At 60.3% G+C, this 101,292-nt stretch carries 96 protein-coding genes, 1 tRNA gene and 1 riboswitch (1 of these 98 only partly in view); of the genes, 44 read left to right on the forward strand and 53 right to left on the reverse strand.

Features of this window, described 5'->3' with window-relative positions; genetic code table 11:
- A protein-coding gene (locus tag ACR0D8_RS10620; RefSeq protein ID WP_480646175.1) for a LysR family transcriptional regulator crosses the window boundary here: on the reverse strand, positions 1 to 7 show its 5' portion. Its footprint begins 914 nt before the window's first position; only the first 7 of its 921 coding nucleotides appear in the window; it begins with the start codon at positions 5 to 7; its stop codon lies off the left edge, out of view.
- 96 nt (positions 8 to 103) lie between these two features.
- Here ACR0D8_RS10620 and ACR0D8_RS10625 point away from each other — a divergent pair, with 96 nt between their 5' ends.
- The 3 genes from ACR0D8_RS10625 to ACR0D8_RS10635 all read left to right on the forward strand — a co-directional run bounded on the left by ACR0D8_RS10625 (position 104) and on the right by ACR0D8_RS10635 (position 7,362).
- On the forward strand, positions 104 to 1,327 hold the full coding sequence (locus ACR0D8_RS10625; protein WP_480646177.1) for a urate hydroxylase PuuD: 1,224 nt from the start codon (positions 104 to 106) through the stop codon (positions 1,325 to 1,327).
- A gap of 153 nt (positions 1,328 to 1,480) precedes the next feature.
- Complete coding sequence (locus ACR0D8_RS10630; RefSeq protein ID WP_475162681.1) at positions 1,481 to 3,286, forward strand: autotransporter assembly complex protein TamA; 1,806 nt, start codon at positions 1,481 to 1,483, stop codon at positions 3,284 to 3,286.
- Complete coding sequence (locus ACR0D8_RS10635; RefSeq protein ID WP_480646179.1) at positions 3,283 to 7,362, forward strand: translocation/assembly module TamB domain-containing protein; 4,080 nt, start codon at positions 3,283 to 3,285, stop codon at positions 7,360 to 7,362. Before ACR0D8_RS10630 ends, ACR0D8_RS10635 begins: the two co-directional genes overlap by 4 nt.
- A gap of 8 nt (positions 7,363 to 7,370) precedes the next feature.
- On the opposite strand, the gene ACR0D8_RS10640 is transcribed toward ACR0D8_RS10635, so the two are convergent.
- From ACR0D8_RS10640 to ACR0D8_RS10660, 5 genes are all read right to left on the reverse strand, one after another.
- On the reverse strand, positions 7,371 to 7,883 hold the full coding sequence (locus tag ACR0D8_RS10640) for a thioesterase family protein (RefSeq protein ID WP_480646181.1): 513 nt from the start codon (positions 7,881 to 7,883) through the stop codon (positions 7,371 to 7,373).
- Positions 7,876 to 8,673 carry a cyclase family protein gene (locus tag ACR0D8_RS10645; protein ID WP_480646183.1) on the reverse strand — a complete coding sequence of 266 codons (798 nt, stop codon included), beginning with the start codon at positions 8,671 to 8,673 and terminating at the stop codon, positions 7,876 to 7,878. The genes ACR0D8_RS10640 and ACR0D8_RS10645 overlap by 8 nt, the downstream gene beginning before the upstream one ends.
- A gap of 111 nt (positions 8,674 to 8,784) precedes the next feature.
- Positions 8,785 to 11,568: a formate dehydrogenase subunit alpha gene (gene fdhF, locus ACR0D8_RS10650; protein ID WP_480646185.1), complete on the reverse strand. Its 2,784-nt coding sequence runs from the start codon at positions 11,566 to 11,568 to the stop codon at positions 8,785 to 8,787.
- 13 nt (positions 11,569 to 11,581) lie between these two features.
- Complete coding sequence (locus ACR0D8_RS10655) at positions 11,582 to 13,285, reverse strand: NAD(P)H-dependent oxidoreductase subunit E (protein WP_480646187.1); 1,704 nt, start codon at positions 13,283 to 13,285, stop codon at positions 11,582 to 11,584.
- Positions 13,286 to 13,370: 85 nt separating this feature from the next.
- Positions 13,371 to 14,252, reverse strand: a complete 882-nt coding sequence (locus ACR0D8_RS10660) for a LysR family transcriptional regulator (protein WP_475162694.1) — start codon at positions 14,250 to 14,252, stop codon at positions 13,371 to 13,373.
- A gap of 155 nt (positions 14,253 to 14,407) precedes the next feature.
- Here ACR0D8_RS10660 and ACR0D8_RS10665 point away from each other — a divergent pair, with 155 nt between their 5' ends.
- Entirely contained in the window at positions 14,408 to 14,845 is a 438-nt protein-coding gene (locus ACR0D8_RS10665) for a GNAT family N-acetyltransferase (protein WP_480646189.1), read from the forward strand.
- Positions 14,846 to 14,903: 58 nt separating this feature from the next.
- On the opposite strand, the gene ychF is transcribed toward ACR0D8_RS10665, so the two are convergent.
- Positions 14,904 to 16,001 carry a redox-regulated ATPase YchF gene (ychF, locus tag ACR0D8_RS10670; RefSeq protein ID WP_480646191.1) on the reverse strand — a complete coding sequence of 366 codons (1,098 nt, stop codon included), beginning with the start codon at positions 15,999 to 16,001 and terminating at the stop codon, positions 14,904 to 14,906.
- A gap of 195 nt (positions 16,002 to 16,196) precedes the next feature.
- On the opposite strand from ychF, the gene ACR0D8_RS10675 reads away from it, so the two are divergent.
- From ACR0D8_RS10675 to ACR0D8_RS10705, 7 genes are all read left to right on the forward strand, one after another.
- Positions 16,197 to 16,682, forward strand: coding sequence for an acyloxyacyl hydrolase (locus ACR0D8_RS10675; protein ID WP_480646193.1), 486 nt, complete (start codon positions 16,197 to 16,199; stop codon positions 16,680 to 16,682).
- Positions 16,683 to 16,760: 78 nt separating this feature from the next.
- Positions 16,761 to 17,552 (forward strand): tryptophan synthase subunit alpha, encoded by a 792-nt coding sequence (gene trpA / locus ACR0D8_RS10680; RefSeq protein WP_480646194.1) that lies wholly within the window; start codon positions 16,761 to 16,763, stop codon positions 17,550 to 17,552.
- Between the two features lie 141 nt (positions 17,553 to 17,693).
- A complete protein-coding gene (locus ACR0D8_RS10685; protein ID WP_480646196.1) occupies positions 17,694 to 18,860 on the forward strand; it encodes an alpha-hydroxy acid oxidase in 1,167 nt (388 codons plus the stop codon).
- Between the two features lie 123 nt (positions 18,861 to 18,983).
- Positions 18,984 to 19,643: a 50S ribosomal protein L25/general stress protein Ctc gene (locus ACR0D8_RS10690; RefSeq protein WP_480646198.1), complete on the forward strand. Its 660-nt coding sequence runs from the start codon at positions 18,984 to 18,986 to the stop codon at positions 19,641 to 19,643.
- 140 nt (positions 19,644 to 19,783) lie between these two features.
- Positions 19,784 to 20,464 carry an aminoacyl-tRNA hydrolase gene (gene pth, locus ACR0D8_RS10695; protein WP_480646200.1) on the forward strand — a complete coding sequence of 227 codons (681 nt, stop codon included), beginning with the start codon at positions 19,784 to 19,786 and terminating at the stop codon, positions 20,462 to 20,464.
- Positions 20,465 to 20,546: 82 nt separating this feature from the next.
- Positions 20,547 to 21,710, forward strand: coding sequence for a serine hydrolase domain-containing protein (locus ACR0D8_RS10700; protein WP_480646202.1), 1,164 nt, complete (start codon positions 20,547 to 20,549; stop codon positions 21,708 to 21,710).
- 9 nt (positions 21,711 to 21,719) lie between these two features.
- Complete coding sequence (locus ACR0D8_RS10705; RefSeq protein WP_480646204.1) at positions 21,720 to 22,094, forward strand: DUF2237 family protein; 375 nt, start codon at positions 21,720 to 21,722, stop codon at positions 22,092 to 22,094.
- Positions 22,095 to 22,136: 42 nt separating this feature from the next.
- On the opposite strand, the gene ACR0D8_RS10710 is transcribed toward ACR0D8_RS10705, so the two are convergent.
- From ACR0D8_RS10710 to rpsA, 7 genes are all read right to left on the reverse strand, one after another.
- A complete protein-coding gene (locus tag ACR0D8_RS10710) occupies positions 22,137 to 23,282 on the reverse strand; it encodes a slipin family protein (protein WP_480646206.1) in 1,146 nt (381 codons plus the stop codon).
- Between the two features lie 400 nt (positions 23,283 to 23,682).
- Positions 23,683 to 23,757 (reverse strand) — tRNA-Arg (locus ACR0D8_RS10715).
- Positions 23,758 to 24,121: 364 nt separating this feature from the next.
- Entirely contained in the window at positions 24,122 to 25,369 is a 1,248-nt protein-coding gene (gene trpB / locus ACR0D8_RS10720) for a tryptophan synthase subunit beta (protein ID WP_480646208.1), read from the reverse strand.
- A gap of 79 nt (positions 25,370 to 25,448) precedes the next feature.
- Complete coding sequence (locus ACR0D8_RS10725) at positions 25,449 to 26,093, reverse strand: phosphoribosylanthranilate isomerase (protein WP_480646210.1); 645 nt, start codon at positions 26,091 to 26,093, stop codon at positions 25,449 to 25,451.
- A gap of 9 nt (positions 26,094 to 26,102) precedes the next feature.
- The gene (locus tag ACR0D8_RS10730; protein WP_480646410.1) at positions 26,103 to 26,453 is read right to left on the reverse strand and encodes a lipopolysaccharide assembly protein LapA domain-containing protein; all 351 of its coding nucleotides are present in this window, start codon (positions 26,451 to 26,453) and stop codon (positions 26,103 to 26,105) included.
- 6 nt (positions 26,454 to 26,459) lie between these two features.
- Positions 26,460 to 26,744: an integration host factor subunit beta gene (gene ihfB / locus ACR0D8_RS10735; protein WP_037310872.1), complete on the reverse strand. Its 285-nt coding sequence runs from the start codon at positions 26,742 to 26,744 to the stop codon at positions 26,460 to 26,462.
- A 272-nt stretch (positions 26,745 to 27,016) separates the two neighbouring features.
- Complete coding sequence (gene rpsA / locus ACR0D8_RS10740) at positions 27,017 to 28,693, reverse strand: 30S ribosomal protein S1 (protein ID WP_475162729.1); 1,677 nt, start codon at positions 28,691 to 28,693, stop codon at positions 27,017 to 27,019.
- A 352-nt stretch (positions 28,694 to 29,045) separates the two neighbouring features.
- Between rpsA and ACR0D8_RS10745 the strand changes: the two genes are divergently transcribed.
- The gene (locus ACR0D8_RS10745; protein WP_480646212.1) at positions 29,046 to 29,453 is read left to right on the forward strand and encodes a hypothetical protein; all 408 of its coding nucleotides are present in this window, start codon (positions 29,046 to 29,048) and stop codon (positions 29,451 to 29,453) included.
- 15 nt (positions 29,454 to 29,468) lie between these two features.
- On the opposite strand, the gene ACR0D8_RS10750 is transcribed toward ACR0D8_RS10745, so the two are convergent.
- Positions 29,469 to 29,984 carry a hypothetical protein gene (locus ACR0D8_RS10750; protein WP_475162733.1) on the reverse strand — a complete coding sequence of 172 codons (516 nt, stop codon included), beginning with the start codon at positions 29,982 to 29,984 and terminating at the stop codon, positions 29,469 to 29,471.
- 218 nt (positions 29,985 to 30,202) lie between these two features.
- On the opposite strand from ACR0D8_RS10750, the gene ACR0D8_RS10755 reads away from it, so the two are divergent.
- A complete protein-coding gene (locus ACR0D8_RS10755; RefSeq protein ID WP_480646213.1) occupies positions 30,203 to 30,682 on the forward strand; it encodes a YHS domain-containing (seleno)protein in 480 nt (159 codons plus the stop codon).
- Between the two features lie 17 nt (positions 30,683 to 30,699).
- Here the strand turns inward: ACR0D8_RS10755 and ACR0D8_RS10760 are convergent, their stop codons facing one another.
- Together ACR0D8_RS10760 and aroA are read right to left on the reverse strand one after the other, a co-directional pair.
- A complete protein-coding gene (locus ACR0D8_RS10760; RefSeq protein WP_480646215.1) occupies positions 30,700 to 31,317 on the reverse strand; it encodes a (d)CMP kinase in 618 nt (205 codons plus the stop codon).
- Entirely contained in the window at positions 31,314 to 32,660 is a 1,347-nt protein-coding gene (gene aroA, locus ACR0D8_RS10765) for a 3-phosphoshikimate 1-carboxyvinyltransferase (RefSeq protein WP_480646217.1), read from the reverse strand. The genes ACR0D8_RS10760 and aroA overlap by 4 nt, the downstream gene beginning before the upstream one ends.
- Before the next feature lie 195 nt (positions 32,661 to 32,855).
- On the opposite strand from aroA, the gene ACR0D8_RS10770 reads away from it, so the two are divergent.
- Positions 32,856 to 33,662, forward strand: a complete 807-nt coding sequence (locus tag ACR0D8_RS10770) for a hypothetical protein (protein ID WP_480646219.1) — start codon at positions 32,856 to 32,858, stop codon at positions 33,660 to 33,662.
- Here the strand turns inward: ACR0D8_RS10770 and trmB are convergent.
- The 8 genes from trmB to miaB all read right to left on the reverse strand — a co-directional run bounded on the left by trmB (position 33,659) and on the right by miaB (position 42,141).
- Positions 33,659 to 34,369 carry a tRNA (guanine(46)-N(7))-methyltransferase TrmB gene (trmB, locus tag ACR0D8_RS10775; protein ID WP_480646221.1) on the reverse strand — a complete coding sequence of 237 codons (711 nt, stop codon included), beginning with the start codon at positions 34,367 to 34,369 and terminating at the stop codon, positions 33,659 to 33,661. The two genes, ACR0D8_RS10770 and trmB, sit on opposite strands and share 4 nt — an antisense overlap.
- A gap of 93 nt (positions 34,370 to 34,462) precedes the next feature.
- The gene (metK, locus tag ACR0D8_RS10780; RefSeq protein WP_480646223.1) at positions 34,463 to 35,644 is read right to left on the reverse strand and encodes a methionine adenosyltransferase; all 1,182 of its coding nucleotides are present in this window, start codon (positions 35,642 to 35,644) and stop codon (positions 34,463 to 34,465) included.
- A 5-nt stretch (positions 35,645 to 35,649) separates the two neighbouring features.
- Positions 35,650 to 35,698: riboswitch (SAM-SAH riboswitch) on the reverse strand.
- Positions 35,699 to 35,740: 42 nt separating this feature from the next.
- Positions 35,741 to 37,237 carry an apolipoprotein N-acyltransferase gene (lnt, locus tag ACR0D8_RS10785; RefSeq protein WP_480646225.1) on the reverse strand — a complete coding sequence of 499 codons (1,497 nt, stop codon included), beginning with the start codon at positions 37,235 to 37,237 and terminating at the stop codon, positions 35,741 to 35,743.
- Positions 37,234 to 38,121, reverse strand: coding sequence for a hemolysin family protein (locus ACR0D8_RS10790; RefSeq protein ID WP_475162748.1), 888 nt, complete (start codon positions 38,119 to 38,121; stop codon positions 37,234 to 37,236). The genes lnt and ACR0D8_RS10790 overlap by 4 nt, the downstream gene beginning before the upstream one ends.
- 36 nt (positions 38,122 to 38,157) lie before the next feature.
- The gene (ybeY, locus tag ACR0D8_RS10795) at positions 38,158 to 38,652 is read right to left on the reverse strand and encodes an rRNA maturation RNase YbeY (protein ID WP_480646227.1); all 495 of its coding nucleotides are present in this window, start codon (positions 38,650 to 38,652) and stop codon (positions 38,158 to 38,160) included.
- A gap of 38 nt (positions 38,653 to 38,690) precedes the next feature.
- Positions 38,691 to 39,713, reverse strand: a complete 1,023-nt coding sequence (locus tag ACR0D8_RS10800) for a PhoH family protein (protein WP_475162756.1) — start codon at positions 39,711 to 39,713, stop codon at positions 38,691 to 38,693.
- Positions 39,714 to 39,877: 164 nt separating this feature from the next.
- Positions 39,878 to 40,642 carry an outer membrane protein gene (locus ACR0D8_RS10805; RefSeq protein ID WP_480646230.1) on the reverse strand — a complete coding sequence of 255 codons (765 nt, stop codon included), beginning with the start codon at positions 40,640 to 40,642 and terminating at the stop codon, positions 39,878 to 39,880.
- Between the two features lie 179 nt (positions 40,643 to 40,821).
- Positions 40,822 to 42,141 carry a tRNA (N6-isopentenyl adenosine(37)-C2)-methylthiotransferase MiaB gene (gene miaB / locus ACR0D8_RS10810; protein WP_480646232.1) on the reverse strand — a complete coding sequence of 440 codons (1,320 nt, stop codon included), beginning with the start codon at positions 42,139 to 42,141 and terminating at the stop codon, positions 40,822 to 40,824.
- Positions 42,142 to 42,261: 120 nt separating this feature from the next.
- On the opposite strand from miaB, the gene ACR0D8_RS10815 reads away from it, so the two are divergent.
- The gene (locus tag ACR0D8_RS10815) at positions 42,262 to 43,125 is read left to right on the forward strand and encodes a hypothetical protein (protein ID WP_480646234.1); all 864 of its coding nucleotides are present in this window, start codon (positions 42,262 to 42,264) and stop codon (positions 43,123 to 43,125) included.
- An 11-nt stretch (positions 43,126 to 43,136) separates the two neighbouring features.
- Here ACR0D8_RS10815 and ACR0D8_RS10820 read toward each other — a convergent pair whose 3' ends face one another.
- Positions 43,137 to 43,934: a phytanoyl-CoA dioxygenase family protein gene (locus ACR0D8_RS10820; protein ID WP_480646236.1), complete on the reverse strand. Its 798-nt coding sequence runs from the start codon at positions 43,932 to 43,934 to the stop codon at positions 43,137 to 43,139.
- 86 nt (positions 43,935 to 44,020) lie between these two features.
- Here ACR0D8_RS10820 and ACR0D8_RS10825 point away from each other — a divergent pair, with 86 nt between their 5' ends.
- Positions 44,021 to 44,911 (forward strand): LysR family transcriptional regulator, encoded by an 891-nt coding sequence (locus ACR0D8_RS10825; RefSeq protein WP_480646238.1) that lies wholly within the window; start codon positions 44,021 to 44,023, stop codon positions 44,909 to 44,911.
- A gap of 2 nt (positions 44,912 to 44,913) precedes the next feature.
- On the opposite strand, the gene irrA is transcribed toward ACR0D8_RS10825, so the two are convergent.
- On the reverse strand, positions 44,914 to 45,330 hold the full coding sequence (gene irrA / locus ACR0D8_RS10830) for an iron response transcriptional regulator IrrA (protein ID WP_475162770.1): 417 nt from the start codon (positions 45,328 to 45,330) through the stop codon (positions 44,914 to 44,916).
- Between the two features lie 188 nt (positions 45,331 to 45,518).
- Here irrA and fabA point away from each other — a divergent pair, with 188 nt between their 5' ends.
- From fabA to ACR0D8_RS10850, 4 genes are read left to right on the forward strand one after another with little or no spacing between them, the layout of a single operon-like run.
- Positions 45,519 to 46,028, forward strand: coding sequence for a bifunctional 3-hydroxydecanoyl-ACP dehydratase/trans-2-decenoyl-ACP isomerase (fabA, locus tag ACR0D8_RS10835; RefSeq protein WP_475162773.1), 510 nt, complete (start codon positions 45,519 to 45,521; stop codon positions 46,026 to 46,028).
- Between the two features lie 31 nt (positions 46,029 to 46,059).
- Positions 46,060 to 47,289 (forward strand): beta-ketoacyl-ACP synthase I, encoded by a 1,230-nt coding sequence (gene fabB, locus ACR0D8_RS10840; RefSeq protein ID WP_480646240.1) that lies wholly within the window; start codon positions 46,060 to 46,062, stop codon positions 47,287 to 47,289.
- Positions 47,290 to 47,294: 5 nt separating this feature from the next.
- On the forward strand, positions 47,295 to 48,086 hold the full coding sequence (locus ACR0D8_RS10845) for an enoyl-ACP reductase FabI (protein WP_480646242.1): 792 nt from the start codon (positions 47,295 to 47,297) through the stop codon (positions 48,084 to 48,086).
- Positions 48,087 to 48,145: 59 nt separating this feature from the next.
- Positions 48,146 to 48,337, forward strand: a complete 192-nt coding sequence (locus ACR0D8_RS10850; RefSeq protein WP_480646244.1) for a hypothetical protein — start codon at positions 48,146 to 48,148, stop codon at positions 48,335 to 48,337.
- A gap of 24 nt (positions 48,338 to 48,361) precedes the next feature.
- On the opposite strand, the gene ACR0D8_RS10855 is transcribed toward ACR0D8_RS10850, so the two are convergent.
- Positions 48,362 to 48,790 (reverse strand): FKBP-type peptidyl-prolyl cis-trans isomerase, encoded by a 429-nt coding sequence (locus ACR0D8_RS10855; RefSeq protein WP_480646246.1) that lies wholly within the window; start codon positions 48,788 to 48,790, stop codon positions 48,362 to 48,364.
- A gap of 127 nt (positions 48,791 to 48,917) precedes the next feature.
- Between ACR0D8_RS10855 and ACR0D8_RS10860 the strand changes: the two genes are divergently transcribed.
- From ACR0D8_RS10860 to ACR0D8_RS10895, 8 genes are all read left to right on the forward strand, one after another.
- Positions 48,918 to 49,604 carry a haloacid dehalogenase type II gene (locus ACR0D8_RS10860; protein ID WP_480646248.1) on the forward strand — a complete coding sequence of 229 codons (687 nt, stop codon included), beginning with the start codon at positions 48,918 to 48,920 and terminating at the stop codon, positions 49,602 to 49,604.
- Positions 49,604 to 50,431: an alpha/beta fold hydrolase gene (locus ACR0D8_RS10865; RefSeq protein ID WP_480646250.1), complete on the forward strand. Its 828-nt coding sequence runs from the start codon at positions 49,604 to 49,606 to the stop codon at positions 50,429 to 50,431. The genes ACR0D8_RS10860 and ACR0D8_RS10865 overlap by 1 nt, the downstream gene beginning before the upstream one ends.
- Positions 50,428 to 51,402 carry a threonine ammonia-lyase gene (locus ACR0D8_RS10870; protein WP_480646252.1) on the forward strand — a complete coding sequence of 325 codons (975 nt, stop codon included), beginning with the start codon at positions 50,428 to 50,430 and terminating at the stop codon, positions 51,400 to 51,402. Before ACR0D8_RS10865 ends, ACR0D8_RS10870 begins: the two co-directional genes overlap by 4 nt.
- Positions 51,403 to 51,461: 59 nt before the next feature.
- Entirely contained in the window at positions 51,462 to 52,250 is a 789-nt protein-coding gene (gene pcaD, locus ACR0D8_RS10875) for a 3-oxoadipate enol-lactonase (protein WP_480646254.1), read from the forward strand.
- Between the two features lie 12 nt (positions 52,251 to 52,262).
- Complete coding sequence (locus ACR0D8_RS10880) at positions 52,263 to 52,985, forward strand: alpha/beta fold hydrolase (protein WP_480646256.1); 723 nt, start codon at positions 52,263 to 52,265, stop codon at positions 52,983 to 52,985.
- A 70-nt stretch (positions 52,986 to 53,055) separates the two neighbouring features.
- Positions 53,056 to 54,255, forward strand: a complete 1,200-nt coding sequence (locus tag ACR0D8_RS10885) for a TCR/Tet family MFS transporter (protein WP_480646258.1) — start codon at positions 53,056 to 53,058, stop codon at positions 54,253 to 54,255.
- An 81-nt stretch (positions 54,256 to 54,336) separates the two neighbouring features.
- Positions 54,337 to 55,431, forward strand: a complete 1,095-nt coding sequence (locus ACR0D8_RS10890; RefSeq protein WP_480646260.1) for an alcohol dehydrogenase catalytic domain-containing protein — start codon at positions 54,337 to 54,339, stop codon at positions 55,429 to 55,431.
- A gap of 24 nt (positions 55,432 to 55,455) precedes the next feature.
- On the forward strand, positions 55,456 to 56,688 hold the full coding sequence (locus ACR0D8_RS10895; RefSeq protein ID WP_480646262.1) for a mandelate racemase/muconate lactonizing enzyme family protein: 1,233 nt from the start codon (positions 55,456 to 55,458) through the stop codon (positions 56,686 to 56,688).
- Between the two features lie 192 nt (positions 56,689 to 56,880).
- On the opposite strand, the gene ACR0D8_RS10900 is transcribed toward ACR0D8_RS10895, so the two are convergent.
- On the reverse strand, positions 56,881 to 59,877 hold the full coding sequence (locus ACR0D8_RS10900; protein ID WP_480646412.1) for an ABC transporter transmembrane domain-containing protein: 2,997 nt from the start codon (positions 59,875 to 59,877) through the stop codon (positions 56,881 to 56,883).
- 244 nt (positions 59,878 to 60,121) lie between these two features.
- On the opposite strand from ACR0D8_RS10900, the gene ACR0D8_RS10905 reads away from it, so the two are divergent.
- Positions 60,122 to 60,481 carry a DUF3307 domain-containing protein gene (locus ACR0D8_RS10905; RefSeq protein ID WP_475162804.1) on the forward strand — a complete coding sequence of 120 codons (360 nt, stop codon included), beginning with the start codon at positions 60,122 to 60,124 and terminating at the stop codon, positions 60,479 to 60,481.
- 13 nt (positions 60,482 to 60,494) lie between these two features.
- Here ACR0D8_RS10905 and ACR0D8_RS10910 read toward each other — a convergent pair whose 3' ends face one another.
- The 7 genes from ACR0D8_RS10910 to ACR0D8_RS10940 all read right to left on the reverse strand — a co-directional run bounded on the left by ACR0D8_RS10910 (position 60,495) and on the right by ACR0D8_RS10940 (position 68,475).
- Positions 60,495 to 61,226, reverse strand: coding sequence for a hypothetical protein (locus ACR0D8_RS10910; protein WP_480646264.1), 732 nt, complete (start codon positions 61,224 to 61,226; stop codon positions 60,495 to 60,497).
- Between the two features lie 56 nt (positions 61,227 to 61,282).
- On the reverse strand, positions 61,283 to 62,587 hold the full coding sequence (locus ACR0D8_RS10915) for an NAD(P)/FAD-dependent oxidoreductase (protein WP_480646266.1): 1,305 nt from the start codon (positions 62,585 to 62,587) through the stop codon (positions 61,283 to 61,285).
- Complete coding sequence (locus ACR0D8_RS10920) at positions 62,584 to 63,258, reverse strand: TetR/AcrR family transcriptional regulator (protein ID WP_480646268.1); 675 nt, start codon at positions 63,256 to 63,258, stop codon at positions 62,584 to 62,586. Before ACR0D8_RS10920 ends, ACR0D8_RS10915 begins: the two co-directional genes overlap by 4 nt.
- Entirely contained in the window at positions 63,259 to 64,809 is a 1,551-nt protein-coding gene (locus tag ACR0D8_RS10925; RefSeq protein ID WP_480646270.1) for a trimethylamine methyltransferase family protein, read from the reverse strand.
- 2 nt (positions 64,810 to 64,811) lie between these two features.
- Positions 64,812 to 67,214, reverse strand: coding sequence for a GcvT family protein (locus ACR0D8_RS10930; RefSeq protein WP_480646272.1), 2,403 nt, complete (start codon positions 67,212 to 67,214; stop codon positions 64,812 to 64,814).
- Positions 67,215 to 67,325: 111 nt separating this feature from the next.
- Positions 67,326 to 67,955 carry a glutathione S-transferase family protein gene (locus ACR0D8_RS10935; protein ID WP_480646274.1) on the reverse strand — a complete coding sequence of 210 codons (630 nt, stop codon included), beginning with the start codon at positions 67,953 to 67,955 and terminating at the stop codon, positions 67,326 to 67,328.
- Between the two features lie 22 nt (positions 67,956 to 67,977).
- Positions 67,978 to 68,475, reverse strand: coding sequence for a class I SAM-dependent methyltransferase (locus tag ACR0D8_RS10940; RefSeq protein ID WP_480646276.1), 498 nt, complete (start codon positions 68,473 to 68,475; stop codon positions 67,978 to 67,980).
- 233 nt (positions 68,476 to 68,708) lie between these two features.
- Here ACR0D8_RS10940 and ACR0D8_RS10945 point away from each other — a divergent pair, with 233 nt between their 5' ends.
- The 5 genes from ACR0D8_RS10945 to ACR0D8_RS10965 are packed head-to-tail and all read left to right on the forward strand — an operon-like array spanning position 68,709 to position 75,929.
- Positions 68,709 to 70,481: an ABC transporter ATP-binding protein gene (locus ACR0D8_RS10945; RefSeq protein ID WP_480646277.1), complete on the forward strand. Its 1,773-nt coding sequence runs from the start codon at positions 68,709 to 68,711 to the stop codon at positions 70,479 to 70,481.
- Positions 70,474 to 72,384 carry an ABC transporter substrate-binding protein gene (locus tag ACR0D8_RS10950; protein WP_480646279.1) on the forward strand — a complete coding sequence of 637 codons (1,911 nt, stop codon included), beginning with the start codon at positions 70,474 to 70,476 and terminating at the stop codon, positions 72,382 to 72,384. Before ACR0D8_RS10945 ends, ACR0D8_RS10950 begins: the two co-directional genes overlap by 8 nt.
- Positions 72,385 to 72,397: 13 nt before the next feature.
- The gene (locus ACR0D8_RS10955) at positions 72,398 to 73,426 is read left to right on the forward strand and encodes an ABC transporter permease (RefSeq protein ID WP_475162830.1); all 1,029 of its coding nucleotides are present in this window, start codon (positions 72,398 to 72,400) and stop codon (positions 73,424 to 73,426) included.
- The gene (locus ACR0D8_RS10960) at positions 73,423 to 74,577 is read left to right on the forward strand and encodes an ABC transporter permease (RefSeq protein WP_475162833.1); all 1,155 of its coding nucleotides are present in this window, start codon (positions 73,423 to 73,425) and stop codon (positions 74,575 to 74,577) included. The genes ACR0D8_RS10955 and ACR0D8_RS10960 overlap by 4 nt, the downstream gene beginning before the upstream one ends.
- Complete coding sequence (locus ACR0D8_RS10965) at positions 74,574 to 75,929, forward strand: CoA transferase (protein WP_480646281.1); 1,356 nt, start codon at positions 74,574 to 74,576, stop codon at positions 75,927 to 75,929. The genes ACR0D8_RS10960 and ACR0D8_RS10965 overlap by 4 nt, the downstream gene beginning before the upstream one ends.
- A gap of 88 nt (positions 75,930 to 76,017) precedes the next feature.
- Here the strand turns inward: ACR0D8_RS10965 and ACR0D8_RS10970 are convergent, their stop codons facing one another.
- On the reverse strand, positions 76,018 to 78,402 hold the full coding sequence (locus ACR0D8_RS10970; RefSeq protein WP_480646283.1) for a mechanosensitive ion channel domain-containing protein: 2,385 nt from the start codon (positions 78,400 to 78,402) through the stop codon (positions 76,018 to 76,020).
- A gap of 369 nt (positions 78,403 to 78,771) precedes the next feature.
- On the opposite strand from ACR0D8_RS10970, the gene ACR0D8_RS10975 reads away from it, so the two are divergent.
- From ACR0D8_RS10975 to ACR0D8_RS11005, 7 genes are read left to right on the forward strand one after another with little or no spacing between them, the layout of a single operon-like run.
- The gene (locus ACR0D8_RS10975; protein WP_480646285.1) at positions 78,772 to 79,986 is read left to right on the forward strand and encodes a glycosyltransferase family protein; all 1,215 of its coding nucleotides are present in this window, start codon (positions 78,772 to 78,774) and stop codon (positions 79,984 to 79,986) included.
- Positions 79,983 to 81,230 (forward strand): glycosyltransferase family 4 protein, encoded by a 1,248-nt coding sequence (locus tag ACR0D8_RS10980; protein WP_480646287.1) that lies wholly within the window; start codon positions 79,983 to 79,985, stop codon positions 81,228 to 81,230. The genes ACR0D8_RS10975 and ACR0D8_RS10980 overlap by 4 nt, the downstream gene beginning before the upstream one ends.
- Positions 81,230 to 82,306 (forward strand): glycosyltransferase family 4 protein, encoded by a 1,077-nt coding sequence (locus ACR0D8_RS10985; RefSeq protein ID WP_480646289.1) that lies wholly within the window; start codon positions 81,230 to 81,232, stop codon positions 82,304 to 82,306. The genes ACR0D8_RS10980 and ACR0D8_RS10985 overlap by 1 nt, the downstream gene beginning before the upstream one ends.
- Positions 82,303 to 82,887: a histidine phosphatase family protein gene (locus ACR0D8_RS10990; RefSeq protein WP_480646291.1), complete on the forward strand. Its 585-nt coding sequence runs from the start codon at positions 82,303 to 82,305 to the stop codon at positions 82,885 to 82,887. The genes ACR0D8_RS10985 and ACR0D8_RS10990 overlap by 4 nt, the downstream gene beginning before the upstream one ends.
- Positions 82,884 to 84,023, forward strand: a complete 1,140-nt coding sequence (locus ACR0D8_RS10995) for a glycosyltransferase family protein (RefSeq protein WP_480646293.1) — start codon at positions 82,884 to 82,886, stop codon at positions 84,021 to 84,023. Before ACR0D8_RS10990 ends, ACR0D8_RS10995 begins: the two co-directional genes overlap by 4 nt.
- Positions 84,020 to 84,793: a polysaccharide deacetylase family protein gene (locus ACR0D8_RS11000; RefSeq protein WP_480646294.1), complete on the forward strand. Its 774-nt coding sequence runs from the start codon at positions 84,020 to 84,022 to the stop codon at positions 84,791 to 84,793. The genes ACR0D8_RS10995 and ACR0D8_RS11000 overlap by 4 nt, the downstream gene beginning before the upstream one ends.
- The gene (locus tag ACR0D8_RS11005) at positions 84,790 to 85,266 is read left to right on the forward strand and encodes a class I SAM-dependent methyltransferase (protein ID WP_480646296.1); all 477 of its coding nucleotides are present in this window, start codon (positions 84,790 to 84,792) and stop codon (positions 85,264 to 85,266) included. The genes ACR0D8_RS11000 and ACR0D8_RS11005 overlap by 4 nt, the downstream gene beginning before the upstream one ends.
- On the opposite strand, the gene ACR0D8_RS11010 is transcribed toward ACR0D8_RS11005, so the two are convergent.
- The gene (locus ACR0D8_RS11010; protein WP_480646298.1) at positions 85,267 to 86,409 is read right to left on the reverse strand and encodes an alpha-D-ribose 1-methylphosphonate 5-triphosphate diphosphatase; all 1,143 of its coding nucleotides are present in this window, start codon (positions 86,407 to 86,409) and stop codon (positions 85,267 to 85,269) included.
- Between the two features lie 52 nt (positions 86,410 to 86,461).
- On the opposite strand from ACR0D8_RS11010, the gene ACR0D8_RS11015 reads away from it, so the two are divergent.
- Positions 86,462 to 87,145 (forward strand): DUF1045 domain-containing protein, encoded by a 684-nt coding sequence (locus ACR0D8_RS11015; protein ID WP_480646300.1) that lies wholly within the window; start codon positions 86,462 to 86,464, stop codon positions 87,143 to 87,145.
- Here the strand turns inward: ACR0D8_RS11015 and ACR0D8_RS11020 are convergent.
- From ACR0D8_RS11020 to phnG, 8 genes are read right to left on the reverse strand one after another with little or no spacing between them, the layout of a single operon-like run.
- The gene (locus ACR0D8_RS11020) at positions 87,127 to 87,675 is read right to left on the reverse strand and encodes a phosphonate metabolism protein/1,5-bisphosphokinase (PRPP-forming) PhnN (protein WP_480646302.1); all 549 of its coding nucleotides are present in this window, start codon (positions 87,673 to 87,675) and stop codon (positions 87,127 to 87,129) included. The two genes, ACR0D8_RS11015 and ACR0D8_RS11020, sit on opposite strands and share 19 nt — an antisense overlap.
- Positions 87,672 to 88,355, reverse strand: coding sequence for a phosphonate C-P lyase system protein PhnL (gene phnL / locus ACR0D8_RS11025; RefSeq protein ID WP_480646303.1), 684 nt, complete (start codon positions 88,353 to 88,355; stop codon positions 87,672 to 87,674). Before phnL ends, ACR0D8_RS11020 begins: the two co-directional genes overlap by 4 nt.
- Positions 88,356 to 88,366: 11 nt before the next feature.
- Positions 88,367 to 89,137, reverse strand: a complete 771-nt coding sequence (gene phnK / locus ACR0D8_RS11030) for a phosphonate C-P lyase system protein PhnK (protein WP_480646305.1) — start codon at positions 89,135 to 89,137, stop codon at positions 88,367 to 88,369.
- Positions 89,134 to 89,994 carry an alpha-D-ribose 1-methylphosphonate 5-phosphate C-P-lyase PhnJ gene (locus ACR0D8_RS11035; protein WP_480646306.1) on the reverse strand — a complete coding sequence of 287 codons (861 nt, stop codon included), beginning with the start codon at positions 89,992 to 89,994 and terminating at the stop codon, positions 89,134 to 89,136. The genes phnK and ACR0D8_RS11035 overlap by 4 nt, the downstream gene beginning before the upstream one ends.
- Positions 89,987 to 90,247: a hypothetical protein gene (locus tag ACR0D8_RS11040; protein ID WP_480646308.1), complete on the reverse strand. Its 261-nt coding sequence runs from the start codon at positions 90,245 to 90,247 to the stop codon at positions 89,987 to 89,989. The genes ACR0D8_RS11035 and ACR0D8_RS11040 overlap by 8 nt, the downstream gene beginning before the upstream one ends.
- The gene (locus tag ACR0D8_RS11045; RefSeq protein ID WP_480646310.1) at positions 90,244 to 91,335 is read right to left on the reverse strand and encodes a carbon-phosphorus lyase complex subunit; all 1,092 of its coding nucleotides are present in this window, start codon (positions 91,333 to 91,335) and stop codon (positions 90,244 to 90,246) included. Before ACR0D8_RS11045 ends, ACR0D8_RS11040 begins: the two co-directional genes overlap by 4 nt.
- A gap of 4 nt (positions 91,336 to 91,339) precedes the next feature.
- Positions 91,340 to 91,915, reverse strand: a complete 576-nt coding sequence (gene phnH / locus ACR0D8_RS11050; RefSeq protein ID WP_480646312.1) for a phosphonate C-P lyase system protein PhnH — start codon at positions 91,913 to 91,915, stop codon at positions 91,340 to 91,342.
- Positions 91,915 to 92,373, reverse strand: a complete 459-nt coding sequence (gene phnG, locus ACR0D8_RS11055; RefSeq protein WP_480646314.1) for a phosphonate C-P lyase system protein PhnG — start codon at positions 92,371 to 92,373, stop codon at positions 91,915 to 91,917. Before phnG ends, phnH begins: the two co-directional genes overlap by 1 nt.
- Positions 92,374 to 92,476: 103 nt before the next feature.
- Here phnG and phnF point away from each other — a divergent pair, with 103 nt between their 5' ends.
- Positions 92,477 to 93,187, forward strand: coding sequence for a phosphonate metabolism transcriptional regulator PhnF (gene phnF / locus ACR0D8_RS11060; protein WP_480646315.1), 711 nt, complete (start codon positions 92,477 to 92,479; stop codon positions 93,185 to 93,187).
- Positions 93,188 to 93,211: 24 nt separating this feature from the next.
- On the opposite strand, the gene ACR0D8_RS11065 is transcribed toward phnF, so the two are convergent.
- From ACR0D8_RS11065 to phnC, 5 genes are all read right to left on the reverse strand, one after another.
- Positions 93,212 to 93,826 carry an LbetaH domain-containing protein gene (locus tag ACR0D8_RS11065; RefSeq protein ID WP_480646317.1) on the reverse strand — a complete coding sequence of 205 codons (615 nt, stop codon included), beginning with the start codon at positions 93,824 to 93,826 and terminating at the stop codon, positions 93,212 to 93,214.
- A gap of 26 nt (positions 93,827 to 93,852) precedes the next feature.
- Entirely contained in the window at positions 93,853 to 95,208 is a 1,356-nt protein-coding gene (gene phnE / locus ACR0D8_RS11070; RefSeq protein WP_480646319.1) for a phosphonate ABC transporter, permease protein PhnE, read from the reverse strand.
- The gene (phnE, locus tag ACR0D8_RS11075) at positions 95,205 to 96,086 is read right to left on the reverse strand and encodes a phosphonate ABC transporter, permease protein PhnE (RefSeq protein ID WP_480646321.1); all 882 of its coding nucleotides are present in this window, start codon (positions 96,084 to 96,086) and stop codon (positions 95,205 to 95,207) included. Before phnE (ACR0D8_RS11075) ends, phnE (ACR0D8_RS11070) begins: the two co-directional genes overlap by 4 nt.
- 67 nt (positions 96,087 to 96,153) lie before the next feature.
- On the reverse strand, positions 96,154 to 97,056 hold the full coding sequence (gene phnD, locus ACR0D8_RS11080; RefSeq protein WP_475162886.1) for a phosphonate ABC transporter substrate-binding protein: 903 nt from the start codon (positions 97,054 to 97,056) through the stop codon (positions 96,154 to 96,156).
- Between the two features lie 64 nt (positions 97,057 to 97,120).
- The gene (gene phnC, locus ACR0D8_RS11085; protein ID WP_475162890.1) at positions 97,121 to 97,942 is read right to left on the reverse strand and encodes a phosphonate ABC transporter ATP-binding protein; all 822 of its coding nucleotides are present in this window, start codon (positions 97,940 to 97,942) and stop codon (positions 97,121 to 97,123) included.
- 167 nt (positions 97,943 to 98,109) lie between these two features.
- Between phnC and rpe the strand changes: the two genes are divergently transcribed.
- Positions 98,110 to 98,799 carry a ribulose-phosphate 3-epimerase gene (gene rpe / locus ACR0D8_RS11090; RefSeq protein WP_480646323.1) on the forward strand — a complete coding sequence of 230 codons (690 nt, stop codon included), beginning with the start codon at positions 98,110 to 98,112 and terminating at the stop codon, positions 98,797 to 98,799.
- Between the two features lie 41 nt (positions 98,800 to 98,840).
- Here rpe and ACR0D8_RS11095 read toward each other — a convergent pair whose 3' ends face one another.
- A complete protein-coding gene (locus ACR0D8_RS11095; protein WP_480646325.1) occupies positions 98,841 to 100,202 on the reverse strand; it encodes a tetratricopeptide repeat protein in 1,362 nt (453 codons plus the stop codon).
- Positions 100,203 to 100,471: 269 nt separating this feature from the next.
- On the reverse strand, positions 100,472 to 101,292 hold an 821-nt coding region (locus ACR0D8_RS11100), incomplete at its 5' end, for an elongation factor Tu (protein ID WP_480646327.1).

A 101,292-nucleotide genomic window follows, 5' to 3' on the forward strand; every position in this document is an offset into this window, starting at 1 on the left:
AGGACATCTTATCGTTTTTTTTGATACAGTTTGACAATATACGGGAATACCGAAGAAAAGCGCGTTTGCCTAGTGTGGCCGCAACCAATCGGAGAGACCTTTCATGTACGACTTCGCCGTGTTCTGGGACTGGATGGCCTTTGCCGTGCGCTGGCTGCACGTTATCACCGCCATCGCCTGGATCGGATCATCGTTTTATTTCATCGCGCTTGACCTTGGCCTGAACCGCGACATCCCCGGCCCTGCGGATGGCGAGGAATGGCAGGTGCATGGCGGCGGCTTTTACCACATCCAGAAATATCTGGTGGCGCCCGAGCGGATGCCGGACCATCTGACCTGGTTCAAATGGGAAAGCTACGCGACCTGGCTCAGCGGGGCCGCGCTGTTGATGATCGTCTACTGGGTGGGTGGCGAGTTGTACCTGATTGACGCGCAGAAGGCCGATCTGGCGCTGTGGCAAGGGATTCTGATCTCGGCTGCGTCGCTGACGGTGGGCTGGCTGATCTATGACTTCCTGTGCAAATCCGGACTGGGTGAACGTCCCACCCTGCTGATGGTGCTGCTGTTTGTTCTGCTTGTGGTGATGGGCTGGGGGTACAACCAGATCTTCACCGGCCGTGCGATGATGCTGCATCTGGGTGCGTTTACCGCCACCATCATGACGGCGAACGTATTCTTCATCATCATGCCGAACCAGCGCATCGTGGTGGACGACCTGAAAAACGGCCGCACCCCCGACCCCAAATACGGCAAGATCGCCAAGCTGCGTTCGACCCATAACAACTACCTGACGCTGCCGGTGGTGTTTCTGATGCTGTCGAACCACTACCCGCTGGCCTTTGCGACCGAATACAACTGGATTATCGCCGCGCTGGTGTTCCTGATGGGCGTCACGATCCGCCATTATTTCAACACCCGTCACGCCCGTGCTGGTGACCCGACCTGGACCTGGCTTGTCACGGCGCTGCTGTTCATCGCGATCATGTGGCTGTCCACCTCGCCCATGTACAAACCGCTGGAAGAGGCCGAAGCCCAGCCCCTTACGCCGTACGAGCAGAAATTCGCGTCCGCCGACGGGTTTGAAGAGGCGCATGACATCGTGCTGGGGCGTTGTTCGATGTGTCATGCCCGCGAACCGGTGTGGGAAGGTATCCTTTGGGCACCCAAAGGCGTTCTGCTGGAAACCGAAGGCGACATAGCCCGCAATGCCTCGCAAATCTACCTGCAGGCCGGCGTCAGCCACGCGATGCCCCCGGCCAATGTCACCTATATGGAACCGGAAGACCGCGACGCCATCATCCGGTGGTTCCGCAACGCCGGATCCTGACCCCGATTCCGGGCCCATTCGGGCGGCGAAATCATCGAACCCATCAAAAAATCTTTCCCTGCGCCGGAACTGATGCTCTAGTGAGTGTAATCAGCCGTTGTCACACAAAAGGCGGCGAAATTGATTTCGACTTGAGGCAGTTGGAGCCATTCGATGCAGAGGAACTGGCCGCGCGCTATTGTGAGATACTGCCTGATTGGCGTGATCGCATCCGCTCTGCCAAACCCTCTGGCCGCGCTGGAAACCACCCTGACCGCGCCGGGCGCGCCGAAAGCGCTTATCAAACGGCTGGAAGAAACTTCATCTGTCGCAACCGCCGAGTCCCGCGGATTGGACACGCCGCTGGAGATTCTGTCAGCCGCTTTGTCGGATTACCGCACGATCGTTCAGATCCTCTATGACGAAGGGTATTTCAGCCCGGTTGTCAGCATCAAACTGGACGGCCGCGAGGCGGCGGACCTGAATTCGCTCAATATTCCGGCGCAGATCAACCGGGCTGTCATCACCGTCAACACCGGACCGACCTTCACGTTCGGTACAGCCATCGTTCAGCCCGTGGCGCCAGACACCGTGTTGCCGGAAGAATTCGCGCCCGGAAAGCTGGCGACCACCGGGGCCATTCAACAGGCCGCCTCGGCCGGGGTTCAGGGCTGGCGCGACACAGGCCATGCCAAAGCCGAAGTCGAGGATCAGGAAGTCATCGCCCGTCATGCGCAGAAACAGCTAGACGCGCGGATCGACCTGGCCCCCGGCCCCCGGTTGACCTTTGGCAAAATGATCATCTCGGGCGACACCGACGTACGTCACAGGTCGATTGAAAAGATCGCAGGCTTCCCTTCGGGCGAGGTCTATTCGCCGGAAAAAATACAGAAGGTCGGAACCAGACTGCGGCGCACCGGAACGTTCAACGTCGTCTCGATCGAAGAGCGTGATACCCCCAACCCGGACGGGACGCTGGATTTCGACGCTTATTTCGAGGACCTGCCCAAGCGCCGCCTGACCTTCGGGTTCGAGGTCGCCTCGCGCGCCGGTATCGACCTGACCGCCACCTGGACCCACCGCAACGTCTTTCGCCGTGCCGAGCGGCTGCGGTTCGAGGCCGCGTTGCGGAATATCGGCGGGTCCGAGGATCTGGACGGGCGGATCGGGCTGCGTCTGGATCAGCCCGACAGGCTGGGTCCAGATGACAACACATTCTGGAGCGCCCTGCTGGAACGTCGCAATACAGACAATTACAACGTCGCGGTTGCGTCGCTGGCGTATGGCGCGCGCCGCACCTTCTCGGACCGGCTGTACGCCGAAGCTTCAGCCGGGTTCCAGTGGTCGGACGCGGATGACGCCTATGGCAGCAGGCGCAAGTTCCGGTATTTCATTGTTCCGTTCCGGTCGGAATGGGACGAACGCGACAGCAAGGTCAGTGCCACGCGCGGGTATTACCTGGATTCTCAGGTTATGCCCTTTTTCGGCCTGTCCGAAACGGATACCGGCATTCGGCTGTTTTTCGACGGGCGCGCTTATACCAGTCTGAACACTGGGGGCCGGCTGGTGCTGGCGGGCCGGGTGCAGCTGGGATCAGTTATCGGCCCGCCCCCGGACGACGTGACCCCAGACTTTCTGTTTTTCTCGGGCGGGGCCGGAACTGTCCGCGGGCAGCCCTTCGAAAGCCTCGGCATACCGGTCAACGGCGGCGTGGCCGGGGGCAAGTCGTTTCTTGGCCTGTCCGGGGAAATCCGCGGCAAAGTCACGGACACGATTTCGCTGGTAGGGTTTTACGACTATGGTGTCGTGGACACCTCGTCCTTCATCGGCAGTGGAGCCGAATACCACTCTGGCGCGGGTCTCGGGGTCAGGTATGATCTGGGCGGCTTCGGTCCCCTTCGCCTTGATCTGGCCGTACCGGTGCAAGGCGACACCGGCAACGGCCTTCAGTTCTATATCGGGATCGGACAGGCATTTTGATACGGCGTTACGCATATCCTGCCCTGACGGCGGCGCTTATCCTGACCGCGCCACCTTTGGCCGCGCAGGAGGACAGCGGCGGCAGCATGCTTGAACGGTTTCTGCAGGACACGCTGTCAGGCGACAACCAGAACGTGACGGTCAAGGGGCTGCAAGGGGCGCTGAGTGCGCGTGCGACAATCGAGGAAGTCACCGTTTCCGACGATGAAGGCGTCTGGCTGACCATCAAGGATGCCGAGCTGGACTGGAACCGGCTGGCGCTGATCCGTGGGCGGTTCTCGGTCAATGCGCTGACAGCACGCGAGATCGACATCGCCCGCGCGCCCGGGACCACAACAAAAGACACGCCAACGCCATCTGCCGAAACCCAGCCGTTTCAGTTGCCAGAGTTGCCGGTATCCATAGAAATCGGTGAAATCAGGGTGGATGAGCTGTCGCTGGCCAGGCCCTTGATCGGTGTCGCGGCCGATCTGTCCGTCACCGGGAATCTGTCGCTGGCCGACGGGACGCTGGACACCAATCTGGACATAACCCGGCTGGATCGCGCCGGTGATGAAATCACGCTTGCCGCCGGGTTTCAGAATTCCAGCCGCCAGATCAATCTGGACTTGCGGGTGAACGAGGCGTCTGGCGGGCTGATCTCAACCGCGCTGAAGATCCCCGACAGCCCCCCGATCGGCCTGTCAGCCAAGGGTACAGGGCCGTTGACCGACTTCACGGCCGATATTGCTCTGAGCAGCGACAAGCAGCCACGGGTGACAGGGCAGGTCGAACTGCGCGCGGCCGAGACCGGCGCCGCAGACGGGATTGCCTTTACCGCTGACCTTGGCGGCGACCTCACACCATTTCTGGCCGACGACCTTGACCCGTTTTTCGGAGCCAAGACGCGCCTCTTTGTGGATGGTCAAACCCAACCGCAGGGCGCGCTTGACGTATCGGATCTGGAACTGTCCACGCAGGCGCTGGACCTCAATGGTGAGCTTCGCTTGGCCACCGGCGGAACCCTGCAACTGGCGGCCCTGCAAGGCAGAATAACCCCGCCAGACGGAAACAGCGTCGTGCTGCCGGTCGCGGGCGGAGATACCTCCATCGAAGCCGCGCAGATATCGGCGCTGTTTGACAGGCAAAACGGCGACCTATGGGATCTAAGCCTGACCGCGGACGCCTTCCAGTCGCCCCGGGCGCGGCTGGACAGCGCCCGGATCACGGCGCAGGGCACATTGGAACAAGGTGACACCGTCAATGTTCAGGGTGATCTTCAGGCCGCTGTCGACGGGCTGGATCTGAGCGACCCGGCACTGAACAGGGCGGTGGGCGCGCGCATTACGCTGGACGGCCTCTTTGACTACGGCAGTGACCAGTCGCTGAACCTGTCAGGGTTCGAGGTGGTCGGGACGGACTACACGCTCGCTCTGGACGCGCTCATTGACGGGGTGAACAGCGGCTTGTCCGTCGACGGATCGGCTACGCTTGAAGCGTCTGACCTGGCCCGCTTTTCCGATCTTGCGGGGTTGGATCTGGGTGGGCAGGCCACTGCCCGGGTCGATGGCACAGGATCGCCGCTGGAAGGCAGTTTTGACGGCAAGCTGATCGTTGAGGGCAGCGACCTGTCGACCGGGCGTGACGATATCGACCCGGTGATCAAAGGTGAAACCACGATCACGCTGGACGCCGCTCGCGGCGCAGACGGTATCACCATCCGAGAATTTGACCTGAACAGCCAAGCGGCGCAGATACAGGCCAGCGGCGCGGTCACAACGCCCGATGGCAACCTGACCCTTGACGGTCAGGCCAGCGTGAACGCGCCGGACCTGACCGTGTTTTCCGGCCTGGCCAGGCGGGATCTTGGCGGATCGCTGCAGGCGGAGATGAACGGCACCGGTACGGTTCAGACGCTGGAATTCGACGGCACGGCCAGTGCGACCGGGCAGGATATCAGGACAGGAATGTCTGAAATCGACCCGTTACTGAAAGGCCGCACGACGATCACATGGGACGGTGCCAGAACGGCTGACCGGATCGAGATACGGAACGCTACCGTGAATGGCAGCGCCCTGACTGCGCAGGTCGCGGCGACAATAGACGACCCGACCGGCGCGTTGTCTGCAGATGGGCAGGCCCGCATGAACGCGCCCGATCTGTCCCTGTTTTCTGCGCTGGCCGGGCGCGACCTTGGCGGGTCGGTCGAGGCGGATGTGCAGGGCAACGGAAATCTCGCCAGCCGGTTCTTCGACATTCAGGGCGATCTGAATGCCAGTGACATTCAAACCGGCATCAACCTTGTCGATAAGCTGGTTCAGGGCAAAACCACGCTTGTGGTGGATGCCGAGAACGGCGATCAGGGTCTGAACGTGCGGACTTTCCGCCTGAACGGCACCGCGCTGAGTGCCAATGCGTCCGGCAAGGTCGATGGTGAAAACGGGCGATTGAATTACTCGGTCGAGCTTGACGATCTGTCCCGGATCGCCAGTACACTTTCGGGACCATTGACACTGGATGGCAGTGTGGCCCCGACGGCGTCCGGGCTGGAAGGCACCGCAAACCTGCGCGGGCCGGACAGTTCCTATGCCAGCCTGACCGGAGAAGTGGACCGCGACGGTGCCGCGGACTTCGACTTCGACGCGAAGCTGAACAGAATTGAACGTTTCGCCCCTGATTTCCCCGGAACAATCGCGGCGACAGGAACCGCGAAACGCGACAACGGCGTCTGGACCATAGACAGCGCGGCCCAGGGACCGGCCCAGATCAGCAGCGATATCTCCGGCACGTTCGACGAAAGCAGCGCCGAGGCTGACCTGCGGGCGCAGGGCGGGGTCAATATCGGCATCGCCAATATCTTTATCTCGCCCAATCAGATCAACGGAACCGCGCGATACGATCTGCGTCTGAAGGGCAAGCCTGCCCTGAGTTCGCTCAGCGGTTCGATCACGACCTCAGGAACGTCGCTGGCCATCCCGGAGGCGGGTCAGACCATCACCGGTATCAACGGGACGGTTGATCTGGCGCAAAGCCGGGCCACGATCTCACTGAACGGGGGCACACGTGCCGGCGGCAACTTTACCGTTGCCGGGCCGGTGGACCTGACCCCGCCGTTTAACGCCCAGATCGTCACCACGCTCAACAGCCTGGTGCTGACGGATCAGCTTTTGTACGAGACGATCCTGAGCGGCCAGATCACCATGGCCGGGGCGCTCGCCGGCAACAGTTCGGTTTCCGGGCAGATCACATTTGAAGAGACCAATATCAACCTGGCTGCCGCTGCAGGCGCCGTGGGTGCCGCTCCGATCCCGGATATCGTGCATATCGGCGAAAGCTCGGCAGTGTATGTCACACGGCAGCGCGCCCGACTAGTGGCCGAAGACGATGCATCCAAAAGCGAATCCCGGATCGCGCTGGACGTCAGCCTGCTGGCCCCGAAGGCAGTCTTTGTGCGCGGCCGGGGCGTGAATGCGGAACTTGGGGGGCGATTGACCATCGGCGGCACGACAACATCGGTTGTGCCCTCGGGTCAGATAGAATTGATCCGGGGAACCTTTGACATTCTGGGGCGCAGGCTGGCCCTGACCAAGGGGCTTGTGACATTGCAGGGCGATTTGACGCCGTATATCGAGTTTGAATCCTCGACCAGCACATCGGACGGGTCCGCGACCATTGAAATCGCCGGCCCGCTGGATGCGCCCGAGGTCGATGTATTCTCGGACCCCGAGCGCCCCGCCGAAGAGGCGTTGGCCATGCTGCTGTTCGGCAACCGTTTTTCGGAACTGTCGCCGTTTGTGATCGCACAGATGGCGGCCTCGCTGGCGCAACTCAGCGGTGCGGGCGGTGATACGACCAAGGGTCTACGGGATACCACCGGCGTCGATTCGGTCGATATCGGCGCCTCGGAAGGCGGCGGCGGACGTCTGGGGGCCGGCGCCTATCTGAGCGATAATCTGTACACCGATTTCACCGTGAATACGGAAGGCGATACCGAGGTGAACCTTAACCTCGACGTCACCGACAACTTCACGGTGCGCGGTACTGTCGACGGGCGCGGCGAAACCGGTGTCGGTGTATTTTTCGAGCGCGACTACTGAAGGCACGCTCAGGTCCGCCGTATGCCTATCGGTTGCCCCACCTGAGGTTCTGATTTCAGTGCCGCGTGGTCCCGGGCCATCTGTTGCAGACGCGCGGTCGCCCAATCCGGATAGGGCACCGACCGCCCTGTTTCATGGCTGACATTCATGAACAGTGCCTCTTGCGTGGCGCAGAGGGCATTACCGTCTTCGGCCAACATCTGTGCAAAATAGTGGCCGCGCTTCTGATCGGCATCCAGCATGCGAAATCGGAAATAGAACCGCGCGTCCTGCTGTACTTCGTGTAGGAAATTCATGTGCGATTGCAGGATGTACGGCCCCTGCCCCAGGGCACTGACCTGGACTTCGCCCAGGCCAAGATGGTCAACCATCAGCTTTTCCAGCGCCATGTCAAACGCAACGCCGTAAAACCCCACATTCATGTGGCCGTTATAGTCGATCCATTCGGGCAATACCGAAAACCCGCGAATTTCGACCGGAGCGTCATAAGGGCCGTCATGTCCGCTCAAAGGTCTACTCATCCGCTTCGCCCCCTTCGGTGTCAAAGATCGCGACGGCCCGGACAAAACCCGCCGAGGCCCCTTTGATCTTGAACGGAAAGCAAGAGATTTCGAACCCCGTCGGCGGCAGGTCTTCGAGGTTGGTCAGCTTTTCCATATGGCAATATCCGATGTCGATCGAGGCGCGGTGGCCTTCCCATATGATCGAAGGGTCCTGCGTTTCGGCGTATTCCTGCGCTGTCAGCGCAAAGGGCGCATCCCAGCTCCAGGCATCCGTTCCGGTCACGCGCACGCCGCGTTCCGTCAGGAACAACGTGGCCTCGCGCCCCATGCCGCAGCCTTTCATCAGGTAGTCAGCCTGCCCGTACCGCGTGCCGGCAGAGGTGTTCACGACAACGATGTCCAGCGGCTGCAGGTTGTGACCAATGCGTTTCAGTTCCGCCTCAACGTCGGCGGCGGTTGCGACATACCCATCGTCGAAGTGACGGAAATCCAGTTTCACGCCGGGGTTCATGCACCATTCCAGCGGTACTTCGTCGATGGTAATCGCCCGCTCGCCGTTGTTCATCGTTGAATGGTGGTGGTAGGGCGCGTCCAGATGGGTGCCGTTATGCGTGGCGATCTGCAGGCGTTCGACGGCCCATCCCTCGCCGCCCGGAAGGTCGTCTTTCTTCAGTCCCGGAAAGAACGACATGATCTGTTCCGCGGTCTGGTCATGGGTCAGATATTCGACCTGCGGCAACATGATCGGCGGGTCGGAAACGATCCCGGTTTCCAGGGGAACGGATAAATCGACGAACCGACGGGCCATGTGCACCTCCTCGATCAATGGCGGTGACAGGGTTGGCCGCGAGTAACCCGCTGTCAAGGCAAGAAAAAGGCGACCCGATGGGCCGCCTTTCCAGGTTGATGATCCGTTTTTCTATTCCGCCGCGATGGCGTCTTCGGTCTTCTCGACGCGAATGGCCGAGAATTTGAACTCGGGGATCTTGCCATAGGGGTCGATGGCCGAGTTGGTCAGGATGTTGGCCGCCGCTTCGACATAGGCAAACGGGATGAACACCATATCCTCGGCAATGGCCCGATCAGCGCGTACCATGATCTCGATCGAGCCGCGACGGGTGGTCAGGCGGATCATCTCGCCCGGCTCTATGCCCATCAGTTTGAGCGTGCGCGGATTCATCGAACAATTAGCCTCGGGCTCAACCGCATCCAGCACCTTGGCGCGACGGGTCATCGACCCTGTGTGCCAATGCTCCAGCTGGCGGCCGGTGGTGGCGATCATCGGATATTCCTCATCCGGGGCCTCATCCGGCGGGATGACGCTGGCCGGGGTGAATTTCGCCTTGCCGCCCGCGCGCGGGAAGCCATCACCGAATACGATGGACTGCCCCGGATCGGTCTCGGACAGCGACGGGTAGGTGATCGTCTCGGTCTCCAGACGCTCCCACGTGATGTTGTCGAGCGACTCCATGGTCAGTTTCATCTCATTGAAGACCTGGCTTACGTCGGTGTAATCCCAGTTCAACCCGATCCGCTGCGCCAGTTCGACGGTGATCTTCCAATCCTCGCGCGCTTCACCCGGAGGCGATACTGCGGGACGCACCCGCTGTACCTGACGGTTGGTGTTCGACACCGTGCCGTTCTTTTCATAGAGCGCCGAAGCCGGCAGGATGATGTCGGCATAATTCGCCGTTTCGGTCAGGAAGATGTCCTGAACGATCATCAGATCCAGCTTGGCCAGCGCGTCCCGCGCGTGGTTTACGTCGGGGTCGGACATGGCCGGGTTTTCGCCCAGAATGTACATACCCTTGATATTGCTGGCATAGATTTGGTCGATGATCTCGGTCACGGTCAGGCCCTTCTCGTTCGAGAAATCGTCCGAGCCCCAAACCTCGGTAAACTGGGCCCGGATGTTGTCATCGGTGACCGTCTTGTAGTCGGGCAGGAACATCGGGATCAGACCGGCGTCCGAGGCCCCCTGCACGTTGTTCTGGCCCCGCAGCGGGTGCAGACCCGCGCCGGGTTTACCGACGTTTCCGGTCATCAAGGCCAACGAGATCAGGCAGCGCGAATTATCGGTGCCGTGGATATGCTGGCTGACGCCCATACCCCAGAAGATCAGACCGGCCTTGGCCTGCGCAAAGGTGCGGGCCACACGGCGCAGCTGATCGGGTTCGATGCCACAGATCGGGGCCATCGCTTCGGGCGTAAACTGGCGCAGATGCTCTTTCTCGGCCTCCCAGTTCTCGGTCCAGCGGTGGATGTATTGGCTGTCATACAGTTCCTCTTCGACGATCACATTCATGATCGCGTTGAGCATCGAGACATCCGCCCCCGGACGGAATTGCAGCATTTCATCAGCGAACTTGCGCATGCCGACGCCGCGCGGGTCCATCACGATCAGCTTGCCGCCACGCTTGGTGAACTGCTTGAAATAAGTCGCCGCAACCGGGTGGTTTTCAATCGGGTTCGCCCCGATGATGATCGCCACATCCGCGTTCTCGATCTCGTTGAAGGTCGCGGTCACGGCGCCCGAGCCCACGTTCTCGATCAGCGCCGCAACAGACGACGCATGGCACAAACGGGTGCAGTGGTCGACATTGTTGTGCTTGAACCCCTGACGGATGAACTTTTGGAACAGATAGGCTTCTTCGTTGGTGCATTTGGCCGAGCCAAAGCCCGCGACGCTGCGCGGATCTTCGTCGCGCAAGGTCATCAGCCTGGTGGCCGCCAAGTCCATCGCCTCTTCCCAGGTCGCTTCGCGGAAATGGGTCGAGAGGTTGCCCGGATCAACGTTCAGCCCCTTCTCAGGCGCATCCTCGCGCCGGATCAGCGGTTTGGTCAGACGGTGCGGGTGGTGGATGTAATCGAACCCAAACCGGCCTTTGACACACAGGCGACCTTCGTTGGCGGGGCCGTTGATGCCCTCGACATATTTGACCTTGCCGTCCTTGACCTTCAGCGAGACTTTACAGCCCACGCCGCAGAACGGGCAGACGCTTTCGGTCTCGGAATCATAGTCCTTGCTGTCACCCTGTTGCTTGTCGTCCAAAACGGTTGCAGGCATCAGTGCCCCGGTTGGGCAGGACTGAACGCATTCACCGCAGGCCACACAGGTCGACGCCCCCATCGGGTCGTTCTGGTCGAACACCACCTGCGCGGTGTGGCCACGACCGGCCATGCCGATCACATCGTTGACCTGCACGTCGCGGCAGGCGCGAACGCAGAGGTTGCAGTTGATGCAGGCGTCCAGATTGACGCGCATCGCAACGTGACTGTCATCCAGCAGCGGGATTTTCTGGGCCTCTTTCGCCGGGAAACGGCTGTCGCTGACATCGTTCAGCTTGGCCATGTCCCAGAAGTGGCTGGACACGTCATGCGGCTGCTCGGGCTGGTCGGCCACCAGCAATTCCATCACCATCGCGCGCGACTTCTCGGCGCGGTCGGTGTCGGTCTTGACCACCATCCCATCCGCCGCCGGGCGGATGCACGAGGCTACCAGCGTGCGCTCCCCTTCCACCTCGACCATACAGGCCCGGCAGTTGCCGTCGGGTGTATAGCCGGGCGCGGGCTTGTGGCACAGATGCGGGATCACCAGTCCACGGCCATTGGCCGCGTCCCAGATCGTGGTGCCCTCGGGCACGGTGACGTCATCGCCGTTCAGGTTGAAGGTGACGGTCTTGTTTGGGCTTGCATCAAGCATGGCTCTGTCTCCCTCAGATTTCGTCAGCGAAGTGTTTCATGACCAGACGGATCGGGTTCGGGGCCGCCTGCCCCAGACCGCAGATCGAAGCATCGCCCATGACCTGACACAGATCTTCCAACAGATCGGTGTCCCACTTGTCGGCTTGCATCAGTTTCACCGCCTTTTCGCAGCCCGCCCGGCAGGGGGTGCACTGGCCACAGCTTTCATCCTCGAAGAACCGCAGCATGTTCAGCGCCGCATCGCGGGCCGCATCCTGATCGGACAAGACAACTACGGCGGCGGAACCAATGAAGGTGCCCAGCGGTTGCAACGTGTCAAAGTCTAGCGGGACGTCGTCGATGCTGGAGGGGAGAAGACCCGACGACGGCCCGCCCGGTTGATACGCCTTGAACGCATGACCCTCGGCCATGCCGCCGGCGGCATCAATCACGTCAAGAATGGTTGACCCCGCAGGCAGCAGATAAACGCCCGGCTTCGCAACCCGGCCCGAGACCGAAAAGCTGCGCAGACCCTTGCGGCCATTCTTTTCGGTGCCGTTGAGGCACTCCGGCCCCTCACGACAGACCTTCGTGACCCAATAGAGGGTCTCGACGTTGTGCACCAAGGTCGGGCGGTTAAAGACCCCAACCTGCGCCACGAACGGAGGACGGTGACGCGGAAGGCCCTTTTTGCCCTCAATCGACTCGATCATCGCGGATTCTTCGCCGCAGATATAGGCACCGGCACCCCGGCGTAGGTCGATATAGCCCGGCTCGACAATGCCCGCGGCTTCCAGCGCGGCGATCTCGCGGCGCAGAATTTCCAGCACCGCCGGGTATTCGTCGCGCATGTAGATAAAGCAGGTCTCTGCCTCGACCGCCCATGCGGCGATCAGCATGCCCTCCAGGAAGACATGTGGCGTGCGTTCCAGATAGTAACGGTCCTTGAAGGTGCCGGGTTCGCCTTCGTCGCCATTTACGGCCAAATAACGCGGGCCTTCGTTCATGCGTACGAAACCCCATTTCTTGCCGGATGGGAAGCCCGCGCCACCCAAGCCGCGCAGGCCGGAGGCCAGAATGTCCTCCTGCACCTTTTCCCAATCGCCGCCGACGCGCAGTTCTTTCAGCTTGGCGTAGCCGCCGTTGGCCTCATAAGTGGCAAAGGTTTCGTAATCGGGCAAATGGGCATGTGTGTCACCGGCTGCAATCGCAGCCTGCACCTTTTCGGGGGTCGCGTGGTCGATGTGGTTGTGGCCGATCTCCAGCGCCGGGGCGGTGTCGCAGCGGCCCATACACGGCGCGCGGACTACGCGGACCTCGGACGGGTCCAACCCATCCTCCAGCGCCTTTTGCAGACGTTGGGAACCGGCCATCTCGCAGGACAGGGAATCGCATACACGGATCGTCAGAGCGGGCGGTGGGGCCTCATCCTCTTTCACCACATCGAAATGGGCGTAGAACGTCGCGGTCTCGTAGATCTCGGCCTGCCCGACCCGCATCTCAACCGCCAGAGCAGCGATGTGGTCAGCGCTGATATGACCGTGAGCGTCCTGAATCAAATGCAGAAATTCGACCAGCAGATCGCGGCGGCGCGGGCGATCGCCCAGCAGGCGTGCAATTTCAGCCTGTGCCTCATCCGTGAACTGACGGCCCTTGGGCGTGTGCCGCCCTTTGCCTTTACCTGACTTCCAGACGCCCTTGGGTGCGCCTGATGGCTTGGTGTCTAATGGTGCCATGATGCCCTCCGATTGAGGCTCCGTGTCTCATCAGAATAGCATATCGTCAAATCGCATATCGCTATCGCACGATAACGACACCTTATCACCGCAATGAGGTCACCACGCTCCGCAACGCCTCGACCGTTGGCAATTCCGGCGCGCGCGTCAGGGTCGCCAGGCAAATCGGTTTGCTGACCACGGGATCGACCAGCGGCAAAACCTTTGTCCCTTTCAGATCGCCCAGCGCCCGCACCAGCACGCGTGGCACGACCGTGGCCGCCAGCCCTTCGCGTGCCATGACCATCGAGGCGGTGAAGCCGCTGGTTTCCGCAACCACCTGCGGGTGCAGACCCTGCTCGGCAAAAATCCGGTCAAGGATGCGTCGGTTCTGCATCTGCGGTTCCAGCAGGCTGAGCGGAAATTCGGCAACTTTCGCCCAGGGGATCGGTCCGGCCTGATCCGTCATATGAGAAGGGATCAGCAGCACATAGGTCTCTTCATACAGGGGCTGAACCTGCCGCAGGTCGGTGCCAATGCTGTCGCCATACGTGATACCTGCATCCAGGCTGCCTTCATCCAGACGATGCTGAATGGCCGTCGCCGACATGGTTTCGATCCGCGTAACGATCCGCGGATGCGCCTGCCGCAATCGCTTGGTCAACCGCCCGGTAAAGGCAATCGCCGTTGGGATTACGCCCAGGATCAGGGTTCCGGTTATCTCGCCCCGGGCGGCCAGAACCTGTTGTTCCAGCGCCTTGGTGTCGTCAAGAATACGCCGCGCGCGCTGGACGATCATCTCGCCCTCTTCGGTCAGGCCCTGAAACCGGTTGGCGCGGCGCACAATTGAGACGCCCAGCCGATCTTCCAGATTGCGGATACGCATGGAAAAGGCCGGCTGCGAAATCCCGCATTCCTCGGCCGCCTTGGCAAAGTGGCGATGCCGCGCAAGGGCGCTGAGAAGTTGCAGGTCACGGATTTCGATCATTAGGAATTATCTCAAACGAACAGATAACGGCCAAATTAAGGGGGTTTGCGCGGAATAGGAAACCAGTTTTGAGCCTGTGCAACAGAGTCGGTCTTGCCAAAACTTTTTTCGCCCTCTTTGTTCAGGTGATCAAAAAACCGAGTTGGCAGAACGTCATGGCACACACCGTCATTTCTATTGAACCCCATTCCCAGCACGCAACCCTGTCGCGGGAAATTGAGGAAAACCTGCTCAGAGCGCTGGCCGAAGAGAGCGCCCAATCGACCAACAGCAGAATCGTATTGTCCGCAAGGAACCCCGAGGGGAAATTGATCGGCGGCGTAACAGGCGCGACGTCCTATGGCTGGCTTTTGGTGAAAACACTGTGGGTTGACATAACGCTCAAGCGAACCGGGATCGGAACGCGTCTGATGCTGGCGGCTGAAGAACAGGCCAGAGCGTTAGGGTGCCACCATTCCTGGCTGGACACGTCCAGCCCAAGCGCCAGGGCATTTTACGCAAGGCTTGGATACTCCGAATTCGGAGTGCTCAGCAACGCGGCCGGAAACGAACCTATCGGACATTCAAGATGGTTCATGAAGAAACCTCTTTGATCCGGCACAGATGCGTTTGTCTAGAACCAGGTTGTGGAAAACTGGTTTGGTGTACGCCCTAGGTATTGAACAGGAAATGCATCACATCGCCGTCCTTGACGATGTAGCCTTTTCCCTCAGCCCGCATTTTACCTGCTTCTTTCGCCCCCTGCTCGCCATTGGCGGCGATATAGTCGTCATAGGCGATGGTTTCGGCGCGGATGAAACCCTTTTCGAAATCGCCGTGGATCACGCCTGCGGCCTGCGGCGCGGCGGTGCCGGTGCGGATGGTCCAGGCGCGGGCCTCCTTCGGGCCGACAGTGAAGTAGGTCTCCAGCTTCAGCAGGTCATAACCGGCGCGGATCAGACGGTCGAGGCCGGGTTCTTCCAGACCCATCTCTTCCAGGAACATCTGCGCTTCGTCCGCTTCCAGCAGGCTGATCTCTTCTTCGATCTTGGCGCTGATGATGACATGAGCATTGCCCTGCGCGGCGGCCATCTCGGCCACACGGGTGGAATATTCGTTGCCCTCGGCGGCCTCTTCCTCGGACACGTTGCAGACATAGAGAACCGGCTTGGTCGTCAGCAGTTGCAGCATCTTCCAGGCCTTGAAGTCCTCGTCCGACACCTCGACCAGACGCGCGGGCTTGCCGCTTTCCAGCATCTGCTGCGCGGCGGCCAGCAGGCGGTCCTGCTGCTGCGCCTCTTTGTCATTGCCTTTCAGCTTGCGCACAAGGTTGGCGCGGCGCTTTTCGATGCTTTCCAGATCGGCCAGCATCAGCTCGGTCTCGATGGTGTCAGCATCGGCCACCGGGTCGACCCGGCCATCCACATGGGTCACGTCGCCATCTTCGAAGCACCGCAGCACATGGGCGATAGCGTCGGTTTCACGGATGTTGGCCAGAAACTGGTTGCCCAGCCCTTCGCCTTTTGAGGCACCTTTGACCAGACCCGCGATATCCACGAAGGTCATGCGCGTCGGGATGATCTGTTTCGACGAAGCAATCGCGGCCAGCTTGTCCAACCGGTCGTCAGGCACAGCGACATCACCCACATTGGGCTCGATGGTGCAGAACGGGAAATTCGCTGCCTGAGCGGCCGCGGTCTTGGTCAACGCATTGAACAGGGTCGACTTGCCAACATTCGGCAAACCCACAATTCCCATTTTAAAGCCCATGATGGCCTCCTGAAGATACGACGGCGTCTTCTATTCAGGTCGGGGGAAATGCGCAACCCGGATGCCGGAAATCGGCCGAGTCCGAATTGCAACATCACATATCTGTTAAGTTCTTTTGTTTTCACAACTCTTGATTTTGGTGGCACAGCATCACCAACTGAACCTGATCGTATCATGAACCGACGAAGTATGCGTATGAAATCACTAGTTGTTTCCGCCGTTCTGCTGATAGCCGCAACTGCAGTTCAGGCACAGTCCGTCATCTTTGGCGCAGGGTATGCGGATTACTCGGACAGTTCAGCGGACGACGAGGCGCTGTTCTCACTGGAATACCAGCACCGACCGTTTCACGAGGCGACACGGTTCAGCGCAACCTGGGGCGCGGCCCTGTCCGTGGATGCGGCCGGGAATTCGCATATCGGTGCCGGCCTGATCGGAATCTATTCCTTCTCTGACCGCTGGTTCGCCGAGTTCAGCGTCATGCCGGGCTATTTCAACGCCTCGGATGACGACAACGATCTGGGTGGCGACTTTCAGATCAGAAGCCTGCTGGGCGTCGGCTATTCGCTGAACAGCGGCAACAAGGTTTCACTGGCCCTGACGCATAAATCGAATGCCAGCACGGACAGTCCCAACCCCGGCGTCAATGCGCTTTTGCTGCGGTATCATTACGGGTTTTGACGCAATCTGACCCGGCGGGATTGATTTCCGCGGAAAGTTTCTGCACATCAGGTTCAACTCTGAATGCAAGGACTGCAGATGACCCGTATTGATGCCAAGTTCGCCGCCTTGAACGCCCAAGGGAAAAAGGCCTTTGTTGCCTATATCATGGCGGGCGACCCTGATTTCGACACATCGCTGGAGGTCGTGAGAGGTTTGCCTGGTGCGGGGGTCGATGTCATCGAACTGGGCCTGCCATTCACCGATCCGATGGCGGATGGTCCGACCATCCAGGCCGCCGGTCAACGGGCGCTGGACGGCGGCATGACGCTGCAGCGGACGCTGGATCTGGCCCGTGCATTCCGCGAAACCGACGAAACAACTCCGATTGTCCTCATGGGGTATTACAATCCGATCTACAGCCGCGGCGTCGATGCCTTTCTTGCAGATGCAAAGGACGCAGGCATCGACGGTCTGATCGTCGTCGACCTGCCACCGGAAGAGGACGAAGAACTTTGTCTGCCGGCGCAGGCGGCGGGCCTGAATTTTATCCGTCTGGCGACACCGACAACAGACGACAAGCGCCTGCCTCGCGTGCTGCAAAACACTTCGGGCTTCGTCTATTATGTCTCGATCACCGGCATTACCGGCGCGGCCGAAGCACAGGCCACAAATGTCGGTCCCGAGGTCGCCCGGATCAAGTCGGCAACAGACCTGCCCGTGATCGTTGGCTTTGGCATCAATACCCCGGAAAAATCCCAGGCAATTGCAAGTGTCGCCGATGGCGCGGTCGTGGGGTCCGCCATTGTCAGCCAGATCGCTGCCGGCAAACCGGTGGCCGAAGTTCTGGACTTTGTGAAGTCACTGGCCGACGGGGCGCACTCGGTCTGAACGACGGACGAGTCAGGATTGATGTCTGTCAACCGCAGCAGGTCGCGCGCCTGCTGCGGTTTTTTGCTGTCTGGACCTGATGGCGCGACGTGATAGTAAATTGGCTTGAAAACCCAACCAGATCGACGAAAGCGCCGGAATATGCCCGTAATCACAACCATCGAAGACCTGCGCCGCATTTACGAACGTCGCGTGCCGCGCATGTTTTACGATTATGCCGAAAGCGGCAGCTGGACCGAGCAGACCTTTCGCGACAACAGCTCTGATTTTGAAGATATCCGGCTGCGCCAGCGGGTTGCCGTTGATATGGCCGGGCGCTCAACAGTGTCACAGATGATCGGGCAGGATGTCACCATGCCGGTTGCGCTGGCGCCGGTCGGTCTGACCGGGATGCAGCATGCCGACGGCGAGATGAAAGCCGCTAAAGCGGCCGAAGAGTTCGGCGTTCCTTTCACCCTGTCCACCATGTCGATCAATTCGATCGAGGACGTGGCCGAACACACTTCGAAACCTTTCTGGTTTCAGCTTTATACGATGAAGGATCAGGACTATGTCAGCCGTCTGATCCAGCGGGCGAAAGACGCGAAATGCGCAGCGCTGGTGATAACTCTGGACCTGCAAATTCTCGGACAGCGACACAAGGATTTGAAAAACGGCCTGTCTGCCCCGCCGAAACTGACAGCGAAGACCATCGCCAACCTGATGACCAAATGGTCCTGGGGGATTGAGATGATGCGCGCCAAGCGGCGCGAGTTCGGAAATATCGTCGGCCATGTCGAAAGCATTTCAGACGCCTCTTCGCTGGGCGCGTGGACGGCCGAGCAGTTCGATCCCAGCCTCGACTGGAAGAAGGTCGGAAAGCTGATGGAGCAGTGGGGCGGCAAAGTAATCCTGAAGGGTATTCTGGATGCCGAGGATGCAAAAATGGCGGCAAAGCTTGGCGCGGATGCCATCGTCGTGTCCAACCACGGCGGACGGCAACTGGACGGTGCGCTCAGTTCCATCCGCATGCTGCCGGAAATCATGGATGCGGTCGGGGACGATATCGAGGTTCATCTGGACAGCGGCATCCGGTCGGGTCAGGACGTTCTCAAGGCGCTGGCCCTGGGGGCCAAGGGAACCTATATCGGGCGCGCTTTCGTGTATGGGCTGGGCGCAATGGGACAAAAGGGCGTGACAACGGCTCTGGATGTCATTCACAAGGAACTGGACACCACCATGGCCCTGTGCGGTGAACGGAATGTGGGTGATCTGGGCCGCCATAACCTGCTGATCCCCGAAGACTTTGGCGGCCTCTGGCAGGACTGATCCACGTTTGTCCGGACGGGGGGCAAAAATCCCTTTCCAATTCCGGTGAATCAAGCTATGGACGCGGCTTCACACGGGCATACAGCCTTGGAGGATGCCCGCCCTAACATTGGAGAATATATCATGGCTGGTGAGATTCCTGATCTCGTAGCTCTGGAACGGACGGGGACAGGCAAGGGCGCCGCTCGTCAGGCACGCCGCGACGGCATGGTTCCAGGCATTGTTTTTGGTGGCGACAAAGAACCGCTGCCGATTCAGATTCCGTTCAACGTCCTGTTCAAGCGCCTGAAAGCAGGCCGGTTCAAGTCGACCCTGTGGAACCTGAAGGTTGAAGGCCACGACGACGTCCGCGTCATCTGCCGCGACGTTCAGCGTGACGTTGTCAAAGACCTGCCGACCCACCTGGACCTGATGCGCCTGCGCCGGACCACCAAGATCGCGCTGTACATCCCCGTTGAGTTCATCAACGAAGAAGAGGCGCCCGGCATCAAGAAGGGCGGCGTTCTGACCGTTGTCCGCCCTGAGGTCGAACTGATGTGCACCGCCGGTGACATCCCCGAGAAGATCACCGTTGATCTGACCGGGATGGAGATCAACGACGTTGTGACCATTTCGTCGGTTGAACTGCCTGCAGGCACCAAGCCGACCATCGACCGTGACTTCGTGATCGCGAACGTCTCGGCACCGACCGGCCTGTCGTCCAGCGACGACGAAGAAGGCGAAGAGGTCGAAGTGGCCGCAGACGAGGTTGAAGTCGTCGGTCAGGAAGAAGCAGAAGAATAAATCCGGACCAAACTGTTCGGAAGATGGAACGGGGCCCTATACGGGGCCCCGTTTTTCTTTGCGCGTGCGGGCTGGAAAACGGATGGCATTCCGTGCAATCAACCATTTGTGCGTTTTGCGCCATACACAAGGACGAGGCTATGAAACTGTTTGTCGGATTGGGGAATCCGGGGACCAAATACGCCCGCAACCGGCACAATATCGGCTTTATGGCCGTGGATCGGATTGCAGAAGACCATGGCTTCGGTCCGTGGAAATCCAAGTTTCAGGCGGACATTGCCGAGGGTCGGCTGGGATCGGAAAAGGTTTTGCTGATCAAACCGCAAACCTTCATGAATCGCTCTGGCCAGTCGGTGGGTGAGGCGATGCGGTTCTACAAGCTCGATTCGACCGATGTGATCGTTTTTCATGACGAACTGGACCTCGCCCCCGGCAAGGTCCGCGTCAAGGCAGGCGGCGGGCATGCCGGTCACAACGGGCTGCGTTCGGTCCACGAACATATCAGCCCGGCCTACGACAGGGTGCGGCTGGGGATCGGACATCCCGGACGGAAAGAATTGGTGTCGCCTTACGTGCTGGGAGATTTCGCCAAAGCCGATGCCGACTGGCTGGATGACGTATTGCGCGGGGTGTCGGATGGCGCCGCGTACCTTGCCCAGGACGAGGGCGGCAAATTCATGAATGCCGTCGCCTTGCGCACCGCGCCGCCCCGGTCATCGAAATCGCCCGCCAAAGCCCCCGCACCCGCGGCAAACCCCGCGCCTGAACCCGAGCCGGACAACCGCTCTGCCATGCAGAAGTTGCTGGACAAGTTCAAATAGGGTCGCTGACGTTGCCGCCACGTCCCAATTGCGGAACGCAACCAGGCAGGTTCCAATACGACACGCAAATGGGAGGCGTCATATGAGAACCGTGTTGAAGTGGGCGCTGCGCATCGTGCTGATGCTGGTGCTGGCCGCAGCAGTCGTGGGGTTCTGGAAACGCGAAGAGATTCAGCGCCTGATGGCCGTGAACTCTTTGTTTTCCGAAGAAAAGATCGTTCACAACTTCTCGAACATGGATCAGGCATTCCTGTCTGTCGACCTGCCGCGTGGCGACGGCCCGACCTGGGACCTGCCCTACGGGGCCGGGTTCGACCTGCCGAAAGGCACCGACACCTGGATCGAAGACCGGGCGGTCACTTCCCTTTTGGTGATGCAGGACGGTCAGATCCGGTTCGAAGAATACTATCTGGGCACCACACCCGACGACCGGCGAATTTCGTGGTCGGTGGCCAAAAGCTATCTGTCCGCCCTGTTCGGCATTCTGCTGGACGAAGGGGCGATCGCTTCGCTGGACGATCCGGTTGTGAAATACGCACCGAAACTGACCGGGACGGCCTATGACGGCGCGACTATTCGAAATGTCCTGAATATGGCCAGTGGCGTGACCTTTGACGAGGATTACCTAGACTATGACTCAGACATCAACCGCATGGGTCGCGTCGTTGCCCTGGGCGGCGAGTTGGACGATTTTGCCGCTTCATTGCAGGACAGTTTCGCCACGCCCGGCGACACCTGGCAATATGTTTCAATCGACACGCATGTCATCGGCATGGTCATCCGTGGCGCAACCGGACGGAGCGTTGCGGATCTGTTGACCGAACGGATCGTACAGCCTTTGGGTCTGGAACAGGACGGCTATTACATCACCGACGGTGTCGGGGTGGCCTTTGTTCTGGGCGGGCTGAACTTTACCACTCGGGATTTTGCCCGATTTGGTCAGATGATCCTGCAGAACGGGTCCCACAATGGTCAGCAGCTTGTGCCCGCCGATTGGCTTGCCGAATCCGTTCTGCCCAACGCGCCCACGGGCCCCGGAAAGATCGGTTATGGATATCAATGGTGGATCCCCGTGGGCGCGCATGAGGGTGAGTTTCTGGCGCGTGGCATCTATGGGCAGTACATCTATTTCGATCAGCCGCGCGGTGTGCTGATCGTCACGACAGGCGCGGATCGCAGGTTTCGCGATCCGGGCGTCCACGAGGCAAACATAGAAATGTTCCGCAGCATCGCCCAAAGCCTGTAAGGTGGGATCATGCAAAAGCAGGACAGCATAAACGTATTGGGCGGCGTCCTTGCCCCATGCTCGCGCGACCCGTTGACCGGGTTTTTTCGGGACGGGGCCTGCAATACCTGCCCCGAGGATCAGGGCAGCCACACGGTCTGTGCCGTGATGACGGCCGAGTTTCTGGCCTTTTCCAAATATGTCGGCAATGACCTGAGCACCCCGCGCCCCGAGTTCAACTTTCCGGGTCTGAAACCCGGTGACAGCTGGTGCCTGTGCGCTGCGCGTTTTCTTCAGGCCCATGACGAAGGTTGCGCACCCAGGGTGCATCTGGAGGCAACCCATCAAAGGGCGCTGGACGTGGTCCCGCTGCGCCTTTTGAAAGATAACGCCACTCACGGCTAAGCAGACCAGCCCGGGAACACCCGGACCGGCCCTAATTCGGGATCACTCCCGCAGTTTGACAAGGTCGGACATCAGACCTTCGGTCCCGTTGTGGACCGTCAGCCGCTCGACCTTGCCGGCGATGGTTTCCAGCGCCTCCAGCTCTTTCAGCCGCAGCATCACCGGGTTTTCCGCCATCACCTTCGCGGTGTTCAACAGGGACCGCGTGGCGTTGGTTTCTTCCCGCCGCCGGATGACGTTGGCCTCGGCCTGTTTTTCGGCGGCGACCACGGCAGTCAGGATCTCCCGCATCTCACCGGGCAGGATGACGTCTTTCAACGCGATCTCACCCACTTCGATGCCGATCCCGGCCATCTGTGTCCGCACCCGATCGGCGGCCTCGGTGTCGACGGTCACTTTCTCGGCCAGCAGCCGGTCAAGCGTCATCGCGCCCAGGGTCTTCCGGAACGCCAGTTGCAGCGCCCGGTGCAGGGCCTGATCGAAGTCCCTGACCGTCCCCACCGCCTTGACCGGATCAACGACCCGGTAGTCGGCGCTGAGGTTGACCCGGATAGTCACCCGGTCCCTGGTCAGGATCTCCTGCCCGGTCACCTCATGGGTCCGTTGCCGCAGGTCGATTTGCTTGACCTCGACGTTCCGGCCCGCCTTCCAGAAGGCATGCGCGCCCGGGTTCAGCTGATCCACCAGCACACCGTCAACCGTCAGCAGACCGGTATGGCCCTCGGCGATCTCAACCTGTGTCAGGTTGATCCGCAGCCCGGCCCGAACCAGCCGTTGCGCCACCGGTTTGGGGGCGATCATGGTCCCGGTCAGGCTGTGCGGCTCTGCTTCCCACGGACCTGCATCTTTCCAGACCAGCGCCCGTGCTTCGGGGTTCAGGACCCGAACAGGGACCCCATCCCGCAGCAGAACCAGAACTTCGTCGGGCCCGGCCCGGAACTCGGTCAGATGCTTGGCGGCAAGTTCAGGCCGGTTCTGCATGAGTGCCCGCTCGTAGGGCGACACGAAAAAGAGAGATTCCAGATCGTGCAACTCGGTCAGCACATCCTTGCGCGGCAGCCGGTGTTTACCGGGGCCGAGGATTGCATCGAACACCCCGTTGCGCAGGACCAGCATCCGCTGGGTCTCAGTCAGGGTCAGCCGCCGGTGGCCGGTCAGCCGGTCAATCAGATCTTGGAACAGTGTCATGTCATCTCTCCTTTTCGTCTCGCTCTATCGTCGTCGCAAATGCGAACTCCTTTTCATGTTTTCAGTGGGTTGCACCCCGAACGGGTGACAGGTGTGTAGCCTTCGGACGAAGGCGGGAAAGATCCGGGCATCCCCCGCGCCACGCCCCTGCGCGGGAGGGTCAGAGAGAGGGGCGCGGGACCCATGCGCCGCCTTGCCCAAGGGGCTAAGCGGGGCACCGATCCGGCGGCACCGTCATCCGCCCTCCGGCCCAAGGCCAGAGCAGCGAAGGCCCCTGCCCCGCCCGGCCAAAGCCTGACGTTGCGCGGTGCCACCCCTGCTGGGGAACACCCGGACCCTAATGTTATGGACCGTTTTCACGGGCCGGCGTGGAAGGCCGGTGCTGACCTAACAGCGTTTGTTCAAATGACGGGATTCGAACCCGCTACACATCGATTCGCAGTCGAATGCTCTAACCAGAATGAGCTACATTTGGTGCTTTGGAAGGAGTCGAACCTTCGCCTACAGAGTTGGATCTGCCGCTCTATCCGCCCGAGCTTCAAAGCTTACCAATCCCCGGTTTCGGCCCTGGCATACGGTTTCGGCAGCGCCGTCCGCACCGGGAGAGTGATCACCTCTGCCCGCTAGGGTCCGGCCCGTTGTGACCGGTAGCGGCGGGTTTAGGCGAAGGCACTGGATTCGCTCAATAAATTTTTGCGCCCCTAAAACGCACCTGTGGCGAGTGCGCAACAAAATTACCCAGTTGCGCAACATTCGAAAAGGTATCGCACCAAAAACAAAGCGGCGCACCCGTCAATGGCGCGCCGCTCTTGTCACAAGTTTCAAATTTTACCGCTTGGTCAATCCGCGGTACGGCCTTCGGTATCCGACATGTCGAAGTTCAGATACTTGGCCACTGTCTGCACGTCCTTGTCGCCACGTCCGCACATGTTCATGCAGATCAGGTGGTCTTCGGGCAATTCCGGCGCGATTTTCATCACATGGGCCAGCGCGTGGCAGGGTTCCAGCGCGGGGATGATGCCTTCGGTCGCGCAACACAGCTGGAACGCCTCAAGCGCCTCTTTGTCGGTGATCGAGACATATTGCGCGCGACCGACGTCGTTCAGCCACGAATGTTCCGGGCCGATACCGGGGTAATCGAGACCCGCGGAGATCGAATACCCTTCGAGGATTTGTCCGTCGTCATCCTGCAACAGATAGGTCCGGTTGCCGTGCAGCACGCCCGGGCGACCACCGGTCAGCGAGGCGCAATGCTCCATCTTCTCGTTCACACCTTTCCCGCCAGCTTCGACGCCGATGATGTTCACGGATTTATCGTCGAGGAACGGGTAGAACAGGCCCATCGCGTTCGATCCACCACCGATGGCGGCGATGATCGTGTCGGGCAGACGGCCCTCGGCCTTATGCATCTGCTCCTTGGCTTCCTTGCCGATGATCGACTGGAAATCACGGACCATCGCAGGGTACGGGTGCGGACCGGCCACGGTTCCGATGCAGTAGAACGTGTCGCGCACATTGGTCACCCAGTCCCGCAGCGCGTCGTTCATCGCGTCTTTCAGCGTGCCTCTGCCGCTGGTCACCGGGATCACCTCGGCCCCCAGCAGGCGCATACGGAACACGTTCGGGGCCTGACGCTGTACGTCATGCGCGCCCATATAGACCACACATTTCAGGCCGAACTTGGCACAGACGGTGGCAGTCGCTACGCCATGCTGCCCCGCCCCGGTTTCGGCGATGATCCGGGTCTTGCCCATCCGACGCGCCAGAATAATCTGGCCCAGAACGTTGTTGATCTTGTGCGCGCCGGTATGGTTCAGCTCATCGCGCTTCAGATAAATTTTCGCACCTCCCAGATGTTCGGTCAGGCGCTCCGCATAGTAGAGCGGCGAGGGGCGGCCCACATAGTTCGCCCACAGATCATCCATCTCGGCCCAGAAGGTCGGATCGTCCTTGGCCTTCTCATATTCCTCTTCCAACGACAGGATCAGGGGCATCAGCGTTTCGCTGACGAACCGTCCACCGAAAATGCCGAAACGGCCCTGTTCGTCGGGGCCGGACATGAAGGAATTGAAAAGATCGTTGGCCATGGGTGTCTCCATCGTCGTACCTGATGTTCATAGGAGGTAGGCGCAGAATTTGCCATGGCAAAACGTGTTCGCCCGACGATCAATTGGACGCTTCAATAAACGCCCTGATTAGCCCCGCATCCTTGATGCCGGGCGCGCTTTCCACACCTGATGAGACATCGACCTGCCGCGCGCCGGTCATGCGCACCGCCTCGGCCACATTGTCCGGTGTCAGCCCACCCGCCAGCATCCAAGGCCGCCGCCAGTATTTGCGCCCGGCCAGCAGCCGCCAGTCAAACGCCAGCCCGTTTCCACCCGGAAGTTCCGAACTGCGTGGCGGCTTGGCGTCGATCAGCAACTGGTCAGCCACCTCGGAATACTGGTCGATCGCGGCAAGGTCTTCGGGTTCCGCAATGCCGATTGCCTTCATGACCGGCAGCCCAAACCGGCTGCGGATTTCGGCCACACGGTCCGGGGTTTCTTTTCCGTGCAACTGCAACATGTCCAGTGGAACGGTCGAAACGATCCGGTCCAGTTCTTCATCTGTAGCATTCACCGTCAGGGCGACCTTGGCAATTCCGACCGGCACCAGATGGGCCAGTTCGGTCGCGGCCGGAACCTCAAGATGTCTGGGCGATTTGGGAAAAAAGACAAAGCCTACATAGCGCGCGCCTGCATCGGCAGCCGCGCGCACGTGATCAGGTGCGGTAAGCCCGCAGATCTTTACGTTTACATCTTGGGGCATTGTCGCGCCTCAGCTGGCCTCATCCAGAAGAGCCAGAACCTCGTCCTGCCCTTCGTTCTGCTTTTTCTTGAGCTTCTTGACCTCGCGCTCAAGCTTGCGCACTTCGCTTTTCTTGGCGGTCGCGTCGCGGCGGTGTTTGTGCTCGCGCAGCCATTCCCAGAGAAAACCGATGATCAGCCCCGCAACCACGCCGCCCAGCACAACAAGGAACAGAGGCAATGTCGTGTTGAAGTTAAAGCCCAGCAGCTCGGCAATCGCGTCGGGCATAAGCTTCAGCTCTACCGACTCGCGGTTGGCAAGCGAGATGGAGATGAGGGCGATTCCGAGGATCGCCAGAAAAGCATATCGAAGGTAGCGCATCATGGCTTAGGCTTTACCGTTCAAACGATCCCTTAGCAACTTGCCAGTCTTGAAAAACGGAACGCATTTTTCTTCGACCTGAACGGTCTCGCCGGTTCTGGGATTGCGGCCGACGCGGGCGTCGCGCTGTTTTACCGAAAAGGCGCCAAATCCGCGCAGCTCAACCCGGTCTCCCCGGGCCATCGCATCCGTTACTTCTTCGAACACGGTATTCACGATCCGTTCGACGTCACGCTGATAAAGGTGCGGGTTCTCGTCGGCAATTTTCTGAATCAGTTCTGAACGGATCATGTGCGTTACCCTCCCAGGCGACCGGTTAACCATGTCTATTATTCTGAACAGTATAGAAAAAAACTCGGTTCGGGGGAACGTAAACTCTGTGTGCGAAGCCTTCATTTTCCTGCAAAGTCGCGCGATTTTTTGCTTGTTGGCGTAATTTCCGCGCCTAATGCGCAGGCCTGTGCCGCAATAACCCCAAAAATCGGAACATATTGATTCGCAACAAAAACGGCCCCGCGCTGATGCGCGGGGCCGTAATTCCGGCTTTAACTGAAGCCCGGGACTTAGTCGCCCGATTTCAGCGCAGCACCCAGGATATCGCCCAGCGATGCGCCCGAGTCGGACGAGCCGTACTGCTCGACGGCTTCTTTCTCTTCGGCGATCTCGCGTGCCTTGATCGACAGGCCCAGACGACGGGTCTTGCTGTCGACATTGGTGACGCGGACGTCGACCTTGTCACCGACCGAGAAACGCTCGGGGCGCTGTTCGGCACGGTCACGGCTCAGGTCCGAACGGCGGATGAAGGATTTCATGCCTTCATACTCGACCTCGATGCCGCCATCTTCGATCGCGGTGACCTCAACGGTGATGACCGAGCCACGCTTCACGCCGCCCACGGCTTCGGCGAACTTGTCACCGCCCAGGGCTTTGATCGACAGCGAGATACGCTCTTTTTCCACGTCAACTTCCGAGACAACGGCCGAAACCATGTCGCCTTTGCGGTAGTTCTGGATCGCATCCTCGCCACGCTCGTCCCACGACAGGTCCGACAGGTGAACCATGCCGTCGATGTCGCCGTCGAGGCCAATGAACAGACCGAATTCGGTGATGTTCTTGACTTCGCCTTCGACCTGCGTGCCCTCGGGGTGGGTTTCTGCAAACACTTCCCACGGGTTGCGCTGAGTCTGTTTCAAGCCCAGAGACACGCGACGCTTGGCGCCGTCGATTTCCAGAACCATGACGTCGACTTCCTGGCTGGTCGAAACGATCTTGCCGGGGTGGACGTTTTTCTTGGTCCAGGACATCTCGGACACGTGCACCAGACCTTCGACACCGGCTTCCAGCTCGACGAACGCGCCGTAGTCGGTGATGTTGGTGACGCGACCCTGATGAACCGAGCCCAGCGGGTATTTCGCAGCAACCAGATCCCACGGATCTTCCTGCAGCTGCTTCATGCCCAGGCTGATGCGGTGGGTCTCTTTGTTGATCTTGATGACCTGAACCTTGATGGTTTCGCCGATCGTCAGGATCTCGGACGGGTGGTTCACACGACGCCATGCCATGTCGGTGACGTGCAGCAGGCCGTCAACGCCGCCCAGGTCAACGAATGCACCGTATTCGGTGATGTTCTTGACGACACCCTCGACGGTCTGACCTTCGGACAGGTTGCCGATGACTTCGGCACGCTGTTCGGCACGCGATTCTTCCAGGATTGCGCGGCGCGAGACAACGATGTTGCCACGGCGGCGGTCCATTTTCAGGATCTGGAACGGCTGCTTCAGACCCATCAGCGGGCCAGCGTCGCGCACGGGGCGAACGTCAACCTGCGAACCGGGCAGGAACGCAACTGCGCCACCCAGATCGACGGTGAAGCCACCTTTGACGCGGCCAAAGATTGCACCTTCGACGCGCTGGTCGTCGGCATATGCTTTTTCCAGACGGTCCCATGCCTCTTCACGGCGGGCCATCTCGCGCGAGATGACGGCTTCGCCACGGGCGTTTTCTGCGGCGCGCAGGTAAACTTCGACCTCGTCGCCTACAGCGATTTCAGGGGCTTCGCCGGGATTTGCGAATTCTTTCAGATCAACGCGGCCTTCCATTTTGTAGCCTACGTCGATGATGGCTTGGCCGGCTTCGATCGCCAGAACCTTGCCTTTGACAACAGAACCCTCTTCGGGCGTGTCCATTTCGAAGCTTTCATTCAGGAGGGCTTCGAATTCCTCCATGGATGTGTTAGCCATGTGGCGTTGTTTTCCTTTACATACGTTTTTGCTGGCCGAGCGGTTGTCTCCGCCGGTCTTGTTTCATGATGTCTGACTGCGTGACCCGGGGCGCATCCGATTACACAAACACAAAGGGCCGAGGTGACCCGGCCCTGCTCAGATACGTCATCCGGACGTTAACCGCCCTTGTTCAGACGCGTGCTCTATAACGGGTTGGTCGTTGCCCCGCAAGTCGAAAGCAGTTTTTACACCCAATGCCGCCGATCCTGCCCGCTTCACGTTGGCTTGATCCTGCGCCGGACATGTTGCGCCCGTACGGGTGACACGGCACTTCTGTTAAAATCCAATAGCGAACCGGAGCGATTTGGCCATGGAAGACTTCAATCTCATTGTCGCGCAGCAGCCTCAATGGCTTCAGATCTGGTTGAATATCCTTGGGTTCGGCGCGTTCCTGTTGCCGATCGCGTTGCTGATCTGGCGGCAAACCCGCCTGGTCGCCGTTGCGACCGTTGCAAGCAGTGTTTTGGCAGGGGCAGGTGTGATGCTGATCTTCAGCCAACTCGGCTACGTGCGCCTCATGGGCCTTGGGCATATCGTTTTCTGGACCCCGCTGGCCTTCTATCTTTGGAAACAACAGGCGCGCCCGGAGATATTGACGGCACCCAGGTGGATTATCCGGGTTATCCTTTTGATCATCGCGATCTCGCTGGCGTTCGACTATGTGGACGTCGTCCGGTACTTGCTGGGTGATCGAACGCCGGTCGCTGTCCCGTCCTGACAGTCGTGCTGCCCGCTAGATTTCCTCGCCCTTTTTCAACAGTTCCTCGATCAGCTCGCGCTGAAGATTGCCACTGTCACCACCGTCGAATTGCTGACCGCCGCTGGAGTAGAGCGAGCCATAGGTCTTGGCGATGTTAACCGTTTGAGCCAGCCCCGAGATCAGCTGATCCTTTTTCAACGGCGAAAGCGGATGAATGAACGCAGCCCATACCGTCCCGTTGGCAATCGCATAGCGCGCATCCAATGTGGTGTCGAAATTGGCCTGCATCATCCGTTGCATGTCTTCGTCGGTCAGGCCCTCGGCGCTGCGGATCGGGACCATGGCGCGCATCCGGTCGGCGCTGGAATCCGTGATGATCAGGACCCGAACATCCGAAACTGTCAGTTGAAAGCCCGGGCCGCTTGGCTGCGCGTCGGGATCAAGGGCAAAGAGGATCTTGCCCAGACGTTCATAGTTCATCGGCGGCTCGGATTCCTGGGCGGCCAGCCCTCCGGCCAGAAATATCAGTATCAGGGCTAGTCGGATCATGGCATCACTCCTGCACGGTACGGGTTCACAATAGGAACCCTTCTGTCCCCTGACCAAACAAAGCTTGGTGAGGACTACCTCCTGCACCTCCGCATCTTTGAACGATCTGCAAGGTTTACCGGCCTTCCTGCGATAGCTCGTTCAGACACTGGCCCCTAACTTTGTTTCAGCGGTTGGCAGTCCGGCCAACCCGAACCTGAACATGGAAGGAATTAACAATGAAATCCCTGGTCCTGACCACCCTGATCGCGACCCTGCCCCTGATCGCGGCCCCGGCATTTGCCGCGGACGAGATCAATGTCTCGAACGGCATTTCAGCGGCGGGTGCTCCGCTGGCGGCGCATGGCGTCGATCTGGTTGCGCTGGTCAATGACGGCAACCCGGTCGAAGGGTTTGCCACACATTCCGCCACTTACGACGGCGCGTCCTATTACTTCACCAGTGCAACAAACCGCGAGGCGTTCGAGGCCAATCCCGCAGCTTATCTGCCGCAACATGGCGGGTTCTGCTCGTTCGGGGTGTCGGTGGGCAAAAAGTTTGACGGCGACCCGGATCAGTATCTGGTTTCCGACGGCAAACTGTATCTGTTCCTGAATGCCGAAACCCGCGCCGCGTTCTTGAAGGACGTGGCGGCCACGTCGCAAACGGCCGACGATCAGTGGGCAAAAATCAAGACCATCGCCATTGGCGAACTGTAATCTCTAGTCCCGCGGCGCTATGGCGCCGCGGGTGCCTTCTGTTCGATAACCTCAATCGCCCGCGCTAGGGCTGCTGCGATGCTCAACTCCGACGTATCCAGCAACACCGCATCATCCGCAGGTATCATGGGCGCGGTACTGCGCGCGGCATCCCGTTCGTCACGCTCACGCACATCGGCCAGAACCTGTTCGCGCGTCACGTCAGCACCTTTGCCCGTCAGTTCAAGAAACCGGCGCTCGGCCCGAACCTCGGCGCTGGCCGTGACAAACAGTTTCACCTCTGCGTCCGGGCAAATCACCGTACCGATATCGCGCCCGTCCAGCACGGCACCTGCCGCACGGCGGGCAAAGGCGCGCTGGAAATCCACCAGCGCCGCGCGCACCTCGGGGATCACCGCGACCTTGGACGCCGCTTGCGCAATCTCAGCCGTTCGCAGGTCGCCCTGCTCCAACTCCTCGGCCGTCAGTGCCTGTGCCGCCTGCACAGGCTGCATCCCGTCCAGCGTGCGCCGGCCAACGGCGCGATACAAAAGCCCGGTGTCCAGATGCGCAAATCCGAAATGCGCCGCGACCGCTTTCGAGATCGTACCCTTGCCTGCGGCCGCAGGACCGTCGATGGCAACCGTAAAACTCATGTACGCTCGACCCGGGCACCCAGCCCCGCCATCAGCGGTTCAAAGATCGGGAAGGATGTCGCGATCGGGCCGCCGTCGTCCACCGCGACAGGAGATTTCGCGCCCATGCCCATCACCATGAACGACATCGCAATGCGGTGATCCAGAAAGCTTTCGCAGGTGCCGCCACCGGGGACATTGCCGATGCCCAGCCCCTCGACCGACCACCATTCTTCGCCCTCTTCGACCGCCACGCCGTTGGCGCGCAGCCCGCGCGCCATGGCGTCGATCCGGTCGCTTTCCTTGACGCGCAATTCCTTCACGCCGCCCATCATCGTGGTGCCGGTGGCGTTTGCCGCGACCACGGACAAAACCGGGTATTCGTCGATCATCGAGGCGGCGCGCTCGGGCGGGACATTGATCCCCTTCATGTTGGGCGAGTATTTCGCGCGCAGGTCAGCAACCGGCTCTCCACCCTCTTCGCGTTCGTTTTCATACGTCAGATCCGCGCCCATCTCGCGCAGCGTGGTGAACAGCCCCGCACGCGTCGGGTTCAGGCCGATACCCGGCACCAGCACATCCGAACCGGGCGTGATCAACGCGGCACAGACCGGGAAAGCCGCGCTGGACGGATCGCGTGGTACGGCGATGACCTGCGGTTTCAGTTCGGGACGACCGGTCAGGGTGATCACCCGGCCCTCATCCGTATCCTCAACCGTGATCTCCGCACCGAACCCGGCCAGCATCCGTTCCGAGTGGTCGCGAGTTGCTTCTTTCTCGATCACCACGGTCTTGCCGGGGGCATTGAGACCGGCCAGAAGCACAGCGGATTTCACCTGTGCCGAAGGAACCGGCACCTCGTAGCGCACCGACACTGGTTCAGCAGCGCCGACGATGGTCATCGGCAAGCGCCCGCCCGAACGGCCGACCGATTGCGTACCGAACAGCGCCAGCGGATCGGTGACCCGCGCCATCGGGCGTTTGTTCAGGCTGGCGTCACCTGTAAACGTCGCCAAAATCGGAGAAGTCGCCATCGCGCCCATGATCAGCCGCACGCCGGTCCCGGAGTTTCCGCAGTCAATCACCTGATCCGGCTCGGCAAACCCGCCGACGCCAACGCCATGCACGGTCCATTCGCCGTTGCCGTGATCGGTGACCTCGGCCCCAAAGGCGCGCATGGCCTTGGCGGTATCCAGAACGTCTTCGCCCTCCAGCAGGCCCGAGATCCTTGTCTCACCCACTGCCATCGCGCCCAGGATCAGCGACCGGTGCGAGATCGACTTGTCGCCAGGCACCTCGGCCGTGCCGGTCAGCGGGCCGCAGGGATGCGAGGTCATCGGGATGGGCGTGCCGTGTCCGGACATGGGGGCTCCTTTTGCGCTATCAGTGCTCAAGCCGATTAGCGAATTGGCGCCGGTTGGTCCAGCGGCAAAGGGTCGGCAACATGCCGCTTTGGAAAAACTATCGGGTTATTCTGTGCGCAACTTCAATGCTGCGGTATGATGGTGCCAATAGTTTTGAATATTTCAGTCCAAGAACAAAATTCGAAGGAACACGTCATGACGGATGTCTGGTCCCTGATGGCCCAAGGGCCCCGAGAGCTTTTTCACCCCAAGGATCCGTTTCGCTCCGAAAGCAAGATCGAACAAAGACTGGCATTTCTTGTGGGTCTGGTCGCCTTCGGTCTGCCGGTCATACTGGCAGCCGGCGCAGTGTTCGGAGGAAGCTGCTTTCGCGACAGCATCAGCCATTTCTACTATGCGCAGTTCCTGGGGGCGGTCTTTGTTGGCCTGCTGTGTTTCGTGGGCGGGTTTCTGATTGCCTATACCGGTGAGACCTTTTTCGAAGACTCGCTCAGCAGCGTCGCCGGTGTCGGAGCCTTCACCGTGGCTTCCGTCCCGACATTGGGTACCGGATGTGAAAACCCCGCCACGTTTCTTTCCCGCGTCTTTGTCCAAGTGACCAATGGCGACCCGATCACCGTGGCCGAGGCCCCGCATCAGGGGTTCTTCAACCTGTTCAGCACCGCCAGCAACTGGCACATGGTGGCCGCGGGCATTCTGTTCATCTATCTCGGCCTCTACTGCCTGATTGTCCTGCGGCGGGTGGTTCCGGAACGGCATGAAAAAAACGGCGTACTGATCGAAAGCAAGCGCCAGCGCAACCAACTATACAGCATCTGCGGTCTGGTCATTCTGGCCTGCGTTGCCTTGCTGTTTCTCAAAAGCAAGATCGGCGGACCGGGTTTCCTTGACTGGTGGAACAGCCTGAACCTGACATTCTTTTTCGAAGCAATCGCGCTGTGGGCCTTTGGAATTGCCTGGTTTGCCAAGGGGCGCATGTTCCCCTCGTTGAACGACAGTTAGCCAAGGCGCCGGAACGTCAGATAATGAGGGGTCCGCCCTTCGCGCAGGGCTTTTTGTTCGTAACGAGTTGACATCCAGTCATCCCACGGCTCGCGCCAGTCTGCCGGGCGCTCGGCCAACCATTCGAATCCGGCGCGGGGAACTTCTTCAAGAGTCTGGCGGACATAATCGGGGATGTCGGTTGCAACGCGGAATATCGCCCCCGGTTTCAGGACACGGGCCAGCGGTTCCAGATGCTCGGGCGTCACGAACCGGCGGCGGTGGTGCCGCGTCTTCGGCCAGGGGTCGGGATACAGCAGAAACGCGCGCGAGATGCTGGCTCTGGGCAGCACGTCAAACAGGTCGCGTGCGTCCCCGGGATGCACGGCCAGGTTTTCCACCCCGGCCTTGCGGATCTTGCCCAGCAGCATGGCCACACCATTGATATAGGGTTCGGCCCCGATGATGCCGATATCGGGGTTGCTGGCGGCCTGATGCACAAGATGCTCGCCGCCGCCAAAACCGACCTCAAGCCAGACGTCCTTGCCGCCGAACAGCGCCTGCAAATCCAGCGGGTGACGTTCGGGGTTGGTGTCCCAGTCAACCGCTCCGGGTGACAGCGCGTCGAGGTCTTCGTTCAGATACGTCTTTTGACTCTGCTTCAGGACTTTGCCCTTGAAGCGGCCATAGAAGTTTCTGCGGGGGCGTTGTGGTGTCTGGGTGCTCATGGCGGTGCCCATACTGCGCAGGGTGCAACGTTGCAACCCCGGCGCAGGATCGAAAAAGCGCGCCGGTTTCGGCGCGCCCGGTTTTCGTTCAGATCAGACCGCCGCTTTCAGCGCGTCGGCCAGATCGGTGCGTTCCCAGCTGAACCCGCCATCGGCCTCTGGCTGGCGGCCGAAATGGCCATATGCCGCCGTGCGCTGATAGATTGGCTTGTTCAGCTCCAGATGCTGACGGATGCCGCGCGGTGTCAGATCCATCACCTGGCCAACGGCTTTTTCAATCGCCGCGTCCGCAACCTGACCGGTGCCATAGGTATCGGCATAGATCGACAGCGGTTTGGAAACGCCAATCGCATAACTCAGCTGAATGGTGCAGCGTTCTGCCATGCCCGAGGCAACCACGTTTTTTGCCAGATAGCGCGCCGCATAAGCCGCCGAACGGTCAACTTTGGTCGGGTCTTTGCCCGAGAAGGCGCCGCCGCCATGCGGTGCCGCGCCGCCATAGGTGTCCACGATGATCTTTCGCCCGGTCAGGCCCGCATCTCCGTCCGGGCCGCCGATGACGAATTTGCCGGTGGGGTTCACATGCCATTCGGTATTGGCGGACAGCCAACCATCAGGCAGCGTCTCACGAATATAAGGCTCGACAATGTCGCGGATGTCATCCGAGGTCAGCGCCTCGTCCAGATGCTGGGTCGACAGCACGATCGAGCTGACACCGACGGGCTTGCCGTCCTGATAGATCACCGAGAGCTGAGATTTCGCATCCGGGCCAAGCGCGGGCTCGGTTCCGTCTTTGCGCACTTCGGCCAGACGGCGCAGGATCGCATGTGAATACTGGATCGGTGCCGGCATCAGAGTGGGCGTTTCGGTGGTCGCGTAGCCGAACATGATGCCCTGATCGCCGGCCCCTTCGTCCTTGTTGTCCGCGGCATCCACACCCTGCGCAATATGGGCGGATTGCTCGTGCAGCAAGTTCGTCACCTCGACCGTTTCGTGGTGGAACTTGTCCTGCTCGTACCCGATGTCCTTGATACAGGCGCGCGCGATCTCGTCGATACGGCCCATGTAATCATGCAGTTTGTCCTGATCCGACAGACCCACCTCTCCACCAATCACAACACGGTTGGTTGTTGCAAATGTTTCGCAGGCCACGCGTGCTTCGGGTTCTTCGTTCAGAAAGGCGTCAAGGACGGCATCGGAAATCCGGTCGCAAACCTTATCCGGGTGCCCTTCGGAAACGGACTCCGAAGTGAAAATGTAGTTCTGTCGGGACATGAATGTGCTCCATTAAGATTTCCCCATCACGCCAGGAAGCCGTTGTGACAGGCATCCGAGGGGATACGCGCGCAGTTAGACGGGGTCAATCGGTAATTAAACACGTCGTTGCCGGGCGTTGCGCCAAAGCAGCGCAAACAGGGTCAGAAGCACGGCAAAGACCGGCAAATCACCAATCCGCGCGTAGAAGGTCGGGTCCAGTGGGGCCGGTAGTTTCGCGTCGATGAACCCGGCCTGCCCCAAGGCCAGTTTCTTTGTGACGCGCCCCAACGGGTCGATCATGGCCGACACCCCGGTATTGGCCGAACGCATCATCGGCAGCCCCTGCTCGATCGCGCGCATCCGGGCCTGCGCCAGATGCTGATACGGGCCCGACCGGGTGCCGAACCACGCATCATTGGTGATTTGCAGCAGGAAATCCGCCCGTTCCGGGGCCGACAGCACATCCTGCGTAAACACGGCCTCATAACAGATCAGCGGCAGCGCCTTGCCCAACTTGCCCGCATCCATCAGGGCTGCGCCTGGTCCCGCGCTGAACCCGTTGCCCGTGGTCGCTGCCATCCCGTAGATGCCAAACCGCGCCATAGCCTCACCAAAGGGGACATATTCGCCGAATGGAGCCAGGTGGTGCTTGTCGTACAGCCCCTGTTGCCGGCCCTCTTCGTTCAGATAGATCATCGAGTTGAAGATGCGCGGCCCGTCGCCACGTTGAATGCCAAGGATAACAGGCGTGCCCTGTGCAGCTTCCGCCACCACGTCCAGATACGGCTGCGCACTGCCCAGCCACGCAGGAACCGAGGTTTCGGGCCACACGATCAGGTCGGGCCTGGGTGGCGCGGCGGTGAACTCGATCTGGCGGGCAAAGAACAACGGGGCATAGTCCGGGTGCCATTTCTGGTGCTGCGGCGCGTTGGGCTGGATCAAGCGAACAACGTGGTCCGTCTCGGAAACGGCCGGACGCGTGGCCGCATAGCCCAGCGCCAGACCGACGAACCCCGCAGTCATCCCGAGTGGCAGAGCCCACCCGCGCCGCTGCGCCAGTGCGGCCCCTAAGGGCAGGGTTGCCAAAAGCGTCAGCGCCGCCAGACCATACGGTCCGAACAGGGACAGCAGTTGGGCAACCGGGCTGTCCACCCAAACCTGTGCCAGTCCGGCCCAGGGAAATCCCGTCAGAACATATCCCCGTGCAAATTCCGCCAGCGCAATCGCCAACGACAGAAACACGGCCTGCGGCACCGCGCGACCGGCCGGTCGCCGGGCGACCCAGAACGCCAGCGCCCAGAACAGCGCCAGCCCGCCTGCCATAAAGATTAACGCAAACGGCGCCATCCAGGCGTGCCGTTCCGCATCGACCAGAAACGGCTCGATAATCCAGCTCAGAGCGTGGGCGAAATACCCGGTTGCAAAAGCCCAGCCCAGCCAGGCCGCCTGACCCCGTGTTTCAGTTGACAGAAACAGCGGCGACAGCAGCACCAAAGCCACCAGCGAGGCGGCCCAAATGCCGTAGGGTGCCAGACCAAACGCCGCCAGTGCACCCAGCAGCGCCGCCAGCACTAATTTCAGCCACAAGGGCCAACCCTGAGCAGGGTTCATGCAACGAGATCCGGTAGCATCACACGCAGCCGTTTGATCCGGCGCGGATCGGCATCCATCACCTCAAATTCCGGGCCTTCAGGATGCAATACAACCTCGCCCCGCGCGGGAACGCGGCCGGATAACATGAATACCAGTCCGCCCAGCGTGTCGATCTCTTCTTCGTCGACATCCTCGTGGCTGGTCAGCGAGCGCCCGATCTCTGCCTCGAACTCTTCCAGCGGAATGCGCGCCTGAACGACGTAGCAGCCGGGCTTTTCCTGAACCCAAAGCTGGCTTTCATCGGCGTCATGCTCATCTGCGATTTCCCCGACAACCTGTTCGATCAGGTCCTCGATCGTCAGCAAGCCATCAACGCCGCCATATTCGTCGATCACCAGCGCCATATGGCGACGCTCGGTCTGCATCTTGGTCAGCAGAACGCCGATCGGCATCGACGGCGGCACGAACAGCAACGTGCGTAGCATCGATACCAGATCAAACTCTGATGACTTTCCGTTGAACCCATGGGTCAGCGCAAAATCCTTGAGGTGCACGAACCCCAAAGGCGTATCAAGCGTCCCCTCATAGACCGGTATTCGGGAAAGGCCGCTGTCCCGAAACACCTGCGCCAGCTCATCCTTTGTGATGGTCGAGGGCACAGACACGATCTCGGCCGTGGGAATGGCCACGTCCTCGACCCGCATCCGTCTGAGATTGATCATGCCCCGTGGTTGCGCCATGTCGACTTCATGCCCGTTTGCCGCGCCGACCTCCTCATCGTCATGCGACGAGAATGCGTCCATCAGCCGAGAAAAAAAGCCGGCCTTCTCTTTACCGTGTTCACCGCTGTCCTTTGGTTGCGCGCCATGCGCCGCCATAGAACTGCCGTCTGATTCGCCCATAATCCTGTTCCAAATAACTGGCCTCAAAGGCCCGTGCTAACCACTATATGGGTCATCAATACCCAATTTGCCAAGTATATCGACTTCGACGCTCTCCATCAAAGTGGCGTCGGGGTCACGAATGTGATCATATCCCAGCAAATGCAACACTCCGTGAACGATCAGATGCGTCACATGATCGTCCATGGGTTTGCCTGCCTCGGCCGCTTCCCGTGCACATGTCTCGTACGAGATCGCGATGTCACCCAATGCGAATTCGCCGGTAAAGTCCGGCTCGGGCAATGCCGGGGGCTGGCCCGCAACCTCAGCCGCCAGGTCTTCGGCAGGCCAGCTGAGAACATTTGTGGGCGCAGGCTTTTCGCGAAACTCGGCATTCAGTTCAGCGATCCGGGCATCATCACAGGCCAGCAGGCTGATCTCGCACAGATCAAGGTCCAGACCGCAATGCGCCAGCACAGCGCGGACCGCACGCTCGGCCAAAGGCTCCAGCCCCTGCCAGCGCGGCTCTTCGATCGTTATTTCAAGTTTCATGCCAACATGTCCAAAGTTCCGGTATCGGAACCCTGTCGTTATCCCGTCTCACGGCCCGAGTCGGCCTCATACGCTTCGATGATGGCGGCGACAAGCGGGTGACGCACGACATCCTTCGATGTGAAATAGTTGAAACTGATATTCGGGATCGTTTTCAACAGCCGTTCCGCATCTGCAAGGCCCGACTGCACGCCGCGCGGCAGATCGACCTGCGAGCGGTCGCCGGTGATGACCATGCGGCTGCCCTCGCCCAGACGGGTCAGGAACATCTTCATCTGCATGGTGGTGGCATTCTGCGCCTCATCCAAAACGACAAAGGCGTTTGCCAGCGTGCGCCCCCGCATAAACGCCAGCGGCGCGATTTCGATTCGTTTCTCTTCGATCAGCTTGGCCAGCTGTTTGCCGGGCAGAAAATCGTTCAGCGCGTCATATAGCGGCTGCATATAGGGATCGACCTTGTCCTTCATGTCGCCTGGCAGGTAGCCCAGTTTTTCACCCGCTTCGACGGCGGGGCGGCTGAGAATGATCCGGTCCACATGCCCGCCGATAAACATCGACACCCCGACGGCCACGGCCAGATAGGTTTTACCGGTGCCCGCCGGCCCGATCCCGAAGGCCAATTCATTGTTGAACAGCGATTGAACATACGCCTTCTGCGCATCAGTGCGCGGTTCAACCAACTTTTTGCGGGTCTTGATTTCGACCGTGCCGCCCTTGAACATCTCAAGCTGGTCGCCGTCACGGCTGCCGGTTCCTTTCTCGGAACCGCCCATGCGCAGCTCACGATCCACATCTGCTGCTTCAACGTCGCGGCCACCTTCCAGACGGGTGTAAAGCGCTTGAAGCACCTCGATCGCCTGTTTCTGGGCGTCTTCATCCCCCATCACCACCAGCTGGTTGCCGCGGCGCACGATCTGAACGGACAGCTTGTGTTCGATATCGGTCAGGTTGCGGTCATATTCACCGCAAAGATCAATCAACAACCGGTTGTCAGGGAATTCTACAAACGCCTCGCGCTGGGGCATTTCATCTTGCGGTGGGGTCAGGGCACCGATGGCCAATCCGTTCTCCTGTCTTGGCGTTTCATCCCGAGCGTAGACAACAATTCTTGTTGGGCGCAAGCCACAGTTTCAAAATTTCCGCGACGGATGGCAAAACCGCCAGCCCCCGAAAGCGGACCGGTGAAAAATCCCGTTCCGGCACGGAACCTTGCCTGTGTTTCTTGTCAGAATTTGTAGTTCAGGCCAAATCGCAGGCCGCGATAGCGTGGCGTCGATTTGGTCGAAAACCCGTTGTCGAACACAACGTCCTTCGAGTCGAATTGCGCATATTCATACTCACCCGTGATCGACCAGTTCTCACTCAGGCTGTGTTCCGCCCCGATACTTGCCGAAAAGCCCGCCCGTTGATCACTGTCTTCAAACGGCTGAACCGTCGACCCGCTGGACAGGCTGCTTGTCGTCGTGATGTCGCCACGTACATATCCAACCGAAACGAAATATAGAACCGTGCCGCGCTTGTTGGTCAGCCCGTTGCGGAACCGCAGCGACAGCACGTCCGAGATTTCCGATCCGCCATTGACGGTGACACTGCCAATCTGGGTCGAAGCATCATCGTCAAGCGATCCGAAATCATACCCGAGCTCGAACCCGTAGACATAGCTGCGCCCGCCCATGGCCGGAAGAACACCGCGCCAGCCACCCCGGATGCCGCCGTAGGAACCGTTCAGATCCAGTTCGCCGATTTCAAAGAGGCCCGTAGAGGTTCTGAGGCCAAACCTGTCGGTACCGCCGGTTGCGTATCCGCCGGACAATCCCAGATAAAACGCGCTTACATCGCTGCCAAAGCGTTTCGGGCTGGCGACGGGAGGGTCTGAAACGCCCTGATCCAGATTGCCGGCCGCCGTCGCGGTTGAAAGAACCGACGTTGCCGTCACAACGGACAAGGCAAATTTCAAGGTTGATCCAAAGTACCGTTTAAGGATTTTCACTCGCACCCTCCATCGTCCCGACCCGACAGCCGGATCAGCACAGATCTGGATTTCGGGAATGAAAACCTGTCCCCGAAAAAATCTGGTCTTTCTCGGAACATAGTTCCAAGTAATAAATCAAGGGTTAATTTTGGAAACAAACACCAACTATGGTATCCAAACAGCACATGAATGCCGGATCAGACCAGCGCGCCCGCCAGTGAATTCGCGCCCGATCCGGTGATCAGAACATCCTTCAGCTCGCCAATTGCGACGTCGGCATCGGATACGTGAACCGAGTGCAGATACTCAGATTTTCCAACCATTTGGCCGGGCAGACGGCCGGTTTTTTCAAACAGAACGCGCACCTTGCGGCCAACCATGGCGTCCTGAATTTCGCGCTGATGTCGGGTGATCAGCGCTTGCAGACGTTGTAGGCGGTCATCCGCCGCCTCGGGATCAACCTGAGACCTCTCGGCTGCGGGTGTTCCGGGCCGGGTCGAATATTTGAACGAATAGGCATAGCCGTATCTGACCTCTTCCACCAGATCCAGCGTGGCCTGAAAATCGGCTTCGGACTCTTCGGGGAAGCCAACAATGAAGTCTCCGGACATCATGATATCCGGACGCGCCGCCCGGATCCGTTCGATCAGTCGCAGGTAGCTTTCCGCCGTGTGGCTGCGGTTCATGCGCTTGAGAATTCTGTCGGAACCGGACTGCACCGGCAGATGCAGGTAAGGCATCAGCTTGTCGCAGGTTCCGTGCGCCTCAATCAGGTCCTCGCCCATGTCATTCGGGTGCGACGTGGTAAAGCGGATGCGCTCCAGCCCGTCGACCTTGTTGAGCTCCCAGATCAGTCCGGCCAGCGTCATGTCACCGTTCGGGCCGGCCCCGTGATAGGCATTCACGTTCTGACCCAGCAGAGTGATCTCTCGCACGCCACGCTCGACCAGATCACGCGCCTCGCGCAGTATGCGATCGGCAGGACGGCTGACTTCGGCCCCGCGGGTATAGGGCACCACGCAGAACGCACAGAATTTGTCACAGCCTTCCTGTACGGTCAGAAATGCCGTCGGGCCGCGCTTGGCCTTGGGGCGGTTCTTGAGTTTCTCGAACTTATCCTCTTCGGGGAAATCCGTATCCAGCGCCTTGGCGCCTTCGCGTGTCTTTGCCTCCATCTCGGGCAGGCGGTGATAGCTTTGCGGTCCCACCACCAGATCGACCAATGGCTGGCGACGCATGATTTCCTCGCCTTCGGCCTGTGCAACACACCCGGCGACACCAATCTTGAGATCCGGCTTTTCAGCCTTCAGACCCTTGAACCGGCCAAGTTCGGAATACACCTTTTCGGCCGCTTTTTCCCGAATATGGCAGGTGTTCAGCAGAATCATATCTGCATCGTCAGCACTTTGGGTTTCGACATAGCCCTGACCACCCAGCGTTTCGGCCATCCGCTCGCTGTCATAGACATTCATCTGACAACCATAGGTCTTGATGTACAGCTTTTTGGGTTCCGACATGGATGGTGCCTTTGCGTTCGCGGGATCGGCGTCCTCTATACCCAACGAACGCCGCTTGCAATGGCGAGGCGATTACCCGATTTTGACCGAAGATTCCAGCAAAGTGGAACCAGACAGGCCATGCAATACGACTCTCTCAATGAATTTCTCTCTTCTGGCGTTCCTGCCCTTGCCAGAGGTCCGGTGGCCCTGGTCTTCGCCGAAGATGACGTCGAGGTCGACAGCACCATCCGCCATCATCTGAACCTTGGCTTTGCCGCTCTGGTCGCCTTCATGCCGCAGGATTTCGAACTGGATTCCGACCTGACGGACAGAATTCATCGGGTCACACTGACCTGCGCACCACGCACGGTCGTGTTCGACGCAATCAACAAGGTTATACAGGCCGCGCCCGGCCTGTGGATGTATTATTGCTACAATGCCGAGTTCCTGTTCTTCCCGTTCTGCGAAACCCGGACCATCGGTGAACTGCTGGCCTTCCACACGGAGGAGCGTCGGGACGCGATGCTCAGCCATGTTGTTGACCTCTATGCCGACGATCTGGACGTCTTTCCCAACGGCGTTGCCCCGGATCGCGCGATGCTGGACAGCACAGGCTATTACGCCCATACCCGCCACGACACCGAAGGTCACCCGCTGGAGCGGCAGCTGGATATGTCCGGCGGTCTGCGCTGGCGGTTCGAGGATCATATCCCGTACGAGCGTCGCCGGATCGACCGGATCGCTTTGTTCAGATCCCGCAAGGGTCTGCAATTACTGCCGGATCACACGCTCAATGAACCGGAATACAACACGTATTCCTGCCCATGGCATCACAACGTGACCGCAGGCATCTGTTCGTTCCGCGCCGCCAAGGCCCTGAAAAGCAACGCCGGGTCGACGTTCGACATTCCAACCTTTCTCTGGCGAAATTCGGTTCCGTTCGAATGGACGTCGCGGCAGTTGCTTGACCTCGGGCTGATCGAATCGGGCCAGTGGTTCTGACGCGCCTCGATTTACCGTCGCAGCAGTACCGGAAACCAATCCTCGCGCAGTCGCTGGCCGGGTGTCATGTCATGCCCCGGAAACGGCGGTGAGGTCCGGCCCGGCCGGTTTACATAGCGCGCATCATCCCCGACCAGACGCAGCGAAAACGCCCGGCGGCGGCTGTCGGAATGGTTGCCGCGCGCACCATGAAGGGTTCGGTAATTGAATGCCACCGCATCGCCCGGCTCCATTTCGAACTCCACGATTGTCATGCCATCGGCGTCAGGGTCCGGCACAGGGATGTACTGACCCTTATCGGGGAAAAATCCCTCTTCCGAGACCCAGCGCGTCGGCAGGACCTCTTTGTCCCAGCGATGCGATCCGGCCACGCAACGCAGCGTCGCCTGTTTCACCGGGTCGAGGGGTGACCAGAAGCTGATCGTCTGCTGCCCTTCGACAAAATAATAAGGCCCGTCCTGGTGCCATGGGGTCGCCATCGAGGTCCCCGGTTCCTTGACCAGAACATGATCATGAAACATCTGCACGGTCTGCGACTGCATCAGATCCGCCGCGACCTCAGCCACCGGAGAGGTCTCGATCACCTGACGGAACTGATCGATACGCGACCAGTTGCAGTAATCGTCAAAGAATAACCCGGTCTCGCCCTGCTTTTTGTTTTCCGAGGCATAAGGACCCGGCTCCGCCATGTTCGCGGCGACGCCTTCGCGCAGGGTCTCGACATGGTCGGCGAACAGCCTTCTGATCAGGACAACGCCATCTTCCTGATAGGTGTCGATCATCTCTTGCGTGACCAGCGAGTGCGTCATTTCCGTCTCCGTTCCTGCGATTGGATCATCTGCACATGGAAAGGACGTCTGTTCAAATCATATCTTTCAAATATAGACTTAACTTCATGTTATATATTTCCCTGCGCCAATACGAATATGTCTGCGCCATCGGGCACCACGGCAGCCTGTCCGCCGCGGCACAGAATCTGAACGTCTCGCAACCGGCGCTGTCAAACGCGCTCACGCGGGTAGAAGAGAAACTGGGCCATTCCCTGTTTGCCCGCAAACGTGGCGCAGCCTTGTCGCTGACACCGCAGGGCCGCAGGTTCATCGAAGATGCCGAGGCGTTACTGGCCAGTGCTGCAAGGCTTGAGAATGCGTCCGCGCCCAGCGCAGGCTCTGCGCGGCTGCGGCTCGGGTGTTTTGAAGATCTGGCTCCGTTCCTGCTTGCGCGGGCCTTGCGAGAACTGCAGGAGGCCCTGCCGGATGTCGCCGTGTCCTACAGGGTGGCCGGGTTTCAGGGCCTGATCACCGACCTGATCGAAGGGCGCATCGATCTTGCGCTGACCTATGCTCTGAGCATGGATGCGGCCTTTACCCGCCACAGGCTGTTCACGAATACGCCCAAGGCACTAATGCCGCCATTCCACTCTCTGGCCATGCAGGAGCGTGTATCGCTGCGCGATCTGGCCGCCCATCCGCTGATCCTTTCGACCGAGGGGCTTTCGGCGCAGCATATTCTGGGGCTGTTTCGGCAGATCGGCGAAGAACCGACCGTCGCACATCGCGCGGCATCGCTGGAAATTCAGCGCAGCCTGGCCGCAAATCACGAAGGCGTCGCAATCAGTTATGCCAGTACGCCTGCCGAATTCAGCTATGACGGAATGCCGCTGATCAGCCTGCCCGTCTCTGATCCGTTCGCGGCCGAACCGGTGATCCTGGCGCGACACGGCACGGGACCCGCCGATCCGCAAACGGTGGCGGCAGAACGTGTTTTGATCCGATCGATGACGTAGGACTATTTCTTCCGCAGGCGGATCACCACGTCGACCGACGCGATTTCGACGCCTTCGGGCGCTTTGGGCAGGCGTTGTATCACCAACTCATCAGAGGGCGCATCGCTAAGCCGGCCCTCATCTTCCCAGAAGAAATGGGGATGATCGTGGGTGTTGGTGTCGAAATAGCTTTTCGACCCGTCCACGGTGATTTCCTGCAAGACACCGGCGTCGCAGAAGGCGCGCAGCGTGTTGTAGACCGTCGCCAGCGACACCGCATCACCATTCTTTTTTGCGGCCTCGAACAGGCTTTCGGCCGTTACGTGGCGATGACGGCCATCACCCACCAACAACTCGGCAAGCGCCACCCGCTGGCGCGTCGGACGCAATCCGGCGTCCACCAACCAATTCGTGGCTATGTTCTGGCTCTGAGGCGTCATGAATCCGAAACCTGTTTGTTGCTGAGCTATATATAAGTGCGCTGGTCAGGTAATTTCAAATGAAATTCATTCGCAAAGAATGGTCTGAACACAACATGATGTGGGCCAGTGCTCTTGCAGGACCTTGCATACGGGTGCTAGGTGAGGCCAGATATAACGAACGGACCCCTGGCAGGAGAGGCGGCAGAATGGCCCAATTCCCGAGCAGCTTTGACAAGGACGATCTGCTGAAATGCGCCCGTGGCGAATTATTCGGCCCCGGAAACGCGCAGTTGCCCGCCCCGCCGATGCTGATGATGGACCGGATCACCGACATTTCGGCTGATGGCGGCGCGCACGGCAAGGGTCACGTGCTGGCGGAATTCGATATTGTTCCGGACCTGTGGTTCTTTGACTGCCACTTCCCCGGCAACCCGATCATGCCGGGCTGTCTGGGGCTGGACGGGCTGTGGCAACTAACCGGGTTCAACCTGGGCTGGCGCGGCTGGCAGGGGCGCGGCATGGCCGTGGGCGTTGGCGAGGTCAAGCTGACCGGAATGGTGCGCCCGGACCGCAAGATGCTGACTTACAAAATCGACTTTAAGAAGGCGATCCAGACCCGCCGACTGACGATGGGTGTGGCGGATGGTATCGTCGAAGCCGACGGTGAATTGATTTACGACGTTAAGGACATGAAAGTCGTTCTGTCCGAAGCCTGAGCCTGACCGGCCCGAAATAAGGAGCACGCACATGCGTCGAGTAGTTGTCACCGGTTTGGGGGTCGTCTCCTCCATCGGGAACAATGCCGAAGAGGTTCTGGCCTCTCTCAAAGCCGGCAAGTCCGGAATCGAGGCCAATGACCAGATGGTCGAACATGGCTTTCGCAGCCAGATTGCGGGGTCGCTCAAGATCGACGTGGCCGAGCATGTGGACAAGCGCACCCTGCGCTTTATGGGTCCCGGCGCGGCTTACGCCCATATCGCCATGAGCCAGGCAATTGCCGATGCCGGTCTGACCGAAGATCAGGTCGTGAATCCGCGCACCGGGCTGGTCGCAGGCTCTGGTGGGCCATCCACCAGCGCGATGCTGACCGCGCATCAGACTGTCCTGAAGAACGGCGCGACCAAGCGGATCGGGCCTTTCGCGGTGCCGAAATGCATGTGCTCGACGATTTCCGCCAATCTTGCGACCGCTTTCAAGATCAAAGGCATCAACTACTCGATTACCTCGGCCTGCTCGACCTCGCTGCACTGCATCGGTAACGCGGCGGAACAGATCATGATGGGCAAGCAGGATGTCATGTTCGCGGGTGGCGGTGAAGAACTCGACTGGACCCTGTCCTGCCTGTTCGACGCGATGGGTGCGATGTCCTCGAAATACAATGACACGCCGGAAAAAGCCTCGCGCGCATTCGATCAGGACCGCGACGGGTTCGTGATTTCGGGCGGCGGCGGCATCGTTGTGCTTGAAGACCTGGACCATGCCCTGGCCCGTGGCGCCAAGATTTATGCGGAGGTCACCGGCTTTGCGGCCACCTCGGACGGTCACGACATGGTGGCCCCGTCCGGTGAAGGCGGCGAGCGCGCGATGCGCCTGGCTCTGGCGACGCTGCCCGAGGGGCGCAAGGTGGATTACATCAACGCCCACGGCACCTCGACCCCGGTCGGAGATGTCGGCGAGGTCGAAGCGGTGCGCCGCATATTCGGTGAAGGCAGCGTGCCTCCGATCTCGTCAACCAAATCGATGACGGGTCACGCGCAAGGCGCGGCCGGTGCGCTTGAAGCGATTTTCTGCCTGCTGATGTTGCACCATGATTTCATTACGCCGTCGATCAATGTCGACACACTTGCCGAAGGCATCCTGCCCGGTGAAATTGCTACTCAAGTAGTTGAAAATGCAGGCTTGGACAGTGTCATGACCAACAGCTTCGGCTTTGGTGGCACAAACGGGTCCATGGTTCTGTCAAAGTATAACGGGTGAACATGATGTCGGATCTTCTAAAGGGCAAACGCGGCCTGATTATGGGCGTGGCCAATGACCGCTCGATAGCGTGGGGTATTGCCAAGGCCATGCATGAGGCCGGTGCCGAATTGGCATTCACCTATCAGGGCGAGGCGTTTGGCAAGCGGCTGGAACCGCTGGCCCAAAGCCTTGGCAGCGATTTCATGGTCGATGCGGATGTCACCGACGACGCCTCGCTGGACCGCGCGTTCGAGGAGCTGGGCGCCCGCTGGCCAACGATCGATTTCGTGGTTCACGCGATTGCCTATTCGGACAAGTCGGAACTGACCGGTCGGTTCCTGAACACAACCCGCGCGAACTTCAAACACTCGATGGACGTATCCGCCTATTCCTTTATCGAGGTCGCCCGCCGCGCCTACCCTCTGATGAAAGACAATGGCGGCAGTCTGCTGACGCTGACCTATCAGGGTTCAAACCGGGTTGTGCCGAACTACAACGTGATGGGCGTAGCAAAGGCCGCGCTGGAATCGGCAACGCGTTACCTGGCCAACGATCTTGGCCCCGAAGGTATCCGCGTGAACGCCATCTCACCCGGCCCGATGAAAACGCTGGCCGGCGCGGCCATCGGTGGCGCGCGCAAGACGTATAAATTCTGCGATCAGAACGCCCCCATGCGTTCCAATGCGACGCTGGAAGCGGTCGGCGGGACCGCGGTTTACCTGACATCGGATGCCGGGGCCTGCACCTCGGGCGAGATCATCCGAGTGGACGGCGGGTTCCATGTTCTCGGAATGCCACAGCCCGATTTCATGTGACCCGATCTTTCCCTGCCCGCGCCCAGATTTGACCATCTTTCGCTGGCAGGGATAGCGGCATGAGCAAAGCAGACCAAATTCTCGCTACCGCCGCGCGCGGTTCCCGATCCCGGCGCAAGCCCGGATTTCTGGGCCAGCGCGGCCGAATCGCGTTGCTGACCCTGACCACCTTGCTGATTCTGTTTGTGTTTTTCACACAGCCCGAGGTCCGCACGGCCTTCGAATCCTGGGCCAGCCTGATAACGGGCTGACCCGGCACCCTGATTTCAGGGCCGTCAGTTGACCGAGACGACCTCAATCTCGAAAATCAGATCCTGCCCCGCCAATGGGTGGTTTGCGTCCAGTGTCACTGTCGCGTCATTCGCCTCGACAACGATCACCGGCAAAGCCTGCCCGTCCGGGGTTTGCATTTGCAGCTGAGTGCCGGGTTCCAAAGGGATGTCATCCGGAATGCCTTCGCGGGGGATATCCTGACGCATTGCCGGGTTGATCGGGCCATAGGCGTCAACACAGGCAATCTCGACACGCTTTTTCTCACCAACGGCAAGGCCGGGAATGGCCGAATCCAGCCCGGGAATGATCTGGCCCGACCCGACCACGAATTCCAGCGGATCGCGTCCCTCGGAGCTGTCGAACACTTTTCCGTCCAACAGCGTTCCGGTGTAATGGATGCGAACTGTGTCGCCTTGTTTTATTGCGGTCATGCGTGGCCTCCGGCCTCAAAGGGGTTGAGCGGCCAAGCCTAGGGTGTGACACGGTATTGTAAACCCTTGCCTCTTTTGCCCTCTCAACTCTTGTGCCAACCTGCGCGCAACCGAGGGAGGGGACTGGATGCCAATCAAAACCTGCGTATTTGACGCCTATGGAACATTGTTCGATGTCGCCGCCGCCGCGCGCCAGGCCGCGGCTGAGCCCGGCTTTGAGCAATTGCAGGAAAAGTGGCCTGAACTGGCCAATCACTGGCGCCTGAAGCAACTCCAATATACCTGGCTGCGCGCGGTTGCGGATGCCCATGCCGACTTTTGGGATGTGACACAGGACGGTCTGGACTGGGCGCTTGAGGCGACAGGTCTGGACGGCGACCCGACCCTGCGCCAGCGCCTGCTTGACCTGTACTGGCAATTGCAGGCTTATCCGGAAGTTCCCGCGATGCTGGCCGCGCTGAAAAAGGGTGGCCTGCAAACGGCGATCCTGTCCAACGGATCGCCGCCGATGCTGGACGGGGCGGTGCAATCGGCAGGCATTGGTGCAGTGTTGGATGACGTTCTGTCAGTGGAAAGCGTCGGCGTCTTCAAGCCCCACGCGCTGGTCTATGATCTGGTGCAGCAGAGGTTTGGCGGCACCCGGAACGAAGTTCTGTTCGTCAGTTCAAACGGTTGGGATGCAGCGGGGGCCAGCGGGTACGGGTTCGTCACCGCCTGGGTCAATCGTGCAGGCGAGCCTATGGACCGCTTGCCTTGGAAGCCCGCCCATGTTCTGTCCGACCTGACGACCATTCCCAAGTTGGCAGGACTTTGATGCCTTTCTTCACAACGTCTGACGGCCGGCGCATTTTCTTTGAGGACAAGGGCTCTGGCCTGCCTCTGCTGTGCCTGGCCGGGCTGACCCGCAACAGCCGCGATTTCTCGTTCCTGGCGCCGCATGTGGCCGATCTTCGGATGATCGCAATGGACTATCGCGGGCGCGGCAACTCGGATTACGACCCGGATTACGCGAATTACAATGTTGTCCGCGAAGCCGATGATGTGATCGAGTTGCTGGACCATCTGGAACTGGACCGGGCGGTTCTTCTGGGCACCTCCCGGGGTGGGCTGATTGCCATGGTTCTTGCAACCAGCCACCCGGATCGATTGGCCGGCGTGATCCTGAATGACGTCGGTCCGGTGCTGGAACCAGCGGGGATCGCGAAGATCATGGACTATGTCGGCAAACCACCGATTTCGAAAACCTATGATGAGGCCGCAAATGCCCTGCGGCACACGATGGAACCGCATTTTCGCGGCGTTACGCCCGACCATTGGCGGCGGCAGGTGGAAAACCAGTACGAACAGACCCAAAACGGGCTTGCTCTGCGCTACGATCCGGCGCTGAGAAAGGCGCTGCTGGAACAGGCCGCTGCTGGTGCCGCCCCCGACTTGTGGCCAATATTCGACGCCTTGCGCAATATCCCGGCCGGGGTCCTTCGCGGTGCAAATTCGGATGTCCTCGGCAAGGAAACGCTGATCGAAATGCAAAATCGTCATCCCGGTCTTATGTCTGCGGAAGTGCCGGATCGGGGACATGTTCCCTTTTTGAACGAGCCGCAGTCGCTGGACCTCATTCGCAAGGTATTGGATACCGTATGAGCACTTTGGAACTGATAGAAGCCGCCGCCGGGCGGTTGAAGGGCCACGTGCGGGAAACCCCGCTGCTGAACTCGCCGTTTCTGGATGAAATGGCGGAACGGCGGGTATTGGTAAAACCCGAATGCCTGCAGCATACCGGCAGTTTCAAATTCCGCGGTGCATGGTCGGCGATCTCTGCGCTCGACGATGCGGATCGGCAGCGCGGGGTCATCGCGTATTCATCCGGCAACCACGCGCAGGGCGTCGCCTATGCCGCTGCGAAGCACGGGGTTTCGTCGGTCATCGTCATGCCATCGGATGCCCCGGTGCTGAAGATCAACAACACGCGCGCATTGGGCGGAGAGGTCGTTCTGTACGACCGCGCCAATGAAAGCCGGGAAGAAATCGGCGAGGCTTTGGCCGCAGAACGCGGCCTGACCCTGATCCGCCCTTATGACGAACCGCAGGTGATCGCGGGTCAGGGCACAACCGGTTTGGAGATCGCCCGGCAGGCGTCCGCTGCCGGCGTCGATCAGGCAGATGTGCTTGTGTGTTGCGGCGGCGGAGGGCTGACATCGGGCATCGCCTTGGCACTTGAAACCCACGCGCCCGGTCTGCGCCCGCGCCCCTGCGAACCGGAAGGGTTCGACGACGTCAAACGGTCTCTGGCGACCGGACAGATACAGAACAACAAAGCGTCTTCGGGCAATATTTGCGACGCGATCCTGACGCCCCAGCCGGGGCAGATCACCTTTCCGATCCTGCGCCGCCTTTGTGGGCCTGGTCTTTCGGTCACCGAAGACGAGGCGCTGCGGGCCATGGCCCAAGCCTTTCTGCGATTGAAAATCGTGCTGGAACCGGGCGGGGCCGTATCGCTTGCCTCGGCACTGTTCCGCCGCGACGAAATTGAGGGCGATACAGTGATCGTTGTGGCATCGGGGGGAAACACCGACCCCGAAGTCTTTGGAAAAGCGCTGGAATTCCTGACCTGACAATGGTTTACCTTTGGGTCAGTTTGCAATGGTTGGGTGTGACGACAGGGGATTAAGTCATGCAGATCGCGGACCTTGGGGACGTGCAGCTTCACTATAGGATCGATGGTGATCCGAATGGCGCACCGGTTGTCTTTGCCAATTCGCTGGGCACCGATCTGCGCCTTTGGGATGCGGTGTTGCCCCATCTTCCGGCCGGGTTGCGGTTGATCCGATACGACAAAAGGGGGCATGGGCTGTCCTCGCTGCCTCCTGCGCCCTATTCGATGGGCGCACTGGTCCGCGATGCCGAGGCATTGCTGGACCATCTTGAAGTGCAGGACTGCGTTTTTGTCGGCCTCTCCATCGGAGGGCTGATCGCGCAGGGGCTGGCCGTAAAGCGCATGGATCAGGTGCGGGCGCTGGTTCTGTCCAATACGGCGGCCAAGATCGGCACCCCGTCGATGTGGCAGGACCGGATGCAGGCCGTTCGCAAGGGCGGGATCGAAGCCCTGGCGGACGCGACGATGGAGCGCTGGTTTTCCAAACGCTTTCGCGCAACACCGGGCTATCTGCCCTGGCGCAACATGATGGTCCGGCAACCCGTTGACGGGTTTCTGGGGTGCTGTGCCGCGATATCCGGAACGGACTTCTACACACCAACCAGCGGTCTGCGCCTGCCAACGCTGGGCATCGCCGGCAGCGAGGACAGCTCGACCCCGCCGGATCTGGTGCGTGAAACCATCGACCTGATCCCGGGTGCGCGGTTCGAGTTGATGCGCCGGGCCGGACACTTGCCCTGTGTCGAGCAGCCGACGGAATACGCGGCGCTGCTGCGGGGTTTTCTGACCGATGTCGGACATGTGTGAAGGAGTGCGAATTTGGCGGATTTTCTGATGGTCCACGGGTCCTGTCACGGCGCCTGGTGCTGGCGTGACCTGATCCCCGCGCTTGAGGCTTTTGGCCACACGGTACGCGCCATTGACATGCCCAGCCACGGCTCGGACCCGACGCCGGTTGCTGATGTCACGCTGGACAGCTGTCGCGATGCGGTCCTGTCCGCCACGACGCCCGGTTCCATAATCGTCGGTCATTCCTGGGGCGGCTATCCCATCAGCGCCGCCGCCGAGGCGAACCCGGACGCCATGCGGGCGCTGGTTTTCCTGTGCGCCTATGTCCCGCAGGACGGGTTGTCGATGGTCGATATGCGCAAGAGGTCACCGCGCCAGACAATCCGTGACGCTGTTGAAAAATCCACGGATGGCCTGTCCTACACGGTCCGACCCGACAAGGTGCATGACCTGTTCTACCACGACTGCCCACCGGAAACCGTGCCATATGCGCTGGCCCGCCTGAGCCCGCAACCCATTGCGCCGCAGGAAACGCCGCTGCCGCTGACCGATCGCTTTGGGCGCGTGCCCAAGGCCTATATCCGCGCGACGGATGACAGGACGATCCCCACCGAATACGAAGAACAAATGAGCCATATCGCCCTTGAAAATCTGAGATACACGATCGACAGCTCTCATTCCCCGTTCTTTTCGCAACCCCGGCATCTGGCTGAGATTCTGAACGATCTGGAACAAAAGCTGCCGCGCGCGTAAATACCCCACAGGGTTCTTCACAGTTCCGACGACCGTGGTAATGTCCCGGCGAATTACTTGAATGGATGCCATGCGTCTGCCTTTTCTTTTTGTGCTCGGCACGGTCATGATCGACGCAATGGGCATCGGTCTTGTTTTGCCCATCATGCCCCTACTGATCGTCGAAGTTCAGGGCGGAACGCTGGCCAACGCGGCGATCTGGGGCGGCGTGCTGAGCACGGCCTTTGCCGCCATGCAGTTCATCTTTGGGCCCATTCTGGGAAACCTGTCCGACGCGTATGGGCGGCGCACGGTTTTGCTGGTGTCGTTGTTCGTCATGTCTCTGGACTATGTGGTGATGGCAGTCGCGGGGAGCATCTGGCTGCTGCTGGCCGGGCGCATCGTCGGCGGCGTCACGGCCGCGACCCACGCTACCGCGGCGGCGTTTATGGCGGATGTCTCGAAACCCCATGAGAAAGCCGCCAATTTCGGGCTGCTCGGAGCTGCCTTTGGAGTCGGTTTCGTGCTTGGACCCGTCATCGGAGGATTGCTGAGCGAATACGGCACGCGCGCGCCCTTCTGGGCAGCGGCGGTATTGTCCGCACTTACGTTCCTGGCCGGGCTGGTGGTGATGCCCGAAACGGTGACCGACAAAACACGCAGAGCCTTCAACCTGCGACGCGCCAACCCCGTGAATTCACTGCGTGCAATCGCGGCCCTGCCCGGCATTCGGCCGATGCTTTGGGTGTATTTCCTCTACTCGGTGTCAATCTATGTCTATCCCGCGATCTGGGCGTATTTCACCACCGAACGGTTTGGCTGGTCACCACAGATGATCGGCCTGTCGCTGGGTGTCTACGGCATTGGCATGGCCGCCGTGCAAGGTGGTTTGATCCGTCCCGCTACCCGGTATCTGGGCGAGCGGGTCACGATCATCTACGGCATGACATTCGAGATTGTCAGTTTTCTGCTGCTGGCTTTTCTGACCAATGGTTTCATCGCCCTGATGCTGATCCCGATCACCGCACTGGGCGCTGTCGTCACCCCCGCGCTTCAAGCCCTGATGTCACGTGTGACGCCCGACTCGCAACAGGGCGAGCTACAGGGTGTCCTGACCTCGCTGCACGCCCTTTCGATGATAATCTCGCCGCTGGTGATGACTGGCGTCTTTGCGCAGTTCGCAAGACCCGAAGCGCCGATCTATCTTCCTGGGGCACCATTCCTTCTGGCCATGCTGCTGATGTTCCTCGGATTTGGTCTGTTTTTGCGTTCACGCCCCGCCGTGGCGTAACAACGACGCAATCATGACGGTTTCCGTCTTGCAGCGCGCATCTTCCCGCGTCACCGTGACAAAAACGGAATGAGGGAAACCATGCAAACCATCAAAGCGGCTGTTTGCCGGGCATTCGCCGAACCTCTGGTCATCGAAGACGTTCTGCTTGCCCCACCGGGGATGGGTGAGGTCGAAGTCACTCTGGACGCCGTTGCGATCTGCCATTCGGATATCTCTTACGCCAGTGGCGCGTGGGGTGGTTTTTTGCCTGCCGTTTACGGGCATGAAGCCGCAGGGGTGATCACCGCAACCGGTGAGGCCGCCGGCGGGTTTCAAGTGGGCGACCCGGTTGTGGTGACGCTGATCCGCGCCTGCGGGTCATGCCCCACCTGCGCCGGTGGCCAGCCCACGCAATGTGAAACGCCGTTCGACACAACCAAAGGCCCGTTGCAGACCGCCGACGGCGCGCCGCTGGATCAGGCCATGGCCTGCGGCGCTTTTGCGGAAAAAGTGGTGGTCAGCCACAGACAGGTCGTGAAAATTCCCGAATCCATGCCAAAAGATGTCGCCAGCCTGCTGTCCTGCGGGGTGATCACCGGCGTTGGGGCCGCCGTGAACGCGGCAGGTCTGCGGGCCGGGCAGGACGTTGTCGTCATCGGTGCAGGGGGTGTTGGTCTGAACGCCATTCAGGGCGCGCGAATTGCCGGGGCACGCCGGATTGTGGCCGTCGACATGACCGAAGAAAAGCTTGAAGTCGCCCGGGAATTTGGTGCCACAGACGGCATTCTGGGCAGCCTGAAAGAGCCGTGGAAGGCCGCGTTCCGTGCGTTGGGTGGCCGAGGGGCCGATGCGGTTCTGGTCACCGTCGGGGCGATCCCGGCCTACGACCAGGCACCGCGCTATCTGGGCAGGGGCGGCAAGGCCATCATGATCGGGATGCCACATTCAGGCGATATGGCCAGCTATGAACCGGTTGTTCTGGCGGCGCTGGGTCAGGGGCTTGTAGGCTCCAAGATGGGGGACGTAGTCATTCAGCGCGATATTCCCTGGATGATCGATTTGTACGAACAGGGGCGGCTCAAGCTGGATGAACTGATCTCGGGCCGGTGGGCATTGTCGCAGATCAACGAAGCGATTGCCGACACCAAGACAGGTTCGGCAAAGCGCAACGTCATCGTGTTCAATCAGGGCTGAGAACGCTCGGCAGGAGAAAACCGGATGAAACTGCAGGACCTTGACATCATCGTCACCGCGCCACCTGCTCCGGGCTGGGGTGGTCGCTACTGGATCTTGGTGAAAGTCACCACCGATACCGGGATCACCGGCTGGGGCGAATGCTATGCCTCCTCCGTCGGCCCCGAGGCCATGCGCCACGTCATCCGGGACGTGTTCGAACGGCACATGCAGGGCGAAAACCCAGAGAATATCGAACTGATGTTCCGCCGCGCCTATTCCAGCGGCTTCACTCAGCGCCCGGACCTGACGGTTATGGGCGCGTTTTCCGGCCTGGAAATCGCCTGCTGGGATATTTTGGGCAAGGATCGCGACCGCCCGGTCTATGCCCTGCTGGGCGGCCTGATGAACGAACGCATCCGCGCTTATACCTACCTTTACCCCCTGCCCCAGCATAACCTGACCGATTTCTGGACCTCGCCCGAACAAGCCGGAGAATGCGCGGCGGAAATGGTCCGGCGGGGCTTCACCGCAGTGAAATTCGACCCCGCAGGCCCCTACACCATTCGTGGCGGGCATATGCCTGCAATGTCCGATATCTCGATGTCGGTGGCCTTCTGCAAGGCCATCCGCGAGGCGGTGGGCGACAAGGCCGATCTGTTGTTCGGAACCCACGGGCAGTTCAATACCGCAGGCGCGATCCGTCTGGGGCAGGCGCTGGAACCTTACGCTCCGCTGTGGTTCGAGGAACCCACACCTCCGGATATGATCGAGGATATGGCCCGCGTCGCCCGCAATGTCCGCATCCCCGTCGCAACGGGTGAGCGGATGACCACCAAGGCCGAATTCGGTGCCGTGCTGCGCGCGGGTGCGGCCGAAATCCTGCAACCGGCCCTGGGGCGCGCAGGTGGCATCTGGGAAATGAAAAAAGTTGCCGCAATGGCCGAGATATTCAACGCTCAGATGGCCCCACATCTTTACGCCGGGCCGGTCGAATGGGCAGCCAATATCCATCTGGCCGCGTCGATCCCCAACCTGTTGCTGCTGGAAACCATCGAAACGCCGTTTCACGATCAACTGATCAAAGGCAAGTTACGTGTTGAAAACGGGTTCGTTACGGCCCCGACCGCGCCTGGTCTCGGTATCGAAATAGACGAAGACATGGCGCGCGCGCACCCTTACACCGGCGATGGGTTGCATCTGCAAATGCAGGAAGAGCCGTGTGACTATGTAAACGGCAATGCGTTTCAGGGCGGCGCGCCGGCGACCGAGGGGTGACAACCCTATCTGAATCGGGGCGTGTGCCACCAAACTCTAGTTGCAGAACAGGGCGCAGCGTTGAGGACGACACGGCGCGCCCATACTAGGGTCATCCGCTATGGTCCAAAGGGACGGTTTGCACCCCGCGCCGGTCTCAGAACCCGTCGCAGTTCATGGGTTACATTTTGAACCGTTCGGCAATCCCAAGCGCTAGTTCGAAACGTATCCCGCAATTACCTGCAGCAATTTGAACGCCGTCGCCGCGTCATTTTCGACCACGGCCAGGAATTCCTCCTCACCGATCCGCAGACAGGACAGGTCCGTCTCGGCAATCATGCTGAGTGCACGCGGCTCCTTGCGGATCAGCCCCAGTTCACCAACCAGTGCCCCCGGCCCCACCTTCGCAATCAACTGATCCGGCCCCGTCAGTTGCGGAAGGTAAAGCCCGGCTTCACCTTCCAGCACGACATAGGCACCATCGGTGGGCTGATCGTCTTTCAGAAAGACGATTTCGCCGGGCTTGGCATCGAACCAGCGCGCGCCGAACGCCAGCAGGCGCAGCTGTCTGCGGTCGAGACCGGAAAACAGCGGCGTTTGTTCCAGCGCGCGCAGTTTGCGCGCAAGATCCGCCGATGCTGCGCTGTCTTCTTCCACTTCGGTTGGCCCTTCATCCGACACCACCCGACCCTGCCGGATTTCGACGTACATGTCGAATACATCCGGATTCTCGAACTGATCGTTCAGATAGATGACCGTTGTGTCCGGCAACAGTGAACGCAGGTTTTTGTAAACCGCCACTTGCGTCGCCATGTCATAGCTTGCCAGCGCGTTTTCCAGGATCAGGATGTCCGGCTTCTTGATCGTTGCGCGGGTAAAGGCCAGCGGTTCGGCAAACAGCGCGGGCAGGTTCTGACCGCCGATCGCCACCGGAACGTCATAGATCAGTTCGACCACCAGCGGCCGCGCGCCGTTTTCATCCAGCACGTCGACAATCAGCTTGCGCACCTCGTCCGAGCGCGCGCCGCCGATCTGGCTGACCTTGCCGAAAAGCGCATTTTCCATGACAGTCAGGCCCGGCGCGAATTCGTCCTTGTGCAGCGGAACAAAGACGTCGTGCAGACGCTCCAGCAATTTCTCGGAATGGCTGTGACGCAGTTCGAGAATCCTGTTCTTCAACTCGTCGGTGAACGCGGGGCCGATCTGTTCGGCCGAGATCACGAACGGAACCGCCAGCAGGCTGGCAAGCTGGTCGTCGTTCAGCCCGGACACGCCCTCGTTGCGGGTCCGTTCAATCAGCTCCACCGCGGCTTCGTAGGTCTGCGCTTCCAGCCCAAGCTTGCGGAACAACGGGTGATCGGTGCCGTCCAGACCAAAGATCTGACGCAGCATTTCGATCACGTCCCGGGTCAGGCTGACCAGTGTTTCATCCAGCCCCAGTTCGCGCAACTGGCCCAGAAAGACGGTCTGGCCCGCCAATAGCTCTTGCGTGACCGGCACGCGAGGTGTGGCGAACAGCAGGTTTTCAACAACCGGCAGGGCCGCGTTGTAACAGGACCGATCAAAGATCAGCGCGTGTTGACCCAACCCGGCCTTCTGCACGGCCTGCTGTACCAGCGGGCGCAGCTCGATCAGCTTTTGCGCAAGCTCCGGATAGTCCTGTGCGTCAAATACCTGTTCGGCACCACGTTGGAACAGGGCGGCGCCCGATCCCATCCCGTCGATCAGGTGCAGCCACCAGTCCCGCAACGCGTCCGGGCTGTTCAACCCGGCCAGGGTCGGATCCAGCCAGTCCACCCGGAACGGATCAGCGCTGTTGCCCGCCCGCTGGGTTTCGGCAAAGTCCGGGTCGTCCGATCCCGTCGACAACGGTCTGAACCGCATCGGCATCATGACGTTGTCACCCAGCGTCCCCTGAAACATGACCGGACGGGAAGAAGCGTATCCGATGCGCGCGGCCACGACACTTTGATGCAGGTCCGACATGTTTTTGCCTGCAACCTCAACCCGACCCGAACTTGGCAGAATCTCTCGGGTCAGCAGCTCCGCAACCGCGCGCCTGTCTTCTTCGCTGGGAGCGGCAATACCGATGGTCTTGCCGCCCGGGAAGGTCAGGTTCAGGTCGTCCAGCACCTGATTGCCATCCATATCCCGGACCGAAACCTGATCCAGAACAATGTCGCCGTCCAGACGGGGCTGTGTTTCGGGCTCGCCCTCAAACAGTTTTTCGTCCTGCATGCCCGGAGGGGCAAACCGCTCGATCACAACGTCCCAGCGCAACCCCATGTCCTGCGTCTGGTTGTAATAAGTCAGCAGTTCCTTCCACGGCGAGCTGAGGTCCTTATAGGCGGCCAGCGCTGCAACCAGAGCGCCCAGAGACACCGATCCCTGCAGCACCAGAAGACCACCGATCAGATAGAACATGAAGGGCGTCAGCTGCGAAATGAAGTTGTTGATGAACTTCATAAAGAACTTCTTCTGGTAAATCTCGAACCGGATCCCGAACAGCCGCCCCAGCTGATCCGAGATCATTGCCCGACGGTACCGCCAGCCGCCATTGGCCCGCAGGGTCGAGGCTCCGGCGGCGTTCTCGCCGATCTGCGCGGCCAGAACGCGCACTTCCTGAATGCGTTTCTTGTTCAACAGGTTGATCTGGCGCTGCAATTTGGGGATCAGCCAGGCCTGCAGCGGGATCAGCGCCACCGCGGCCAGACCAAACCAGACGCTTTGCAGAAACAGGAAGGACAGGATCGTGATCATCTGCCCGGCCTGCAGAACCGGCTGACTGATCGCATCGCCCATCAGACCGCCCATCGGTTCGCTTTCGGCGGTGATCATCGACACCATCTCGCCCTGACTGACCCGCTCGAAATAGGGCTGGGGAAAGCGCAGTGCACGGCTGATCAACTGGTACCGGAACCGGCGCAGCATCCGCTCGCTCAACACGCCTTTCATGGTGTTGATCCGCATCTTCATCAGACCATGGGCAAGAACGGCCATCAGAAAGGCGAAACAGAGAACGACAAGGAACGTCGTCTGCGGCAGGCTGAAGCCCCAGACATCCACGACGGGACTGGCAGCACCGATTGCGTCGTTGATGATGCGTTTGGGCAGTTCCAGCGTCAGGTACAGCAGCGGAAACAGCGTCGATGTCACGGCCAGCAGGATCAGCTGGTCGCGTTTCGAGTACTTCCAGATAAAGCGGAAAATCGTACGTTCTATGGAACCTGCCCCTGTTACGGATCGCCTGTCCGATCTTGACGAAAGTGTCGCAAATCCAACAGCCTGAATTTACCGCAATCGCGGCCAGAGACGCAAATAGTTTCCAATTTGATCAGATAATCGCCGAGTGTGAACAAGTTCATTTGCGCAACCACAAATTAGCCCCTAGAGTTCGCAACAGGACGTTATCGGGAGGAGCAATTTGACTGCCAGTTTAGGCGCAGTGTTACTGATGCTCTGCTTATTGCAGATCAAACATATGTTTGCGGATTATTACCTCCAGACACCTAAAATGCTGTCGGGCCGTGGTGAGTATTTTCACTGGGGCCGGGCGCAGCATGCGGGCGTGCACGTTGTCGGCTCAGTTATCGTGTTCCTAATATTCGGCGCGCCGTGGTCCTTCATTCTGATCATTGCCGCGCTGGAATGGATCGTTCATTTCAACATCGACTTCGCCAAGGCCAGCTATTCGGACAAGAAGCAACTGATGCCAACACAGGCCGCGTTCTGGCGCGCCGCCGGGTTGGACCAGTGCTTGCACAATCTGACCTACATTGCGATGGTCTGGGCTTGGGTCGAATTCGCCACCTAAGATTCAAGGTATCTCAAGCCACTTTGCCCAGCGATTGCGGGCGGTAAGCGGACAGCCATCGCCGGTCCAAAGCGTCGATTTTGGCCGCATCAAACGTGTGTTCGACTTCCCAATAGCGACCGGACGGGACCAAATACCCCAGCTCTTCTTCAGCTTTCAAAATGGGCGCCATCTCTTTGGTTGAAGGTAAGCTGCCATCTGACAGATTGTCCGGGTTCACAGAGGGGAACAGCAACCGGCTTTCGCCAATTGAAAGCCGGACGACTTTGCACCCTTGTGCCGCGCCCAACAACGCAAGACGCGCCGACTTGGCCTCAAGCGACCGAAGGCTCACATCTGCCCGCAAAGGGTCCGCTGCACCCTTGCCATAGAAATGCGTCTTGCCGGACCCGGGGTAAATCATGTCACAGCCAAAATACGCCAAAACACAGGGCCTCAGCACCGCAAGTGCCCAGTAACCGGCAGTGAAAGCCATCGTGCCGCCGGCATAGACAAACCCGCCGAACTTATTTTGAACCGGCACATATTCGTCTGCGGTGACAATTCTCTGGTGGCTTCCGACGTTGCTGGGCCGGTTCCACGCTGGAAAGTCCTCGGGATGTATCAGCACATCCCAATCCGACCGAATGCGCCACGCATTATTGACAGCGACGATGTGAGTGAACGGCGCTCGCGCCCATGCCTGCGCCGCAAGCGCGCTTGGGGCGCTTCCAAGTATCAGAACGCGATTGTGCGGCTCGGTCATCCTGGGCCCCGCCTGATTGCAGTTCCCAGGAAGGTTAGAGCGTTTTGGACGGCCGGCTAGCCCAGAACCGAAAAACTGCTTTCTTCATTGATCGGGCGTTTACGGGAATAGAATCCGACATCGATCCTGCGCCCGATATAAGGCAACTCGAACTGCAGCGGCCGGGTGTCGTGATCCGCCCCACCCTCGCAATAGCCGATCAGGGCCGTCATCATCTTGCCTGCGATCGGCGCGTTCTTGTACTGGTTCCCGCTGGTGCCACAGGCCATATAGAACCCGGGCAGGCTGGATTTGTCATAGATCGGAATCCAGTCGGTCGAGGCGTCGTACAGGTCAACCACACCGCGCGTTTTGGACGGGATGCCAAGGCTGGGCACGCGCTGGGCATAGCGCATCGCCTGCGTGGTCCATTGGTCGGTGAAGTCATGATTGTAATGCACGTCGTCCTCACACCATTGATGCGGATCACATTCGGGATCTTCCGAGCCGACCAGAATGTGGTTGCCGTGTTCGGGCCGGCAATAGCAGGCGATGTCGCTGTCCGACACAATCGTGCCCTGGTTTTCAAAGTCGAAGCCTTCGGGCGCCGGGACATGGACCACCTCTTGCCGCAAGGGGCGGGTTTCGATGGTCATGTCATCCAGCACACCAGCCATCCCATTGATGATCGCCGAACCGGGACCCGCGACGTTCACCACAACCTTCGCGTGGATTTCCTCGCCAGAGGCCAGCTTCACACCCGAAACGCGCCCTTCGCTGGTCAGGATTTCCACAACCTCGGCAGCGGTGCGCACCGCTGCCCCGTTTTGCTTGGCGGCATCCATCAGGTTCTGCGCCGACAAGGCCGGATCAGTGACATAGCCGGCCTTCGGCCAGAAAACGCCGCCCTGCATCCTGCGCCCGTTCGGATGCCCGAATTCCGGGTCGTCCATACGCCGCGCCGGGGCAAAACTGTCCAAAGAATAGACCGGCAGGCGCTCGGTAATCTTTTCGGGCGACCATTCTTCGAACGGGCAATCCAGTTCGGCGCTGTTGTGCATATGCTTTTCCAGCATCCCGTTGGCATCGGTTTTCATAACCAGACAGCCGGTCTCGCGGAATTGCGCAAGATTGGCATCTTCGGGCAGGCCCAGATAATCCGCCCAGTCGCGCCAATAGTGATAGCCTTCCCAGGCAAAGGCCGTTCCGTCAAAGGTCGAATAATGCATCCGGATGATCGCGCAGGACCCGGCGGTAGACCCGTGGCCGACCTGACTGTTGCGGTCCAGCGAGAGCGTTCTCCAGCCCGCCTTGGCCATCTCAAACGCGATGGCCGCGCCGATCACGCCGGTTCCGATAATGATTGCGTCAGGGTGGCTCATGATGGGTCTCCTTTCCAACAGCGCCTTGAGTAAGTGCTGAATTCCTCGACTTCCTCCGGTTTCGGCTCGACCCCGGTGAAGACATACAGGTAATGCGGAACCATGGATATCCGCGTGGATATGGGTTCGTTGAGTTGCGCCAGATCATAGCCGATCTGCATGTAATACAGCACCCGCGCGCGTGTTTCGGCCTCGATCTCGGAATAGCCGTAGCGGGCGAACATGGCGTGCAGGGCCTGAAGGCGGCGGGCATCGGACTGATCCAGCGCGCGCCGGACCTTGCCCGATTTGCGGGCCCAGTCGCGGACCGCAAAGTCCAGTGCGGTATCGAACAGATCAGTGTTCACCACACATCTGTGCACATTGCAGACCGCACCGGTGATGGTGTCTGCCGGTGCTTCGGCCTGTGCAACCAGCGCCGCGGTATTGGTGGCCTGCCATCGGGCCAGCAGCGCATCCAGCAATTCCTGACGCGACTTGAAATACCAGTAGAACGAGGATCGCGACACTGCCATCCTCTCGGCCAGGTTCAGCACCTTGATCTGGTCTACCCCGTCCGAGATCAGGACATCCATCGCCACGTTCAGCCAGTCGTCCCGCGTGACCTTGACGTTGCCGACCAACGGTTCGGCCTCGGGGTCGTCGCGATGAAGGATAGGTTTGGTCGTCATTCAGCTCTCCGGCGGCGCGCCGCCCTCCTCGGTACGTCGGGCGATGAAATCCCGCAGCGCACCCAGCCGGTCAACGTCCTGCGCGGGGGGACGGAAGTTGGCCAGGATGTCCTTCCAGACGCCCGTCGCCCGGTGACTGGCATCCACCGAGCCGCGTTCCTTCCAGGTGCCGAAATTGGCATAGTCATGCACATGCGGTTCATAAAAAGCCGTGTTATAGCGTTCCATGGTCTGGCTGGTGGCGAAGAAATGACCGCTGGGTTCAACCTCGGCCAACGCGGTATCGAACCCGATCTCGGCACTGCCCGCTTGTGCCCCGGCGCAAAGCTCGGCCACCATATTCAGGACCTCGGCGTCACAGATCAGCTTTTCGAAGGAAACGGTAAGGCCGCCCTCAAGCCAGCCCGCCGAATGGATGATCACTGTCGCCCCGGCCATCAGACAGCCCCACAGGCCGAACTGGTTTTCGTTGGCGGCCTGCACATCGTTGATGTTCGAAGCCGACCCGGCCGCGGAACGCCACGGCAGTCCCAGATGCCGCGCCAACTGTCCCGCCGCCAGCGACGCCTGAAAATGCGCGGGCGTGCCGAACGCAGGCGCGCCTGATTTCATGTCGACGTTGCTGGTGAAGGTGCCATAGCAGGCCGGCGCACCGGGTCTGGTCAGCTGAGTCAGCGTCAGCGCAGCCAGCACTTCGGCATGAGACAACGTGATTGCCCCCGCAACGGTGATCGGCGCCATCGCCCCCATCAGGGTGAACGGGGTGATGATCGACATTTGACCATGCCGGGCAAAGTCGATCAGACCCTGCGCCATCGGAATATCCAGTGTACGCGGGCTGTTGGTGTTTATGATCGTATAGCAATGCGCGTTGGCCCGAAATTGGTCATCGGACAACCCGCGGGCCGTGGACAGCATCTCAAAGCAATCCATCACCTGCGGCGTCCCGCGCGAAAAGAAGAACGGGAACTTGTCCGTCAGTTCCATCTGCGCCTGCGTCGTGAAGTAGTGCCGCAGGTGTGTCGGCACATCCTGCGGTTCGACCTGAGGCGAGATCATCTGGAACACGTCGAAATGATGGGTGAGCTTCAGGAACTCCAGATAATCCTGACCGGTCGCCGGGCGGCGCCCACGCTCCAGATCGGTCGCGTTGGGGGCCCCGGCGCCGGGCTGAAACACAAGACTGCCCAGTTCGAGCGTAAAGTCCCGATGACGAGATCCCGCGCGGCACGCAACCGATTTCGGGGCAGACGCCACCGCAGCCTCGACCATATCGCGTCCGACAAAGACCATCTCACTGGCTTCGTCGACGCGTGCTCCGCCTTCGGCAAAAATCCGGCGCGCCTCGGGCAGCAGAACTTTCACCCCAAGGTCTTCCAGCGTGCGCAGGGCGGTTTCATGCATATTGGCGATCTGGTCCGGCGGGAACACCTCCATCACGGGGAACGGGTTCCTGAGCTGACGGTAATTCACGTCGCGACCGGCGGTCGGGGCGGCTTCTGCGCCCCGGCCGCGGCGTCTTCGCCCGCGTTCCCTGCTCTGGGTGATCATCGTCAGGCCCTCACCACCTTGCCCTGCGGGTCGTAAGGCGAAGGCGCTATCACGCGGGCAGGCCGTTCGACGCCCACGACATGAACCGACAATTCCGTCCCCGGCGCGGCCATGTCCGGATTCACCAAGGCCATCGCCAGAGATTTGCCCGTATAATGGCCATAGCCTCCGGACGTGACAAACCCCACGCGTTGCGAACCCGACCAAACCGGTTCATATCCACTGGCATCCGCATCCAGAGCGTCCACTTCCAAAGTGACCTGAACCTGTGACGGGCCATTTCCGTCACGCTCGGCGATTGCGGCCGTCTTCCCGACAAAATCCTTGTCCCAGTCGATCCAGCGGTCCATGCCGGTCATGCCCGGCGTGTAAAGCTGCGTGAACTCTGCCGACCAGATGCCAAAGCTCTTTTCCAGCCGCGTCGACAGCATGGCGTTGAAGCCGCATTCGCGGATGCCCTCATCTGCTCCGGCCTCAAGCAGCATCCGGCGCAGTTTGACGTGATCGCCGTAGCGGCAGTTGATCTCGTATCCCTTTTCGCCTGTCACCGACATGCGGGCAACGCGCGCGCGGACAAGGCCGATATCAAAATCGCCGCAGCCCATGAATTTCAGGCCCGAGATGTCCTGTTCGGCCAGCTTCTCGACCACCGCCTGCGATTTCGGGCCCACGACGGCAAAGCCGCAATATTCTTCACCCAGATCGCGAATATCGACACCGTCCATCATATGGTCGTCGAACCAGCGCATGTGCCAAGCGCGCAGGTAATAGCTGCCCATGATCCACCATGTGCCGTCACCCCAGTTCAGCACGGTCAGGTCACCCTTGAGTCGCCCGTTCTCTCCCAACATCGGCGCGAGCTTTGCGCGGCCGGGCGCGGGCAGTTTTGAGGCCATGACCTTATCCAGCCAAACCTCCGCGTTCGGTCCACTGACCTCAAACCTTGAAAAGCCCGAGATATCCAGCAGACCAACACCTTCGCGGATGGCCTTGCACTCCTCGGCCACGATGTCATGTGCGTTCGAACGCTTGAGTGTCGGCGTTTCCTCAAACCCTTTCGGCGCAAAGTAAAGCGGAACCTCCAGATCCCAGCTTACACCCCATTTGCACCCGGCCTCGGTCATCGCGTCATGCGCCGGTGCCATTTTCAGCGGGCGGCCTGCGGGCAGTTGTTCATTCGGATATGTCATCACAAACCGGCGGGAATAGAACTGCCCGGTGGTCTCGCGTATATACCGCTTGTTCTGCGCAAAATCGCCATAGCGGGCCACGTCCATCGGCCACGCATCGGCCTCGGGTTCGCCACGGATCATCCACTCGGCCAGCGTTTTGCCGACACCACCGCCCTGCAGGAAGCCCGCCATCACCGCACAGGCCGACCAGTAGCCGCGCTTGCCCGGCACCGGACCGACCAGTGGGTTGCCGTCAGGCGAGAAGGTAAATGCGCCGTTCACCCAAGTCTTGATGCCCACGTTCTGGATTGACGGGTAGCGTTCAAAGCCCAGCGTCAGCTCGTTCTCAATGCGGTCAAACTGTTCCTGAAACAGTTCTTCACCATAGTTCCACGGTGCGCCGTCCATGGCCCAGTGCTCGTGGTCGACCTCGTAGATGCCAACCAGAACACCCTTCTGGTCCTGCCGCATATAGGTGAAACCTTCAAGATCGACGGTCATCGGCATCTCAAAATCGGCCTCGGCCACCTCGGGCACCGTGTCGGTGATCAGATAGTGGTGCTTCAGCGGCGAGACCGGCAGTTCCACCCCGGCCATCCGGCCAACCTGTTTTGCCCAGAGACCCGCCGCATTGACCACATGCTCACAGGTAATCGTGCCCTTGTCGGTCACAACCTGCCATCCGTCGGCGGTCTGGATCAGTTCTTCGACCTTGGTCTCTTCATAGTATTCCGCGCCACGCTTCTTGGCAGCCGTCGCGTAAGCCTGCACCGTACCAGTCGTGTCGATATAGCCTTCGCGATCCGCCCACATCGCGCCCAGCACACCGTCGGTGGACATGATCGGGCAGCGGCGTTGCGCCTCTTCCGGCGACAGCAATTCGCAATCGTCAATGCCAATGGACTGGAAGATGCGATAGTTCGCCTGCAACCATTCCCAGCGTTCCGGCGTGCCTGCCAGCGTCAGACCGCCGGTCATATGCAGGCCGATATTCTGACCGGATTCCTTTTCGATCTCGCTCAGCAGATCGATGGTGTAAGCCTGCAGCGACGCCATGTTCGGATCGGCATTCAGCGCATGGATGCCACCGGCCGCGTGCCAGGACGAGCCAGAGGCGAGCCGCCGCCGCTCCAGCATGACGACATCCGACCAGCCGAACTTGGCCAGATGATACAGAACCGAGGCGCCCACAACGCCGCCACCGATGACCACAACGCGATACTGAGATTTCATCCTGCGCTCTCCTGCATGACTCGCACAGGACGCTAGACCTACTGTTCACTTCTGTCTAGACATTTCTGTACAGTCCCCGTCGCTGCGAAACGGCGGGCGTGAGCAGCAGGCTCAGGGCTGGGCGCTGGGGCGTGTGCCGATATTCTCGAACCAGGCCAATGTCGCTGAATTTTCTTGTGGAATCCGCATCTTGATCACGCGCGCGAAGTCCACAAAAACAAAGGCCGAAATATCCGCCAGAGTGAATTCCGGGCCAGCAAGAAAGGAACTTTTGGCCAGGCGTTCCTCCAAGACGTCAAAAAACCGGGTGGCCCGTTCCGCCCCGCGCTTTGCAAGTTCCGGAATCTGGGCATGGTTCGCCGGCCCCGGAATTGCCCGGTCTGCAAAGGCCGGGTGCGTGTTGCGCAGGGTCTCGGCGATGGGGGCACCGCCCTGTTGCTCGACAATACTGTTCCACATCAGGACCAGCCCCTTTTCGTCCGGGCTGCGCCCCATCAGCGACGGTTCCGGGAACCGGGCCTCAAGATAAGCGGCGATGCCGAGATTTTCGGTCAGTACAGCGCCCTCATCAGTGACCAGCACCGGAACCGTCGCATTCGGGTTGATCGCCTTGAACGCGTCGCTCAGTTGTTCGCCCTTGGCGATCGAAACTTCGCGGGTTTCGATGTCCAGACCCTTTTCCGCAATGAACATGCGGGCCCGACGGGGGCTGGGCGCAGTGGAGCAGTCGTAAAACAGCATGTCTTATTCTCTCCTGCCAACTTCAGCGGCGATAGATAAAGCAGCGCCCTTCAACAGCACCCGGCGGCAAGGGAAGTTCGGTCAGCGCATCGAAATACATCCGGTCGCTTGAAACCATCAGCCCACCTTCGGCCAACAGCGGTTCGATCAGCGGCGACACGAACCTGGCGAACGCATCATTCTTTTCCCGGTTATGCCCCCCGAGATCCGCGTGGATCAGGCTGGCCGTGGCCCCAAACCGAACCAGCGAGGCCGGCAGGGTCTCCCGAACATCGCCCAAGATCACCAGATCATCCGGTGGTGTTGAATCCGGATGGGACGCCACCGCGCGCTCAAACACGTAAACCGTTCGGCCCTTTATGTAGCGCGCCATGTGGTGGTAAGTGCGCCCGTTGCCCAAACCCAGTTCAAAGACCGGACCCGGCATGCCGCTGGTCTGCGCAATGGCGAAATCCAGGCAGGCGCGCTGAGACACCATGCGGTCAATGAACAGGTCCAGTCGGCTTTGGTCGTCTGACACGGGGAAATCTCTCCTTGATATTTGCCGACGAACGGGATGCGGCCGACTTGGCATTTGATGACAAATCCTCAAGGCTTTGTGTAGGCAAATTGGCGTCAGTTTCACATTTTCGCGACATTTCAGCCCAAGAACGGGTTTGACTAGTCAGGCCCAACCGCGCGAAACTGCATCAAAAAACACGGGGAGTTGATCAAGCCGATGCCGAACCACGGCCTTACGGGTGGAAGACCCGCATGACTGCGTTGTTGTCCGTCAGAGACCTCAGCATCGGTTTTGGTGCGGGCGAATCTGTGGTCAAGGGTGTCAGTTTCGACGTGGAGGCCGGTCAGACACTTGCCCTGGTCGGCGAGTCCGGTTCAGGCAAAACCATCTCGTGCCGGGCAGCGCTGCGCATTTTGCCACGCACGGCTCAGATTCGCAGTGGCACAATTACCCTGAATGATTCCAAGGGCATGGAGGACCTGACGCGGATCAGCGAACGCCAGATGCGCGATATTCGCGGCAACCGCGTTTCGATGATTTTTCAAGAGCCGATGCGGTCACTTTCGCCACTGCACAAAATCGGCAATCAGGTCAGCGAGGTTCTGTGGCTGCATCGCGGCGCGTCCGAGTCTCAGGCCCGCAAAGAGGTGCTGAACCAGTTCGAACGCGTCGGCTTTCCTGACCCGCAACGCGCCTATGATTCTTATCCGTTTGAGTTGTCCGGCGGCATGCGTCAGCGCGCCATGATCGCGATGGCGATGGTGTCCAAGCCGGAATTGCTGATTGCGGACGAACCAACTACCGCGCTGGACGTAACGACACAAGCGCAGGTTCTGGGTCTGATCAAGGAACTCCAGCGCGAAACCGGGATGGCGCTGATCCTGGTGACGCATGATCTGGGCGTTGTGGCCAACATGGCTGAACAGGTCGTCGTCATGCACAAGGGCCGCGTGATGGAGGCCGGTTCCGCGGCGCCGATCCTGACCGCCCCGGCGCATCCCTATACGCAGCAATTGTTCAACGCCGCCCCCGCGATCCCGGACGAGGAATCCGTCGGGCTGCCGATGCCGCACGAGGATCTGATCCTTCAGATGAAGGACGTCTCAAAGACCTATATGATGCGATCCAGCAGGGGCTGGCAGGGGGACAGGCTGATTCACGCCTGCCGCGGCATCGAATTGAACCTTGCACGCGGCAAAACGCTGGCGGTCGTCGGCGAAAGTGGCTCGGGCAAGACAACGGCCGCCCGCATCGCGCTTGGTGCCGAACCACCCGATCCCGGTGGTCAGGTGCTGTTCCGGACGTCCCCGGACGAAGATCCGATTACCGTGCACCACATGACCCGCGCCCAGCGCACCGCCTTTCAGCGCAAGGCGCAGATGGTGTTTCAGGACCCCTACAGTTCGCTCAGCCCGCGCATGCGCATTCAGGACGCAATGACCGAGCCGCTGGAGATACACGCCATCGGATCAGTTGCGGAACAAAGGGACAAGGCCGCCGAGATGTTACAGCGCGTCGGGCTGAACGCCGATATGCTGAAACGTTACCCGCACGCGTTTTCCGGCGGGCAAAGGCAGCGCCTGTCCATCGCGCGGGCCATGATGCTGGACCCGCAGCTTATTGTCTGTGACGAGCCGACCTCGGCACTGGACGTATCCGTGCAGGAACAGATCCTGACATTGCTTGAACATCTGCAGGACAGTCTGAACCTGTCCTACTTCTTTATCTCTCACGATCTGGCCGTTGTGGCGCGCATTGCCGACGAGGTGGCCGTCATGCGCCGGGGGCTGGTCGTCGAACAAGCCCCGCCCGAAACCCTTTTCTACAACCCCCGCCACCCCTACACCAAGGCGCTGATTGCCGCTCAGCCGGAACCCGACATCAACCGCCCCATCGACCTGCAACTGGTTGCTTTGGGTGCTGGTTCGCCAGACAGTTGGGAAGACGCCTTCCGATTTACCGACTCCGTGATACCTTCACTGGTAGAGATGGAGCCCGGCCATAAGGTACGATGCCATGTTTAAAATCACTCGCCCTCTGATGCTGGCCACCGCGCTGGCCGCCACCTGGACCTTGCCCGCCAAGGCCGAAACGCCCGCCCCGCAGGAAAGCGCATTCTGGGCAAGCGAAGTGAATGCCGGCAACCTTCCCCCCGTACAGGAACGTCTGCCGACCGAGCCGCTGGTCGTGGATCTGGCCGCAAAAGGACGGGAATTCGGAACGCCCGGCGGCACGTTGCGCACCATGGTCACGCGGTCCAAGGATATCCGCCAGATGGTAGTCTACGGCTACGCGCGGCTGGTGGGGTTCAACGAGAGTTACGAAATCGTACCCGACCTGCTTGAATCCTTTGAAAACGAAGACAATCGCAAATTCACCCTGCACCTGCGCGAAGGGCATAAATGGTCAGACGGTTCGCCGTTTACATCCGAAGATTTCCGCTATTGGTGGGAGGACGTGGCCAATAACGAGCTTCTCAGCCCGTCCGGTCCACCTGATTTTCTGATCGTCGAAGGCAAAACGCCCACCGTGTCCTTCCCCGACGAAACAACCATCGTATTCGAATGGGAGAGCCCGAACCCCGATTTCCTGCAATCGCTGGCGCAGGCGCGACCGCCGTTCATCTACAGGCCATCCGAGTTTCTCAAGCAATATCACGAACAATATGCGGACGCGGATGAACTGGCCTTTCAGGTCGAGGATGCCCGCGTCAAAAGCTGGGCGGCGCTGCATAACAAGCTGGACAACCTCTATAAGTTCGACAATCACGAATTGCCGACCCTGCAGCCGTGGCTGAATGCCAGTTCGGGCAAGAAAATCAGGCATAACTTCGTCCGCAACCCCTATTACCACCGCATCGACAGCAAAGGTGTGCAACTGCCCTATATCGACGTGGTCGAGATGGAGATCGTCGCCCCCGGTTTGGTGGCGGCGAAAACCAATGCCGGGGAAAGCGACCTGCAAGGGCGCGGTCTGGCGTTTCGTGACGCATCGATCCTGAAAAAGGGCGAGGCCGGCGGGAATTACAAGACGTTGCTCTGGAAAACTGGTGTGGCGTCGCAGATCGCGATCTACCCCAACCTCAATTTTGCCGATGACGCCTGGCGCGACGTTTTGCGCGACGTCCGTGTGCGCCGCGCACTGTCACTGGCCATTGACCGCCAGACAATCAATCAGGCGCTTTATTTCAAACTGGCGAAACCCGGCGCAATGTCGGTTCTGCCCGCCTCGCCCTTTTACAGCGAAGAAAACGCTCAGGCCTGGGCAGGGTACGACATCAAAATGGCCAACAGCCTGCTGGATGAGGCCGGTCTGACCGAACGTGACAAGAACGGCATTCGCATGCTGCCTGACGGCCGGCCGATGGAACTGGTGATTGAAACCGCCGGGGAACGGCAAGAGGTCGAGAATGCGTTGCAGATCGTGACCGACACCTGGCGCGAGATCGGCGTCGATCTCGTCATGCGCCCGCTGGACAGGGACATCCTTCGTAACCGCGTGTTTGCGGGTAACACCATGGCGTCGGTATGGTTCGGCTGGGATGACGGCATCCCGCAGGCCCATACGTCTCCGGCTTATCTTGCGCCCACCGATCAGGTGTTCCTGGCCTGGCCGAAATGGGGACAATTCTATCAGACCGGAGGCGAAGTCGGCGAAGCGCCGGACATGCCCGAGGCCGAGCGGCTGATGCAACTGGCCCACGACTGGGAAGTCGCGACGACAGACGAAGAACGCGAGGTGGTCTGGACCGAAATGCTGAAAATCCACGCCGACCAGCTTTATGCCATCGGGATTCTGAACGGCGCGCCGCAGCCGGTTGTGGTTTCCAACCGCTTGCGCAATGTACCCGAACAGGCCATGTGGGCGTGGGAGCCCGGCGCGCATTTCGGCATCCACCGCCCGGACGAATTCTTCTTCGCCGACTGACAGGAGCAGCCACATGGTCATGCTGCGCTATGCAGTGTATCGCTTTTTCACGATGCTGCTGACGCTGTTGGTGGTGTCGGTCCTGATTTTCGTGATCATCAACCTTCCGCCCGGAGACTACCTGAGCAACCAGATCGCCGAATTGCAGGCTTCGGGTCAGTCTGCCGGCGTCGCCAAGGCCGAGTTTCTGCGAACGGAATATGCGCTGGATCGCCCCATGTGGGAGCAATATCTTATCTGGATGGGCTTCTGGCCCGGCCCGCACGGGTTCGAAGGTCTGCTGCAGGGCAACTACGGCTGGTCCTTCGAGTTTGACCGCCCCGTCGCCGAAATCGTCGGCGACACCCTGTGGCTGACCGTTGTGGTCAATCTTGCGGCCATCCTGTTCGTCTATGCCGTTGCGCTGCCTCTGGGTGTCATCGCCGCTGCCCGGTCGCGGACGTGGATCGACTATACGTCGGCCTTTGTCGGGTATCTCGGTCTGGCCACACCGAACTTTCTGCTGGCGCTGATCCTGTTCTATTACGGCCATCGCTATTTCAACCTGCCCATTGGCGGCCTGATGGACCCGTCCTTCGAAGGCTTGCCCATGAGCTGGGAAAAAATGAAATCCATACTGATCCACCTGATCGTTCCGACATTTGTGATCGGCACATCCGGGGCTTCGGCTATGATGCAGCGGCTGCGCGCCAATATGCTGGACGAACTGGGTAAGCCTTATGTCGAAACGGCAATTGCCAAGGGTATGGCCCCGTCGCGCATGCTGACCAAGTATCCGTTGCGCGTGGCCTTCAACCCGTTTGTGGCGGATATCGGCAATCTGCTGCCCTCGATGGTGTCGGGATCGGTTCTGGTGTCGGTCGTGCTGGGCCTGCAAACCATCGGTCCGACCTTGTTGACGGCGCTGAAAACGCAGGATCAGTTCCTGTCGGCCTTTATTCTGATGTTCGTGGCGCTGCTGACCCTGATCGGTACCATGATTTCCGACATTCTTCTGGTGATGCTCGACCCGCGCATCCGGTATGAGGGGCGCGAGGCATGACCAAACACCCTGACGGCCGTTATGTCGACGATGCCCCATTTGACCCCGAAGCCGCGCTGCAACAGCTTGAACGCGCGGATCTGGACGCGCCCAACTGGGTTCTGGTCTGGCGCAAGTTCAAAACCCACAAACTGGGCTTGATTTCGGGCATATTCCTGCTGCTGTGCTACCTGATGCTGCCCTTTGCAGGCTTCATCGCACCCTACGGACCAAACGAACGCAACGGAGAGCACCTGTACGCTCCGCCGCAAAGCATAAACTGGTTCTTCGAGGGCGAATTTATCGGACCGCATGTGTTTCCCATTGTAGCCGAAGCCGACCTTGAGACCTTCCAGTGGAAATTTGTGCCCGACACCGATGATCCGCGCCCTGTCCGCTTTTTCTGCGAGGGTTCGGAATACAAGCTGGCGGGTTTCATCAGATCCGACACCCATCTGTTCTGCGCCCCCGAAGGGGCAACCCTGTTCCTGTGGGGCTCTGACCGTCTCGGGCGCGACGTGTTCAGCCGCATACTCTATGGCGCACAACTTTCGCTGACGGTGGGTCTGATTGGCATTTCGGTGTCTTTCTTCCTGGGCATCCTGTTCGGGTCCATAGCCGGATACTTCGGCGGCAGGATCGACTGGGTCATCAACCGCGTGATCGAAATTCTGCGCTCTTTGCCGGAACTTCCGCTCTGGCTGGCGCTGTCAGCTGCGGTGCCCTCGAACTGGAGCCCGGTAGCGGTGTTCTTCATCATCTCGATCATTCTCGGGATACTCGACTGGCCCGGTCTGGCCCGATCCGTGCGCGCCAAGTTCCTGTCGCTGCGCGAAGAGGAATACGTGCGCGCGGCCGAGATGATGGGCGCAAGTTCGGGCCGCGTGATCCGCAAGCACCTGCTGCCCAACTTCATGTCGCACCTGATCGCCTCGGCCACTTTGTCGATCCCGGCGATGATCCTTGGGGAAACGGCGCTCAGTTTCCTTGGCCTCGGCCTGCGTGCGCCTGCGGTCAGCTGGGGCGTGATGCTGAATGACGCGCAGAATCTGGCTTCGATCGAGATCTACCCGTGGACGGCCATTCCGATGTTGCCGATCATCGTCGTCGTGCTGGCGTTCAATTTTCTGGGCGACGGGTTGCGCGACAGCCTCGACCCGTATCAGCAATGAGCCTGATTTCAGCCCTTCCCGCCACGGGCAGTTACAAAACAACCGGATCGGGTGCGCGTCCCAGCGCATTTGCGGTGTCCGAACTCGCCACCGCCAGCTTTGCCGCCGTAGGTCAGGAGCTGGCCCGGCTGATGTCGGCACTGAATCTGGCGTCGAAACCACCCGAAGTTCAGGTCGATCACCGTCTGGCGTCTTTGTGGTTTGGATTTTCCTTCAAACCGGACGGATGGACCATGCCCAATCTCTGGAACGCCGTGGCCGGCGATTATCAGGCCTCGGACGGGTGGATCAGACTGCATACCAACCTGCCCCATCACAGGGCCGCCGCGCTGAGTGTGCTTGACGTACCCGGTGACCGGACAGCCGTTGCGCAAGCGCTCAGGGACTGGTCCATTGCGGATCTGGAAACCGCAATTGTTGCGGCGGGTGGGGTTGCGGCGGCAATGCGCAGCCGGGTGGACTGGCTTGATCATCCACAGGGGCGGGCGGTGTCGCGCGATCCGCTGATCGGCTGGCACAGCCCGCGAAAGATCACGTTGCGAGACCGCCCTGCGGCGACACCGGAGCGCCCGCTTGCCGGTCTGCATGTGCTGGATCTAACACGTGTGTTGGCGGGCCCGGTTTCGACCCGTACTCTGGCCGGGTTCGGGGCCGACGTTCTGCGCATCGACCCGCCCGGCTGGGATGAGCCCGGGGTCATTCCTGACATCTCACTGGGCAAACATTGCGCCTTTCTCGATCTGAAATCGCCCGCGGGGCTGGCGCAGCTGAAGGAGTTGCTGTCAGAGGCCGATGTCTTCGTGCATGGCTACCGCCCCGGCGCGCTGGATGCGCTGGGTCTGAACAAACTCGTGCGGGATGAAATCGCACCCAATCGGATCGAGGTGACGCTGAACGCCTATGGGTGGCAGGGGCCGTGGTCCTCCCGACGCGGCTTTGACAGTCTTGTTCAGATGAGCGCGGGCATAGCGGAGGCTGGCCGCGCATGGGCAAAAGCCGACAAACCCACCCCGCTGCCGGTTCAGGCGCTGGATCACGCCACAGGATATCTGATGGCGGCCGCGGTGCTATCGGCAATGGCCGAAGCCGCATCCGGAAACTCGATCATGCATGCGCAGATGTCTCTGGCCCGCACGGCCGAATTGCTGGCGGCGCTGGGGAAGACGGAAACCAGCGTCAGCATTACGGATACCAAACAGGCCGATTTCGACCAGAGCCTCGAAACCTCCGGTTGGGGTTCGGGCCACCGGCTCAGGCCCGCGCTCACCGTGGGTTCCGCCCGGATGTCCTGGCCCTTGCCTGCGTCAAAGCTGGGTACTTCGCCCCCCACATGGCCGACACTGACCGTCTGAGCCAACCGCCGCGCGGAACGCGCGGCGGGGCCCAACGCTTTGGGTTGCGTCTCGTCAGAGATGCTGCCGAAAGTGGCGGGAGCACACCCTAGCGGTCATCGCCTCCGGGGCCGATATCGTCCAGATAATCCTCGTCAATCGCCGCCTGAACCGCACCGGTTACCGCCTCGCGCTGTTTCGGCGTCAGGTCCTCGGGGCTTTTGTCATCGGCCAGCCGCACGGTAACCTCGCGGTGGGCAAAGCGGATGCCCTCTCGTGCGAACAATTCGCGGATTTCCTGATAGACCTTTTTGCGCACCAACCACTGGTCGCCGGGCTTGGTCATGAACTTGACCCGGATGATCATCGCCGAATCCTGCATCTCGATCACGCCCTGCGATTTCAGCGGCTGGATGAAATTCTCACCGATCACCGGATCGTCCAGCAACTGAACGCCCAGTTTCTTGATCAGCTTGCGCACCTTTTCGACGTCGGTGTCATAGGTCACCCGCAACGGCAGTTTCATGATCACCCAGTCGCGGGAATAGTTCGTCAACACCTTGATCTCGCCAAACGGAATGGTGTTCAGCGCGCCCAGATGGTGGCGCAGCTGGAACGACCGGACCGAGATTTTTTCGACGGTCCCCTTCACATCCCCGATGTCGATATATTCGCCCTTTCGAAACGCATCATCCATCAGGAAGAACGCGCCCGAGAAGATATCCCGCACCAGTGTCTGCGACCCAAAACCCACGGCCAGCCCGACAACGCCCGCACCGGCAAACAACGGGCTGACATTGATGCCCAACTCCATCAGGACGATCAGGACGATGGTAACGACGACAACGGCAAGAATAGCGCCACGGAAAAGTGGCAGCAGCGTGGCCAGACGGCTTTGGCCGCCTTCGCCGCCTTCATCGCCCAGTTCGGCCTCGGCGCCGCCTTCGTCGGCCTCTTCGGCGATTTTCGAGTCGATCCAGATGCGGAAGAAGTGGAACAGAATATACCCGATGAACAGGATGACCATCACATCCAGCGCCCGTTCGATCGGCAGGTCTTCGCTCCAGCTTGCATCCGGGTTCCAGATGACGACAAGCGCATAGAGGCCAACGACAAAGGCCAGAATACCGGCCACGCGCCGCGCCAGGTCTTCGTAGGTCAGGATGGAGTGTTTCCGCTTTTCCGCTTCAGGCGTTTCGATCGGAGCTTCGGTCTCGCCTTCATCCTCATCTTCGGTCTCGGCATTCAGTTCTTCGATCTGCCGGTTGCGGTCAAAATAGCGTTCCAGCAGATAGTTCATCGCGCCATAGGCAATCACAACCGACATGAAGATCGCATAGCTGCTGGCGACGATCGGAACCGAGTTTTCGTTCTCAAGCACCAGATCGACAGCCAGCTTGAACCAGCTGAACACGATATAGACAACCAGCACCGGCGCCCATGCAAGCGAGATCGCGCGCAATATCCACGATACCTGGTCCGCTGCCCGGCCCCCACGGATCGCGTTCGAAATGGCGCGCGCATTGAACAGGATCATCAACACATTGCCCAGCGCGCCGAACATGGTCAAACCGCCGTAAACCAACGCGTAGACGTTGTAGTTCAGTCCGAAATCCGCGACCCATGTGGCGAACAGCACGACCGAGATGTCGTAGGTCGCAAGCGCCGAAGCCCAGATATACAAACGCTTGGCGTCGCGGTCGGAAAAGGGCGGCAGGCGGTATTGGCTCAGATATGGCGACAATACCATCCGCCACAGATCGGATACGGTTCTGGACAGGAAGAAGGCCGTGAAAATCGCCGTCACAGTGAACTGGATCGAAATGTCCTCGGCTTCGCCGAAAATCACATACCCGACAATCAGCGCCATCAGCATGGCAAAGATCGTGGCTCCGATCCCCATGAGGAAACGGAACACCAGAAACGGCATCTTTTCGCGATAGCCCTGCGGGTTTTCCTTGGATCGCGCCACCACAATCCGCCGGGCAATGCGCTTGCCATAGATTTCTATCGACAGCCAACGCCCCAACATAAGGAACAGGATGTTCCAGACCAGAACTTCGACATAGGTCTGTATCCGGCCATCCGGGCTGGTCTGGCGCAGGACATACTGCACTTCGAAGATCGAATACGGCAGGGCCTCAAGGCGGGATTGCATCGACTCGCGAAATTTTGAGAACCGCTCCTGCGCCTTCATGAGCTGCGAGCCGTCACCCATCGGGTCATGCGGTCCGGCGGCCGCATTGGCTGCGTCCTGCTGTTCACCCGAAGCAACGATCTGCCCGGCGCTGTCGATGACAATAACGCTTGCCCCGGCTTCGGTCGCAGAGCGGATCGCAGCAGCCAGATCGCCTTCTTCGCTGCTGTCGGTGGCGGTGTCGGAACCCGAACCATAACCGGGGATAAGAGACGTCTGCGCGGACGCTTCGCTGACGAAGGCCGCCGCAAACACCCACATTATCAGGGCAATTCCAGCTAACTGTCTGAGTTTCATCGGGTCTTCTATCCAATTCGCAGTTTGCAAGGCAGGTTACAGAAGCGCGTGGCCGTGCACAAACGTTCAACTTTCGGCGTCGCGACATCGTGTCAGGCCGTGTTCCTGTTGCAATGCCCCTGACAAGAGTGTTTGCAAGCCGAAGAAAACTGAATATGACCCGCCCAACGGATGACTGATCATGCGGAAACAACCGGCGGATACGGGCCGCTGGACATTCCAGAAGGCCAACGAGGACAGGATGTTGCCAATTCGCAATGCTTTTGAATTTGCAAAATACCAGCCACCCCTTTGGCAAGCGGCGACAAAGAATATACGGTAACTGGTGGGAACGCGCGGAATTGCATCGAGTCAACAGCAGGCGAAGGCATGAGCCTAGGAATTCATAACGACATAAACGGCCGTGCGCCACGCATCCTGTTCTACAGCCACGACACGTTCGGACTGGGCCATTTGCGCAGGTCCCGGGCGCTTGCCGGGGCGATCACCGAGGCCGATCCGCAGGCTTCGGCCCTGATCCTGACCGGTTCTCCTGTGGCGGGGCGATTTACCTTTCCGCGCCGGGTCGACCATGTGCGCCTGCCGGGCGTGACCAAACGCGCCGATGGCTCTTACGCCGCGCGCACGATTGGCATGGGGATCGAAGAGGTGACAGAGCTGCGCTCTGGCCTCATTCAGACAGCGGTGCAGCAGTTCGACCCGGACGTGCTGATCGTGGACAAGGAGCCCACGGGGTTTCGCGGCGAATTGCGGCCAACATTGGAATACCTGTCTCGATCACAACGCACCAAGCTGGTTCTGGGGTTGCGCGACGTGCTGGATCAACCGGAAGTTCTGGCCGCCGAGTGGGACCGCAAAGAAGCTGTTACGGCGACCGAGACCTATTACGACGAAATCTGGGTTTATGGGTTGCGCTCGATCTATGACCCGACGCAGGGCCTGCCGCTCAGCACCGCTACGCAGGCGCGTATTCACTGGACGGGGTATCTGCGCCGCGATCTCGGCCCGGTCGGCGAACCGCCCGAACAGCCCTACATCCTGATTACACCCGGTGGCGGGGGCGACGGCAAGGCGATGGTGAACCTTGTCCTGTCAGCCTATGAAAAAGACCCTGACCTGTCGCCGCGCGCGGTACTGGTTTACGGGCCCTTCCTGTCCGGCGAACTGCGCGAGGAGTTTGAGACCCGCGTAGCCGCGCTGAACGGACGGGTGACGGCTGTTGGCTTTGAATCCCAAATCGAGACCCTGTTTGCAGGCGCCGCCGGTGTGGTTTGCATGGGCGGCTATAATACCTTCTGCGAAGTTCTGTCTTTCGACAAACGCGCGGTCATCGTGCCGCGCACGACACCGAGGCTGGAACAATGGATACGCGCGTCGCGTGCCGAAGGTCTGGGCCTTGTCCGGATGCTGGACGAACGTCGCGACGGGCTGACCTCGGATGCCATGATCGAGGCGATCCGCGACCTGCCACGCCAGCCGCTACCGTCTGAAGCGATACAGGATGGCGTTCTGGACGGGCTGGATTACGTGACCGACCGTATCGATGCGCTGCTGAGCCGGGAACAGGAACGAGCCACCGGATGACAGCATCACAGCCGAAACTGGCGGTGCTGGTCAAAGGATGGCCGCGCCTGTCCGAGACGTTCATCGCGCAGGAACTGGTCGCCTTGCAAGAGGCCGGCCATCGCTTTGATATCTGGTCCCTGCGGCACCCGACGGACAAGAAACGCCACCCGCTGCATGATCGGTTCAGGGGTCAGGTGCATTACCTGCCCGAATACCTGTATCAGGAGCCTCAGCGTGTGTGGGCCGCGCGTGACATTGCACAAACCCTTCCCGGCTATGCGGAGGCCTATAATGTCTGGCGCGCCGATCTGCGCCGCGACCCGACCCATAACCGGATTCGCCGGTTCGGTCAGGCCTGTGTGCTGGCAGCCGAGTTGCCCGGTGCAGCGCGGGCGCTATATGCGCATTTCCTGCACACCCCCTCGTCCGTGGCGCGCTATGCGGCAATCATGCGCGGACTACCGTGGAGCTTTTCCGCCCATGCCAAAGATATCTGGACCTCGCCCGACTGGGAGAAGGCCGAAAAGCTGCAGGCCAACACCTATGGCGCGGCATTTGGCGCAACCTGTACCGCCATCGGGGCGGACCATCTGCGCAGCCTGGCGGACGATCCGGCGCGGATCGAACTGATCTATCACGGGCTTGACCTGACCCGCTTTCCCGACCCGCCCAAGCGCGCGGCACGCCTGCCCGACGCGCCGTTTCACATGCTGTCCGTTGGCCGCCTGGTCGAGAAAAAGGGCTTTGACCGCCTGATTGATGCCTTTACCGGGCTGCCGGACTCCCTGGATTGGCACTGGACCCATATCGGCGGCGGCACCCTGGGTGATGAATTGCGCGACCGGGCGGCAACCGCCGGCCTGTCGCAGCGGATCACGTGGCAAGGGGCCTGCGACCAGCCCGAAGTGATCTCCGCAATGCGAACCGCCGACCTGTTCGTGTTGCCCAGCCGGATCGCGGCGGATGGCGACCGTGACGGGCTGCCCAATGTGCTGATGGAAGCCGCGTCCCAGCTTTTGCCGATCCTGTCGACACCCGTATCTGCGATACCGGAATTCATAGAGACCGGAAAACACGGCATGCTGACAAAGGACGACCCGGCCTCGCTGGCGACAGCCATTGCCCGTCTGGCCTCCGAACCGGTCAAAACAGCGGCCATGGCAGCCGCCGCATATGACCGGCTGATTGCCGAATTTCGAATGGATCCCGGCATTGCCCTTCTGTCCCGACGGTTAAGCGCGTTGGGCGCGGAAAAAGACTGATGGCCCGGATTGCCTTTTTCTCTCCGATGAAGTCACCGGACAGCCCGGTGCCGTCGGGTGACCGTGAAATGGCCCGCAACCTGATGCAGGCCATTGCCGCCCAGGGGGATACCGTCGAACTTGCATCGTGCCTGCGCATCTATGACAAGGCGGGCGATGTCCGGGTGCAGGACACGTTGCGCGCTCAGGCCGAGGCCGAGGCGGAACGCCTGATCGCCGATCTGCCCGCCGACACGGCGCTGTGGGTGACATACCACAACTATTACAAAGCTCCGGATCTGCTGGGGCCGCGTGTATGCGCAGCCCGAAACATACCTTACCTGCAACTGGAAAGCACCCGCGCGACCAGCCGGTTGCAGGGGCCCTGGGCGGGGTTTGCCAAATCGGCGCATGACGCCTGTGATGCAGCGCAGGTGATCTATTACCACACCGCCAATGATCTGATCACACTTGAACGTGATAGGTTCGGGGATCAGGACCTGGTCGAATTGCCGCCCTTTCTGCCCGTCTCGCAACTGCCGCAGGCGTCGGGCTGCGATGGTCCGATGCTGACTGTCGGTATGATGCGGCACGGCGACAAACTGGCCTCTTACGAGATCCTCGCGCAGACGCTGAAACACCTTAGCGACGACTGGTCACTGAACATCGCTGGGGACGGTCCCGCGCGGTCCGCGGTTGAGGCGCTGATGGCGCCCTTTGGCGCCAAAATCCGCTTTCTGGGTCAGCTTGACCGCAACGCGCTGCAGCAGGAGTATGCGCGCGCGTCGCTTCTGGTCTGGCCCGGCGTCAACGAGGCCTATGGCATGATCTACCTGGAGGCACAGGCCCATGGCGTACCGGTTGTTGCGCAGGACAGGCCGGGGGTAAGGGACGTTCTGGCACCATCCAACCACCCGCCTGTCGAAACCGGAGCCGAGGGCCTGACGGCGCGGCTTAAGGATTTGCTGAACGATCTGCCTCTGCGTCGCTCACTGGGGCAGCAGGCGCGCACCTACATTTCTCAGCGCCACCTGATGCCCGCTGCAACAGAAAGGTTTTGGCAAGCGGCACGACCCCTGTTGGAGGCCCGGTCATGAACCGTCTGGCCTTGCTTCGCCACGGGCATACGCATTGGAATCGTGCGGGCCGCATCCAGGGGCGCAGCGACATTCCACTGGATGACCCCGCGCGGGACGACCTTTCGGCTTTGCAACTGCCTGCGCCCTGGGACTCAGCAACCTTATGGTCCAGCCCTTTGATCCGGGCCAGTGAAACGGCGCGGCTGGTCTCGGGCCGGAACCCGCTGGTCGCGGACGCGCTGACGGAAATGCACTGGGGCGACTGGGAGGGTCAGCGCGGCGCGGACCTGATCGCCGACCCGGACAGCGGGTATCGCCATATCGAGGACTGGGGTTGGGATTTCCGGCCACCAAACGGCGAAAGCCCGGCAGAGGTCTGGGACCGCCTGCAACCGTGGCTGCGTGATCTTGAGGGCGACACGGTTGCGGTCTGCCACATCGGTATCATGCGGGTCATTCTGGCCCGGGCCTGGGGGTGGCAATTCAACGGGCCTGCCCCCTTTAAAATCAAACGCAACCGCCTGTATATCATAGACATGACGACATTGAACGCCCTGCCGGACCCTGTCCGCCTGATCAGGCCGGAGACACCGCAATGAAGGTGATGATCGTCGTCACACATTTGCTTGGAACCGGACATCTGAGCCGTGCGCTGACACTGGGTCGGGCTTTTGCGCAGAAGGGGCATGAAACCTTTGTCCTGTCCGGCGGAATGCCTGCGCCGCAACTGGACAGCACCGGCATGACCCTGATGGGCCTGCCGCCGTTGCGATCGGACGGCACGGATTTCACGCGACTTCTGACCCAATCCGGCGAAATTGCCGACGCATCCTATCTGAAAGCGCGTGAAACAGCTGTGACTGCAGCCATTCGCAGTTTTCAGCCCGATGTACTGATCACCGAACTTTATCCCTTTGGCCGCCGCTCTCTGACCGCCGAGTTCAATGCGCTTCTGGGTGCGGCGCGCACGCTCCCGCGCGCGCCTGTGATTCTGAGTTCTGTCCGGGATATTCTCGCGCCGCCGTCCAAGCCGTCAAAGGCCCAGCTTACGGAAGCGATCATCCATGACTTCTACGATGGCGTCCTTGTCCATTCCGACCAGAGCGTGATCCCACTGGACATCAGCTGGCCGGTATCAGAGCGGCTTGAAAAACGCTTGTTCTATACCGGGTTTGTCGCCCCGGCTGCGCCAAAGGCGCATGCGGATGACGAGGGCAAGGGAGAGTTGCTTGTCAGTGCAGGCGGCGGATCGGTAGGCCAGCCGATCTTTCGCGCGGCCATCGAGGCCGCCCGCAAGATACCCAACAGGCGCTGGCGCCTGTTGGTGGGCGGTCAGGACGCAGCTGCGCGCATCAGCCAATTGGCCCGTTCCGTTGGTGACGCGCCGGTGGTTTTGGAACCGGTGCGGCCGGATTTCAGACAGATGCTGCCCCTCGCGGCGGCGTCCGTCAGCATGTGCGGCTACAACACCGCGCTGGATATCCTTCAGTCTGGAACGCCGGCGGTTTTCGTCCCGTTCGACGACGGAAAGGAAGTTGAACAAGGGCTGCGCGCACAGAGCCTTGCAGAGCAACCGGCCATCGAAGTGCTGCGCAGCCGGGACCTGAATGGCGACACTCTGGCGCAGGCCGTGGCGGATGCTATTTCCGACGGTCCGCGCAAGGTATCCACCCATGGCTTTGACGGGGCCGCGAAATCGGTCGCGATTGTCGAAAAGCTGGTGGAGCGCGCATGACTGCGGACTGGCGCCCATTGGAAGCAGAGCTTGCGACATGGCAGGCCATGGGGCTGGCCCTGCCCCTGTGGTGGCGTGATGACGACGCCGTTTCTCCGACGCTACAACTGGAAAGGCTGACAGACCTGTCCCGCGACCTTGGCTTACCTGTCCATCTGGCGGTCATTCCACGCAACGCCGACGCGCAGTTGGCGGATTTTGTTGGGCGGCACCCTGAATTGATTCCGGTGGTGCATGGATGGGCGCACTTGAATCACGCCCCGGCAGGCGAGAAAAAATCCGAATTCCGGCTGCACCGCCCCGTTGAGGATATCCGCGCGGACGCACACTACGGACTGGTGCGCCTGCGGGCGATGTTCGGCGACAAGCTGTGTCCGATGTTTGTACCGCCCTGGAACCGCATTGCGCCCGAGATTGTTCGTGAGCTTCCCGGCATCGGGTATCAGTTTGTCTCGACAGCCACGCCGCGCGGGGCAGCCATGCCCGCGCCCGGGCTTGTCCAGATCAACACCCATCTCGATCCGATCGACTGGCGCGGAACCCGGGGACTGATGACGCCGGACAACCTGATCGGCAAGGCCACAGAGCTGTTGCGTGACCGCCGCGAAGGGCGCGCCGACAACGCGGAACCCTTTGGCGTGCTGACCCACCATCTGGTCCATGATGAGGATATCTGGACCTTTACCGAAGATTTGCTGCGCAGGCTGCTGGCCGGACCGGGCTTTGCCTGGGCCGCGCCTGTGACTGAACCAACCGGGAGATGCGAATGAGCCGACTGGATTCGATGCTACGCCGCCTCACCGCCCAGCGCGATGGGCTGAACTGGGCTGTGGACCAGGTCTCTGATCTGGCCGGGGACGTTCTGGACATGGGCCTTGGCAATGGCCGCACCTATGACCACCTGCGGGAAATCATGCCGGACCGGCGTATCTGGGTCATGGACCGGGTGTTGCAATGCCACCCCTCCAGCACCCCACCGGCCGATGATTTCCTGCAGGGTGAGGCAGAGCCCATGCTGAAAAAACTGGCCGCTGGCGGACCAAAGATCGCCATGGCCCATTACGATTTCGGACGTGGCATCAAGGACGAAGACGTGGCCGAAGCGGCGCGTCTCAGCCCGCTGATCGCGCGGGTCATGCTGCCAGGAGGGTTTCTGATCTCGGGCCAGCCCTTGCAGGGATTCAAGCAGATCAGCGGCCCCGACACGATCGCGCCGGACAGGTATCTGTTCTACAGGGCGTAATCAGGCGACGCGCCGCCCGCGGGACCACACCCCGTTCAGTGCCGGCGCGCCCCCGCGCATCCGAAAGCGGATGACGTCGGCGCGCTTGCCGACGCGCAACTGGCCCCGGTCACTCAGCCCGACCGCCTGCGCCGGCGACAATGTCACGGTCCTCAGACCCCGCGCCATGTCGCCCCATAACTCACCCAGCCGCGCCGCGGATAGCAACAGCGCCGAGGGAACATAGTCCGAGGAAAGAATATCGAGATGCCCCAGATCAGCCAGTTCCCGCGCCGCAACATTGCCGGAATGCGACCCGCCCCGGATCACGTTCGGGGCCCCCATCATCACCTTGATGCCATGTTGGTGGCAGGCGCGCGCAGCCTCGACCGTTGTGGGAAATTCGGCCAGTCGTATGCCGTGGCCGGCTGACACGCGCACCTGTTCGTCCGTTGTATCGTCATGGCTGGCCAGCATCGCGCCAAACCGTTGGGCTGCCTTCACCGTCTCAGCCTCGTGCCGGTCGCCGTTCCGGTCACGCAACGCCCTGAGCTGCGCGACATGCTGCATGAACATGTCGTCGTCAAACCCGTGTTTGCCTTTCAGATAGGCCTCAAGTTTTGAGATATCGCGGAACTGCCGCTGCCCAGGCGTGTGATCCATCAGCGAGACCAGACCGACGCGATCCTCGGGTCCGAATTCGTCCAGCTCATCAACAAGCGTTTCGGAACAGACTTCGGCCCGTAAATGCAGAAAGTGGCTGATCTTCAGGGCGTCCTGTTCCCGCAACTCCCATAGTTCGCGGGACAAACCGCGCGCGTATTTCAGGTATCGTGCCTGTCCGGTCGGAATCGACCCCACGCGCATGGCATCGAAGACGGTGGTGATCCCGGTGCTGGCCAGTTCGGCGTCATGGGCCAGAATGGCCGCTGCATGGGGCCAGTCGACCCTGGGTCTTGGCTGAATGTGACGTTCCAGATTGTCGGTGTGCAGTTCGACCAGACCCGGGCAGACGTAATCCCCCTGACAGTCCACTGCGCCCGCCGGAACCGCCGCGCCGGTCGAAACGTCTGCAATGACCTCGCCGACAACCCGGATGTTGCCCGTAACCGTCTCATCCGGAAGGACAAGAGTGGCATTGGCAAGGATCATTTCTTCTGTCATCTGAACTTCACACGGTTTGAGCTATTGGGAAGGCCACGCATAGGAGGCCATTGTGACATTCACGCGATACGCGATCTACTATGCACCGCCCGCGCATGCCGGGTGGACAAAGTTTGCCACCAGCTGGCTGGGCTGGGACATGGAAGCTGGTCAGGAAACCACGCATCCGGTGATTGACGGGGTGGATGTCGCCGCAATCACGGATGTTCCGCGAAAATATGGGCTGCACGCTACGATGAAGCCACCCTTTCAATTGCGGCACGGCCAATCGTTGACGGCCCTGAAAGATGCCTGCGCCCGGCTTGCGGGATCCCGCACCCCGGTCACGCTTGACGGGCTGGAAATCGCCCGGTTGGGCCGCTTTCTGGCCCTGCGCCCGGTGGGTAGCGAAACGGCGCTGAACGCACTGGCTGCCGCCTGCGTGTGCGATCTGGACAGCTTTCGCGCCCCGGCGTCCGAGGCTGAACTGAACCGGCGAAGGGCTGCTGGCCTGACCGGGATGCAGGAGGCCAATCTTGAACAATGGGGTTACCCTTATGTGCTGGACTCCTTCCGCTTTCACATCACCCTCAGCTGCAAGCTGGACAAGGCCACTCTGGCGACGGTTCAATCCGTCTTGCAGGAACGCCTTGCCCCCATGATGCCGAACCCGTTTCGGATCGGTGATCTGGCCCTGATGGGCGAGGCCGCGGATGGGCGGTTTCACCTGATCCATCGCTATGCCCTTTCCGGCTGAAGCCGTGCGAGGATGGCGGCGATTGTCATCTCCAGCGGGCCTGAATTGTCGATCTCGAACACCCGGTCCAGCCCCTGGGGCAAAGGCACGTTGGCGCGGGCCAGCCGGCGCGCCTGTTCACTTGCACCTTCGCGCGCACGCACGGTCAGGCGCTGTTCCAGAACCTCGGGATCGGCCGTCAGGGAGATAACGATCAGGTCGCCGAACACCTCTTGGGCCTGCATCAAAACGGATCGCGACAGATTCACCAAAACCGCGTCGGACGTCTTTCTGAGGTCTTCGATACCGCCCGGCACACCATAAAGCAGACCATGCGCAGACCAATGCAGAGCAAATGCGCCGTCCTCTGCCATCTGCCGGAAGGTTTCGACGGTCACGCGGTCAAAATCTTCCCCCTCTTCACCTTCGGGGCGTGTGATCACGCGACGCATCTGCTGAATTCCGGGCACACGCGCTGCCAGCGCCTCCATCACACTGTCCTTGCCGACGCCCGATGGCCCAACCACTGCAATGACCGGCGCAAGGCTCATGCCGCGACCCCCGGGGTGAAATCCGACACGTTGACCTCTCGGTCGCAAACCCGAGCACGCGCGCCGACATCGTGGAAAATACCGACAATCGCGGCACCGCGCGCCTTGGCCTCTTCGATCAGCGTCAGAACCGTTTCCCGGTTCTGTGCATCCAAAGAGGCGGTAGGTTCGTCCAGCAACATCGCCGGATAGTCATGCGCAAACCCGCGGGCGATGTTCACCCTCTGCTGTTCACCGCCTGAAAACGTGGTCGGGCTGAGCCGCCACAGACGTTCCGGGATGTTCAGCCGGGCCAGCAGGGCAGCGGCCTTTTCCAATGCTGCGGACCGGTCGCATCCAATGTTCAGCAGCGGCTCGGCAACCACTTCCAGCGTCGGGACGCGCGGAACGACGTGCAGGAACTGGCTGACATAGCCCAGGGTTTCGCGCCGCAGCGCCAGAATCTCGCGCGGTTCTGCTTTTGCCACGTCCAGCCCGCTGACCAGAACCTGCCCCGACGCAGCCAGATAATTCCCGTAGATCACCCGCATAAGGGTCGACTTCCCGGCCCCCGACGCTCCTGTCAGCGCGACGCATTCACCGGCTGAAACCTTCAGCGTCGCGCCTTCCATCACCGGGATCACTGCACCGCCCTGATTGTGCAGGGTAAAGCTTTTGCTGACGTCCCTGAGTTCTATCATCGCCTTCACCTTCAAACCTGCAATACGCTGGAGACCAGCAGTTGCGTATACGCGTGCTGCGGGTCGTCCAGCACCTGATCGGTCAAGCCGGCCTCGACCACATGGCCGTCCTTCATCACCATCAACCGATCCGCCAACAGTCGCACCACCGCCAGATCATGGGTGACGATGATGGCGCTCAGCCCCATTTCGCGCACCAGACCGCGCAGCAGGTCCAGAAGACGCGCCTGAACTGATACATCCAGCCCGCCGGTCGGTTCATCCATGAAGACAAGTCTTGGGCCTGTCACCAGATTGCGCGCGATCTGCAGACGCTGCTGCATGCCACCGGAAAAGGCCGTTGGCCGGTCATCCACGCGGCTTGCGTCGATCTCGACCCGGCCCAGCCAGTCGATGGCCCGGTCACGGATTGCGCCATAATGCCGGTCACCGACGGCCATCAGGCGTTCACCGATATTACCCCCGGCACTGACGGACATGCGCAATCCGTCCTGCGCGTGCTGCTGCACAAAGGCCCAGTCGGTGCGGCCCAGCATCCGGCGTGCGAGTTCGGACATAGTCACCGTATCCACCGGACCGTCCGCGCGCGTGTCAAAGATCACCCGTCCCGTATCCGGCGTCAGATGCCCGGCCAGACAGTTCAGCAGCGTCGACTTGCCCGAGCCGCTTTCGCCGACAATCCCCATCACCTCGCCGGTATAGAGGTCAAAGCTGACATCGGTGCACCCAATCCGCGCGCCATAATGCTTTTCGATACCTTCGACTTGTAACAGCGGGGTCATGCCGCATCCTCCCCGGCCAGACACCCCCGGTGGCCTTCGGCGCGGCGCGACCGACAGTAATCCGTGTCGGAACACACAAACATCCGGGTGCCGGCATCATCCATGATCACTTCGTCCAGATAGCTGTCCTCGGCCCCGCACAGATCACAGGGATGATCAGCCTTGGTGGCTTCGAACGGATAGTCCTCGAAGTCGAGGCTCTCGACCCTGGTATGCGGTGGCACCGCGTATATTCGCTGCTCGCGCCCGGCTCCGAACAATTGAATGGCATCCATTTCCAGCTTGGGGTTGTCAAATTTCGGGATCGGCGACGGATCCATCACATAGCGCCCTGATACCTTCACCGGATAGGCATATGCGGTCGAGATCGCGCCATGCTGGCTGATGTCCTCGTACAGCTTCACATGCATCAGCCCGTATTCCTCAAGGCTGTGCATCTTGCGGGTTTCGGTCTCGCGCGGTTCCAGAAAACGCAGCGGTTCGGGGATCGGCACCTGATAGACGATGATCTGATCCTGCCGCAGCTTGGCTTCGGGGATGCGATGGCGGGTCTGGATGACCGTGGCCTTTTCGGTTTCCTCGGTCGTTTCCACGCCCGCCGTGTTCTCAAAGAACTTGCGGATCGAGACCGCGTTTGTGGTGTCGTCCGCACCCTGATCAATCACCTTGAACGTGTCCTCCGGTGTCAGCGTCGCGGCCGAGACCTGCACCCCGCCTGTGCCCCAGCCATAGGGCATCGGCATCTCGCGACTCGCAAACGGCACCTGATAGCCGGGCACAGCAAGCCCCTTCAGAATGGCGCGACGGATCATCCGCTTGGTCTGCTCGTCCAGATATGCAAAGTTGTATTCAGACATAGAGATACCCGTTATTGGCGGATGATTTGGACAGGGATTCAAAATGAGCACAGAGAACTGGATCGGCGCGGTCGCAATGCTCGTCCTTCTGGTGCTTGCGGCTGCTCTGGTCAGAACCCTTATCAAATTGCGTCTCGGTGATTACGACGTTCCCCGACCGCGTGCTCGACGCGTTGGCGGAATTGCCTCGCAAATCGACGAGGCGCGCTTGGGGGACAGCGCGGATTATGGGGACGGCGGCGATTAACTTCATTCCGCAGCCTCCTGTGGCGTGATCCGAGCCTCGGCCTCACGCCGAAGTTTGCGCACCAGTTCCAGTTCAGACTGGAAATCGACGTAATGCGGCAGCTTGATGTGTTCGAGGAACCCGGTAGCCTGAATGTTATCTGCATGGCTCAGGACAAATTCCTCATCCTGCGCGGGGGCACCCAGATTGTCCTCGCCCAACTCCTCCCAGCGCAGTGCCCGGTCGACCAGCGCCATGGCAATGGATTTGCGCTCTGACTGACCAAAGACCAGCCCATAGCCACGGGTAAACTGCGGTGGTTCGGTCTTGGAGCCCTTGAACTGGTTGACCGTCTCACATTCGGTCAGCTCGACCTCGCCGATCTCGATGGCAAAGCCCAGTTCGGGAATGTCCATCTCGACCGCCACTTTGCCGATCCTCAATTCTCCGACAAAGGCGTGGTTGCGGGCGTACCCGCGCTGAGTGGAATAGGCCATGCCCAGTACAAAACCTTCATCACCTCGCGCCAGCGATTGCAGGCGCAGCGGGCGGTCTGCGGGGAATTCCATCGGCTCGCGGGTCAGATCGCCTGGTGCGACGTCGCTGGCGGGCTCGTCCTGAATGATGTTCTCGCCCTTCAGGAATTCCGTAATATGTGGCGTCGGTCCTTCGCGGGGCGGGCACTCCGGGGCGTCCGGCACCTCGCCATCAGCGGCCAGTTTGAAATCCAGCAGCCGGTGCGTGTAGTCGAAGGTCGGCCCCAGAACCTGCCCGCCCGGCGCATCTTTGAAGGTTGCTGAAATTCGGCGGTCGCAGGACATCTGGCTTGTTACCACCGGGTTTGAATACCCAAACCGGGGCAAGGTGGTGCGATAAGCGCGGATCAGGAAGATCGCCTCGATCAGATCGCCGCGCGCCTGCTTGATCGCCAGCGCCGCAAGGTCGGGGTCGTATAGCGACCCCTCGGCCATTACCCGGTTCACCGCCAGGCTGAGCTGTTCCCGGATCTGTTCGATGCTCAGCGCGGCAACATCCTTTGCGCCGCGGCGCTCCTCAGCCAGCCAGGCATGGGCGTTTTCGATGGCCTTTTCACCACCCTTGACGGCAACATACATTTTTTCAGCCCTCCGTCGCGATTTGAGTGCTGCGGGGCAAGGCGGCAACCCTGTCGCGGCAGGTATAGAAGAAATCACACCCCAACGGGTACTGAGCAGCGTTAGCGCGAAGCGCCGGGACATCCGGCAGCGACAGGTTCGCTGCAGTTCTGATCCCCGGCCCTGTCAGCCTGGCACCCACCTGCTGCAAGTCGTCACGCTCAACAATCAGAGTCGCGGACCGGTCAGGATATTCCGCCGTCCCGATGCGATATTGACCCAAAGGTCCAAGCGCCTGCCACGTGCCTACGGCAAAATCAGCCTGATCCGCAGTTGTGATAGGCGCGCCGGTATGGAAGGTCAGCCATTGTCGTATGGCTTCCGTATCCAATGCCCCGGCCAGATACACTCCTGTATCCGGATCGCACAGTGTCAGCAGCAAGGTCCCCGCCGCCGCCGACAGGGGTTCTGGTGGTCGAGCGCCCGACAAAGTGCGGATTTCACCGGGGCGCGCCATAACGGTCATTGCCGCGCGAAAGGCATATGCCGCCTCGATCGGGGCATTTTGGAAACCGCCAGCGAATTGCGTCTGCGCGTTCATCAATCCTCTCCCCGGACCATCGTGAAGAATTCCACCTTGGTTGCGGCCGCCTTGGCGGCTCGGGCCGTTTTCGCGGCCTGCATCTGCTGACTGAGCGGCCCTGTCACTCGGGCATGAAGATCCCCGGCAGTTTCAGTCTGCATCAGCGCGTCGATCAGCGCGGCGACCTCGGCCTTTGGTTTCGAGCGGCCCTGCACGTAGCCATGCCCAACCGTGCCGTCCTCAAGCACCAGGGAACAGCGCGTGACCGTCATTTCCCCAAGGTTGAACGGCGCGCCTGTCGCCCCGGTTCGCCCGCGTACCATGACGCCGCCGATTTCGGGGCGTCGCAGCCAGTCAAAGGCCGGCCGAACCCCAAACTGCTCCCACAGCGCCAGCAATGCCTCCTCTGGCGCGCGCGCCAAAAGGCCCATCCATTCCTGACGCGCGGCGTTCGGTTTTTTTGAGCGATCTTCCATCAAAGCCTCTTGGCGGGGTTGTCTACATGAACTATACAACTAGACAAATATTACACCTCTGCGCGGCGACTCGCAATCCGCAACACTGTGAAAGTTTGGTGACATGAGCAAAACGCCGGTCTGGAAAAGCATCGCCCTGAGCCTGACTTCGGACATTGCCGAGCGGAGATATGACACCGGTGACCGCCTGCCGACCGAGGCGCAGCTTTCGGCGCAATACGGGGTCAATCGGCACACGGTTCGCCGTGCGCTGTCCGAAATGGCCGCGCAAGGGCTGGTTCATGCAAGGCGCGGCGCCGGCGTCTTTGTCGCGGCCCGCCCGACCGACTATCCGATTGGCAAGCGCGTCAGGTACCACAAGAGCATTTCGGCCAGCGGCAAAATACCCGGCAAAAAGATCCTGTCCCTGACCACGCGCGCAGCGGATGAGGCCGAGGCCGAAGCTCTGCGGCTGACACCCGGGGACGCGGTACACGTATATGACGGGCTTTCACTGGCCGACGGACAGCCCATCGGCCTGTTTCAAAGCGTCTTCCCGGCGGATCGTCTTCCAGAGATATTAACGGCCCTGTCGGAAACCCAGTCTGTGACACGCGCCCTGCAGCGATGCGGGATTGAGGACTACACCCGCATCTCGACCCGCCTGACGGCGCGTGCGGCCACAGCGACGCAGGCGCTGCACCTTCATCTCAGCGAAGGCGCGCCGGTTCTGTTTTCGGTGGGCGTGAATGCCGATCCTGAAGGCAACCCGGTGGAATACGGTCGCACGGTTTTTGCCGGTGAACGGGTCACCCTAACGCTGAACGAGGACTAAATCGCTTGGGCAATCTGCCTTCGGCTACTCGTATTTTTCCAGAAACTTTTCCGCTGCCATTGTGCGAAAATCGGGCAGAGCCGCGCGAAGCCGCGCATGGTCCCAATCCCACCAGGCCAAATTCATCATTCGCTCTGCCACCGCCTCGGGATACCGGCGGCGTATTGGTTCCGCGGTGACCCCGCCGACGATCAGATACGGCGCCACATCCCGGGTCACGACCGCCCCCGAAGCGATGACGGCACCGTGGCCGATTGTCACCTCGGGTTTGATGATGGCGGCATGGCCGATCCATGTGTCGTGACCGATCCTGGTCAGCCGACTCGCGCGATGCGCGAAAAAATCCGCATCGTCTTCGGCATCGTCCCAATAATCCGCCGAGCGGTAGAGGAAGTGATGCAGGGATGCCTTCTCCATCGGATGATCGGTTGCGCCGACCCGCGTAAAGCTGGCGATATTGGCGAATTTTCCAATCTCGGCATTGGCAATGTCACAGGTCCGGTCGCAATAGGAATAATCGCCGAACACCGAATTCGCCACGCGGGTCCCGGCGCCGATTTCGACATACGCACCGAAACTGCTGTTGGAAATCGCGCAATCGGGGTGGATGAACGGCTGATCCGAACGAAGACGTGTCATGAAACTACCTATGTGTCCCCGATGGATCAGGCCGCCTTCGCAGCCTTTGGTTTCTTCCGTTTCGGCGCAGTCTCACCCTGAATCAACCGTCTGCGCAACCAGCCCGAGAACCAGTCCATCAGCATCACCATCAGGATGATCAGAACGATGTAATAGGCGACCTCTTCCCAGTCTTTCTGCGTAATGATCGCCTGCGTCAGCAACAGGCCAATACCGCCGCCTGTGATTGCCCCGATCACCGTCGCGCTGCGGGTGTTGGATTCAAGAAAATACAAAAGCTGGCTCAGCAGAACCGGCGTCACCTGCGGGATCACGCCAAAGCGGTAGCGTTGCGGCGCGTCGGCACCTGTGGACTGCACGCCTTCGATCTGCTTTTGATCGACATTTTCCAGCGCCTCCGAGAAGATCTTGCCGAAAGTGCCGGTATCCGTCACCAGAATGGCCAGCGCACCGGTCAGCGGGCCGGGACCAAACGCACGCGCCAGCACCACCGTCCAGATCAGGGCGTCCACGCCACGGACAAAGTCGAATACACGGCGAGTCATAAAGCGGATGGATTTCAGAGGGTTGAAATTCCGGGTCGCCAGAAACGCCAGCGGCAACGCCACCATTCCGGCCCCAAGGGTGCCGAGAAACGCCATCAGGATCGTTTCGAAGATGGCCCAGGCCACATCCTGATGCCGCCACATCTTGTTGGTCCAGAAATCGTTCAGGATCTCTGGCGCTTCGCCTTTTGCCGCCAGACCGACCAGGTCCGAGAACGACTTGCCATAATAAGGGCTGTCCAGCGTGAACCAGAACAGCTCCCATCCCGTGAAATAGCGGAACACTTCGGACCGGTTGCGCGTTACGGTCAGACGGCCAGCATTCGTTGTGATCGACATCCGGTTCTTGGACACATTGATCCAGTCCGGAACCTGTTTGGTGGGCAGTTCAGCCTGAACACCGGCCGCACGCGTCGGCGTCGCGCGCACGGTGCCGTAACCCGGAATGTCATATTCCACAGTCTCGGGGCCGAAACGCACGACGTGGCCATCCTCCAGATCAATTACCGTCGTTTCACCCAATACAACCCAGTCCGGCGCCGCGCCGTCGGGGTAGGCGCCCTTGCGCTCGCCTTCGATAGCAACGGACACTTCACCATTGCGGTTGTCGCGTTCGACATGGGTTTTGTAGCTGTAGCTGTCAGCAACCAGGGTTTTGCCATTTTCCCAGTTCGCGCGGCCAGCCAGCCCCGGTACGTCGAAGGCAAGGAAGACATAGGCGAGATAGACCAACACCAGCGCAGGCAGACCGAAATTCACCAGCCGTTTGCGATTGAACAGGCGATCAGCTTCGGCCTTGAGTTCATCCAGAGAAAGATCGGTTGCGAAGGTACTCATGCCTGCGCTCCTTTTCCGAAACCGTGGGTCAGGCGCTCGCGCAGCAAGCCGGAAACCTGATCGACAACGACGATAGTGACAAACAGCAGAAGGAATATGGCCGCGGCTTCGTCATACCGCCCCTGCCCCCACGACATGGAATTGCGCAACTCGTACCCCAGCCCGCCCGCGCCGACAAAGCCCAGAATGGCCGAAGCGCGGATATTGATTTCGAACCGCAGCAGCGCATAGCTGACATAGTTCGGACCGACCTGCGGAATCACACCCAGATACATCCGCTGCGACCAGTTCGCGCCGACCGAGTGCAGACCCTCGACCGGCTTCAACGACGCGTTCTCGTTCACTTCGGAAAACAACTTGCCCAAGGCACCGGCTGTGTGGATGGCAATCGCGATCATCGCGGGCACTGGCCCGCCACCCAATACAAAAATCAGAACCAGGGCGATCACGATCTCGGGGATTGCCCGGCAAATGTCGGCGATGCGCCGGAACAGCGGAATCAGCGACGGCCACAGCGCCATGCCGCGTGTCGACATCAGGGCCAGAAACGTACCCACAATGGTCCCGATCAGGGTCGACGCCGCGGCAATGTTGATCGTTTCGATCAGCGCCGGAAAAAACCTCGCCAGATTTTCGGGCATTGCGCCGATCTTGTCCCAGGCTTCGGACAGAACCTCGGCCGGGTAATCGAAAATACGATGCCACCCATCCGCGAAGCTGCCCGCGTTGCGATTGTCAGCGGTGCGAAACCCGGCGGCCATCAGCGCCACGAAAAGGATCAGGAGAATACCGCCATAGACCCGTTTGCGGCGTGTCATCGCGGAATAGTCTGCGCGGATCTGGTCGATACCAGAGGACCCTGCGGTCAGGTCTGTCATGGAATGCTCCTGAGGGGAAAACGGGGTCCGGTTTTGCACCGGACCCCGACCATTGGGATGTTTCGCCTTAGTTCGACTTCAACTGGCGCGCTTCGATGATGATTTCGTAGGCGTCGTGGGTGATCGGCTCGAATGCCTTGGCCTCACCCGCCGCAACCCCGTAGAAGCATTCACGGTCTTTCTCGGCCAGACCTGCCATCAGGTCGGTCATCTTTGCCTTGACCTCTGCCGGCAGTGCCTTGCGCAGCACAACAGGGCCTTCCGGGATCGGCTGCGACTGCCAGATCATGACCATGTCGTTCATGTCGATCAGACCCGCGTCAACCGCACGGCGCAGGGCGCCTGAGTTGAAGCCATCTTCCCAGTCGCCCAGACCGTCGGCCCATGTCACACCGCCATCGACGTCACCGTTGTTCACCGCAACGATGGTTTGTTCGTGACCACCGGTGAACTTCACCTCACCAAAATAGTCGCCCGAGTCCATGGTCGCGCCGGTCGCGGCAGGGATTTCGATCGAGGGGATCAGGTAGCCCGAGGTCGAATTCGGGTCGCCGAACCCGAAGGTTTTGCCCTTCATGTCTTCCAGCGACGCAATGCCGCTGTCCTTGCGGGCAAAACCGATCGAGTAATAGCCGTAGCCGCCATCCAGATTTACCTTTACCAGTACGGGTTCAACCGCTTCGGGGTCGCTCAGATAGGTTTTTGCATAGCCCGACGCGCCCAGCCACGCCATGTCAATGGTGCCGCCCAGCAGGCCCTGGATCACGCCGTCATAGTCGGCCGGGGCGAACAGCTTGGTTTCCACGCCCAGCGTCTCTTCGGTGTATTCGCGCAGGCATTCGTTGTTATTCAGACGGTCCTGAGCGTTTTCACCGCCCAGAATACCGATGCGGAATTCGCTGATTTCTTCGGCCATGGCAGGTGCCGCCATTGCAGTTGTTGCCACAAGGGCAGCCATCAGTTTTTTCATCTGTCTCTCTCCGGTTTGTTGTGCCGGCCTTTCACCGGCCGGTCGATGAAAGGGGTGGGTCGGCTCAGATGGTCGCTTCGGCTTCCATCAATGCCTTTTGGGTCGCGTCGAGCGTGTCGATCTCGGTCGAGGTCGCCTCTTCCGAGAAGCTGGCATCGGCGCCGTAGATCTCACGTGCGACACCGGTGGTCAGTTGCTCGGGCAGACCATCGAACACGATGCGGCCGTCGCGCATGCCGACGACGCGGTCGCAATAGCGGCGCGCGGTGTCCAGCGTGTGCAGGTTGGCAATGACGGTGCGGCCATCCTCTTCGTGGATGCGGCGCAGCGCCTGCATCACCACCTGCGCGTTCATCGGGTCCAGCGAGGCGATCGGTTCATCCGCCAGAATGATGCTGGGGTCCTGCATGAGCGCGCGCGCGATGGCGACGCGTTGCTGTTGACCGCCCGAAAGCGCCTCGGCGCGTTTGGGCGCGTGTTCGGCGATGCCCAGCCGATCCAGAATGTCGATGGCGCGGTGTATCTCGTCCATCGGGAACAGGTTGAACATCGTTGCCAGTGTCGAGTGGCGGTTCAGCGTTCCGTGCAACACGTTCGACACCACGTCCATGCGCGGCACCAGATTGAATTGCTGAAAGATCATGGCGCAATCCGCCTGCCAGGCGCGCTTCTCGCGACCCTTCAGGCTGGTAACGTCCCGACCTTCGAACAGAATCTGGCCGTCGGAGGCATCGGTCAGCCGGTTGATCATCCGCAGAAGCGTCGATTTTCCGGCCCCCGATCGGCCAATGATGCCAATCATGCACGGCTTGTCGACATCCAGCGTGGCCGCATCCACGGCGACATTTTCGCCAAAGCGTTTCGTCAGGTTTTCAATTCGCAGCACGTGCCACCCCCAATAGTGTTGGCGGTCAGCTAAATGCGATCTCCAACGGAGATGTGTCGGTTGCGTGAAAGTTTTGTAAACCCATATTTGGGTCCCTTGGCCCTACCCACGGCTGCATATCGCGGATATATGCGGAACGGACACCGTATCTCCTTATGAGGACACACATGAGCTTTGACCGCACCATCAAGATTGCACCGTCAATCCTGTCCGCCGATTTCGCCAATTTCGGCGCCGAAATTCAGGCGATCGAGGCGCAGGGCGCCGATTGGGTCCACGTGGACGTAATGGACGGCCATTTCGTTCCGAACCTGACCTTTGGCCCGCCGGCCGTCAAAGCGTTTCGCCCGCATGTCAAAACGGTGATGGATGTTCACCTGATGATCACCCCGGTCGATCCCTATATTCAGGCCTACGCCGATGCCGGGGCGGATATTCTGACCGCCCATGTCGAGGCCGGGCCCCATACCCATCGCACCCTGCAGGCCATTCGCGCCGCAGGAATGAAGGCGGGCGTTGCACTGAACCCCGGCACCCCGGCCGAGGCGGTCGAGCATCTGCTGGACCTCACCGATCTGGTCTGCGTGATGACGGTGAACCCGGGCTTCGGCGGGCAGAAATTCATCGACATGACCAACAAGATCCGCCGCCTGCGGCAGATGATCGGCGACCGGCCGGTCCACATCGAAATCGACGGCGGTGTCGACCCCGGAACCGCCCCTCTGGTCGCGGCGGCCGGCGCGGATGTGCTGGTGGCAGGCTCCGCGGTTTTCCGAGGCGGATCGGTTGAGAATCCCGGCGTTTACGGTGACAATATCAAAGCCGTGCGCAACGCGGCAAACACCGCAATCGCGTAGCGTGTGGCCCGCTGGGCGCAGCAGAAAGTCCTGACGGATACCTAGTTCGACTGGGCCGCGTCATTGTTTGCCGCGGCCTTTTCGTTGCGGTAGCGCACGCGCATCTTGATTGCCTGCATAAAGCGGCCTTCGGCAACAAGCTCCGCGAGAAAATCGCTGAGGTAATCCTCGGACAACCCACCCTCCGTCGCGGTGTCAAACACGCCCTCGGCGGCCTCGAACTCGCCCTCACCCAGCATCACCAGCGCGTTGATATACTGCACATAGGACTCATCAGGTTGCAGCGACAGCGCCCGATCAATGGCGGCGCGGGCCTCTTGCATATTCCCAAGGTCCAGGGCGATTTCAGCATGAAGGCGATGGTCGAAATGGTCTGCGCTTTCCAGCGCGACACTGCGGCGTATCTGCACCAGCGCGGCGTCGTTGTCGTAATCATCAAACAGCAACCTTGCCCGCCAGAACAGCAGATAGCTGCTGGCGCCAGCCTTGGCCTCAGCCATCGCCAGAACGCTGTGTGCCTCGGATCTGCGGCCCAATTCGGACAAAGCCCGCGCCTTGCGAACATACCCATCCGCCTTGTCGGGTGTGGCGGCAATAACCGCATCGGCATCCTTGAGCGATTGTTTCGGTCGGTCCAGCATCAGAAGGATCAGCGAACGGCGCGATCTGGCCGCAACGAATTCCGGATACAGTTCCAGAGTGCGCGTCACATGTTCAAAGGCCGCTTCCCACTTGCCTTGATCTGACAGGACAAAAGCCATGCCGTATTCCGCATAGGGATCGGAAGGATTGACAACAATGGCCGACCTGAACCATTCCAGCGCATCTTCGGACCGGCCGTACTCGCTCAGCGTCCAGGCCAGTTCGCGCATGGCCCAGGTATAGTCCGGGTTCAGGGCCAGCGCCGCATGCATTCGGCGTTCGAATTCTTCCAGATCGATTTGACCGCTGCTATGCGCGCTTGCGGCAAGCCCAGCCATATTGTTGGCGGTGGGTTTTCGCGAAATGGCTTTGCGGAACCATTCGGCAGCCGTGGCATACTCGTCCCGATAGTACAGAATCCACGCATATCCCTGCAGGCCCGGCTCGGCACCGGGGTCCAGTTCCAGAATTTCTGAAAACGTCTGTTCCGACTTCTCAAGGTCGTCCAGATCAAAATAGGCCCAGGCCAGACGATCCAGCATCTCGATCCGTTGCCGGTCGGATGCACCGGTCGCCCCCAACCCGCGCTGGCAGATTTCCACCAGCCGCTTCAGCGTTTCATCCTGTTCCAGACAGGCCGAGACATAGGTCAGCTGCGAATTTGTGAGAAGCGGTTTGGAATAAGCCGCCCCGCTTGTCGAATGGATGGCAAGCAATGCCAAAACGGTTATGGGGGTCAGTTTGTTAAATGGAACGAACATGTTGCCTGAATTCGAAAGAATGCGTTTTCCAAAGAATACTCAAAAATGTGATAAGAAAATGGCCGCCCCGGTTCGGGACGGCCTTCTTTGGTTCAACGGTGTGGGCTCTCATTGCTCCTTGCGGAGCAACTGCCGTCCACCAGTCGGCAAAGCCGACTTACGCGATGATTTTCGACACACCATATTTGGTGCGTCTCGGGATCATTGACTTCAAACAAAAAGGGCGTCCCGAAGGACGCCCTTTCCGTCTGATCATTCGTTTGCGCGAATTACTCGATGATCTTCGACACAACGCCGGCGCCAACAGTGCGGCCGCCTTCGCGGATGGCGAAGCGCAGGCCGTCTTCCATCGCGATCGGTGCGATCAGCTCGACGGTGAAGCCGACGTTGTCGCCAGGCATGACCATCTCGGTGCCAGCTGCCAGGGTCACGGTGCCGGTCACGTCCGTGGTCCGGAAGTAGAACTGCGGACGGTAGTTCGCAAAGAACGGGGTGTGACGGCCGCCCTCTTCCTTGGTCAGGATGTAGGCTTCGGCCTCGAACTTGGTGTGCGGTGTCACCGAACCCGGCTTACACAGAACCTGGCCACGCTCAACGCCGTCACGGTCGATACCGCGCAGCAGGGCGCCGATGTTGTCGCCGGCTTCGCCACGATCCAGCAGCTTGCGGAACATCTCAACACCAGTGCAGGTGGTTTTCTGAGTGTCGCGGATGCCGACGATTTCAATCTCGTCGCCAACATTGATCACGCCACGCTCGACACGACCGGTCACAACCGTACCACGGCCCGAGATCGAGAACACGTCTTCGACCGGCATCAGGAACGGCTTGTCAACTTCACGCTCAGGGGTGTCGATGTAGTCATCAACCGCCGCCATCAGTTCCTTGATCTTCTCTTCGCCGATTTCCGGGTTGTTGCCTTCCATCGCGGCCAGAGCCGAACCTGCGATGATCGGAACATCGTCGCCGGGATAGTCGTAGCTGGACAGCAGTTCGCGCACTTCCATCTCAACCAGTTCCAGCAGCTCTTCGTCGTCAACCTGGTCCACTTTGTTCATGAACACGACCATCTTCGGGATGCCAACCTGGC

Source organism: Ruegeria sp. BG10, from assembly GCF_056538575.1.

Coding starts and splice junctions, on each gene's coding strand:
- ACR0D8_RS10845 (WP_480646242.1), top strand. CDS start 47,295: ATGTCGGATCTTCTAAAGGGCAAACGCGGCCTGATTATGGGCGTGGCC.
- rpe (WP_480646323.1), top strand. CDS start 98,110: ATGAGCTTTGACCGCACCATCAAGATTGCACCGTCAATCCTGTCCGCC.
- pth (WP_480646200.1), top strand. CDS start 19,784: ATGAAACTGTTTGTCGGATTGGGGAATCCGGGGACCAAATACGCCCGC.
- ACR0D8_RS10655 (WP_480646187.1), bottom strand. CDS start 13,285: ATGGCACCATTAGACACCAAGCCATCAGGCGCACCCAAGGGCGTCTGG.
- ACR0D8_RS10890 (WP_480646260.1), top strand. CDS start 54,337: ATGCAAACCATCAAAGCGGCTGTTTGCCGGGCATTCGCCGAACCTCTG.
- phnD (WP_475162886.1), bottom strand. CDS start 97,056: ATGAAAAAACTGATGGCTGCCCTTGTGGCAACAACTGCAATGGCGGCA.
- ACR0D8_RS10760 (WP_480646215.1), bottom strand. CDS start 31,317: ATGAGTTTTACGGTTGCCATCGACGGTCCTGCGGCCGCAGGCAAGGGT.
- ACR0D8_RS10665 (WP_480646189.1), top strand. CDS start 14,408: ATGGCACACACCGTCATTTCTATTGAACCCCATTCCCAGCACGCAACC.
- metK (WP_480646223.1), bottom strand. CDS start 35,644: ATGTCCCGACAGAACTACATTTTCACTTCGGAGTCCGTTTCCGAAGGG.
- trpB (WP_480646208.1), bottom strand. CDS start 25,369: ATGGCCAACGATCTTTTCAATTCCTTCATGTCCGGCCCCGACGAACAG.
- ACR0D8_RS10690 (WP_480646198.1), top strand. CDS start 18,984: ATGGCTGGTGAGATTCCTGATCTCGTAGCTCTGGAACGGACGGGGACA.
- ACR0D8_RS10630 (WP_475162681.1), top strand. CDS start 1,481: ATGCAGAGGAACTGGCCGCGCGCTATTGTGAGATACTGCCTGATTGGC.
- phnH (WP_480646312.1), bottom strand. CDS start 91,915: ATGAACGCGCAGACGCAATTCGCTGGCGGTTTCCAAAATGCCCCGATC.
- ACR0D8_RS10850 (WP_480646244.1), top strand. CDS start 48,146: ATGAGCAAAGCAGACCAAATTCTCGCTACCGCCGCGCGCGGTTCCCGA.
- ACR0D8_RS11005 (WP_480646296.1), top strand. CDS start 84,790: ATGAGCCGACTGGATTCGATGCTACGCCGCCTCACCGCCCAGCGCGAT.
- rpsA (WP_475162729.1), bottom strand. CDS start 28,693: ATGGCTAACACATCCATGGAGGAATTCGAAGCCCTCCTGAATGAAAGC.
- ACR0D8_RS10625 (WP_480646177.1), top strand. CDS start 104: ATGTACGACTTCGCCGTGTTCTGGGACTGGATGGCCTTTGCCGTGCGC.
- ychF (WP_480646191.1), bottom strand. CDS start 16,001: ATGGGCTTTAAAATGGGAATTGTGGGTTTGCCGAATGTTGGCAAGTCG.
- ACR0D8_RS10745 (WP_480646212.1), top strand. CDS start 29,046: ATGGAAGACTTCAATCTCATTGTCGCGCAGCAGCCTCAATGGCTTCAG.
- ACR0D8_RS10985 (WP_480646289.1), top strand. CDS start 81,230: ATGGCCCGGATTGCCTTTTTCTCTCCGATGAAGTCACCGGACAGCCCG.
- ACR0D8_RS11040 (WP_480646308.1), bottom strand. CDS start 90,247: ATGAAGTTAATCGCCGCCGTCCCCATAATCCGCGCTGTCCCCCAAGCG.
- trmB (WP_480646221.1), bottom strand. CDS start 34,369: ATGAGCACCCAGACACCACAACGCCCCCGCAGAAACTTCTATGGCCGC.
- ACR0D8_RS10815 (WP_480646234.1), top strand. CDS start 42,262: ATGCAATACGACTCTCTCAATGAATTTCTCTCTTCTGGCGTTCCTGCC.
- ACR0D8_RS10860 (WP_480646248.1), top strand. CDS start 48,918: ATGCCAATCAAAACCTGCGTATTTGACGCCTATGGAACATTGTTCGAT.
- ACR0D8_RS10730 (WP_480646410.1), bottom strand. CDS start 26,453: ATGCGCTACCTTCGATATGCTTTTCTGGCGATCCTCGGAATCGCCCTC.
- phnE (WP_480646319.1), bottom strand. CDS start 95,208: ATGAGTACCTTCGCAACCGATCTTTCTCTGGATGAACTCAAGGCCGAA.
- ACR0D8_RS10660 (WP_475162694.1), bottom strand. CDS start 14,252: ATGATCGAAATCCGTGACCTGCAACTTCTCAGCGCCCTTGCGCGGCAT.
- ACR0D8_RS10705 (WP_480646204.1), top strand. CDS start 21,720: ATGCAAAAGCAGGACAGCATAAACGTATTGGGCGGCGTCCTTGCCCCA.
- ACR0D8_RS10925 (WP_480646270.1), bottom strand. CDS start 64,809: ATGATCACCCAGAGCAGGGAACGCGGGCGAAGACGCCGCGGCCGGGGC.
- ACR0D8_RS10825 (WP_480646238.1), top strand. CDS start 44,021: ATGTTATATATTTCCCTGCGCCAATACGAATATGTCTGCGCCATCGGG.
- ACR0D8_RS10640 (WP_480646181.1), bottom strand. CDS start 7,883: ATGAGTAGACCTTTGAGCGGACATGACGGCCCTTATGACGCTCCGGTC.
- ACR0D8_RS10935 (WP_480646274.1), bottom strand. CDS start 67,955: ATGCTGTTTTACGACTGCTCCACTGCGCCCAGCCCCCGTCGGGCCCGC.
- ACR0D8_RS10700 (WP_480646202.1), top strand. CDS start 20,547: ATGAGAACCGTGTTGAAGTGGGCGCTGCGCATCGTGCTGATGCTGGTG.
- ACR0D8_RS11045 (WP_480646310.1), bottom strand. CDS start 91,335: ATGTATGTTGCCGTCAAGGGTGGTGAAAAGGCCATCGAAAACGCCCAT.
- ACR0D8_RS10915 (WP_480646266.1), bottom strand. CDS start 62,587: ATGAGCCACCCTGACGCAATCATTATCGGAACCGGCGTGATCGGCGCG.
- ACR0D8_RS10790 (WP_475162748.1), bottom strand. CDS start 38,121: ATGGGCGAATCAGACGGCAGTTCTATGGCGGCGCATGGCGCGCAACCA.
- ACR0D8_RS10750 (WP_475162733.1), bottom strand. CDS start 29,984: ATGATCCGACTAGCCCTGATACTGATATTTCTGGCCGGAGGGCTGGCC.
- ACR0D8_RS11035 (WP_480646306.1), bottom strand. CDS start 89,994: ATGTCTGAATACAACTTTGCATATCTGGACGAGCAGACCAAGCGGATG.
- ACR0D8_RS10645 (WP_480646183.1), bottom strand. CDS start 8,673: ATGGCCCGTCGGTTCGTCGATTTATCCGTTCCCCTGGAAACCGGGATC.
- trpA (WP_480646194.1), top strand. CDS start 16,761: ATGACCCGTATTGATGCCAAGTTCGCCGCCTTGAACGCCCAAGGGAAA.
- ACR0D8_RS10895 (WP_480646262.1), top strand. CDS start 55,456: ATGAAACTGCAGGACCTTGACATCATCGTCACCGCGCCACCTGCTCCG.
- ACR0D8_RS10870 (WP_480646252.1), top strand. CDS start 50,428: ATGAGCACTTTGGAACTGATAGAAGCCGCCGCCGGGCGGTTGAAGGGC.
- ACR0D8_RS10770 (WP_480646219.1), top strand. CDS start 32,856: ATGACGGATGTCTGGTCCCTGATGGCCCAAGGGCCCCGAGAGCTTTTT.
- ACR0D8_RS10950 (WP_480646279.1), top strand. CDS start 70,474: ATGTTTAAAATCACTCGCCCTCTGATGCTGGCCACCGCGCTGGCCGCC.
- ACR0D8_RS10945 (WP_480646277.1), top strand. CDS start 68,709: ATGACTGCGTTGTTGTCCGTCAGAGACCTCAGCATCGGTTTTGGTGCG.
- ACR0D8_RS10970 (WP_480646283.1), bottom strand. CDS start 78,402: ATGAAACTCAGACAGTTAGCTGGAATTGCCCTGATAATGTGGGTGTTT.
- miaB (WP_480646232.1), bottom strand. CDS start 42,141: ATGTCGGAACCCAAAAAGCTGTACATCAAGACCTATGGTTGTCAGATG.
- ACR0D8_RS10990 (WP_480646291.1), top strand. CDS start 82,303: ATGAACCGTCTGGCCTTGCTTCGCCACGGGCATACGCATTGGAATCGT.
- ACR0D8_RS11000 (WP_480646294.1), top strand. CDS start 84,020: ATGACTGCGGACTGGCGCCCATTGGAAGCAGAGCTTGCGACATGGCAG.
- ACR0D8_RS10755 (WP_480646213.1), top strand. CDS start 30,203: ATGAAATCCCTGGTCCTGACCACCCTGATCGCGACCCTGCCCCTGATC.
- fabA (WP_475162773.1), top strand. CDS start 45,519: ATGGCCCAATTCCCGAGCAGCTTTGACAAGGACGATCTGCTGAAATGC.
- fabB (WP_480646240.1), top strand. CDS start 46,060: ATGCGTCGAGTAGTTGTCACCGGTTTGGGGGTCGTCTCCTCCATCGGG.
- ACR0D8_RS10980 (WP_480646287.1), top strand. CDS start 79,983: ATGACAGCATCACAGCCGAAACTGGCGGTGCTGGTCAAAGGATGGCCG.
- lnt (WP_480646225.1), bottom strand. CDS start 37,237: ATGAACCCTGCTCAGGGTTGGCCCTTGTGGCTGAAATTAGTGCTGGCG.
- pcaD (WP_480646254.1), top strand. CDS start 51,462: ATGCAGATCGCGGACCTTGGGGACGTGCAGCTTCACTATAGGATCGAT.
- ACR0D8_RS10965 (WP_480646281.1), top strand. CDS start 74,574: ATGAGCCTGATTTCAGCCCTTCCCGCCACGGGCAGTTACAAAACAACC.
- ACR0D8_RS10820 (WP_480646236.1), bottom strand. CDS start 43,934: ATGACGCACTCGCTGGTCACGCAAGAGATGATCGACACCTATCAGGAA.
- phnK (WP_480646305.1), bottom strand. CDS start 89,137: ATGACCCCGCTGTTACAAGTCGAAGGTATCGAAAAGCATTATGGCGCG.
- ACR0D8_RS10955 (WP_475162830.1), top strand. CDS start 72,398: ATGGTCATGCTGCGCTATGCAGTGTATCGCTTTTTCACGATGCTGCTG.
- ACR0D8_RS10865 (WP_480646250.1), top strand. CDS start 49,604: ATGCCTTTCTTCACAACGTCTGACGGCCGGCGCATTTTCTTTGAGGAC.
- ACR0D8_RS10855 (WP_480646246.1), bottom strand. CDS start 48,790: ATGACCGCAATAAAACAAGGCGACACAGTTCGCATCCATTACACCGGA.
- ACR0D8_RS10905 (WP_475162804.1), top strand. CDS start 60,122: ATGCTCTGCTTATTGCAGATCAAACATATGTTTGCGGATTATTACCTC.
- ACR0D8_RS11065 (WP_480646317.1), bottom strand. CDS start 93,826: ATGACACGTCTTCGTTCGGATCAGCCGTTCATCCACCCCGATTGCGCG.
- ACR0D8_RS10710 (WP_480646206.1), bottom strand. CDS start 23,282: ATGACACTGTTCCAAGATCTGATTGACCGGCTGACCGGCCACCGGCGG.
- aroA (WP_480646217.1), bottom strand. CDS start 32,660: ATGTCCGGACACGGCACGCCCATCCCGATGACCTCGCATCCCTGCGGC.
- ACR0D8_RS10975 (WP_480646285.1), top strand. CDS start 78,772: ATGAGCCTAGGAATTCATAACGACATAAACGGCCGTGCGCCACGCATC.
- phnG (WP_480646314.1), bottom strand. CDS start 92,373: ATGGAAGATCGCTCAAAAAAACCGAACGCCGCGCGTCAGGAATGGATG.
- ACR0D8_RS11020 (WP_480646302.1), bottom strand. CDS start 87,675: ATGAGCCTTGCGCCGGTCATTGCAGTGGTTGGGCCATCGGGCGTCGGC.
- ACR0D8_RS10885 (WP_480646258.1), top strand. CDS start 53,056: ATGCGTCTGCCTTTTCTTTTTGTGCTCGGCACGGTCATGATCGACGCA.
- ACR0D8_RS10685 (WP_480646196.1), top strand. CDS start 17,694: ATGCCCGTAATCACAACCATCGAAGACCTGCGCCGCATTTACGAACGT.
- ACR0D8_RS10910 (WP_480646264.1), bottom strand. CDS start 61,226: ATGACCGAGCCGCACAATCGCGTTCTGATACTTGGAAGCGCCCCAAGC.
- ACR0D8_RS10960 (WP_475162833.1), top strand. CDS start 73,423: ATGACCAAACACCCTGACGGCCGTTATGTCGACGATGCCCCATTTGAC.
- phnF (WP_480646315.1), top strand. CDS start 92,477: ATGAGCAAAACGCCGGTCTGGAAAAGCATCGCCCTGAGCCTGACTTCG.
- fdhF (WP_480646185.1), bottom strand. CDS start 11,568: ATGCTTGATGCAAGCCCAAACAAGACCGTCACCTTCAACCTGAACGGC.
- ACR0D8_RS11010 (WP_480646298.1), bottom strand. CDS start 86,409: ATGACAGAAGAAATGATCCTTGCCAATGCCACTCTTGTCCTTCCGGAT.
- phnE (WP_480646321.1), bottom strand. CDS start 96,086: ATGACAGACCTGACCGCAGGGTCCTCTGGTATCGACCAGATCCGCGCA.
- irrA (WP_475162770.1), bottom strand. CDS start 45,330: ATGACGCCTCAGAGCCAGAACATAGCCACGAATTGGTTGGTGGACGCC.
- ybeY (WP_480646227.1), bottom strand. CDS start 38,652: ATGAAACTTGAAATAACGATCGAAGAGCCGCGCTGGCAGGGGCTGGAG.
- ACR0D8_RS10675 (WP_480646193.1), top strand. CDS start 16,197: ATGAAATCACTAGTTGTTTCCGCCGTTCTGCTGATAGCCGCAACTGCA.
- ACR0D8_RS11095 (WP_480646325.1), bottom strand. CDS start 100,202: ATGTTCGTTCCATTTAACAAACTGACCCCCATAACCGTTTTGGCATTG.
- ihfB (WP_037310872.1), bottom strand. CDS start 26,744: ATGATCCGTTCAGAACTGATTCAGAAAATTGCCGACGAGAACCCGCAC.
- phnL (WP_480646303.1), bottom strand. CDS start 88,355: ATGATAGAACTCAGGGACGTCAGCAAAAGCTTTACCCTGCACAATCAG.
- ACR0D8_RS10725 (WP_480646210.1), bottom strand. CDS start 26,093: ATGCCCCAAGATGTAAACGTAAAGATCTGCGGGCTTACCGCACCTGAT.
- ACR0D8_RS10995 (WP_480646293.1), top strand. CDS start 82,884: ATGAAGGTGATGATCGTCGTCACACATTTGCTTGGAACCGGACATCTG.
- ACR0D8_RS10920 (WP_480646268.1), bottom strand. CDS start 63,258: ATGACGACCAAACCTATCCTTCATCGCGACGACCCCGAGGCCGAACCG.
- ACR0D8_RS10930 (WP_480646272.1), bottom strand. CDS start 67,214: ATGAAATCTCAGTATCGCGTTGTGGTCATCGGTGGCGGCGTTGTGGGC.